At 72.6% G+C, this 115,343-nt stretch carries 84 protein-coding genes and 2 pseudogenes (1 of these 86 running past the window's edge); 27 read left to right on the forward strand and 59 right to left on the reverse strand.

Annotation, left to right across the window (positions count from 1 at the left end):
* Window positions 1–157: 157 nt before the first annotated feature.
* The 3 genes from ACGF5C_RS21435 to ACGF5C_RS21445 form a co-directional block, all read right to left on the reverse strand.
* Window positions 158–1,312: a S8 family peptidase gene (locus ACGF5C_RS21435; RefSeq protein WP_393304088.1), complete on the reverse strand. Its 1,155-nt coding sequence runs from the start codon at window positions 1,310–1,312 to the stop codon at window positions 158–160.
* Between the two features lie 340 nt (window positions 1,313–1,652).
* A complete protein-coding gene (locus tag ACGF5C_RS21440; protein WP_393304090.1) occupies window positions 1,653–2,492 on the reverse strand; it encodes an aminoglycoside phosphotransferase family protein in 840 nt (279 codons plus the stop codon).
* Window positions 2,493–2,497: 5 nt separating this feature from the next.
* Window positions 2,498–3,262, reverse strand: a complete 765-nt coding sequence (locus tag ACGF5C_RS21445) for a LuxR C-terminal-related transcriptional regulator (protein WP_393304092.1) — start codon at window positions 3,260–3,262, stop codon at window positions 2,498–2,500.
* A gap of 587 nt (window positions 3,263–3,849) precedes the next feature.
* Here ACGF5C_RS21445 and ACGF5C_RS21450 point away from each other — a divergent pair.
* On the forward strand, window positions 3,850–5,058 hold the full coding sequence (locus ACGF5C_RS21450; protein ID WP_393304094.1) for an MFS transporter: 1,209 nt from the start codon (window positions 3,850–3,852) through the stop codon (window positions 5,056–5,058).
* 90 nt (window positions 5,059–5,148) lie between these two features.
* Here the strand turns inward: ACGF5C_RS21450 and ACGF5C_RS21455 are convergent, their stop codons facing one another.
* From ACGF5C_RS21455 to ACGF5C_RS21475, 5 genes are all read right to left on the reverse strand, one after another.
* Window positions 5,149–6,786, reverse strand: coding sequence for a BCCT family transporter (locus ACGF5C_RS21455; protein WP_393304096.1), 1,638 nt, complete (start codon window positions 6,784–6,786; stop codon window positions 5,149–5,151).
* Window positions 6,787–7,237: 451 nt separating this feature from the next.
* Window positions 7,238–7,858 (reverse strand): L-threonylcarbamoyladenylate synthase, encoded by a 621-nt coding sequence (locus tag ACGF5C_RS21460; protein ID WP_393262589.1) that lies wholly within the window; start codon window positions 7,856–7,858, stop codon window positions 7,238–7,240.
* A 147-nt stretch (window positions 7,859–8,005) separates the two neighbouring features.
* Window positions 8,006–8,650, reverse strand: coding sequence for a response regulator (locus ACGF5C_RS21465; protein WP_393304098.1), 645 nt, complete (start codon window positions 8,648–8,650; stop codon window positions 8,006–8,008).
* 2 nt (window positions 8,651–8,652) lie between these two features.
* The gene (locus ACGF5C_RS21470; RefSeq protein ID WP_393304100.1) at window positions 8,653–9,930 is read right to left on the reverse strand and encodes a sensor histidine kinase; all 1,278 of its coding nucleotides are present in this window, start codon (window positions 9,928–9,930) and stop codon (window positions 8,653–8,655) included.
* Window positions 9,927–10,490, reverse strand: coding sequence for a hypothetical protein (locus ACGF5C_RS21475; protein ID WP_393304102.1), 564 nt, complete (start codon window positions 10,488–10,490; stop codon window positions 9,927–9,929). The genes ACGF5C_RS21470 and ACGF5C_RS21475 overlap by 4 nt, the downstream gene beginning before the upstream one ends.
* Window positions 10,491–11,230: 740 nt before the next feature.
* Between ACGF5C_RS21475 and ACGF5C_RS21480 the strand changes: the two genes are divergently transcribed.
* The 8 genes from ACGF5C_RS21480 to ACGF5C_RS21515 all read left to right on the forward strand — a co-directional run bounded on the left by ACGF5C_RS21480 (window position 11,231) and on the right by ACGF5C_RS21515 (window position 33,622).
* Complete coding sequence (locus ACGF5C_RS21480) at window positions 11,231–15,598, forward strand: peptidoglycan-binding protein (RefSeq protein WP_393304104.1); 4,368 nt, start codon at window positions 11,231–11,233, stop codon at window positions 15,596–15,598.
* Window positions 15,599–15,653: 55 nt separating this feature from the next.
* Window positions 15,654–19,241 carry a DUF6603 domain-containing protein gene (locus tag ACGF5C_RS21485; RefSeq protein ID WP_393304106.1) on the forward strand — a complete coding sequence of 1,196 codons (3,588 nt, stop codon included), beginning with the start codon at window positions 15,654–15,656 and terminating at the stop codon, window positions 19,239–19,241.
* Window position 19,242: 1 nt separating this feature from the next.
* Window positions 19,243–24,042: a hypothetical protein gene (locus ACGF5C_RS21490; RefSeq protein WP_393304108.1), complete on the forward strand. Its 4,800-nt coding sequence runs from the start codon at window positions 19,243–19,245 to the stop codon at window positions 24,040–24,042.
* Window positions 24,042–28,556 carry a hypothetical protein gene (locus ACGF5C_RS21495; RefSeq protein ID WP_393304110.1) on the forward strand — a complete coding sequence of 1,505 codons (4,515 nt, stop codon included), beginning with the start codon at window positions 24,042–24,044 and terminating at the stop codon, window positions 28,554–28,556. Before ACGF5C_RS21490 ends, ACGF5C_RS21495 begins: the two co-directional genes overlap by 1 nt.
* Complete coding sequence (locus ACGF5C_RS21500) at window positions 28,553–30,397, forward strand: hypothetical protein (protein WP_393304112.1); 1,845 nt, start codon at window positions 28,553–28,555, stop codon at window positions 30,395–30,397. The genes ACGF5C_RS21495 and ACGF5C_RS21500 overlap by 4 nt, the downstream gene beginning before the upstream one ends.
* A gap of 46 nt (window positions 30,398–30,443) precedes the next feature.
* A complete protein-coding gene (locus ACGF5C_RS21505; protein WP_393304113.1) occupies window positions 30,444–32,249 on the forward strand; it encodes a hypothetical protein in 1,806 nt (601 codons plus the stop codon).
* 195 nt (window positions 32,250–32,444) lie between these two features.
* Window positions 32,445–32,912 carry an RNA-guided endonuclease InsQ/TnpB family protein gene (locus ACGF5C_RS21510; protein ID WP_393304313.1) on the forward strand — a complete coding sequence of 156 codons (468 nt, stop codon included), beginning with the start codon at window positions 32,445–32,447 and terminating at the stop codon, window positions 32,910–32,912.
* Window positions 32,831–33,622: an RNA-guided endonuclease InsQ/TnpB family protein gene (locus tag ACGF5C_RS21515; protein WP_393304115.1), complete on the forward strand. Its 792-nt coding sequence runs from the start codon at window positions 32,831–32,833 to the stop codon at window positions 33,620–33,622. The genes ACGF5C_RS21510 and ACGF5C_RS21515 overlap by 82 nt, the downstream gene beginning before the upstream one ends.
* 125 nt (window positions 33,623–33,747) lie before the next feature.
* On the opposite strand, the pseudogene ACGF5C_RS21520 reads toward ACGF5C_RS21515, so the two are convergent.
* From ACGF5C_RS21520 to ACGF5C_RS21530, 3 genes and pseudogenes are all read right to left on the reverse strand, one after another.
* A pseudogene (locus tag ACGF5C_RS21520) lies at window positions 33,748–33,882 on the reverse strand (hypothetical protein); the annotation flags it as partial.
* A gap of 130 nt (window positions 33,883–34,012) precedes the next feature.
* A pseudogene (locus ACGF5C_RS21525) lies at window positions 34,013–34,201 on the reverse strand (DUF664 domain-containing protein); the annotation flags it as partial.
* A 107-nt stretch (window positions 34,202–34,308) separates the two neighbouring features.
* Window positions 34,309–34,833, reverse strand: coding sequence for an SMI1/KNR4 family protein (locus ACGF5C_RS21530; protein WP_393304117.1), 525 nt, complete (start codon window positions 34,831–34,833; stop codon window positions 34,309–34,311).
* Window positions 34,834–35,101: 268 nt separating this feature from the next.
* On the opposite strand from ACGF5C_RS21530, the gene ACGF5C_RS21535 reads away from it, so the two are divergent.
* The 5 genes from ACGF5C_RS21535 (at window position 35,102) to rpsD (ending at window position 40,149) form a co-directional block, all read left to right on the forward strand.
* The gene (locus ACGF5C_RS21535) at window positions 35,102–35,806 is read left to right on the forward strand and encodes a tryptophan 2,3-dioxygenase family protein (RefSeq protein WP_393304119.1); all 705 of its coding nucleotides are present in this window, start codon (window positions 35,102–35,104) and stop codon (window positions 35,804–35,806) included.
* 72 nt (window positions 35,807–35,878) lie between these two features.
* Window positions 35,879–37,144, forward strand: a complete 1,266-nt coding sequence (locus tag ACGF5C_RS21540) for a hypothetical protein (protein ID WP_393304121.1) — start codon at window positions 35,879–35,881, stop codon at window positions 37,142–37,144.
* Window positions 37,141–38,319: an aminotransferase class V-fold PLP-dependent enzyme gene (locus ACGF5C_RS21545; RefSeq protein WP_393304123.1), complete on the forward strand. Its 1,179-nt coding sequence runs from the start codon at window positions 37,141–37,143 to the stop codon at window positions 38,317–38,319. The genes ACGF5C_RS21540 and ACGF5C_RS21545 overlap by 4 nt, the downstream gene beginning before the upstream one ends.
* Window positions 38,316–39,347, forward strand: a complete 1,032-nt coding sequence (locus ACGF5C_RS21550; RefSeq protein WP_393304125.1) for a methyltransferase — start codon at window positions 38,316–38,318, stop codon at window positions 39,345–39,347. The genes ACGF5C_RS21545 and ACGF5C_RS21550 overlap by 4 nt, the downstream gene beginning before the upstream one ends.
* A 205-nt stretch (window positions 39,348–39,552) precedes the next feature.
* On the forward strand, window positions 39,553–40,149 hold the full coding sequence (rpsD, locus tag ACGF5C_RS21555; protein ID WP_393304127.1) for a 30S ribosomal protein S4: 597 nt from the start codon (window positions 39,553–39,555) through the stop codon (window positions 40,147–40,149).
* A gap of 200 nt (window positions 40,150–40,349) precedes the next feature.
* On the opposite strand, the gene ACGF5C_RS21560 is transcribed toward rpsD, so the two are convergent.
* The 9 genes from ACGF5C_RS21560 to ACGF5C_RS21600 form a co-directional block, all read right to left on the reverse strand.
* Entirely contained in the window at window positions 40,350–41,735 is a 1,386-nt protein-coding gene (locus tag ACGF5C_RS21560) for an NAD(P)/FAD-dependent oxidoreductase (RefSeq protein WP_393304129.1), read from the reverse strand.
* On the reverse strand, window positions 41,732–41,980 hold the full coding sequence (locus ACGF5C_RS21565; RefSeq protein WP_393304131.1) for a (2Fe-2S)-binding protein: 249 nt from the start codon (window positions 41,978–41,980) through the stop codon (window positions 41,732–41,734). The genes ACGF5C_RS21560 and ACGF5C_RS21565 overlap by 4 nt, the downstream gene beginning before the upstream one ends.
* Entirely contained in the window at window positions 41,967–43,112 is a 1,146-nt protein-coding gene (locus tag ACGF5C_RS21570; RefSeq protein ID WP_393304133.1) for an NAD(P)/FAD-dependent oxidoreductase, read from the reverse strand. Before ACGF5C_RS21570 ends, ACGF5C_RS21565 begins: the two co-directional genes overlap by 14 nt.
* The gene (locus ACGF5C_RS21575; RefSeq protein ID WP_393304135.1) at window positions 43,109–44,521 is read right to left on the reverse strand and encodes an aminopeptidase P family protein; all 1,413 of its coding nucleotides are present in this window, start codon (window positions 44,519–44,521) and stop codon (window positions 43,109–43,111) included. Before ACGF5C_RS21575 ends, ACGF5C_RS21570 begins: the two co-directional genes overlap by 4 nt.
* Window positions 44,518–45,951 carry an aldehyde dehydrogenase family protein gene (locus ACGF5C_RS21580; protein ID WP_393304137.1) on the reverse strand — a complete coding sequence of 478 codons (1,434 nt, stop codon included), beginning with the start codon at window positions 45,949–45,951 and terminating at the stop codon, window positions 44,518–44,520. The genes ACGF5C_RS21575 and ACGF5C_RS21580 overlap by 4 nt, the downstream gene beginning before the upstream one ends.
* A complete protein-coding gene (locus tag ACGF5C_RS21585; RefSeq protein ID WP_393304139.1) occupies window positions 45,948–46,949 on the reverse strand; it encodes a proline racemase family protein in 1,002 nt (333 codons plus the stop codon). The genes ACGF5C_RS21580 and ACGF5C_RS21585 overlap by 4 nt, the downstream gene beginning before the upstream one ends.
* Entirely contained in the window at window positions 46,949–47,812 is an 864-nt protein-coding gene (locus ACGF5C_RS21590; protein ID WP_393304141.1) for a dihydrodipicolinate synthase family protein, read from the reverse strand. Before ACGF5C_RS21590 ends, ACGF5C_RS21585 begins: the two co-directional genes overlap by 1 nt.
* A gap of 185 nt (window positions 47,813–47,997) precedes the next feature.
* Window positions 47,998–48,705: a GntR family transcriptional regulator gene (locus tag ACGF5C_RS21595; RefSeq protein WP_393304143.1), complete on the reverse strand. Its 708-nt coding sequence runs from the start codon at window positions 48,703–48,705 to the stop codon at window positions 47,998–48,000.
* Window positions 48,706–49,041: 336 nt separating this feature from the next.
* Window positions 49,042–50,448, reverse strand: coding sequence for a PLP-dependent aminotransferase family protein (locus ACGF5C_RS21600; RefSeq protein WP_393304145.1), 1,407 nt, complete (start codon window positions 50,446–50,448; stop codon window positions 49,042–49,044).
* A 25-nt stretch (window positions 50,449–50,473) separates the two neighbouring features.
* Here ACGF5C_RS21600 and ACGF5C_RS21605 point away from each other — a divergent pair, with 25 nt between their 5' ends.
* The 3 genes from ACGF5C_RS21605 (at window position 50,474) to ACGF5C_RS21615 (ending at window position 53,661) form a co-directional block, all read left to right on the forward strand.
* Window positions 50,474–51,454: a DMT family transporter gene (locus ACGF5C_RS21605; RefSeq protein WP_393304147.1), complete on the forward strand. Its 981-nt coding sequence runs from the start codon at window positions 50,474–50,476 to the stop codon at window positions 51,452–51,454.
* Between the two features lie 332 nt (window positions 51,455–51,786).
* Entirely contained in the window at window positions 51,787–53,037 is a 1,251-nt protein-coding gene (locus ACGF5C_RS21610) for an N-acetylmuramoyl-L-alanine amidase (RefSeq protein WP_393304149.1), read from the forward strand.
* A 93-nt stretch (window positions 53,038–53,130) separates the two neighbouring features.
* Window positions 53,131–53,661, forward strand: coding sequence for an SRPBCC family protein (locus ACGF5C_RS21615; protein WP_393304151.1), 531 nt, complete (start codon window positions 53,131–53,133; stop codon window positions 53,659–53,661).
* A 116-nt stretch (window positions 53,662–53,777) separates the two neighbouring features.
* On the opposite strand, the gene ACGF5C_RS21620 is transcribed toward ACGF5C_RS21615, so the two are convergent.
* From ACGF5C_RS21620 to ACGF5C_RS21680, 13 genes are all read right to left on the reverse strand, one after another.
* Complete coding sequence (locus tag ACGF5C_RS21620; protein WP_393304153.1) at window positions 53,778–55,175, reverse strand: hypothetical protein; 1,398 nt, start codon at window positions 55,173–55,175, stop codon at window positions 53,778–53,780.
* A 231-nt stretch (window positions 55,176–55,406) separates the two neighbouring features.
* Window positions 55,407–56,201, reverse strand: a complete 795-nt coding sequence (locus ACGF5C_RS21625; protein WP_393304155.1) for an ABC transporter permease — start codon at window positions 56,199–56,201, stop codon at window positions 55,407–55,409.
* Window positions 56,198–57,181: an ABC transporter ATP-binding protein gene (locus ACGF5C_RS21630; protein ID WP_393304314.1), complete on the reverse strand. Its 984-nt coding sequence runs from the start codon at window positions 57,179–57,181 to the stop codon at window positions 56,198–56,200. The genes ACGF5C_RS21625 and ACGF5C_RS21630 overlap by 4 nt, the downstream gene beginning before the upstream one ends.
* A gap of 90 nt (window positions 57,182–57,271) precedes the next feature.
* The gene (locus ACGF5C_RS21635; protein WP_393304157.1) at window positions 57,272–57,628 is read right to left on the reverse strand and encodes a hypothetical protein; all 357 of its coding nucleotides are present in this window, start codon (window positions 57,626–57,628) and stop codon (window positions 57,272–57,274) included.
* Between the two features lie 10 nt (window positions 57,629–57,638).
* The gene (locus ACGF5C_RS21640) at window positions 57,639–58,208 is read right to left on the reverse strand and encodes a TetR/AcrR family transcriptional regulator (protein ID WP_393304159.1); all 570 of its coding nucleotides are present in this window, start codon (window positions 58,206–58,208) and stop codon (window positions 57,639–57,641) included.
* A gap of 317 nt (window positions 58,209–58,525) precedes the next feature.
* On the reverse strand, window positions 58,526–60,586 hold the full coding sequence (locus tag ACGF5C_RS21645; protein ID WP_393304161.1) for a glycogen debranching N-terminal domain-containing protein: 2,061 nt from the start codon (window positions 60,584–60,586) through the stop codon (window positions 58,526–58,528).
* A complete protein-coding gene (locus ACGF5C_RS21650) occupies window positions 60,583–60,960 on the reverse strand; it encodes an SCP2 sterol-binding domain-containing protein (protein ID WP_393304163.1) in 378 nt (125 codons plus the stop codon). Before ACGF5C_RS21650 ends, ACGF5C_RS21645 begins: the two co-directional genes overlap by 4 nt.
* Before the next feature lie 179 nt (window positions 60,961–61,139).
* Entirely contained in the window at window positions 61,140–62,717 is a 1,578-nt protein-coding gene (locus tag ACGF5C_RS21655; RefSeq protein ID WP_393304165.1) for a hypothetical protein, read from the reverse strand.
* A complete protein-coding gene (locus tag ACGF5C_RS21660; RefSeq protein ID WP_393304167.1) occupies window positions 62,717–63,016 on the reverse strand; it encodes a YciI family protein in 300 nt (99 codons plus the stop codon). The genes ACGF5C_RS21655 and ACGF5C_RS21660 overlap by 1 nt, the downstream gene beginning before the upstream one ends.
* The gene (locus tag ACGF5C_RS21665) at window positions 63,013–64,335 is read right to left on the reverse strand and encodes a hypothetical protein (RefSeq protein WP_393304169.1); all 1,323 of its coding nucleotides are present in this window, start codon (window positions 64,333–64,335) and stop codon (window positions 63,013–63,015) included. Before ACGF5C_RS21665 ends, ACGF5C_RS21660 begins: the two co-directional genes overlap by 4 nt.
* 40 nt (window positions 64,336–64,375) lie before the next feature.
* On the reverse strand, window positions 64,376–65,137 hold the full coding sequence (locus tag ACGF5C_RS21670) for an SDR family NAD(P)-dependent oxidoreductase (RefSeq protein WP_393304171.1): 762 nt from the start codon (window positions 65,135–65,137) through the stop codon (window positions 64,376–64,378).
* A complete protein-coding gene (locus ACGF5C_RS21675; protein WP_393304172.1) occupies window positions 65,134–66,114 on the reverse strand; it encodes an alpha-ketoacid dehydrogenase subunit beta in 981 nt (326 codons plus the stop codon). The genes ACGF5C_RS21670 and ACGF5C_RS21675 overlap by 4 nt, the downstream gene beginning before the upstream one ends.
* Entirely contained in the window at window positions 66,107–67,042 is a 936-nt protein-coding gene (locus ACGF5C_RS21680; RefSeq protein ID WP_393304174.1) for a thiamine pyrophosphate-dependent dehydrogenase E1 component subunit alpha, read from the reverse strand. The genes ACGF5C_RS21675 and ACGF5C_RS21680 overlap by 8 nt, the downstream gene beginning before the upstream one ends.
* Window positions 67,043–67,172: 130 nt before the next feature.
* Between ACGF5C_RS21680 and ACGF5C_RS21685 the strand changes: the two genes are divergently transcribed.
* Entirely contained in the window at window positions 67,173–68,303 is a 1,131-nt protein-coding gene (locus ACGF5C_RS21685; RefSeq protein WP_393304176.1) for a mandelate racemase/muconate lactonizing enzyme family protein, read from the forward strand.
* 62 nt (window positions 68,304–68,365) lie between these two features.
* Here the strand turns inward: ACGF5C_RS21685 and ACGF5C_RS21690 are convergent, their stop codons facing one another.
* Genes ACGF5C_RS21690 through ACGF5C_RS21715 form a run of 6 tightly spaced genes read right to left on the reverse strand, consistent with a single transcriptional unit; the run spans window position 68,366 to window position 74,146 of the window.
* The gene (locus tag ACGF5C_RS21690) at window positions 68,366–68,761 is read right to left on the reverse strand and encodes an L-rhamnose mutarotase (protein WP_393304178.1); all 396 of its coding nucleotides are present in this window, start codon (window positions 68,759–68,761) and stop codon (window positions 68,366–68,368) included.
* On the reverse strand, window positions 68,758–69,591 hold the full coding sequence (locus ACGF5C_RS21695; protein ID WP_350678952.1) for a carbohydrate ABC transporter permease: 834 nt from the start codon (window positions 69,589–69,591) through the stop codon (window positions 68,758–68,760). The genes ACGF5C_RS21690 and ACGF5C_RS21695 overlap by 4 nt, the downstream gene beginning before the upstream one ends.
* Window positions 69,588–70,547 carry a carbohydrate ABC transporter permease gene (locus ACGF5C_RS21700; RefSeq protein ID WP_393304180.1) on the reverse strand — a complete coding sequence of 320 codons (960 nt, stop codon included), beginning with the start codon at window positions 70,545–70,547 and terminating at the stop codon, window positions 69,588–69,590. The genes ACGF5C_RS21695 and ACGF5C_RS21700 overlap by 4 nt, the downstream gene beginning before the upstream one ends.
* A gap of 59 nt (window positions 70,548–70,606) precedes the next feature.
* On the reverse strand, window positions 70,607–71,902 hold the full coding sequence (locus ACGF5C_RS21705; protein WP_393304182.1) for an ABC transporter substrate-binding protein: 1,296 nt from the start codon (window positions 71,900–71,902) through the stop codon (window positions 70,607–70,609).
* Window positions 71,889–72,920: a Gfo/Idh/MocA family protein gene (locus ACGF5C_RS21710; RefSeq protein ID WP_393304184.1), complete on the reverse strand. Its 1,032-nt coding sequence runs from the start codon at window positions 72,918–72,920 to the stop codon at window positions 71,889–71,891. Before ACGF5C_RS21710 ends, ACGF5C_RS21705 begins: the two co-directional genes overlap by 14 nt.
* Entirely contained in the window at window positions 72,917–74,146 is a 1,230-nt protein-coding gene (locus ACGF5C_RS21715) for a M20 family metallopeptidase (RefSeq protein WP_393304186.1), read from the reverse strand. The genes ACGF5C_RS21710 and ACGF5C_RS21715 overlap by 4 nt, the downstream gene beginning before the upstream one ends.
* A 113-nt stretch (window positions 74,147–74,259) precedes the next feature.
* Here ACGF5C_RS21715 and ACGF5C_RS21720 point away from each other — a divergent pair, with 113 nt between their 5' ends.
* Entirely contained in the window at window positions 74,260–75,105 is an 846-nt protein-coding gene (locus ACGF5C_RS21720) for an amidohydrolase family protein (protein WP_393304188.1), read from the forward strand.
* Between the two features lie 179 nt (window positions 75,106–75,284).
* On the opposite strand, the gene ACGF5C_RS21725 is transcribed toward ACGF5C_RS21720, so the two are convergent.
* From ACGF5C_RS21725 to ACGF5C_RS21755, 7 genes are all read right to left on the reverse strand, one after another.
* Window positions 75,285–76,508 (reverse strand): multidrug effflux MFS transporter, encoded by a 1,224-nt coding sequence (locus ACGF5C_RS21725; RefSeq protein ID WP_393304190.1) that lies wholly within the window; start codon window positions 76,506–76,508, stop codon window positions 75,285–75,287.
* 265 nt (window positions 76,509–76,773) lie between these two features.
* Window positions 76,774–78,144: a PQQ-binding-like beta-propeller repeat protein gene (locus tag ACGF5C_RS21730; protein ID WP_393304192.1), complete on the reverse strand. Its 1,371-nt coding sequence runs from the start codon at window positions 78,142–78,144 to the stop codon at window positions 76,774–76,776.
* Window positions 78,145–78,219: 75 nt separating this feature from the next.
* Complete coding sequence (locus ACGF5C_RS21735; protein ID WP_393304194.1) at window positions 78,220–79,614, reverse strand: FAD-dependent oxidoreductase; 1,395 nt, start codon at window positions 79,612–79,614, stop codon at window positions 78,220–78,222.
* Window positions 79,615–79,818: 204 nt separating this feature from the next.
* Entirely contained in the window at window positions 79,819–80,931 is a 1,113-nt protein-coding gene (locus ACGF5C_RS21740) for a PQQ-dependent sugar dehydrogenase (protein ID WP_393304196.1), read from the reverse strand.
* 197 nt (window positions 80,932–81,128) lie between these two features.
* Window positions 81,129–81,431, reverse strand: a complete 303-nt coding sequence (locus ACGF5C_RS21745; protein ID WP_393304198.1) for a GNAT family N-acetyltransferase — start codon at window positions 81,429–81,431, stop codon at window positions 81,129–81,131.
* Between the two features lie 76 nt (window positions 81,432–81,507).
* Window positions 81,508–83,091: a DHA2 family efflux MFS transporter permease subunit gene (locus ACGF5C_RS21750; protein WP_393304200.1), complete on the reverse strand. Its 1,584-nt coding sequence runs from the start codon at window positions 83,089–83,091 to the stop codon at window positions 81,508–81,510.
* A 218-nt stretch (window positions 83,092–83,309) separates the two neighbouring features.
* On the reverse strand, window positions 83,310–84,887 hold the full coding sequence (locus tag ACGF5C_RS21755; RefSeq protein WP_393304202.1) for a helix-turn-helix domain-containing protein: 1,578 nt from the start codon (window positions 84,885–84,887) through the stop codon (window positions 83,310–83,312).
* A 133-nt stretch (window positions 84,888–85,020) separates the two neighbouring features.
* On the opposite strand from ACGF5C_RS21755, the gene ACGF5C_RS21760 reads away from it, so the two are divergent.
* A complete protein-coding gene (locus ACGF5C_RS21760) occupies window positions 85,021–86,283 on the forward strand; it encodes an NAD(P)/FAD-dependent oxidoreductase (RefSeq protein WP_393304204.1) in 1,263 nt (420 codons plus the stop codon).
* Window positions 86,284–86,411: 128 nt separating this feature from the next.
* Here the strand turns inward: ACGF5C_RS21760 and ACGF5C_RS21765 are convergent, their stop codons facing one another.
* Both ACGF5C_RS21765 and ACGF5C_RS21770 read right to left on the reverse strand, forming a co-directional pair.
* Window positions 86,412–88,067, reverse strand: a complete 1,656-nt coding sequence (locus tag ACGF5C_RS21765) for a hypothetical protein (protein ID WP_393304206.1) — start codon at window positions 88,065–88,067, stop codon at window positions 86,412–86,414.
* Window positions 88,068–88,346: 279 nt separating this feature from the next.
* On the reverse strand, window positions 88,347–88,775 hold the full coding sequence (locus ACGF5C_RS21770) for a TraR/DksA family transcriptional regulator (protein WP_393304208.1): 429 nt from the start codon (window positions 88,773–88,775) through the stop codon (window positions 88,347–88,349).
* Window positions 88,776–89,337: 562 nt separating this feature from the next.
* Between ACGF5C_RS21770 and ACGF5C_RS21775 the strand changes: the two genes are divergently transcribed.
* The 3 genes from ACGF5C_RS21775 to ACGF5C_RS21785 all read left to right on the forward strand — a co-directional run bounded on the left by ACGF5C_RS21775 (window position 89,338) and on the right by ACGF5C_RS21785 (window position 92,715).
* Complete coding sequence (locus tag ACGF5C_RS21775; protein WP_393304210.1) at window positions 89,338–91,161, forward strand: AMP-dependent synthetase/ligase; 1,824 nt, start codon at window positions 89,338–89,340, stop codon at window positions 91,159–91,161.
* Between the two features lie 102 nt (window positions 91,162–91,263).
* A complete protein-coding gene (locus ACGF5C_RS21780) occupies window positions 91,264–91,962 on the forward strand; it encodes a DUF998 domain-containing protein (RefSeq protein ID WP_393304212.1) in 699 nt (232 codons plus the stop codon).
* A gap of 9 nt (window positions 91,963–91,971) precedes the next feature.
* Window positions 91,972–92,715 (forward strand): N-acetyltransferase, encoded by a 744-nt coding sequence (locus tag ACGF5C_RS21785; protein WP_393304214.1) that lies wholly within the window; start codon window positions 91,972–91,974, stop codon window positions 92,713–92,715.
* Window positions 92,716–92,803: 88 nt separating this feature from the next.
* On the opposite strand, the gene ACGF5C_RS21790 is transcribed toward ACGF5C_RS21785, so the two are convergent.
* The 11 genes from ACGF5C_RS21790 to ACGF5C_RS21840 form a co-directional block, all read right to left on the reverse strand.
* Window positions 92,804–95,563 (reverse strand): DNRLRE domain-containing protein, encoded by a 2,760-nt coding sequence (locus ACGF5C_RS21790; RefSeq protein WP_393304216.1) that lies wholly within the window; start codon window positions 95,561–95,563, stop codon window positions 92,804–92,806.
* A gap of 22 nt (window positions 95,564–95,585) precedes the next feature.
* Window positions 95,586–96,983 (reverse strand): DNRLRE domain-containing protein, encoded by a 1,398-nt coding sequence (locus ACGF5C_RS21795; RefSeq protein ID WP_393304218.1) that lies wholly within the window; start codon window positions 96,981–96,983, stop codon window positions 95,586–95,588.
* Between the two features lie 11 nt (window positions 96,984–96,994).
* Window positions 96,995–98,053: a dihydrodipicolinate synthase family protein gene (locus ACGF5C_RS21800; protein WP_393304220.1), complete on the reverse strand. Its 1,059-nt coding sequence runs from the start codon at window positions 98,051–98,053 to the stop codon at window positions 96,995–96,997.
* Window positions 98,053–99,096 carry an NAD-dependent epimerase/dehydratase family protein gene (locus ACGF5C_RS21805; protein ID WP_393304222.1) on the reverse strand — a complete coding sequence of 348 codons (1,044 nt, stop codon included), beginning with the start codon at window positions 99,094–99,096 and terminating at the stop codon, window positions 98,053–98,055. Before ACGF5C_RS21805 ends, ACGF5C_RS21800 begins: the two co-directional genes overlap by 1 nt.
* Window positions 99,077–100,621 (reverse strand): beta-N-acetylhexosaminidase, encoded by a 1,545-nt coding sequence (locus ACGF5C_RS21810; protein WP_393304224.1) that lies wholly within the window; start codon window positions 100,619–100,621, stop codon window positions 99,077–99,079. The genes ACGF5C_RS21805 and ACGF5C_RS21810 overlap by 20 nt, the downstream gene beginning before the upstream one ends.
* Window positions 100,621–101,436 (reverse strand): sugar phosphate isomerase/epimerase family protein, encoded by an 816-nt coding sequence (locus ACGF5C_RS21815; RefSeq protein WP_393304226.1) that lies wholly within the window; start codon window positions 101,434–101,436, stop codon window positions 100,621–100,623. Before ACGF5C_RS21815 ends, ACGF5C_RS21810 begins: the two co-directional genes overlap by 1 nt.
* A 76-nt stretch (window positions 101,437–101,512) precedes the next feature.
* Window positions 101,513–102,541 (reverse strand): Gfo/Idh/MocA family protein, encoded by a 1,029-nt coding sequence (locus ACGF5C_RS21820; RefSeq protein WP_393304228.1) that lies wholly within the window; start codon window positions 102,539–102,541, stop codon window positions 101,513–101,515.
* Between the two features lie 112 nt (window positions 102,542–102,653).
* Complete coding sequence (locus tag ACGF5C_RS21825; RefSeq protein ID WP_393304230.1) at window positions 102,654–103,514, reverse strand: carbohydrate ABC transporter permease; 861 nt, start codon at window positions 103,512–103,514, stop codon at window positions 102,654–102,656.
* On the reverse strand, window positions 103,507–104,475 hold the full coding sequence (locus tag ACGF5C_RS21830) for a carbohydrate ABC transporter permease (protein ID WP_393304232.1): 969 nt from the start codon (window positions 104,473–104,475) through the stop codon (window positions 103,507–103,509). Before ACGF5C_RS21830 ends, ACGF5C_RS21825 begins: the two co-directional genes overlap by 8 nt.
* Window positions 104,476–104,510: 35 nt before the next feature.
* The gene (locus ACGF5C_RS21835) at window positions 104,511–105,830 is read right to left on the reverse strand and encodes an ABC transporter substrate-binding protein (protein ID WP_393304234.1); all 1,320 of its coding nucleotides are present in this window, start codon (window positions 105,828–105,830) and stop codon (window positions 104,511–104,513) included.
* An 87-nt stretch (window positions 105,831–105,917) separates the two neighbouring features.
* A complete protein-coding gene (locus tag ACGF5C_RS21840) occupies window positions 105,918–107,030 on the reverse strand; it encodes a GntR family transcriptional regulator (protein ID WP_393304236.1) in 1,113 nt (370 codons plus the stop codon).
* A 160-nt stretch (window positions 107,031–107,190) separates the two neighbouring features.
* Between ACGF5C_RS21840 and ACGF5C_RS21845 the strand changes: the two genes are divergently transcribed.
* The 4 genes from ACGF5C_RS21845 to ACGF5C_RS21860 form a co-directional block, all read left to right on the forward strand.
* Window positions 107,191–108,405, forward strand: a complete 1,215-nt coding sequence (locus ACGF5C_RS21845) for a mandelate racemase/muconate lactonizing enzyme family protein (RefSeq protein WP_393304238.1) — start codon at window positions 107,191–107,193, stop codon at window positions 108,403–108,405.
* A 174-nt stretch (window positions 108,406–108,579) separates the two neighbouring features.
* Window positions 108,580–111,660, forward strand: coding sequence for an ATP-binding protein (locus ACGF5C_RS21850; protein WP_393304240.1), 3,081 nt, complete (start codon window positions 108,580–108,582; stop codon window positions 111,658–111,660).
* Window positions 111,661–111,749: 89 nt separating this feature from the next.
* Window positions 111,750–112,043, forward strand: a complete 294-nt coding sequence (locus tag ACGF5C_RS21855; protein WP_393304242.1) for a sulfurtransferase TusA family protein — start codon at window positions 111,750–111,752, stop codon at window positions 112,041–112,043.
* A gap of 98 nt (window positions 112,044–112,141) precedes the next feature.
* Window positions 112,142–115,343: the 5' portion of a S8 family serine peptidase gene (locus tag ACGF5C_RS21860; protein ID WP_393304244.1), read on the forward strand. 1,067 nt of this gene lie beyond the right edge of the window; only the first 3,202 of its 4,269 coding nucleotides appear in the window; its start codon is at window positions 112,142–112,144; its stop codon lies beyond the right edge, outside the window.

Genomic DNA, 115,343 nt, shown 5'->3' on the forward strand with positions numbered 1-115,343 from the left:
TGGTGGTGCTGGCGAACCTGTCGGGGGGGGGGGGGGCGGGCGGGGCGGCGCCCGGCCCGGGCGCCCCGCGAGAGGGGCGGGGGGGGGGGCGCCCGCCCGGGGGCGGGGGGGGGGGGGGCCGGCGGGGCCCGCCCCCCCCACGGCAGTCTCTGGACGGTCAGAGGCCGCCGGTGAAGACCAGCCGGTTGGGCGTACCGGCCAGGTCGCCCTGGACGACGCCGGTGGTGGCGTTACCGACCAGCCAGCTGTGCAGGGTGGCCTGGGAGGTGTCACCGTTCACGCTCTTGTAGAGCGCGGCGATGCCCGCGACGTGCGGGGTGGCCATCGAGGTGCCGTTGAAGACGGCGGTGGTGTTGTTCGGTTGGGTCGACAGGATCGCCGAGCCGGGAGCGTAGAGGTCGACGCAGGCGCCGGTCGAGGAGTAGCTGGCCCGGGCGTCGGTGCTGGTCGACGCGGCGACGGCCACCGCGGCGGTCACCGCCCGGGGCAGCCGATCGCAGGAGTCCGCGCCGGTGTTGCCCGCCGAGGTGGCCAGGAAGACACCGGAGTTCATCATCCCGGTGATCGCGGCGGCCATCGTGTCGGAGTAGGTCCAGTTCCACGAGGTGTTGGCCACCGCCGGCTTCGCCGCGTTGGCGGTCACCCAGTCGATCGCGGCGATGGTGGCCGAGGTCTTGCCCGACCCCTGGCAGTTGAGGATCTTCACGGCGTGCAGCCGGACGCCCTTGGCCACCCCGTACGTCTTCGAGCCGATCGTGCCGGCGACGTGGGTGCCGTGCCCGTTGCAGTCGGTGTTGCGCCGGTCGACGGCGTTGTAGTCGAAGCTCGCCCGGCCCTCGAAGTCCGGGTGGGTCACGTCGATGCCCGAGTCGATGACGTAGGCGTGCACACCGGAGCCGGTGGCGGTCGTGGTGTAGCTGTTGGACAGCGGCAGCGTGCGCTGGTCGACCCGGTCCAGCCCCCAGGACGGCGGGTTGACCTGGGTGCCCTCGGCGACGCCGTCGAGCCAGGCGTCCTGCTCGACGCCGAGCACCGCGGGATCGCGGCGCAGCGCCTGCACCTGCCCGGCGGTCAGCTCGGCGGCGAAGCCGTTGACAGCCCGTTCGTAGACGAACCGCGGGTTGACCGACAGGGCACGGGCGATGCCACGCGGTTCGACGCCCGGACGCAGCCGGACGATGTACTCGCCGGGCACCGGCCGCACGCCGGGCGCGGCGGACGCCGCGTTCACCGGTGCGGACGACGTGGACGCGGGTGCCGCCGCAGCCGGTACGGCGACCAGGGTGCAGCCCGCCGCCACCAGCGAAGCCATCAGGACTCTTGATCTCACATTGCCTCCCAGACTGACCCGGTGTCATCACGGGACGACGCCGCGGTGAAGAGGCACGCTAGTCGGAACAGTGTCGAGCGTCAATGCCTGCCGCGCCCGGCGGATCCGAGGGCAAGGTGGCGGACGACCGAACGTGACATCGACTGTCGCGTCCAGCCCGGCGACGCCGGCCAGGGAAGGCGGTGGACACGGTGGCGGCGGGTGAGCCCCGCCGCCACCGCACGCTCAGCAGACCTGGCGTCGGCGTAGCCTGCACCACCTGCCACCAACCCGGGAAACCGTTCCCCCGCAACAAACGCCACCGAGCCGAACGGAGCAACGACTAGTATTCGCCGCGCCCGAAGGCGGCCAGCTCCGCCGAGTGGCCCGGGTTGCTGACGTACGTCGCCCCGATCGGGGCGGTCACCCGGCACCACATGTCCAGCCGTTCCACGTCGATGCCGGCCGCCGCGGCCAGCTCGTCGCGCCGGCGCAGCATCTCCGCGCGGTCCAGGCCCTCCAGCACGTAGTCGACCGCGTCGAAGCACGGGTCGCCGGCGCAGGCCATCGGGTCGATGGCGACCAGCCCCTTCGCGCCGCCGCTGAGCACGTTGCCCAGGTGCAGGTCGCCGTGCAGCAGCACGGTGTCGGTGGGCACCGCGAACAGGTCGTCGCGCAGCCGCTTCGACCCGGCGAGGTCGGCGCCCCGCCGCACCGCCGAGTTGAACAGCACGTCGATCCAGTCCTCCAGCCGGCGCGGCGCGGCGGCCGGGTCCCCGGCGCCGTGCAGGTCGTTGAGGAACGCGGCGTACTCCCGTGGCGACGGCGGCTGCGGCATCTTCTCCACCAGCGTGCCCGGGTGGATCGACTCCAGCAGCACGGCGCCCTTGACGGCCGCCAGCACCGCCGGCACCCGCCCGCCCGGCGCGAACTGGCGCAGCATGTCGACCTCCTCCCGTACGGCGTAGCTGTCGGGCGACAGTTTCAGCACCGCGTCGCCCTGCGGGCCGCGGCACCGGAACACCACCGAGGAGTTGCCGGACATGAGCTGGTCGCCGAGGTCGAGCTGCCACTGTGCGACGAGTTCGTCCAGTCGCTGGGGCAGCGTGCCGACCCAGCGGTGCGCCGCCTTGCCGAACCGCGGCTCCAGCCGGTTCGCGATCGCTTCCAGATCCAGGGTCATGCCGCTCACCTCTCCATCGATCGCGCGCCGGCGCAGGCGGCCGAGCCGCCCACCCCGGGCAGGGACATGGCGCCACGCCTGCGGGCCAGCGGTACGCCGCCACCGGACACCGTGTCGAGACTCGACCCGTACGGCCCGGGGCGCTCCAGCCTGGCCTTGCGGGCGACCTCGATCGCCTCGTGCCGGTCCGACACGTTCAGCTTGCTGAAGATGGTCGAAATGTGGTTGCTGACCGTCTTCGGCGAGAGGTTCAGCCGCGTGGCGATCGCCACGTTGCGCATGCCCGACGCGATCAGCTCCAGCACCTGCCGCTCACGCGTCGTCAGCTCCGGGAAGAGCTGCTGGTTGCGCGGCTCGCGACCCAACCGCCCGATGAGTTGGTCGGCCACCCGGGGGCCGAGGATCACCTCGCCCGTCGCGATGCCCCGGATCGTCCGCACGATGCCGTCGCCCGGGCAGCTCTTGAGCACGTAGCCCCGCGCGCCCGCACGCATGGCCGCGAAGACCGCCCCCTCGTCCTCCACGGCGGTGAAGACCAGCACGGCGGTCGAGGGCGACATCCGGGCGATCTCCTGCAGCGTCACCCCCACCTGGAAGCCCGGCAGCTCGATGTCGAGCACGAGCACGTCGGGGCGCAGCGACGCCGCGCATGTCATCGCCTCCCGCGTGCTCCCCGCCTCCGCGACCACGCTGACCTCAGCCGAGGAGGACAGCAGGGCATGCAGGCCTCTGCGTACCACCGGCTGAGCGTCGGCCAGCACCACCGTCACGGTGCGAGGTTTTGCCTCGTCCGCGACACTTCCCGGACCCCGCCTCATCGTATGAGCCAGTTCCGAGGTCGAGCCAACGCTGACCATTACGACACCTCACCCCGTCCTAACCGGCCCGCGACGCCTCCCTTCCGGAGGCGTCGCGGAAGCGCCGACCTCCGCGTCGGCGTGAACATCTACTGACGGCGAACAGAACAACACATGAAGTCAGTCGGACGGAAGCCATGTCAATCTTCTGACGCATTTTCCGAAATCAATTAAATGCGACCATCGGAGACCCTTTTCGACCGCCGGAGCAGGCCGCGTCAGACCGGGAATGCCGGGACGATATACCCGCAGGTCCCGCCTCCGCGCCGCACGTCGGGGGCGCACCGTCCACCCGGATCAGGCCGGGCGTCTAGCGCACCGCGCGCCGGACGTCCACCGGGAAAGTTCCCTGCCCACCCGGGAAGTCGTCCCGACCCCGGTCCGCCGAACGCCCTGTCCCGCCCGGCTTCGCCGCCGCGAGGATTGACGCCGGCCGCTCCACCACACAAGGATGTGCAAATATGCCCTTGTCACGAATGATTGATTTTTCATCCCGTTTGGTGCCGACCGATCCGCTGCGCAGGAAACTGATCGCGATCCGGCTGGCCGAATCGATCGGCAAGGGAGTCTTCCTCAGCGGCAGCGTCGTCTACTTCACGCTCCGCGTCGGCCTCGACCCCAAGCAGGTCGGCCTGGGCCTGTCCGCCGCCGGGCTTTCCGCCTTCATCTCGTCGGTCGTGTTCGGCGTGATCGCCGACCGGGTGGGGGCGCGCAGGCTGCTCGTCATGCTGTTCGCCGCGCTGACGGTGGGCTTCGGGCTCTACGCCCTGGTGGACAACGCGATCCACTTCTTCGCCCTGGTGGTCGCCGTCGGCTTCATCGAGTACGGCACCGGCCCGACCAACGGGGCCCTCGTCGGCAACCTCGTGCCTGCCGAGGAACGGGTCAAGCTCAAGGCGATGATGCGGTCGGTGTTCAACATCGGCTTCAGCATCGGCATCGGGGTGGCCGCCGTCGCCGCACTCGACAAGCGACTGCTCGTGCTGATCCCGCTCACCACCGCCGCGCTCATGGCCAGCGCCGCGCTGCTGGTCACCCGCCTGCCCGACGTGCCGTCGCGTCCTGTCCCGGTGGGCTTCAAGCGCTTCGCCGCCGTACGCGACCCGCGCTTCCTCTCCGTCATCGGCGTCTCGACGGTACTCGCCTCCCACGTCACCGTCATCCTGGTCACGATGCCGCTGTGGGCGCTCAACCGCACCTCGCTGCCGCACTTCCTGATCCCGTTGCTGCTCATCTTCAACACGGTGTTCGTCATCCTGTTCCAGGTACGGGCCAGCCGGGGCGCGGACACCGTGGAAGGGGCCGGCAGGCTCGCCCGGCGCTCCGGCTACTGGCTGGCCGGCGGCTGCGCGGTCATCGCGGTGACGGCGCTGGACGACAACGTGGTGCTGGTGTCCGTCGCGATCGTCGCCGCGGTGCTGATCCTCTCGGTGGCCGAGGTGATGCAGGCCGCCTCGGGTTGGGGTCTCGCGTTCGGCCTCGCCCCCGAGCACGCGCAGGGCGAGTACCTGGGCGCGTTCGACCTGCACGTGATCACGCAGAACATCATCGGCCCGGCCGTGCTGTCCGGCCTGGTCATCGCCTTCGGCTTCTGGGGCTGGCTCGGCATCGCGGTCGCCGCGCTGGTGGCTTCGGCGCTGATCATCCCGGTCGCGCACCGCAGCCAGGCCACCCTCGTCCCGGAAACGGCCTCCGCGACAAGCCTGTGAGCGCCGCCGTCGGCCGGGTCATCCGGGCCGGCGGCGCGTACGGCAGCGCGGGCCGGCCCGGTGTGAGGACGGCCCGCGCAGCGGGATGGGTCAGGAAGGGTCGGGATCCGTGTACTCCGGCTGCGCGGCGGCGGTCACCAGGGCGCGGATCTCCGGGGCCATCGTCGCGCTGAGGGGTTCGCGACGCAGCTCGCGCAGCAGCCCGGCGACCATGCCGACCATCACGAACAGGAACGGCAGCGCGGCGAGGATGGTCAGCGACTGCAGGGCGGACAGTCCACCGGCGAGCAGCAGCACGGCGGCCACCAGGCCGGTCAGGATGCCCCACATGGAGACCAGCCATGCCCTCGGTTCGAGGTTGCCGCGCGAGGAGAGCGTGCCCATCACCACCGAGGCGGCGTCGGCCCCGCTGACGAAGAAGAGGGCCACCAGCACCATCACCAGGATCGCGGTCACGGTGAAGAGCGGGAACTCCCGCAGGACCGCGAAGAGCGCAGCCTCCGGGCTCTCCGCCACGGCGGCCGAGAGGTCGGTGCCGCCGAGTTGCAGGTCGATGGCGGTACCGCCGAACACCGAGAACCAGGCGAAGCTGACGAGGCTCGGGATGGCCACCACACCGAGGACGAACTGGCGGATGGTGCGGCCCCTGGAGATGCGGGCGATGAACGCGCCGACGAACGGGGTCCAGGAGATCCACCACGCCCAGTAGAAGATGGTCCAGCCCGCCATCCACTTCTCGCCCCCGAAGGCGCCGGTGCGGAAGCTCATCGGGATGAGGTCGTAGAGGTAGCCGCCGGTCGAGGCGGTGAGGCTGTTGAGGATGAAGACCGTCGGGCCCACCACGAGCAGGAAGAACATCAGCGCCACCGCGAGCACCATGTTGGTGTTCGCGAGGAACTGGATGCCGCGCTTGACGCCGGTGACGGCGGACACCACGAACGCCACGGTGAGCACCGCGATGATCCCGATCGCCAGCGGGGTGGACTTCGGCACGTCCCAGAGGTTCGTCAGGCCGCTGTTGATCTGAAGGGCGCCCAGCCCGAGGGAGACCGCCGATCCGAACAGCGTCGCGAAGATCGCGAAGATGTCGATGGCCTTGCCGGGGCCCCGGTTGGCCCGTTCTCCGATGAGCGGGAGGAACGCGCTGCTGATCAGGCCGCGCCGGCCCTTGCGGAAGGTGAAGTAGGCCAGCGTCAGACCCACCACCGCGTAGATCGCCCACGGGTGCAGCGCCCAGTGGAAGAACGAGTACTCCATGGCCACCCGGGCGGCCTGCTGGGAGTTCGGTTCGGTGAGACCGCGCGGCGGGGTCCCCAGGTGGGACAGCGGCTCGGCGGCGCCCCAGAACATCAGGCCGATGCCCATGCCGGCGCTGAACATCATCGCCACCCAGGAGACGGTGGAGAACTCCGGCTTCTCGTCGTCCCGGCCGAGCTTGATCCGCCCGTACCGGCTGAACGCCAGCCAGGCCGAGAGCACGACGAAGGCGGTGCTGGCCAGCACGAAAACCCAGCCGAACGCCTTGACCACCCAGTCGAGCGCCACGCCGGCGACCGACGCCAGGTTGTCGGTGGCCACGATGCCCCACACGACGAAGAGCACGGACACCGCGGCGGCGATCCCCAGCACCGTCCGGTCGACGTCTCCCGGGCGGCGGCCCGGCTGTGCTGGCGCTTCTCCTAACGGGGTGTTGCTGTCGGTTGACGTACCTGTGGCGGGCACGGCCATGGTCTGTGGACCTCCGTGGGCTCGCGGGAACGCAGGCCGCAGTTCCGGCGCTGTTTCCCGCCGGGGCCCGCAGTTCCGGTTTGTCCCGACCTGATCAGCGGTCTGGGAACTCGGGATGGTGTCTCCGGTTCATAGGCGATCTTGTGTGAAGGGCGAACGCACGCGCGGTTCGCCGGAGCTCGACCGCCACTGACGCCGGCGACGGGCCGCAATCACTCTCGGTGTCAATCTTGGAGGAGACCCTGCGATCTCATGACAGTCCGGTGACAAGACCGGCGAAACGTCACGGAACGTGGACGAGGGCCGTCTCACGGCCTCGCGCGGTGACACGCGCAGCAGCGCCATCGTGATCAGGCCGGACGCGCCTTCCACCTTGCGCAAGCTGCCGTGCCGGCCGTGCACGCGGGGAAAGCCGACGGGCAGGTGGACGCCGATCAGGGCGGCGGTGAACTCACGCGAAGCGGGACGGGTCCCCTGCCCCCTCGCGCAGGATCTCCGGCTCGGGTTGCGACAGGTCGACCACGGTCGTCGGCTCCTTTCCGCAGTCGCCGGCGTCGATCACCGCGTCGAGGACGTGGTCCAGCCGTTCCTTGATCTCCCACCCCTGGGTCATCGGCTCGTCCTCGTCGGGCAGGATCAGGGTGCTCGACACCAACGGCTCGCCGAGTTCGGCCAGCAGCGCCTGGGCGACCGTGTGCCGGGGGACGCGTACGCCCACCGTGCGTTTCTTGGGATGTAGCAGCCGACGCGGCACCTCACGGGTGGCGGGCAGGATGAACGTGTAGCTGCCCGGGGTGCATGCCTTCACCAGTCGGAAGACCGAGTTGCTGACCTGCACGAACTGGCCGAGCTGGGCGAAGTCCCGGCACACCAGCGTGAAGTGGTGCCGTTCGTCCAGCCGCCGGACCTCCCGGATCCGATCCAGCCCGGCCCGGTTGCCCAGCCGGCAGCCGAACGCGAAGCACGAGTCCGTCGGGTAGGCGACCAGCCCGCCGTCCCGGATCAGGTCGGCGACCTGGCGGAGGACCCGGGGCTGGGGATTGTCCGGGTGCACGTCGTAGTACCTCGCCATACGCCGAGACTAGTACTCCAGCCGACGCTCTCGTCGTGACCATCGACGCATGGATTCGAGTGGTCTCGGCTCTGTTGCGTCCGCGGCCCCGATGGCATCCTCGTCGCCCTGGCCGAGCAGCTCGGCTGAAGGCTGCCGAAGGGCTGTTCAACCGTGCAGGTAGCGCAGTACCGCCAGGACCCGACGGTGGTCGGCCTCGGACGGCGGCAGGGCGAACTTCATGAAGATGTTGGCGACGTGCTTCTCCACCGCCCGATCGGTGACCGAGAGGGCGGCGGCGATCGCCGTGTTCGTCCGTCCCTGCGCCATCAACCCCAGCACCTCCCGCTCCCTCGGGGTGAGCGCGTCGAGCTGGTCCCGGCGCCGGCTCGCCCCGAACAGCTGCGTCACCACCTCCGGGTCGAGCGCGGTGCCGCCCGCGGCCACCCGGGTCAGCGCCTCGACGAATTCGTCGAGATGCACCACCCGCTCCTTGAGCAGGTACCCGACCCCGTCGGAGCCGCCCGCGAGCAGCTCGGCGGCGAAGCTCGTCTCGACGTACTGCGAGAAGATCAGTACGCCGACGCCCGGCGCCTCCCGGCGGAGTCGGATCGCCGCACGCAGCCCCTCGTCGGTGTGGGTGGGCGGCAGCCGGATGTCGACGATCGCGACGTCGGGACGTTCGGTCGTCACAGCGGCGAGCAGAGCCGGCGCGTCGACGACGGTGGCGGCCACCTCGTGCCCCCGGATGGTGAGCAGTTGCGCCAACCCTTCGCGCAGGATCGCGGAGTCCTCGGCGATGACGACACGCATGGCTACCGGGTGCTCCGTTCCGAGGCGGCGACGGGTATGTCGACGGTGGCCACGGTGGGGCCACCGGGTGGACTGTCCACCGACAGTGTCCCGTCGACGACCTGGATGCGTTCGGCCAGCCCCGCCAGGCCGCCGCCGGGGCGCCGGTAGGCGCCGCCCCGGCCGTCGTCGCGTACCCGCAGTCGCAGCACCCCGCCGCTGTCGGTGATCTCCACGACCGCGTGCCGTGCAGCACTGTGCCGGTTGACGTTGGTGAGCAGCTCGCAGGCGCAGAAGTAGGCGATGTGCTCGACGGCGGGAGAGGGTCGCGACGGCAGGTCGACCTCAACCGACACCGACACGGTGCTGCCGGACGCCACCGTCGCGAGCGCCACCGCCAGGCCGTTGTCGAGCACCGGCGGACGGATGCCCCGGACCAGGTCACGCAGCTCGGCCAGCGCGGTCGTCAGGTTCCCCTGCGCGGTGTCGACGGCGGCACGGATCTGCTCGACGGACGCGCCCACGCCGAGCAGTTCCCGGACCAACGTCAACTGCATGCCGACCCCCACCAGCCGTGCCTGCGTACCGTCGTGCAGGTCCCGTTCGATGCGCCGCAGCGTCGCGTCGGCGTCGCTGACCGCCCGGTCGCGGGTCTCCCGTAGATGACGCATCCGCTGCGCGGTTCGGCTCGGGCCGAGCAGTCCACGGATCAGCGCCCGATCCACCAGTAGCACGGACCGGACCAGCCACGGGGCGGCGAGCAGCAGCACCACGCCGAGCGCCCAGCCGGCCACGGTGAGCCGCCACGGCGCGAACCCGTGCCGTTGCAGCGGGTAGGTGAGGAACACGACCGCGTACACGTAGGCCCCGCCGCCGACGGCGAGGGACAGCAGCCCGAGCGGCAGTTTGATCAGCAGATAGCCCAGAGCCCGCCAGTTGGCCGGGTCGGTGAGCACGGCGCGCCGGCGGGCGAACAGGCCGCGGCCCTGATCGGGTCGGGGCGGGGTGGGAACGTGCTCGTCGAGCAGCCACCCGGCGGTGGCGCGGCGGGCCGCGCCCAGTCCGGCGGCGGCCGACAGCACCGACGCCAGCAGCCACGGACCGAGCGGGGTCACCAGCAGTACGGTGCCGACCAGCCCGCCGGCGAGCAGCAGGATCGCCCCGGCCACGTCCAGCGGTGCCGTGATCAGCAGGTAGGCCAGGGCAGCCCAGGACCGGCGGGAAAGCAGGGCTCTGCCGGTCACCCCGAGCACCCGCAGCACCACGCCGCCATTGTGCTGGGTGGTGGCCGGGCTGGTCATCCGCCGAGTACCCGCCGAGTGATCCGGTTCATGGCGGCGAGCAGACCACGCAGCAGCCCGGCGCAGCACACCTGGATCGCCAGTGCGAGCGCGGAGTGCACCAACCAGGCACCGGCCAGCGTCGGCCCGCCCCACGCGCCGTTCAGAAGCGGGTCGGCGGTGAACGGATGCCCGATCGCCCCGACGGCGTCCGGCCGGAGCGGGTACAGGTGCCCGGACCAGATCAGGATCATCTGGAGGACGACCAGGGCGAACGCCGCGCTGGCCGGTATCAGCACCAGGAAGCTGTGCGCGAGTACGCGTACCGGGCCGATCGACTGGGGCTTCGGCTGCCGTTCGACGCCGGTGCCGCCGCTGTACCGGTCGGCCAGCCGCAGCTGCAGCCGCCCGAGCGTGGTGGCGGCGAACAACGCCGACGGTGCTGCGGCGAGCGCGAGCGGCAGCCCGGTCAATCCACGAACCGTCGGGTCGACGACCCACCGCCGCAGCGGTCCACTGCCGCCGCGGATGGTCCTGTCATGGGTAGGTGTGGTCAGGCCGGACGTACTCACCCCGGTCATCTCGGCTCCCTCGGTCGTGGACTGTGACAGTTCGATGCTCGTCGCGTCGAGCCGGGGCGGCGATCGTGGCACCACGCGGCCGGGGGTGGGGGTAGCACCACCTACCGGCCGGGACGCGCCTCGACCACGCCCTTCCTGACCGGCCTGCTCGAAGGGCCCGGACCGATGGACAACCCGATGGACGGGCAGCGGTTGTCGTGCGGACGGTTGAAAGATCCGGAACCCGTGTCCCGGCCGCCCGGGACAGCGGACCCTGTCGCTGGTACGCCCCGGGCCGACAGACTTGCGGACGAGGTGGCCGGCAGACCCGCCGGAACCGTTGCGCGGCAACGGCTACGCCCGGCACAGCCCGCTCGCACCACACCGGTGGACGGGCCGGTCGCCACGAAATCCGGACTCACGTTCCCGTGCCGACATCGGCCGTCGGAGCGGCGTCCGCACGGGGAGGGGAAAGGCATGCGACCACGTCGGCACCTGGCCCGGCGCTGCCGGTGCTACCGCGCCGCAATGCCCGGCGGCAAGCCGGCGTCGGGTCTCCGTCAGAGGAACGGACTGAGTGGACACCCGGCCCGCCCGGACGGCTCGCCCCGCCCGTCGTGGATCCGGTGGTTGCCGAACGCCGGGACTGGTCTTCCGCACCGTTGCCCGGTAGGCACGGCGGATGCCGGCGACTTCAATCGTCGTAGACACCGCGCGACTCCCACCGTCCCGTCGCTCGGCCATTGCCGAAGGGATGTGCGATGACGGCTCCGTCGAATCTGCCACTGGTGCTCAGTGGTCCCGTCGTACGTCGGGTCGACCCGACCGGCGTCACGGTGTTCGTCGCGCTGCGCGCGGAGTGCACGGTGACGCTGAGCGTGTTCGCGGTCGGCGCGGCTCCCGGGTTCGCCCGCGGCGCCACGGTCGGCACCGCCAGCCGTACGACGGTGCGGCTCGGGGAGCGGCTGCACGTCGTCGCGGTCACCGCGAACGGGATCACCCTGCAACCCGGCGTCCTCTATGGCTACGACCTGGGGTTCTCCGGCGGTTCGACCGCCGGGAGCCTGTTCGACGCCGGCGTGGTCGCCGCCGACGCGGGGGCGGCGCGGGCGGCCCTGACGTACGTCGGGCACCCGCAGGCGCCGGCCGCCGCGCCCGCGTTCCCGACCTTCGCCACCCCGCCGGGTGACCCGAACCGGCTGCGGATCTTCCACGGGTCGTGCCGCAAGCCGCACGGCGAGGGCTACGACGCGTTCCCCGCCCTGGACCCGATCATCGCGGCCTCGGCGGGCGACCCGGCCCAGCGCCCGCACCAGCTGGTGCTCGGCGGGGACCAGATCTACGCCGACGACGTGGCCGACCCGCTGCTCGCGCTGATCCACGGCCACGACGCGCTGGCGGCGAACGGCAGCGACCCGGCGGTGCCCGCGTACCTGGGGGTGGCCGCCCGGCTGGGCCTGGCCGCCGAGGTGCTGCCGGTCGGGACGACCGAGCAGCCGACGGACGCGCGGTACGCGCCGGGCAAACGCGCCGACACGATGGCGAAGGACGCGAAGTTCACCTCCGGCGCGGCCGACAGCCACCTGATGTCGCTGCGCGAGTACCTGTGCATGTACCTGCTGGTCTGGTCGGACGTGCTGTGGCCGGAGAGCTGGCCGAGGTTCGAGCACGTGCTGCCGGCGGACACCCGGATCCTGAAGGACCCGCAGGACCGCCGCCCCGGCGAGACGGTGTACGACCTCATGCTGGCCGGGCGGGCGTACACGCCCAGCGCCCAGCAGAAGGAGATCATCGAACGGTTCGAGCGGTGGCAGCGGCAGGCGCTCGCGCTGCGGATGTTCCGGCAGGGGCTGGGCGCCGTGCGCCGGCAGCTGGCGAACGTGGCGACGTACATGGTGGCCGACGACCACGAGGTCACCGACGACTGGAACATGACCAGCCCGTGGGTCACCGACGCGGTGGTGAACTCCCCGCTGGGCCGGCGGGTGGTGCGCAACGCGGTGGCCGCGTACGCGGTGTTCCAGGCGTGGGGGAACACCCCGGAGCGGTACGCCGAGGCCGGGGCCGCCGGGGAGCCGGGCCGGGCGGCGCTGGCCGCGCTGCGCGGCTGGGTCGCCGCCCCCAACGAGGGCGACGACCTGGCGTTGCGGACCCGTCTCGGGTTGCCCACGGCGGTCACCAGCGAGGGCCGGCTGGCCCGGCCGGCGGGCGCGCTGACCTACCACTGGACCGTCACCTGGCCGCGCTACCAGTTGGTCGCGTTGGACACCCGCACCTGGCGGCAGTACCCGGCCGGCGCGGGCAAGCCGGGCGGTCTGCTCTACGACGACCAGCCGCTCAACGAGATGATCAGCGGCGGCGGGGTGCTCGGCGACGACGCGGTCACCGTCGTCGCCCAGCCGGTCGCCCTGTTCGGCGTGCCCGTCCTGGAGCAGCTCGCGCAGCCCCTCGCGAGGGTGTTCGCCGGCCGGTACGAGGCCGACGCGGAGGACGCGTGGGTGACCAGCGACGCGGCCGTACACAAGATCCTGGCCCGGCTTTTCGCGGCGGCGCCACCCGGCGCCGACGGGGTCCGGCGGCGGCGGCTGGTCATGCTCGGCGGCGACATCCACTTCGGCTCCGCCGAGCGGATCCGCTACTCCGCCACCCTGCCGTACGCGTGCGGGCCCGACCCGGCGAAGCCGTTCGAGGGGGTCAACCGCACCGAGGGGGTGCTCGCCGGGTTCGTGTCCAGCGGGTTCCGCAACGAGGACGGCAAGACCCGGATCCTGCACGCGCTCGGGTACGTGCCGCTGCTGGACGGCACCGGCCGCATCGACCTGGTCGGCTGGGCCAACGAGCTGCCCGACAAGGAGGGCCAGCGCATGCAGGCCGGCGTGCAGGTGACGCTGGCCGCCGACGACGTGACCGGCTGGTGGGTGTCCGGGCGGCCCTCGGTCAGCGACCTCGACGCGCTGAAGGTGCTGACCCGGCATCCCGAGTGGAACGTGCACGTGCAGTTCGTCCGCCACGACGAGGCCGACCCGGAGGTCCGCCGCGACGGCACGCCGGAGTCGGTGGTGGACCCGGCGGGCCTGCCGCGCGACCAGGCGCTCGCGCAGTACCTGGCAGCGGCCCGCAACCTGGACCACTACAAGGGGTCGTGGGGCAACGGCAAGGAGATCGTCGGCCGCAACAACCTCGGCGAGGTCACCTTCGACTGGCCGGACGGGGAGTGCAAGTCGGCGACGCAGCGGCTGTGGTGGCACCTGCCCGGCGAGAACCGGGCGGCCGCGCTGACCACGTTCACCGTGGACCTGTCCTTCGGCTGCTCGCTGGCCGTCACCCCGCCGTACGGGGGGTGGAACCTGCGCGCCGACGACCGGGACGCCACGGCGACGGCCAAGGCCCGCTACGACGGGCTGGAGCGGCCGGCGGATCTGGTCAAGGACCGCTGGGTGACCCGGCTGCAGCAGGACCTGGCCACGCTGGGCTTCCTGGCACCGGCCGAGGTCGACGGGGTGTACGGACTGCTCACCTACTGGGCGGTGCTGGAGTTCCAGACGTACGCCCGCCGGGAGCGGGCCGCGGTCGAGCCCGCCGGCGCCACCGCGCCCCGCTACTCCGACCGCCTGCAACCGGTGGACGTGCCGGAGGCCGAACGGTACCTCGGGCCGGTCAGCGGCATGGCCGACCTGGCGACCCAGGTGGCGATCAAGCACTGGCTGGACAAGCGGTGGCGCTCCCCCGTCGTGGTCGAGGCGTGGCAGGTGGCGGGGGACGTCCCGCAGCGGCTGGACCAGCCGAACGTGTGGAACTTCGACGAGGTGACCGCCGCCGACCGGCGGACGTACTCGCGGGTGGTCACCGGGCGGCCGGCGGGGGCGGGCCGCGCCCCGGACGGGCACCCGGAGCTGATCCGGCTGGGCGCGTACCGGGCGCACCCCACCGAGGCCGAGTGGAGCGGCCCGGTCCTCGACGCCGAGTCGGAACTGCTGCCCGAGGCGGTGCTGCCGCGCCCGCAGGACCACGGCAGCGGCCCGTCGCTGGCCGCGCTGGTCGCGGCGGTCGGCGCCGGCGGGGACGCGGGTGCGCGGGCCGCCCGGCAGCTGTCCACCTTCAAGGTGCTGCGGGCCGTCGCCGAGAACCGGGTGCCGGACGCCGCCGGCGGCTATCTCGACGCGGTCGCCGCGGACGACCCGGCGGTGATCCGGTTCGGGCCGTTCGGTTGGCGGGCGCACGGCCCGCTGGTCACGCCGACGTCGGTGCCGACCTTCCTCGACCTGAACTCCGAGCCGGGCGAGATGTGGGCGTACCTGGCGTTCCTGCGCGCCACCGACCGGGACGCCTACGACGCGCTGGGCGGGCTGGCGGGCGTCACCGCCGTGCCCGGGTGGGGGCGCGACGGCGGCGGCCTGCTCTTCACCGACCTGCGGGTGCTGCGGGCCCGCCCGGCGCGGACCGACGCGACCGGCGCCGCCCGCGAGGGCATCAGCACGACCCCGGAGCTGCTGGGGCTGCGGTCGTGGCACTGGATGCACCGCTACGCGCTCGCGCTGCGCGGCCACGACGGCGTCCGCCGGGGGATCTGGACGTTCGCCCGGCAGCGGCTGCACGACCTGCTGGCCACCGACTGGGACTCCCCCGACCCGGACGTCTCCCCCACGGTGGCGAACGTGCCCGGGGCGGACGGCAACCCGCGGCGGGCCCGCGTCGGCGACCTGTTCACCTCCGAGCGGGCGGTGGCGCTGCTGGCCTGCTGGCAGCAGCACCGGGCGCACCAGCTCGTCGCGGTCGGACCGCCGTCCTCGAACACGGAGAAGCCGGAGTTCCGCACCCGGGCGCGCGCCGCCACCCCGCTGCACCTGGTGCTCACGAAGGCCAGGGCGCTGGGCGCGGACTTCAGCGGGGCGCCCACCGGCTGGACCGACGCGCACGAGACCGCGCTGATCACCGCCGTCGGCCAGGTCGTCGCCGGCGACGCCGAGGTCGCCACTGCGCTGACCCGGCTCGCCGCCTGGCCGGCCTGGCCGACGGGGCGGAACTACACGCTGCCGCTGGACGCGCTGCCCGCCGCCGAGCGGGGCCTGTCGGCGGCCCGCGGGTCGCTGCGGCTGGACCTCGGCGACCTGCCGCGGGTGACCGCGTGAGCAGCACACCACCGGCGACGGACAGCGGCCGGCAGCACAACGGACGGGGTGGACGATGAGCGACGCCAAGAACGCGCTGGCACTGCTGTGGAACGAGATCCGGCTGCTGGCCGAGCCGGTGCTGGCCGCGTACGACCCGTGGCAGCGGGCCCGGCTGATGCGCGCGTTGGGCTGGGACCTGGAGGCGGTCAGCGGCTTCGACGCCGCCCGCTTCGAGGACTGGGTGAAGACGATCGGCCCGGCCCTCGACGCGCTCGGCGCGGCGGCCGAGGCGGAGCTGGACAGCCTGGAGGCGGTGAAGAAGCTCGGTGCCGCCGCCGGCGACGCGTTCGGCAGGATCGGCGCGCTGCCGCCGACGCTGCAGGGGAAGCTGCCCGACGTGCCCGGCCTGCCCGAGGAGCTCGCCGACGACCTGCTCGACCTGCTGATCCTGACCTATCTGCTGCGCCGGGCGCCGTGGACGGTGCCCGTGCTGGACCTGCTGGGCCTGGTCACCCCCGCCACGGACGGCCTGCCCAGCGCGCCGATGCCGCCCGGCGACGCCCCGATCCGGCTGCCCCGCCGCCGCGACGAGCTGCACCTCGACCGTGTCGTCGACCTCGTCGCCGACCCCGGCGGCTACTTCCGCGACCTGTACGCCCCGGCCGGCTGGGACACCCCGGCGGGCGTGGCGGAGCTGTCCGCCCGGCTGCTGCCCCGGCTGGCCCGGGCGCTGCGGGCCCTCGGCCTCGACGCCGACCAGGGCGTACGCCCCGGCGTCGGCCCCGACCAGGGCGAGGTGGGGCGACGGCTGGCGGACAGCCTGCTGCGGCTGCGGTTCACCGGGCTGCGCACCCCCGGCGGGGAACCCCCACCCACCGGCGCCGGGCTCGCGCCGTGGCAGCCCACCTTCGGCGTCGGCGTCACCCTCGGCCTGGCGAGCTGGGACGGCCGGTTCACCGTGGTCCTCGCCCCGACCGGCGAGGCGCACCTGGAGGGGTCGATCGGCGCGTGGAACGTCGCCACCGGCCTCAGCGGCGCCGGCCCCGCGATCGCCGTCAACAGCGACGGGGTCACGTTCAGCGGCGACGCGGCCGTCGTCAGGTGGGCCGCCGAGATCGCCCGGATCGCGCCGGCCGGCGAGCCCGGCTGGATCATCGGCGCGCCGGAGGGCACCCACCTCGCCGTCGGGCAGCTCGTCATCACCGGCCGGGCCAGCCTCGGCGCCGGCCGCGACGACGTCGAGCTGGGCGTGCAGGCCGGCCGCGCCGAGCTGGTCATCCGCGCCGGCGACGGCGACGGGCTGCTCGCCAAGCTGCTGCCCGCCGACGGGCTGCGCCTCGGCCTCGACCTCGGCGCCGCCTGGTCGATGCGCACCGGCCTGCACCTGGCCGGGGCCGCCGCCCTGGCCGCCGAGTACCCGGTGCACCTGTCCTGGCACGGCATCGGCATCGAGGGGCTGCGCATCGCGCTACAGGCCTCCACGCGGACCCGCGCGGTCAGCCTGCTGATCACGACCACCGTGCAGGCCACGCTGGGGCCGCTGCACGTCACGGTGGAGAACATCGGCGTCCGCGCCGACCTCACCTTCCCGCCCGCGCTCCCGGCCGGCGGAGGGGACGACGCCCGCGGCGGCAACCTCGGCGTGGCCGACCTGGCGCCCGGGTTCAAGGCACCCGACGGCGTGGCGCTGCGAATGGACAACGGCCTCGTCTCCGGCGGCGGCTACCTGTTCGTCGACGAGCCCCGCGGAATGTACGCCGGCGCCCTGCAGCTCGGCATGACCTCCACCACGCCGCTCGCCCCGATGAAGGGCTTCCGGCTCCAGGCCACCGCGATCGTCAACACCCGCAACCCCGACGGCAGCCGGCTGACCGAGGCCGACGGCGGGCACAGCTTCTCCCTGCTCCTCGCCGGCACGTACGAGTGGTTCCCCGGGCTGATGCTGTTCTGGGGCATCTCCATCACCGGCCTGGGCCTGGTCGTCGGGCACAACCGGCGCAGCAACCCCGAGGAGTTCCGCAACGCCGCCCGCACCGGCACCCTCGACGCGCTGCTGTTCCCGCAGGACCCCGTCGCCAACGCCCCCGCCGTCATCGCCACCCTCAGCCGCCTCTTCCCGGTCGACACCACCGGCACCGTCCTCGGGGCGATGGTGCGGCTGAACTTCCTCGGCGGGCAGGTCGTCGCCGACCTGGGCGTGCTCGTCGAGTTCCCCGACCCGGTACGCATCCTGCTGCTCGGCAAGCTCGTCATCGATTTCAAGGACGCCGGGAAGTTCCGGCTGGACTCCTTCGGCATGGTCGACTTCGCCCGCCGCGAGATCAGCCTCGACGCCGCGCTGATCGACTCGAAGCTGTTCGGCCGGCCGGTCTCCGGGGAGATGGCGCTGCGGGCCCGCTGGGGCGCCGGGCGCACCTTCGCCTTGTCGATCGGCGGCTTCCACCCCCGCTACACACCCCCGCCCGGCTTCCCGCCGGTCAAACGCTTCAACATCGCCCTGCAGAAGTCCGGCAAGGGCATCAACCTTGAGGCGTACCTGGCGGTCACCAGCAACACCGCCCAGTTCGGCGCCGAGCTGAAGCTGCACTTCGAGGGCGGCGGTTTCGTCGTCGACGGCCGCGCCTGGCTCGACGTGATGTTCCAGTTCAAGCCGTTCTGGTTCACCGCCGAGATCGGCGCCACCGTGTCGCTGAAGTACGGCGACAAGGAACTCCTCGCCATCAACCTGCTCATCGGCGTCTCCGGGCCCGGCCCGTGGAAGGCCTGGGGCGAGGCCCGGATCAAGTTCCTGTTCTGGGAGGTGTCGGCGAAGTTCAGCTGGACCGACGGCGACACCGCTGCGGCCGACGAACCCACCCACGTCGACGCCGCCGAGACGCTGCGCGCCGCGCTGTCCGCACCCGAGGCGTGGGAGATCCGCCCCGCCATCGGCGCCGGCGAGCCGGTGACGCTGCGCGACCTGACCGGCTGGACCGGGCCGATGCTGCTGCAACCCGGCGCGCAACTGTCGGTACGGGAGAACGTGCTGCCGCTCGACACCGACCTGCAACGCGTCGGCACGTCCCGGATCAGCGGACCGAACCGGTTCACGCTCACCGGGGTGAGTGTCGGCACCGGCGACGACGCCCTGTCCGGCACCCTCGGCGACACCGTCGAGGACGACTTCGCGCCGGGGCAGTTCCGCGACCTGTCCCCCGTCGAGCAGCTCACCACCCCCGGGTTCGTGCGGCTGGCCGCCGGGCGGACCGTCGCGCTGCCGGAGGACACCACCCTGCCGCCGGCCGACCTGACCACGTTCGCCGAGCTGGCCGACGACTCCGCGTACGACCGGATCATCATCGACGACCCGGACGCCGCCGGCCGGCCCCTGCCCGCCCAGCCGGCGGCGGCGCGGCTCGCCGCCCGCGGCGGTGACCTGCTGGCCCGGTTCGCGGCCACCGCGCCGGCCGCCTACGCGGGCAGCCGCCGCGGCGGCGCCGCTCGCTTCACCGGCCCCACCCTGGACCTGGCCGCCACCACGCCGGCCGCCAGCGCGCCGCGCGCCGCCGCCGCGACCGTGCCGGCGCAGCGGCGCGCGACCGCCGCCCCGGCGGCGCCGCGCCGCCCTCGCGTCCGGGTTCCCCACCCGAGGATCACGCCCGTCGAGCTGGAGGTCTGCTGACATGGGTGGCCTGCGTTTCCTGCCCTGGGTCCGCGACGGCGTCGCCCGCGTGGTCTCCCACACCGACACCCTCACCGGCGCGCTGCCCCGCCCCCGCGCCGAGGTGACCCTCACCGTCGCCGCGCTCGGCACCGACACCGCCACCGGCGACACCGAGCAGATCACCGGCACCTCGACGGCGCTGCTGCACGGGCCGGGCGACGTCGTCGGCGTCGACCCGCAGGAGATCATCCGCAGCTACCCGGCGCCCGGCGCGGAGAACGTCGAGGTGTCCCTGCTGGCCGCGGTCGAGTTCGACAACCCCGACCTGCCGTGGCGGTACACCCCGGCGCGGCCCGACGACAACGGCGCGCTGCGCCCGTGGCTGGTCCTCGTCGTGGTGCCGGTCGGCGAGGACGGCGCGGAGCTGCGCACGCAGCCGGGCCAGGCCCTGGCCCGGCTCGCCACCACGGTGCGGCACCTGCCGGTGCTGGCCGAGTCGTGGGCGTGGGCACACGCCCAGGTGCTGGTCACCGACGACGAGGAACTGTCCGAGGTGATCGCCTCCGCTCCGGAGCGCACCCTGTCGCGGCTGGTGTGCCCGCGCCGGCTCGCCGCCGGCACCGACTACCTGGCCGCCGTGGTGCCCGCATTCGCCGCCGGGGTCCGCGCCGGGCTCGGCGAGACCGTCGACGACACCGGCCCGCTCGCCCCCGCCTGGGGTCCCGACTCGGCCCACCCCGGCCCCGACGATCCGGTGCTGCTGCCCGTCTACCACCACTGGACGTTCCGCACCGGGCCCGACGGGGACTTCGAGTCCCTGGCCCGCCGGCTGCGGGCCCGGGTCCTGCCCGACGACGTCGGCCGGCAGCCGGTCGACATCGCCGCGCCCGGCGGCGGCCTGCCCGCCGGCGACGACGAGGGCGTCGAGGGCCGGTCCGTGCTCGGCTTCGAAGGCGCCCTCGCCGCGCCCGGCATGACCCCGACCGTCTGGGCCGACGACATCCGCCAGGCCTGGCAGGGCGCGCTCACCGACCTGCTGCGCCACGCCGACGACCGGCTGACCCCGCCGCTGTACGGCAACATCCACACCCAGCATGGGCAGGTCCCCACCGGCGGCGCGGAACCGCGCTGGCTGGCCGGGCTCAACCTGGACCCCCGCTACCGGGCCGCCGCCGCCCTCGGCACCCAGGTGGTGCAACGCCACCAGGAGGACCTGGCCGCCGCCGCGTGGGAACGGGCCGCCGAGCTGCGCGAGGCCAACGAGCAGCTCCGCCGCGGCCAGGCCGCCCGGGACACCGCCACCGCCCTGTTCGCCCGCCGGGTCGACCCGGACTCCCCCGGCACGCCGGTCGGCGACGACCAACTCGTGGCCATGACCCAGCCGGTGCACGACCTCGTCGACGCAGGCTCCGCCGCCCGCCTCGCCGTCGCCGGCGACCCGCTCGACCGGCAGCTCGACGGCAACCCGGGCGCGCGGGCCGCCACCAGCGCACCGCTGCGCCGGCTGCTGCGCCCCCGCGGGCCCCTCGCCCGCCGGGTCGACGCCGACGGCGGCCCGGCGGCGCTGGCCCGGCTGGCCGGCGGCGCCAGCGCGGTGCCCGCCGCGAAGGTGCCCGCCGGCGGCAAGGTGCTGGACACGCTGGTCACCGACGGCCGTGGGCTCGGCTCGCTGACCCGCGCCGTCATCGAGCAGGCCGCCCAGAACCCGTGGTGGCACACCACCAGCACGGCCGGCCTCGCGGCGGGCAGCCGGACGCTCGCCGCCGACGACCCGGTCACCACCGTGGCCACCAACGCCGGCGACCTGCTCGGCGCCGACCGGTTCTTCCTCGGCGCCGCCGACGGTCGGCTGTTCGAACGCCGCCGCGTCGGCGAGCAGTGGGTGTGGCGCGACCACGGCCTCCCGCCGGGCACCGCCGTGGCCACCTCCGGCGCCACCGTGGCACCCCACCGGGTGTTCGTCCGCACCCGCGACAGCCGCCTGTTCGAGCGGCGGTGGGACGGCGACCGGTGGGTGTGGCGCGACTGCGGCGCGCCGCCGCTCGGGGTGCGCAGCCGCCCGACGGCCGGCGGCAACCAGGTCTACCTGCTCGGCGGGAACGGCAACCTGTACCGCTACGACCCGGCGGCCGAGTCGTGGACGTCCCTGGGGACGCCGGCGATGTGGTCCACCGAGCGACTCTGGGGCACCCCACGCCCGATCGGGTCGACGGTGCTGGTCGCCACCAGCCACAACCGGCTGTTCGTCCACGCCGGGCAGTGGAGCCAGGTCGGCAACGACGCCATCCCGCCGGTGTGGGGCTCCCCGGCCAGCCAACACCCGTCCGCGTACGGCTCCCGCTTCTCCTACGTCACCACGGACGGCTGGCTGGTCTCCCAGCTCTCCGACGGGTCCCTCTACCGGCACGACGCGGCCCCCGAGGGGCGGCGGGTGGTCTCGCTCGGGCAGCAGGCGGCCCAGATCGGCGAGGACGACGGCATGTCGATCGTCACCCTCGGCGCGCCCGACGCCAACCCGGCCGACGTGCGCCTCATGCGCCGCTACCGCTACTACCACGACGGGCACGAACGGGAGTACTGGGGCTGGGAGGTGATCGGGTCCGCGCCGGCCGGCGGTCTCGGCCGGCACCGCCCCGGACCCGTGCTCGGCGAGTTCCGCAGCGGCGAGATCTTCGCCGTGACCGGCGACGGCCAGCTCACCTCGTGGCGCTGGGGCTACGCCCCGACCGGCTGGATCGACCACGGCACCCCCGCCGACCCGCGCGGCGCCGGCCCGGACAACGCGCCCGCCCCGGCACACCTGCGGTTCGCCCCCCGGGTGGGGCTGCTCGCGTCGCTGCTGTTCACCCACACCGTCCCGACGGGCACCGGCAGCCGGGCCCGGATGCAGGTCGGGCACAACGTGGGCGACGACGGCGCGGTGCGGGAGAACGTCCTCACCGCCGCCGTGGACGGACCGGCCATCCCCGTGGCCGCCCGCGCCACCGCCACCACGATCGGCCCCCTCGCGCCGAACGGCCGCCCGGCACTGGTCACCGCCGCCCTGCTGCCCGGCCCGGACGGCACCTGCCGGATCAGCTACTGGATCGGCCGGGACGCCACCGCCACCGGCACGGCCGCCGCCGGGTGGACCGGCCCGTACGAGCTGCCCGACCCGGTCAGCGCCCACGCCGCCGGCCTCGACGTCGCCCTCGCCGACCTCGACGGCGACGAGCAGCCCGAACTCGTCGTCGCGTACGGGGTGAGCCGCCCCGGCGGCACCGAGAACCGGGTGTACTACCGCGTCGGGTGGGGCCTGGACGCGGCCGGCACGGTGACCCGCGGGTGGGGCGACTCGCAGCCCACCCCGCAGCAGCTCGACACCATCAACGCCGTCGGCGTCGACGTGGTCGACATGACCGGCGACCAGGTCCCCGACCTGCTCGTCTTCGCCGCCGGCTCGGTCGGCGCCACCCCGGTGGCCCGCTACTCCACCGGGCTCGGGCTCAACCGGCGCGGCCGGATCGTCAACGGTTGGACGACCGCCCGCGCGGTGCCCGACGAGGCGGCCGTCGCCGGCGCCGCCGGGGCGGGCATCGCCGTGGCCGACGTGACCGGCACCCGCCGCCCCGACCTCGTCGTCGCCCGCCGCAGCGGCACCACCATCACCTACCGCACCGCCTTCGACCTCGACCCCGCCGGCGTACCCGTCAGCTGGAGCCCCGCGGTCACCGTCACCGGGGCCGCCGACGCCGGCACCGCCCGCGGCTGCGCGGTCGCGATCGCCGACCTGCGGGCCGACCTCGTCGCCGACCGGGCCCGGATGGGCGACGACTTCATGGCCGCCGCCGCGGCCCACCAGGGCCGGCTCGCCCCGGCGCAGTCGCTGGCCCGCAACCACCGGCCCGCACCGGTCGACCTCGCCACCGCCGCGGCGGCCGTACGCGACACGGTCCGCCCCGAGACCGCCGTGGCCGGGGAGGTGCTCGCCGGGCTCAGCCTCGGCGACGGCGACCTGGTCGACGCCCTGCCCGACAGCGGCGACCCGCTGCGCCGGCTGCTCGCCGGGGTCAGCTTCACCGTTCCCGCCTACGAACTGCTGCGCGGCCTGTCCCAGGAACACGTCGTGCCGAACCTGCCGGCGTTGGCGCCGGAGACGATGACCGCGCTGGCCGCCAACCCCCGGTTCATCGAGGCGTTCCTGGTCGGGCTCAACCACGAGATGAGCCGGGAGATGCTGTGGCGGGAGTTTCCCGCCGACCCGCGGCAGACCTGGTTCCGGCAGTTCTGGGACGTCCGTGGCGCCGTGTCGGCCGGCGCGCCGCTCACCGACATCCCGCCGCTGACCGACGACGCCTGGCGCAACGGGCCGCTGGGCAGCCACCTCACGGCCGTCGGCGCCCCGGGCGAGCAGTCCCTCGTGCTGGTCATCCGCGGTGAGCTGCTGCGCCGCTACCCGTCGACCATCGTCACCATGCGCGAGGCCGCGTGGACCGGCCCCGAGCAGCGGGAACCAGCCGGGCCGGACATCCTGCCCATCTTCCACGCGTGGCTGTCGCCCGACCTGCTGCTGTTCGGGTTCCCGTTCACCGCCGACGTCGCCCGCGGCGCCACCCGGCAGGCCGACGGCACGGCCGGCTACTTCTTCCTGCTGCGCGAGCAGCCGGCCGCGCCCCGCTTCGGCGTCGACCTCACCGGCGACCCGCTGCCGCCCGACGCGGTCGTCTTCGCCGCCCGGCACGGCCGCAACGCCGCCGACACCGCCCTCGCCGTGCTGCAACGCCCCGTCCTGCTCGCCCGCCACGCCAGCGACCTGCTACCGACGCCGGAGAACCAGTGATGACCACCCTGTCGTACGCCGCGAACCGGCCGCCGCTGGCCACCGTGCTGACGCAGACCCCGTGGACGCTGTCCGCGCTCGCCCCCGCGGTCATGCTGCCGGTGCGCCTGGAGACCCGGTTCGCCGGCGCGACCCTGAGGATCCGCGTCTACCCCGACCAGATCCACGTCGACGACCACGAGCCGGACCTCACCGCCGAGGAGATCGCCGCCGGCCGGGCGTACTGGGGCGAGGGCCGGCCCGGCGGCGTCACCGGCGCACCCGACGAGGCGGCCTGGAACGACCTGGTCCGCCGCTTCGGCGCGCCCCGCGCCGCCTGGATCGCCCGGGTGATGGAACCCGTCGCGGGTGACTTCCCCGAGCCGCAGCCCCGCCCCGGCCCCTGGTGCGAACCGGCTCGGGCCCGGCTGCTGCCCACCCGCTGGTACGCCGTCGGCCGCACCGCCAGCGGCCGGCTGTTCACCGGCACCTCCGGCACCGTCACCCCGGACCTGCCCGTCGGGCCCACCCCCGTGCCGGCCGGCGGCGCGGGCACCATCGACCAGGTGCCCGCCGAGGCGCCGCCCGTGGACGCCGGGATGCGCTGGACCGTCGACTTCGCCACCGCCGAGGCTGCCGGCATGGCGCTGACCGTCACCGTCCCCGCCGGCGCCGACGGGAAACCGGAGACGGTGGAACGGCTGCTGGTGTTCGGGCTCGACACCGCCGCCGCGCCCGACGCCGCCGCGAAGGCCCTCGGGCGCCTGCTGGAGGCGCACGCCGCGACCGACGGGCTGGCGTTCCTGGCCCCCGACACCCCCACCAACAACACCGCCACCGCCGCGCCGGCGGCGTCCCCCACCACCGCCGCGCCGAGCGCCGCCGACACCGCCACCGACGCCGAGGCGCCCGACGCCGCCGCCGCGCTGGTCGCCGCCGCCCTGGGCGTGTCGCTGACCGCCGAACCCGACGACGCGCTGACCGCCGCCCGCGGCACGCCGACCCGCGCGGGTGCGCCGACCGCGCTCGCCCGCGGCACCGGCGCCACCGTCGCCGACCGACCCACCGGCCGGCTGGTGCGCCGGCTGCTCTGGCCGGCCAGCTTCGGCGCCCTCCTGCGGGACCTGCTGCCCGTCGCCACCCCCGCCGAACAGGCCGCGCTGCGCGAGCACTTCGTCGCCCACGTGCACGCCGACGGGCCGCTGCCCACGCTGCGCGTCGGCCGCCAGCCGTACGGACTGCTGCCGGTGGCCAGCCTGCGGGACTGGCGCCCGGCCGGCGGCGGCGAGGCCCGGGCCGTCGGGCTGCTCACCAAACTGTGGCAGGAGGTGTGGCTGCCCTCCCCCGTTTCCCGGATCGTCCCCGGCCTCGCCGACCCCGAGCGCACCCTGCTGGACATCCTGGCCACCGACGCGCGGGTGCTGGAGGTACGCGCCCGCAGCATGCTCGGCAACGACTACGTCAGCTGGCTGTGGCGCTTCGCCCGCCTCGGCCTCGGCCCCGACTGGCGGGAACAGGTCGTCGAACCGGCCCGGGACCTGCTCGCCGCCCTCGGGCTGGGCAGCCCCACCGACCCGCGGCTGTCCCTGGCCGTGTTCGCCAAGGAGGCGTACGCCCTCGGCACGCCCCTGCTCGACGGGCCCGGACAGCCGCGCGCCGACCGGATCCGCGCGTACCTCGACGCGCTCGCCGCCGTCGGTCTCGAAGGCGACGAGGTGCCGGTGAGCCCCGGCGACGGGCCGGTGCCGCTGTTCCACCGGCTGTTGCGCGCCGCCCTGATCGCCGAGCACTCCGCCGCCGCGCACGCGTTCGCCGCCGAGGCGTCCCTGCCCGCCGCGGCGGAGGTCCCGGAGCCGGAACTGGTCGACATCCGGCCGCACGACCGCACCCCGGTGCTGCGCCGCCGCCTCGCCGTGCCCGTGCCCGGCGCCCCCGGCGAGACCGTCGGCAGCTACCTCGCCAGTTCCCAGCTCGACCCCCGCCACATCCGGGCCACCGCCGACCTGCGCGCCTTCCGCGCCGCCCTGACCGACCTGGGCGACGCGCTCGACGACGGGCTGTCCCCCGCCGACCTGCACCGGCACGTCGCCGGCACCCTCGGCCTGGCCACGCACCGGTTGGACGCCTGGATCACCTCGCTGGCCACCCGCCGGCTGGCCCAGCTCACCGCCGGGCCGCCGACCGGGGTGCACGTCGGCGGGTACGGCTGGCTGGTCGACCTGCGGCCGGCCGGGCCGCCGCGGCTGGTGCCCCGCCCCGCCGACGTGCCCGACACCGTGGCGCCGCCCACGCTGCCCGCCGCCCCCGACGGCGCGGGTCACGTGCACGCCCCCTCGCCGGCGCAGGCCGTCACCACCGCGGTGCTGCGCAGCGCGTGGCGGTCCCACGACGGCGGCGACCACCCGATGGCCGTCGACCTGTCCTCCCGCCGGGTCCGCCTCGCCGAGCAGCTGCTCGACGGCGTACGCGCCGGCCAGAGCCTCGGCGCCCTGCTCGGCTACCGTTTCGAGCGCGGCCTGCACGACCACCCCGACGGCCCGCTGGACCAGTTCCTGCCGTTGTTCCGCCGGCTCGCGCCGGTGCGCGCCCACCGCGTCGACGCCGCCGACGACACCACCACGGTCACCGCGACCGTCGAGTCGGCGGCGACCCTCGACGGGTTGGAGCTGCACCGGCTGCACCAGGCCAAGGCCATCGAGTCACAGCTCGACGCGCTGCCCGGCGCGGCCCGCACCGCCGTGCGGCAGGTCCTCGCCGACCTCGCCGACGCCACCGACGCCGTGGCCGACACGCTGCTCGCCGAGAGCGTCCACCAGCTCGCCCTGGGCGACATGAACCGGGCCGCGGCCGCCGTCGACGCCGCCTCCGGCGCCGCCGCCAGCCCACCCCAGCTGCACGTCACCCGCACGTCGGCCACCGGCGCGACCCTCACCCACCGGGTGCTGCTGCTGGTCAACGTCGACAACCGGATGGACCCGCTGCGGCAGGACTGGCCGGCCGCCCGCGCCCAGCACCCGCGCATCATCGGCAGCCCCGCCGACGCGCTCACCTCCGTGCTGCTGCCGCCCTCGCCGCGGGTGTTCTGGCGCTACCGCTGGCACGCCCCCGACGGCGTCACCGCCACGCCGTGGCGCGACGCAAGTCTGGACCGGTTGCAGACCCCGGCGATCGACCTGCTCGCCGCCCCGCCACACCCCGGCCGCCCCGACGACGCCGAACTGGACCGCCGCATCGCCCTCGTCACCTGGGCGACGCTGCTGCCCGCCGAGGTGCGACCGGACTGGAAGCTGGAGCTGGACTACGACCGCGACCCGGCCTGGGCCGCGGACAAGGTCGGCCTGGCCGAGTTCCTGCACGCCGTGAACGTGCTGCGGGACCTGTTCGGCCGCTCCCGGCCGGTCCTCGCCGCCGACCTCGGCCTGGACCCCGACGCGCCCCCGCAGGTCGATCCGGTGATGAAGGCGCAGACCGACGAGCTGTGGCAGTCGGCGCGGACCGCCGCCGCGCTGCGGGCCACCCCGGCCGCCGACGCGCCCGGCTGGGACGAGACCGCGGTCCGCCTGCTGCTGGACACCGCCGCCGGGTTCGGCGTCACCGGCGCGGTGCCCCCGCCGCCCGCCGCCGGCACCGCCGCCGCGGTCGCCGACGCCGCCCTGGTCGCCGGCCACGAGCTGGACCGCCGGCTGGCCGCCCACTGCCGGGTCGTCGCCGACCTGCACGACCGGGCGCCCTGCCCACCGTCGGCCTGCACCTGCGACCCGGCAACCGACTTCGACCGGCCCTCGGCGCCCCCCGGGCGGCGACGGGACGCCCAGATCGCCCGCGTCCGGGCGCTGCTCGGCCCCGACATGCCGGTCCTGACCGCCGCCGGCGCGCCCCAGCCGGAGCGGCTGGCCACCGCGCTGGCCGCCAGCGACGCGCTGCAGGGCGGCTCCCCCCACCCGGTGCGCCGGTGGCTGTCCCGCTACGGCCGGGTCCGCCCCGCCGTCGGCCGACTCCAGGAGGCGCTGACCACCGCGCAGGCCCTGGACGCCGGCGGCGTGGTGAAGCTGCCCGCCACCGTCCGGGTGGCGCAGTTGCCGTACGCCCCCGGCGATCGCTGGGTTGGCGAGGCCCCGCCGCGCGCGAACACCGAACCGGTGTCCCTGGTCGTCGTCGCCCCCGGCGGCATCGACCCGACCAGGCCGGTGCACGGCCTGCTGGTCGACGAGTGGACGGAGGTGGTGCCCGCCGGGCGGGTGCAGACCGGCCTCACCTTCGAGTACGACGCCCCCGGCGCCGCCGCACCGCAGGCGGTGCTGCTGGGCCTCGCGCCCGACGGCGCCGAGCACTGGCAGCCCGCCACCCTCGCCCAGGTCCTCGAGGAGGCCCTCGACCTGGCGGTCGCCCGCGCCGTTGACGTCGACTCCCTCGGCGCGGCCGGCCAGTTCCTGCCCGCCCTCTACTTCCCCACCAACGTCGCCGAGACCACGACCACCACCGACTTCGTGCCCGACGCGACGCTCGCGCCGCAGGGCGGCCAGGAGGGCCAGTGACCACCGTCGAACCAGCCCTGGCCGACACGCACACCCCGTCGGTCACCACCTGGACCCGCCTCGAACCCCGTACCCGCCGCGCTGACCTGGCCCCCGCCGTGGAGGCCCGCACCGCCGACCCGCTGTGGCTGCTCGCCCGGCAGTGGCAGCTCGGCGAGTTCACCGGCGAGGACACCGGGTCGCCGGTCAGCGCCCGGGTGCACGCCGAGGCCGCCCGGTTCACCCGCTACCGGCCCGGCACGGCCTCCGGCAGCACGGTCGGCCTGCCCACCGCCACTCCGTTGGAGGCGGTGGTGGAACGGGAGTCCGCCGCCACCGCCGGCGACCTGCGCTTCGCCGTCGAGAGCGGCCAGCAGCTGCTGCGCCAGCTCGCCGCCGCCGGCGCCGGCGAGCTGGCGCCCGGGCTGTGCAGCAGGTATCCCGTCCCGGCCGTGCCGCCCGACGCCGCGTCGGCCGCGGACACCGAGACCGTCGGCTACCTGCGCATCGCCGCCGGCCGCGTACCGCACGGCGACCTGGCCCTGCGCGCCTGCGCCGAGGGCCGCTTCGTCGCCGAGAACGAGGTGCCGTCCGCCCTGGTCGGCGCGGTCACCGCGGCGATCGCCGAGTGGATGACCTGGCTGGGCGTGCCGCCCCGCCCCGCCGGGCCGCCGGACGGCTACCTGCTGCAACTGCCCGCCGTGCTGGCGCCGGGCGCGTCCCGTCCGGCCGCGCCGCCGTGGCCGCCCGAGGACTTCACGCCCCTGTTCAGCGCCCCCGGCCAGGAGGGGCCCGCGTGGCGGCGCGAGCGGCTGGAGTACGACTTCGCCGTCGGCGCGCACGGCTGCGCCGGCGAGCTGGTCCTCACCGCCCACGAGTACGACGGCGGCCGGCTGGACTGGTACCACTTCGACCACGAGCCTGGGGCGACCCTCGACGCCGCCCCGGCGGTCGAGGACGTCGTCAAGGTGCTGCTGCCCACCCCGGTCGCGTACGCCGGCATGCCCTCGACCCGCTTCTGGGAGTTGGAGGACGCCCGGGTGAACCTGGCCGGCATCGGCGCCGGCGCCGGCGACCTGGCCCGGATGTTCCTGGTCGAGTACGGCCTCGTCTACGCCAACGACCACTTCCTGGTGCCGCTGGAACTGCCCGTCGGGTCCGCCACCCGGATCCGGTCGCTGATCGTCACCGACACCTTCGGCATCCAGACGCTCGTGCCGGCCGCACCCGACGACACCGCGCTGTTTCGCCCGTCCGGGGCGACCGCCGGCGGGCCGGCTGACGTGCTGGTCCTGCCCGCGACGGCCGCCGCCACCCTCGATTCCGAGCCGGTGGAGGAGGTACGCCTCGGCCGCGACGAGATGGCGAACCTGGCGTGGGCCGTCGAACGGACCGTCACCGGAGCCACCGGCCGGCCCATCGACCGCAGCGCCCAGGTGGGGCGGGCGGCACCGCCGCCGCGGCCACCGGTCGCCGACGCCGAGGCGGTGCCCAGCCTGTCGTACGCCTTCGCCACGACCGTGCCGGACAACTGGGTGCCACTGATCCCCGGGCCGACGCAGGACCGGCCCGACGTGGTCCGGCTGCGCCGGGTCCCGCTGCAACAGCCGTCCCGCGAGGGGCCGCCGGTCGCGGTCACCGGCCACAGCCGCCTGCTCGACTGGCGCTGGCGCGGCGACGACCTGGTCGAGCTGGCCATCCCCGAGGAGGAGGTGCCGCGCGCCAGCACCCGGTTGCTGCGCCAGTGGCAGCTCGCCCGGTGGACCGACGGGTCGGTGCACCTGTGGCTGGGCCGCGCCCGCCACACCGGCACGGGCGAGCTGTCCAGCGGCCTGCGCTACGACACCGTCCAACCGCGCTGAACGACCCCACCCGCGCACCGACCGAACCAGATCAGCGGAGACCACCATGACGATCACCTGGAAGAACGACCTGCCGCTGCCGATGGCCCGGCCCCGGTACTACGACCACCAGTACCTGCGTGCCGGCGACCTGACCCAGGCGCTGGACTACCTGCTGGCCCGGCAGAACCTCGCCGCCCGGCTGCTGCAGCCCCGGGGCGTGGTCACCGGCCTCGACCTGACCGCCACCGGCAGCGACGTGACGATCGGCCAGGGCGTGGCGATCGACGGCGCCGGCCGGGTGATCGTGCTGGCGGAGAACACCCGCAAGACCCTGCCCGCCGAGGGCAGCAGCTGGCACGTGGTGATCCGCTACCACGAGTACCTCACCGAGCGGCGCGACGAGGGCGGGGTCGCCGGCGAGACCCGGTGGACCGAGGAGGGGCGCGTCGAGTTCTCCGCCGCGGCCCCCACCGACCCGGCCAACGCCATCGTGCTCGGCATGGTCACCCGCGCAGGCGGCACGATCACCGTGCAGAGCACCGGGCGGGTCGCCGCCGGTCTCCGGGTCCCGGTCGGGGCCATCGTGCCGGCCGTCGGCGGCGGCGCCCAGTCCGGCATCACCTTCCCCGGCGACCCCGGCGGCGGCGCCGGCGACGAGGCGTACATCCGGTACTGGCCGTACAGCGGCGAGAACACCGTCCTGCGCATCGCCAACAACAACGACGCCGACGACATCATCGCCTTCACCCAGCACAACGCGGACCGGCTGCGCATCGCCGGCGGCATGCTGCACCTGGGCAGCATGGAGGGGACGGCCGTCTCCCCGGGGCAGGTGGTCACCGGGCTCGGCTTCTGGGGCCCCGGCGTGCAGCACGCGCAACTGTCGTTCCGGGCCGGCAAGGGCTTCGAGCTGGTCGACCGCAGCAACGACGTGCCGGGTCTCGGCTACGGCGAGGGCAGCAAGCCGTACGCCGACCTGGCGGTCAAGGAGCTGCGGGCGGCGAGCCTGCGCGGGCGCGGCGGGCTGTCGCTGACCGCCGAGGGCGGCTTCGCCGTGCGGGCCACCGGCGGGGTCACCGTGGTCAAGGACGCCAACGGCAACGGCGACCTGACGGTGCAGGGTGGCCTGTGGACGGGCGGGAACATCTCCATGCCGGCCTCCGGCTACCTCAGCGGCGCCCACCGGCTGCACATCAACGGCCCCGAACGGCTCTACCTGCTCAACAGCGCCGGCGTCTACATCGGCTACGGCGGCGGCACCGGCCCGGAGACCGGCTGCCTGTGGGTCGAGAAGCGCGGCTTCTTCGGCGGGAACGTCCAGATCAACGGCCAGCTCGGCGTGGCGGTCAGCCCGAACACGGTGCCGTCCTGGAGCGGCGGCGGCATCAGCACGTTCGACCTGTTCTCCTCCGGCGCGATCTATCTCGGCACCGAGTCGGGCGGCTACACGATCAGCCTGATGGCCAGCAGCGGCGTGATCAAGGGCAAGTCCAAGCAGTTCGCCATCGACCACCCGCTGGACGCCCCCGACGCCACCGAACGCCGCCAGCTCATCCACGCCGCCATCGAGGGACCGGAGAACGGCGTCTACTACCGGGGTGAGGCGCGGCTCGACGGCGGCACCGCCACCGTCGAACTGCCCGCGTACTTCGAGGCGCTGACCCGGCCGGAGGGCCGGACCGTGCACCTGACGCCGGTCTTCGACGACGACGAGCCGGTCTCCGCGCTGGCCGCGAGCCGGGTGAAGGACGGGGCCTTCCGGGTCCGCACCGTCGACGGGTCGCCGGCCTCGCACGCCTTCTACTGGGAGGTCAAGGCCGTCCGCGACGACCTGGAGCCGCTCGAGGTGGAGGTGCCGGCGACGCACTGACGCGCCCTCGGGGCCGGGCCACCCGCAAACGGACCCGGCCCCGAGGCCAGCACGTCCACTCGTCGGGCGGTCAGCCGTTCCCGCTCGGGCGCCAGCCGGCCGGCGGGTCCTCACCGGATCACCGCCAGGATGCCCCGTCCTTCAGGGCGGGGAGGAATGGCGGATGCGTTGTCAGCCATGACTGTCCGTTGTGGTATGACTGGTTCTGTGCGGACGGCGTACAGGTGTCGGGCGTACCCGACCCCGGAGCAGGCGGCGGTGCTGAACCGCACGTTCGGGTGTGTACGTGTCGTCTGGAACCGCACTCTCGCCGCCCGTCGTGCTCGTTACCGCGCTGAGGGCAGATCGACCTCGTACGCCCAGACGGATCGGGCGTTGACGGAGATGAAGAAGCAGCCCGATCTGGCGTTTCTGGGTGAAGTGTCGTCGGTGCCGTTGCAGCAGACCCTGCGGCACCAGCACACCGCCATGACCGCGTTCTACGCCAAGCGGGCCCGGTATCCGCGGTACAAGTCCCGCCACGGCCGCCAGTCCGCGAGCTTCACCCGGTCGGCGTTCCGGATGCGTGACGGGACCTGTCGTTGGGGAAGACACCGGGTGTGCTGCGGTTCGTGTGGTCGTGGCCGGACATCGACCCGGCGGGATTGGATCCGACGATGGTGACGGTGTTGCGTGACCCGGACGGCCGCTGGTTCGTGACCTTCGCCGTCGACGTCGCCACACCCGCCGCACCCGACCCGGCTGGCGGGGTGGTGGGCGTGGACCTCGGCCTGACCGACTTCGCGGTGTTGTCCACCGGCGAGCGCATCCCCCACCCGAAACATATGGAACGGCGGGAACGTCGACTCAAGCGGTATCAGCGGATGATGGCCCGCCGGCAGAAGGGCTCCGCCAACCGCGCCAAAGCCAAACGGAAGGTGGCGCGGGCGCATTCGCGGGTGCGCGACGCGCGCCGGGACTTCCTCCACCAGCAGTCCACCGCCCTGGTCCGCCGGTTCGCCGCCATCGCCGTGGAGGACCTGGCGGTGGCGAACATGGTCCGCAACCGGTCCCTGGCCAAAGCGATCGCCCGTACCGGCTGGGCCGAGTTCCGCACCCTGCTCGCCTACAAGGCCCACCGCGACGGCCGCACCCTCGCCGTGGTGGACCGCTGGTACCCGTCGTCGAAGACGTGCTCGGCGTGCGGACACCTGCTCGCCCAGCTTTCCCTCGGCACACGCCACTGGACGTGTCCGAGGTGCGGCATCCGGCACGACCGGGACGTCAACGCCGCCCAGAACATCACCGTCGCGGCCGGGCTGGTCGAGACACAAAACGCCTGCGGAGCGGACGTCAGACACGCGAAGGACCTCCTTCCGTGCGGTCTGCGATGAACCAGGAACCCCAACCCGCGAGGGTCGGAATCCCTCACCTTTAGGCCGGGGAGGATGTCAACGACCAGTCCGTCCACCGCCTCGCGGAGCAGGTCGGCGTGGCCGGTGTGCCGGCCGTACTCCTCGACGAGGTCGCAGACGAGCCGGCGCAGGCTGGCGTGGCGGCCGTCGGCGTGGCGGCGTGGACGAGTTGGTCGAGCCCGCCGTCGGCCAGGGCCGCGTCGAGCCTCGCGCGGGACCGTTCGATGGCACCGTCCCACAGCGCGTAGAGCTGTTCGGGGGTGTCGGCGGCGGAGGAGGCCAGTCGTTGCCGCCGTCCCAGGCCGTGCCCTCCCACGGCGCGCCGATCGGCTGCCCGGTCAGCTTGGTCGTGAAGGTGCTGTCCTCCACGGCGGCGAGGTGCTTGAGCAGGCCGCCGAGGGTCAGCGAGGAGGCGCCGAAGCGGGTCCGCAGCGCGGCGGCGTCGAGGCCGTCGGCCTTCCAACGGAAGGTCGTACGCAGCCGGTGAAGCGCACCGACGAGATGCTCGACCTCGGTGCCGGCGAGGGGTGGCTCCCACGGGTACTCGCTGTTGGTCATCGGGCCACCGTAGGCCGCGCCACCGACAACCCTGGCCGCGGAGCCGCAGGCCCTGTGCGAACTCGACCTGCGCGTCGACGGACAGGCACCACCGACTGACGAACCGGTCAGCGGCAGAGGGAATCGACGAAGGACTCGAAGTCGGGGAACTCGGCCCGTGCCGCCTCGATCACCTCGGGCACGGTCCGGCGTGCCTGCGGCGCGTAGCGCTCGGCGATCGCGGTGCGGCGGGCGTCCGGGCGGGGGCGGTGCTCGTGGCGCGGCCACATGGTCGCCTCCAGCGGGCCGAAACCACCGGCCAGCAGCCACAGGTAGGCCCCCAGGTCGCCGGCGACGACGGACGTCTCACCTTCGGAGCCGAGGAACACCACCGGCTGGCGGTCGACCGGCTCATCCGGCCGGACCAGCCAGAAGGCGGCCAGTCCGCCGGTGCCGTCCCGGCCGAAGATCCGCAGGTCCACGCCGTCCATCGAGCTGTTGCCGCTCCACGCGTGCCACCATTCGGCGGTCTCGTCGAGGGTGCGAAAGCTGTCGAACGGCTCGAAGTCGACGCCGTCGCCGTCGGCGTAGTCGAAGCCGCCGGCCTGGGCCTCCCGCAGCGCGGCGGGCAGGGTGAGTTGTTCTCCGGTCACCGGCGCACCCTAGCGGAGGACCACGACGAAACGTTCGACATGTCAGGGTTCGGTCGACCACCGACCCGACGACAATGACGTACCTCATATTGACGCAGATCGTCCAGGTGATGCGTCGGCCACTCCCCCCGGGGCGACGCGCAGCCCTTTCTCGGCCGGACGGAAACAGATTGCAATCAAGGGGTAGCGCATCGCTTCCGGTCGTTGCATACTTGCCGCCGACGCATGGGCGATCCCGGCGTGCCGATACCGACCGAAAGGTTATTCCGTGAAGCGCGACCAGTCGCCTGTGCTGCCGGGCAGCGGCGCCACCGACTACGCACGCTATATGCGCACGGACGAGCTGCTCGACCTGCAACGGGCGCCGGCCGAGATGATCCACCGCGACGAACTGCTCTTCCAGGTGGTGCACCAGTCGGCCGAACTGTGGCTCAAACTGGCGGCGGCCGAGTTGACCGAGGCGACCGCCCGGGTGGGCGCCGGAGACCCGGCGGCGGCCGAGGCGCTGCTGGCGCGGGCGACGCTCGCCGTTCGGCTGATCACCGACCAGCTGGAGATGTTCCGGCACCTGTCCCCCGTGGACTTCCAGGCGATGCAGCCCGCGCTGGGCAACGGCTCCGGTGCCGAGTCGCCGGGCTGGCGGCAGGTCCAGGCGGCCAGCCGGCAGCTCGGGCGTGCGTTCGCCGACTGCCTCGCCGACCGGGGCGTCCCGGTGGCGGCGTTGTGCCCGGCAGACCCGGCGGACCCGGTCCACCGGCTGGCCGAGGCGATGGTGGAGTGGGACGAGCGGGTGTCGCTGTGGCGCACGCGGCACTACCAGGTGGCCCTGCGGGTCGGCGGTCACGCTCCGGCCGGCACCCCGGGCAGCCCGGCCACCATGCTCGCCAAACTTGTCGGGCACCGGTTCTTTCCCGATTTGTGGCAGGCCCGACTCAAGCCCACGGCCGACGATTCCAGCGCCGCCCGGCACTGACATCCGCACTCGCCGGCGGTGACCGGCGTCCTCCCATTGTGGTGCCGATTCGGAAATGTCGAGGGGCGCTTCGTGCACGAATTGACGACTTGGTTGTCCGGTACGGCCGACCCGCGCACTTTTCCCTACCCGGCGGTGCTGCGCGAATTCCATCGGGTCGGCAAACACTTCGTCGAAAAGGAACTCCTCGCCCTGCTCGACGAGACGCGGGCGAGGGTGGCCGGCGCGACGGCGGCCGCGGGCGACAACCGGGCGCGGCTGCTGAGCGACTTCCTCGACGTGACGCTCGACAAGTGGGACGGCCGCTACGACTACCGCAGCTACCTGGCCCTACGTCTGCTCCGGCTGCCCTGCGGCACGGACGACCCGCCCCCGGCCGAGGACGACGCCACCGCCCGGCGGGCCCGTGACCGGCTGTTCGTCCGCCTGGTCGCCGACGCGTTGGCCTTCGAGTTGGCCGCCGCCGCCCACACCACCGACCTGCTCCCGCAGCAGCGTCCGGGGCGGCCGGTGGTGACCAAGCGCTGCCGGCTCGGCGTCCGGGCCGCCCTGCCCCCGCTGGCCCGCCTCGGCCTGGTCGGGGCGGTCGGCGACGACGAGCCGGCGACCACCGCCGCCGCGCTGCACGCCGTCGCCGCCGGCCTCGACGCCGACGGGGATCCGCCGCTGCGGCTGAGCATGCTGCCGGTCCACGTGACCCACGACGAATACCTGTTCATCCGGGTGCTCCAGGCGTACGAGTGCCTCTTCGCCGGGGTCGCCGACGAGCTGCGCGTCGCCGTCGCCGCGCTGGCCGGGGCCGCGCCACGTGCGGCGGCCGACCGGCTGGGGTACGCCGGGGACCTGATCGGCGCCGCCGGCCCGCTCTTCTCGCTGCTGGCCACCATGCAGACGGAGTCGTTCCGGACGTTCCGGCAGTACACCGAGGGGGCCAGCGCCATCCAGTCCCGCTCCTACAAGCTCGTGGAGTCGCTCTGCCGTACGCCGGAAGGAGACCGGCTGGACTCGGTGGCCTACCGGTCGGTGCCGGAGGTGCGGTCCCTGGTGCGGGCCGGCCAGCCGACGATCGACGAGGCGTACCGGTCGGCTGTGCGTGCGGGCCGGCTCGACGGCGCGGGCCGCATGCTGGTGGCGCGGCGGATGGAGACGTTCGCCGGGGCCCTGTCGCAGTGGCGGCGCACGCACCACCGGATCGCCACCCGGATGCTCGGTCCCCGCTCGGGGACCGGCTACACGGAGGGCACCCCTTATCTGGCTGCGGTCCGCGACGTGCCGGTCTTCACGGCCGTCACCGCCGGTTCCCGCCCGGTCGACCCGATTGGAGGCCGCACCGCATGAGTCGATCCCACCCCGCGCCCGGGCCTGACGCGCCCCGGTGCCTCGACGCCGCCGCGCAGGCCGCGCTGCGCGCCGAGTTTCCCCTGCTGGAGACCTGTGTCTACCTGAACAACAACTCCACCGGCGCGGTGCCGCGGGGCGCGGAGCGGGTGCTGCACGACTACTGGGAGACGCTGCGCACCTGGCGGGACGACGTGTGGCAGGGCTGGCACGTCGGTCTCGACCGGTACGCCGACTCGGTGGCCGCCCTGATCGGCGCACCGCCGGGCAGCGTGGTCACCGACGCGAACCTGAGCACCCTGCTCGCCCGGGTGGCGTCCTGTTTCGACTACCGCCCGCCGCGCGACCGGGTCGTCACCACCGACCTGGAGTACCCGACGGTGCCGTTCGTCTTCCGGGCGTTCGGCCGCTACGGCGCCCGCCTCGACGTGGTCGGCACCGGCGGTCCCCACCTCGACCAGGAGGCCCTGGAGGCGCGCCTCGACGAGCGGACGCTGCTGGTGTGCGTATCGCACGCCAGCTTCACCTCCGGCGCCACCGTCGACCTGCCCCGCCTGGTCGCCCGCGCCCACGACGTCGGCGCGCTGGTGGTGGTGGACGCCTTCCAGACCGTGGGGGTGATGCCGGTGGACGTCACCGCCCTCGGTGTCGACGTCGTCCTCGGCGGCGCGCACAAGTGGCTCTGCGGCGTCGGCACCGCCTTCCTCTACGTCCGCCCCGACCTGGTGCCGCAGCTGGCGCCGGCCGCGACCGGCTGGCAGGCCGGCGACCGGGCGTTCACGTTCCAGCCGTCCACCGGCTGGGCGCCCGGCGCCCGGCGGTTCGCCGGCGGCACGCCGTACCCGGTCACCTCCCTGGTCTCCCAGGTCGGCCTGGACCTGCTGGCCGGGATCGGCACCGAGGCCATCCGGCGGCAGTCGCTGGCCCTCACCCAGCGGGTCGTGGACCGGGCCGGCGAGGCCGGCATCGCGGTGGTCAGCCCCACCGCGCCGCATCGCCGCGGCGGCGTGGTGTGCCTGGACGTCCCCGACGGCGAGGCGGTGAAGCGGCGACTCGCCGCCCGTGACCTGATCTGCAGTTGGCGCGGCTACCTGCGGATCGGTCCGCACGTCTACAACACCCTCGACGAGGTCGACGCGTTCATGGACGCGCTGGAGAAGGAGCTGCACCGGTGACCGTCACCCTCTCGCCGCGGGCGCTGATGAGCCTGCTCGCCAACGGGCCCAAGGCCATGGACGTGCTGGAGACGGCGTTCGGAATGGGTTTGCTCGACGCGCTGGAGCCCGGGCCCGTCCGTCTCGACGCGCTGGCCACCCGGTTCGGGGTCCGCCCGCTACGGCTCTACAAGTTCCTCGACTGCCTGGAGAGTCTGGGCTTCCTGACGCGCGACGAGCCCGACGACGACATCGGCACGACCAGCTACCGGGCCCTGCCGGGGCTGCGCGACGCGGTCGCCGCGGTGGTCGGCCCCGGCGCGGTCGAGCGTGACCGGGACGGCTATCCCTGGCGTCGGCTGCACGGCCGGCTGCCCGATAGCCTGCGCGGCCAGGTCAGCATCGGCGACGACGACTTCGCCTGGCCGCCGAAGACCGACGCGCAGACCGCCGACTTCGAGCGCAGCATGGCCGTCGGGCTGGGACCGGTGATCGAAGCGGTGCGGCGGCACGCCGATCTGCTGTGGCCGGACCGGCGTCGCCTGCTGGAGGTGGGCGGCGGCGACGGGACGCTCGCCGCGCACGTCCTCGACACCGCGCCGGGCCTGCGGGCCGACGTCTACAACCTGCCGGCGGTGGCGCCGTTGGTGGCGGCCACCCGGGTCGCGCGGGGGCACACCGAGCGGCTGGGGTTCGTCGGCGGCGACTTCCTGACCGAGCCGCTGCCCAAGGGGTACGACGCGATGTCGTTCGTGCGGGTGCTGCACGACTGGCCGAACGAGGTGGCCCGCCACCTGGTGGAGCAGGCGTACGCGGCGCTGGAGCCGGGTGGGCTGCTGCTGATCTGCGAGGAGTTCCGCACCCCGGACCGGCTTGCCATGCAGTTCTTCTGGAGCTACTTCCTGATCGGCGTGGACAGCTGCGTCAGCCGGCTGCGCGAGGCGGAGTTCTACACCAAGCTGCTCGCGGAGGTCGGCTTCGAGCGGGTGGCGGTGCTGCCCGGCACCTGGGAGCTGGTCGTCGCGTACAAGCCGGCCCCGGTCGGCTGACCGATCCCGCCCCGGCGGTGCCTTCGGCCCTCTTTCGTCGCCTTCCTGGCCTGGTCGAACAGCAAGGTCACCCTTGTCGCGCCTGACCGCAGGGCCGGCGCAGGTCTCGACACGTCCGGAGGAGGGCGGATCACCCGCACCGGGTGGGGCGGGCTCACCCGGGTGCGGGACAGAGTGGTGGCCCACGACAGGCAGGGAGGGCACCATGACGCTCCGTTCCAAGGTCAACATCGCACCGACCGACGACGTGCCACTCAAGCCGGCCTACGGCTACCGACTGCGCCGGCAGCGGCATCCGATCGGTGTCCGGGGCGGGCCGCGCCGAGCCCCGCGCGGCTACCGACTGCCCGACGGGGAGCGGCAGCAGATCCGCGCCGCGTACGAACTGCGGGAACGGCAACTGGTCCGGGCCCTGGTGACCGCCGCCCGGCAGCCCGGCGACGCGGCGGAGAACCTGGCCGGACAGTTGGAGCAACGGCTGGACGCACTGGTGCACCGCGCCGGCTTCGCCCGCAGCGTCGGCGAGGCCCGCAGCCTGGTCGAGCACAACACGTTCACCGTGAACGGCGGCAAGGTCAACCGGCCCTCGTACCTGGTGCGACCGGGGCAGATCATCCAGGTACGCCCGGAGCGGCAGTGCCCCACACCGGCCGTGGTCGCCGCAGGCGGGTTCCGCGACGTCGAGGCCCCGCCGTACCTGCAGGTTCGACCCGAGGAATTCACCGCGACGCTGACCCGGGAGCCGCGCCGGCAGGAGGTGCCCGACCTGCGCGACGTCCCGCTCACCGTCCGGTCCGGCTAGTGCGGTGCCCGCTGCCGGGCGCCGGGTGACGTCCTCGCCGCCGACCCCAGCCCCTCGTAGAGCGGGTGCCGGTCGGCGAGCCAGGCGACCCGGGACCGCAGCGCCTCCGGTGGATCCTGGCAGGTCAGCGCTGCGCCGATGATGTCGGCGACCTCGTGGATGCCGGACGTGGCGCGATCGTCGCGCTTCGACGGTGGCGGCTACCGGCCGGCGGCGAGGTCGCCGAGGGTGACCGGCTGCGCGAGCGGACGGGACGCCGACCCGGCAAGGTCCGCCCGGGTCGGCGCCCGGCCCGCCTCCCGTGCGGTCAGGCAGGCGGTGGCGTAGCCGCAGACCCGCCCCTGGCACCAGCCCATCCCGGCCCGGGTCAACAGCTTCACACCACGCGCGTCGCCGGCACCCAACTCCCGCAGCGCGTGCCGCACCGCGCCGACGGGCACCTCCTCGCAGCGGCAGACGAGGGTGTCGTCGTCGCACCAGGCCGGCCACGCGCTCGGCACCGGATGCACGGCGTGGATCGCCGCCGCGAACCGACGCAGCCGCCGCCGCGAGCGCAGCAACCGGTCGTGCCGCCCCCGCGGCCACGGCAGCGGACGTCCCAGGGACAGCGCGACGGCGCCGCCGGCCAGCTCACCCTCGACCAGCGCCAACCCGACGCCGCCCACCCCGACGACCTCGCCAGCGGCGTAGACGCCCGGCACCGAGGTCGCCTGCGCCTCGTCGACGGTCAGCACCAGGCTCCCGTCGGAGTCCAGCCGGGTCGCGCAGCCCAGGGTGACCCCGAGGTCGATCTGGGGGGTGAATCCGAAGCCCACGGCCAGGCCGTCACACACCAACTCGACGGCGGTGCCGGGCAGCACCGACCCGTCGGCGGCGACCGAGGCGACCGTCACCGCCGCCAACCGGTCGGTACCGTGCGCGGCCACCACCGCCGTCCGGCGGCGGTACGGCACCCGGTGCCGCAGCATCCGCCACCCGTAACGCCCGGCCTCGGCGATCTTGCCGGGCACGCCGAGGACCGCGGGGAGCTGACGGGCGTAACCGATCGGGTCGTTCGCCTCGCAGACACCGACGACGCTGCCGCCTGCCGCAGCCAGGCCGGCGGCGACCGGCAGCAGGAACGGGCCGGTGCCCGCCACCACGATCCGCCGGGCGAAGACCACATCCTGGCCCTTGAGCAGCGCCTGGGCGCCACCGGCGGTGACCACCCCCGGCAGGTCCCAGCCGGGGAAGGGCACCACCCGGTCATAGGCGCCGGTGGCGATGACCAGCCGCCGCCCACGCACCACCTCGGAGTTGGTGTGGACGGCGACACCCGACTCCCCGGCGGTGGCGTCGGCCTCGACGAACCAGACGGCCGAGTCGGCGCGGTAGGTGACCCGGTGGAGGTGGGCACGCAGCCGGACGAAGGTGGACCAGTGGTGGTGCCCGTCGCCGCCCGCATCGGACCGGTGCCGCCAGAACTGTCCGCCCGGTCGCGCCGCCGCGTCGAGTACCGCCACGCGGCAACCGGCCTGCGCCGCGGCGGCCGCGGCGGCCAGACCCGCCGGCCCGGCGCCGACGACGACCACGTCGTAGGTGCTCATGTCGGCTCTCCCTCGTCGGTTTCGACGACATCGCCGGGCCGGGCGACCGTCAGACAGGCCCGCTGGGCCGGCACCCCGTTGACCCGCACGAGGCAGTCGAAACACACCCCGATGCCGCAGAAGACGCCGCGGGGCCGGCCGTCGATCCGGCTGCGCCGCCAGGCGAGGACGCCAGCGGCGAGCAGCGCCGCGGCGATGCTCCGCTGCCCGTCGGAGGGGATGGGACGGCCGTCAAAGGTGAACATCGTGGCGCTCCGGGGCGAACGGTCGCAGGTCGATCCGCGGGGAGCCGCCGGTCAGCAGTGCGGCCACGGCGTGCCCGGTCGCCGGGGCGAGGCCGATCCCGGCCCCCTCGTGACCGGCCGCGTGGTGCAGGCCGGGGACCCTGGAGTCGGCTCCGATCAGCGGCAGGTGATCGGGGCTGTACGGCCGGAACCCGCGGTAGGCGCGGATCGCCGAGACCGAGCCGAGGACGGGAAAGAGCCGTACCGCACCGGCCGCGAGCTGGCGCAGCGCCCGCAGCGAGAACGTCCCGTCGAAGCCCACCCGCTCCCGGGTGGAGCCGATCAGGATCGTGCCGGCCCTGGTCCCCTCGACCACCGGCGACACCTCCAGGTCGGTGGACTCCCGCCCGACGTTGGCGACATATCCGGCCGCGTACACCTTGTGGCGGACCAGGGGCGGAAGCGGCGCGGTGACCAGGACGAAGCCGCGCCGGGGCAGGATCGGCAGCCCGACCCCGGCCAGCCCGGCCACGTCGGCGGCCCACACGCCGGCGGCGTTGACCACGGCCGGGGTGTGCACCGGCCCGCGGTCCGTCACCACCCCACGGATCGCACCGTCGGCGCCGCGCAGCAGGCTGGTGACGGTGGTCCCGGTCAGCACGCGCGCCCCGGCGGCGCGCAGCAGGTGCGCGGCGGCGAGCATCGGCTGGACCTGCATGTCCTGCGGGTAGTGCACGCCACCGGTGAGATCCTTCGCCAGGTGCGGTTCGTAGTCGGGCAGCGCGCCGGCGGGCACGTCGTGCGTCTCGACTCCGGCCGCCCCCTGGCCGGCGGCGAACGCGCGTAACGCGTCGTGCTCCGCCGGCGAGGCGGCCACCACCAGGCCGCCCTTGTGTTCCAGCTCGATACGGTGCTCGCCCAGGGCGTCCCCGAGCTCGCGCCACAGCTCGACCGAGTGTCGGGCCAACGCCAGCTCCGGTCCGGGAGGCTTGTCGGAGACCAGGATGTTGCCCTCACCGGCGCCGGTGGTGCCGCCGGCCACCCCCGCACGTTCCACGACGGTCACGGACAGCCCGGCGCGGGCCGCGTAGTAGGCGCAGGCGGCACCGACCATGCCCGCCCCGATGACGACGACGTCGGTGGTGGTGGTCACGAACAGATCCGGTGCATCCACGCCTCGACGTCGCTCGCGTGGCGGGGCAGGCCGTCGGAGAGCATCCGGTAGCCCTCCGCGGTGATCAGGATGTCCTCCTCGATGCGGAAACCCAGGCCCCGCAGCTCCGCCGGAATGAGTTCGTCGTCCGGCTGGAAGTACAGGCCGGGCTCCACGGTGAGCACGTGACCAGCCGCGAGCGTGCCGTCGAGGTAGCTGCTGGCGCGGGCGGCGGCGCAGTCGTGCACGTCCAGTCCGAGCATGTGGCCGGAGCCGCACAGCGTCCACCGCCGGTAGAGCCCGCTGTCCTCCGCCAGCGCCTGCTCGGGCGGGCAGGGCAGCACCCCCAGGTCCGCCAGCCCGTACGCCAGCACGGTCATTGCCGCCCGGTGGAACGCCCGGAACTCCGCGCCCGGCCGCAGGCACTCCAGCGCGGCGTCGTTGGCGCGTCGGCACAACTCGTACAGGTCGCGCTGCAGGGGCGTGAACCGACCCGACACCGGCAGGACCCGGGTGATGTCGGCGGTGTACAGCGAGCGGGTCTCCGCTCCGGCGTCGAGCAGCAGCAGGTCGCCCTCACGGACGGGACCGTCGTTGTCGGTCCAGTGCAGGGTTGCCGCGTGCGCGCCGGCCGCCACGATCGACTGGTAGCCGACGTCGTTGCCCTCCAGCCGGGCGCGCTGCCAGAACACGCCCTCCAGATACCGCTCGGACGTGCGCATCGCCATCGGCAGCGCCCGGACCACGTCCTCGAAGCCACGGGTGGTGGTCGCCACGGCCTGCTCCAGTTGGGCGATCTCCCAGTCGTCCTTGACCAGTCGGAGTTCGGCCAGCACCGAGGCGAACTCCGCGTCGCCGTGCCCGGCCACGTCGACCAGGGCGTCGACGCTCTGGTCGACGCCGCGCAGCACCCGGGTCGGGGTTCCCGAGGTGGCCAGCGTCGGGGCCAGCTCGGCGATGTGCCGGGTCGGTATCGCCAACCGTCGGCGGCTCTCCCCCAGCGTGGGACGTCGGCCGGCCCACAGCTCGCCGTAGACCCGGTCGCGGAAGAACTCGCCGTTCGTCCGGTCCGAACGGGGGCGGAGGAACAGCGTGGCGTCCCCGTCCGCCTCGATGACCAGCACCCCGTCCGAGGACTGGTCGCCGGTGAGCCAGGTGTAGGCCGAGTGCGGCCGGAACGGGTAGTTCTGGTCGTTGGACCGCTGCTTGTGACCACCGGCGGGGACCACCAGCCGCTCGCCGGTGAACAGCTCGTGCAGCCGGGCCCGCCGCGCCGCGGCCCACCCGGCCACGTCGTCGGCGGGCAGGTCGTGCTGCTCGGTGTCCGCCCAGCCGGTCAGCATGAACTCGTTCAGCGCGGCGCTGACCGGAAGATCGTGGCTGCCGGTACGCAGATCGGCACGTGTCAAAGGGACTCCTTGACGAGGCGGGGCGGCGCAGCGGGTCGCGCTGGTGCCGCGAAGGTGACCGTACGTGTCGAGGTGTAGAAGTCGAGGGCGGCCGTCCCCTGTTCCCGGGGGCCGTAGCTCGACGCCTTCTCGCCGCCGAACGGGGCGTAGTGGTCCACTCCCGTCGTCGGCGCGTTGACCCGGATCAGGCCGGTGTCGATCCCACCCGCGACGGCGAGCAGCGCCTCGACGTCCCGACCGTGCACCGAGGTGACCAGTCCGTAGCGGACGCCGTTGACCACCTCGACGGCAGTGGCCAGGTCAGGCACGCTCGACACGGTCGCCACCGGGCCGAACGTCTCCTCCCGCGCGACGCGGTGCGCCGGATCCACCCGGTCGAGCAGCGTCGGCCCGACGAAGAAGCCGTCGCCGTCGGCGTGGCCGCGCACGTCCCCGGTCAGGACCCGCGCGCCGCGTGCCCTCGCGGACTCGACGACGTCCCGCACCCGGTCGCGGGCCGCCGCGTTGATCACCGGTCCGACGGTCACCTCGTCCTCGGCCGGGTCGCCGAACCGCAGGCCGGCCACCGCCGCCACCAACGCCTCGGTGAACTCCGCGGCGTCGCCGACCACGATAATCCGGCTCGTGGCGGTGCATTTCTGCCCGGCGTACCCCATGGCGGCAGCGGCCAGCAACGCGGCGGTGTGACCGACGTCCGCGTCGGGCAGCACCACGGCGGCGTTGTGGCCGCCCATCTCCGCCTGCACGGGTGTCCCGGCACCGGCGGCGAGGACCGCGACCTGCGCGCCAACCGCTGCGGATCCGGTGAACGACACCACGTCGCTGGCCTCGACGAGCGCCCGGCCCGTCCCCGCGCCGCCCGGTACGACGCCGAGAAGCCCCTCTGGAAGCACTCCGTCGAAGAGGTGCCCGACGGCCTCCCCGCACGCCAACGCCTCGGGCGAGGGTTTGATCAGCACCGCGTTGCCTGCGGCGAGCGCGGGGGCGGCCTTCCACAGTGGGATGGCCAGCGGAAAGTTCCAGGGGGTGACCAGGCCGGCGACGCCGCGTGGGCGGCGTTCGGTGTAGAGCAGGCCGGGCTGGCTGGCCGGCAACGACGGTGCCAGTACGTCACCGGTGGCGGCGAAGCACATCTGGGCGTAGTAGTCCAGGATCGCTGCGCCCCGGTCCACCTCGGCGCGAGCCTCACGGACCGGCTTGCCGACCTCGCGGACGAGGAGATCGGCGATCGCCGGTGCCCGGTCACGCAGCCGGTCGGCCGCCGTACGCAGGGCTGACGCGCGTGCCGCCGGCCCCTCGCGGTGCCATCCGGCCTGTGCGGCCCGCGCCCGCGTCACCCGTGCCCTGACCTCGTCGGCGGACACCTCCGCGCGCTCGGTCAGGACGTCGTCCGGACGCTGCGGCGAGCAGCTTCTGATCACATTGGTCACAACAAAAATCCCGCCGGAAATGGGTCGTCAGGGTCGAGGAAATGCTGGCCCGTGCCGGTCAACCAGGCCCGCCCGGTGATCGTCGGCACCACCGCCGGCCGTCCGGCCACGGTCGTCTCGCCGACCAGGCGGCCGATGAACCGGGTGCCGAGCAGCGATTCGTTGACGAACTCCTGCTCCAGGGCGAGCAGCCCCCGGGCGTGCAGTTGAGCCATCCGCGCGGACGTGCCGGTGCCGCAGGGCGACCGGTCGAACCACCCCGGATGAATCACCATGGCGTGGCGGGAGTGGCGGGCGTCGGACCCGGCACCGGCCAGGTAGACGTGATGGCACCCGGATATGTCCGGCCGGTCGGGATGCACCGGGGGGTCGGTGACGTTGATCGCGCCCATGACGGCCAGCCCCACGTCGAGCAGCCGTTGCTTCTCGGTCCGGTCCAGCCGCAGCCCCAGCTCGGGGAGATCGAGGATCGCGTAGAAGTTGCCGCCGTAGGCCAGGTCGTAGCGGATGGGGCCCAGGCCGGGCACGTCGACCGAGGCGTCCAGCGCCACCGCGAACGACGGCACGTTGCGGATGGTCACGGCGGTGGCTCGTCCCGCGGTCACGGCCACGGACGCCTCCACCAGCCCGGCCGGCGTGTCCAGACGTACGGTGGTCACCGGCTCGGTGACCTCGACCATGCCGGTCTCCACGAGGACGGTCGCCACCCCGATCGTGCCGTGGCCGCACATGGGCAGGCAGCCGGAAACCTCGATGTAGAGCACACCGATGTCGGCGTCCGGCCTGGTCGAGGGCTGCAGGATGGCCCCTGACATCGCCGCGTGACCCCGCGGCTCGTACATCAGGAACGTCCGCAGGTGGTCGAGATTGGCGCTCAGGTACTCCCGGCGCTGCGCCATGGTGTCGCCCGGGATCACCGGAACGCCGCCGGTCACCACGCGGGTGGGCATCCCCTCTGTGTGCGAGTCGACCACATGGATGACGCGGCTGGTGCGCATCAGCGGTGCCCGGCGGCGAACAGTCGCTCGGTGATCTCCCGAACGGTCGCGGCCGACTCCGGCGACAGGGGCTGGCGGGGCTCGCGGGTGGGGCCGCCCGCCCGGCCCACCACGTCCATGGACAGCTTGATGGCCTGGACGAACTCGGTCCGGGAGTCCCAGCGCAGCAGCGGGTGCAGCGTTCGGTACAACGGCACCGCCGTCGCCAGGTCCCCGGCGACGGCCGCGTCGTAGAGGCGTCGACAACTGGACGGGAACGCGTTCTGGTAGCCGCCGATCCAGCCGACCGCGCCGGCGACCAGCAGTTCGAGGGCCACGTCGTCCGCGCCGGCCAGCACGTCGAGCCCCGGGGCGAGTTCGGCGATCTGGTAGGCGCGACGGACGTCGCCACTGAACTCCTTGACCGCGACGACGAGGCCCTCGTCGTGCAACCGAGCCAGCATCGCCGGGGTGAGGCCGACACGGGTGTCCAGCGGGTTGTCGTAGGCGATGATCGGCAGGCCGGCCTTCGCCACCTCGCGGTAGTGCGCCAGAACGGACGCGTCCTCCGCCCGGTAGGCGTTGGGTGGCAGCAGCATCACCGCGTCGCAGCCCGCGTCGGCCGCCTGCTCCGCCCACCGTCGCGCCTCGTCCGCGCCGTAGGCGGACACACCGGGGATCACCGAGAATCCGGGCGGTGCGGCCTCGACCGCGGTACGCACCACGGCCGCGCGTTCCTCGGCACTCAGCACCTGGTACTCGCCGAGTGAGCCGTTCGGCACGACCCCCCGGCAACCGTTCTCGGCCAGCCACCCGACGTGGGCTGCGTAGGCGTCGACATCGACGCCGAGGTTGGGTGAGCGGAACGGCAGTGCCGTCGCCACCAGGACACCTCGCCAGGGCACAAGCTCCACAATGCCTCCAGTAACATGTGATATTTTACTGTAGCAGCGCCGAGCGCGGGAGCCAAGAGAGGATCTTGGGGAAAAGGGAAACAGCGGCGACCGGCACCGGGCTACCGGCGGTCGCGTCCCGCGCGAAGGTCCGTGGTCCGGCAGCCGGCGGCTGCCTACCGTTCGGGGCGGGCCGCCCAGATGCCCCGCACGTGCCGCAGGTGCCGCCGCATCAGGTCGACGACCCCCTGCCGGTCCTCCGCCGTCAGAAGGTCCACCAGGTCGACGTGCTCCTCCGCCGAGCCGACCAGCCCACCGCTCCCGGCCAGAGCGTCGAGCCCGTACAGCCTGGTGCGGTTGCGCAGGTCGGCCACCGTGTCCACGAGCCGCAGGTTACCGCCGGCACGCAGCAGGGTCAGGTGGAACTCGGCGTCCGCCTCGATGTATCCGACGATGTCACCCCGACTCGCCGCGTCGACCACGGCCTCAGCCAGGGCCCGCAGGTGCGCCAACTGCTCCGGCGCGAGCCGGCCCACCTGATCGGCCACCACCGGGATCTCCAGCAGTTCCCGCATCTCCGTGATCTCGTCGAGTTCGCGGTCGGAGAGCGCCCTGATCCGGAAGCCCTTGTTCTTGACGATCGTGATCAGGCCCTCCTTGGCCAGATCGAGGATCGCCTCTCGGACCGGTGTCGGAGAGACCCCGAACTGGGTCGCGAGGGTCGGTGCCGAATAGATCGTGTCCGGCTTGATCTGGCCCGCCACGATCGCGGCGCGGAGAGCCTGCGCCACCTCCTCGCGGAGGCTCTGCCGCCCCTGGAGCGCCACCAGCGCCAGTCCCGCTCCGGAGCCACCGGCCCCACCCACCTGCCAGTCGCCTGCCACGACCACTCCACCCCGGCTCGTCAGCCACCCTCAGCACCGCCGGCACCGTCGTCCCGGTCGCGGTCCACCCCTGCGCCAGCGTTGCCTTCGTCGTCCCGCAGGTCCGCCGGGGCGCCGCGCACATCCACCGTCACGGCACCGCAACCCCGGATCCAACGGTCCAAGCCTCCGGTCGACCGTACGCGCTGGGCATGGAGCTTACCGGTCGACCCCACGGCCACCGGACGACCGAGGTCGACGCCGCGGCTCGCCGACACGGCGATGTCCTCCGCCGAACTCCCAGCCTGTCCCACGTGTTGCGCACAGCCGGGGAACGGGATCGTCGGCCGGGACGCGTCAGGAAGGCGCCGTCCGGGTCGCCAGCGCACGGGAGAGCCTGCGGACGGCCTCGTCCATGAGGTCGGGTGGCGCGGCCGCGTAGGTGAGGCGCAGGTGCGGTGCCGGGGGTTCGGCGGCGTACCACGGCCGTCCGGGGAAGACCACTACGCCCTCGTGGGCCGCGGCGGCGGCCAGCGCGACGTCGTCGGTGCCGTCGGGCAGGCGGGCCCACAGGTGCAGGCCGCCCCGCGGAACCACCGACGGGGCGAGTGGGGGCAGGTGCCGCCGCAGCGCGGCCAGCAGTGCCGCGCGCCGCGCCTGCAACGCGGCGCGCACGGTGCGGTGGTGACGCGCCCACGCCGGGGAGGTGACGAACTCGATCGTGGCCTGCTGCAGGGGGCCGGCCACGAAGAAGTCGTCGAGCAGCCGGCCTGCCCGCAGGCGGGCGCCGGCCGGGCCACGGGCGCCGATCGCCGCGACGCGGAGCCCGGGCGCGGCGGACTTGGTCAGGGAGCGCAGGTAGACGACGTGTCCGTCGGGGTCGTCGGCGGCCAGTGGAGGTGTGGCCTCGCCGTCGATGGCGAGGTCCCGGGCGTAGTCGTCCTCGATCAGGAACGCCCCGGCGTCGCGTACGGCGGCGGAGACCTCGGCGCGGCGGTGGGCCGCCAGGGTCGCGCCGGTGGGGTTGGCGGACAGCGGCTGGCAGTAGAACAACCGCGCGCCGGTGCGGGTGAACGCGGCGGCCAGTTGGTCGGGTCGTACGCCGTCGGCGTCGGCGGGGACGGGCACCACCCGCAGTCCGCCGGCGCGGGCCGTGGCCAGCGCGCCCAGGTAGGTCGGCGACTCGACGAGCAGGGTGTCACCGGGGGCGGCGAGCGCGCGGAGCGCGGAGGACAGCGCGGCCTGCCCGCCCGGGCAGATCACCATGTCGCCGGCGCTCAGCCCGCCTCCGGCCTCGCGGGCGAACCAGGCGCGCAGGTCCTCGCGGCCCTCGGCCGGGCCGCGTTGCCACGACGCGGGCTGTCGGGCGGCTCGGGCCAGCGCGGCACCGAGCGCGGCTGCCGGTTGGAGATCCGGGACCAGGTAGCCGCCGGACAGCGGTATCGCATCCGAGGGTGGTAGCGCCAGTAACGCCTGCATGTCCTCCTCGCCGGGTGGGCGAGGGCCGAGCGCCACGGTCTGCCAGGACAGGTCCGACCCGGGCTGCCGCGTGGGCGCGGCGGCCACGAACGTGCCCCGCCCTGATCGTGCCTCGACCAGTCCCTGCCTGGTGAGCTGACGGATCGCCTCGGTGACCGTCACCGGAGAGGCCTGGTGCCGCGCGGTCAGCTCGCGTACCGACGGCAGCCGGTCCCCCGGGTCGGCCCGGGCGACGAGCGCGCGCAGATCTTGGATGACACGCTCGGCTGCGTTACCGTTGCCCATGAAGGACAAGAGTAGCGCTACTGCCGTGACCACGGTAACAGCGGATCGCACCGTCGGGCTCGCCCTCGGAGCGCTGGGCGTGCTGGCCTTCAGCATGTCGCTGCCCATGACCCGCGTCGCCGTGCAGGAGCTGGACCCCTGGTTCGTCGCCTTCGGCCGGGCCGTCGGCGCGGCGCTGCTGGCATGGGCGTACCTGAGATCCACCGGCGCGCCGCGGCCCAGCCGAGGTCAGTGGCGGCGCCTGTCGATCGTCGCGCTCGGTGTCGTCGTCGGCTTTCCGTTGTTCACCTCGCTGGCCCTGACGACGCAGACCTCCGCGCACGGCGCGGTCGTCGTCGCCGTGCTGCCGGCAATGACCGCGATGTTCGCGGTGCTGCGCGCCGGAGAGCGTCCGCCGCCGCTGTTCTGGGTCGCGAGCATCGGCGGGCTGCTGGCGGTCCTGGCCTTCCTCATCGTCAGCGGCGCGGTCAGCGGCGCCCTGTCCCTCGCGGATCTGTACCTGCTCGCGGCGGTCGCGCTGTGCGGCCTGGGATACGCCGAGGGCGGTGTGCTCGCCCGCCAGCTGGGCGGCGCCCGCACGATCTGCTGGGCACTGCTGCTGTCGCTGCCCGTCACCCTGCCCGTCACGGCCGTGGCCACCACGATCCACCGACCGCACGCCGGCGCCGTCGCCTGGGCAGGGTTCGGTTACCTCACCGCGGTCTCCATGTTCCTGGGCTTCTTCGCCTGGTACGCGGGCCTCGCCCGCGGAGGCATCGCGCAGGTCGGACAGATCCAGCTCGCCCAGCCCGTCCTCACTCTGACCTGGTCGGCGCTGCTGGTCGACGAGGCCGTCGCCCCGGCCTCGGTCGCCGCGGCGTTCGTGGTGCTCGCCTGCGTCGTCCTGACCCAGCGCTCCCGCACCGGAACACGAACCGCGGCTTCTTCGCCGCCGGGCGAGCCGGGCCGCTCCGGCGCGAGACCCGTCGTGGCGTCGGCAGCCCACCGGTCGCCGGATCCGTCCTGATGCGTACCGGCGCCGCCTGGCGCGCCGGGCAGGGCGGCGCGCCAGGCCGGCCGCGTCGCCGGTGAAGGATTCCACCGTACCGAGAGCCTGGCACCGCAAACCGTTTACACCACCGTCGACCGCGAGGTATGTTACGGGCCATCCATCGAACTCCATCTATCACAAATCGATGCACTGAGGGGTGGAAGATGACTGCTCGACGCGCCTCACGGCGTACGCGTGGCCTACTCAGCGCCATGCTCGCCGCGGCTCTGGTCCTGTCCGGTGAGTCAGTCCTGGCGGCTCCGCCGGCATCGGCCGCCCCGGAACGGGGCTCGGCCGCGTCAAGTCGGTTGGCCACCGCGTTCGACACCGCCGCACGACGGTACGACGTTCCCCGCGATCTGCTCCTCGCCCTCGGCCACGCCGAGACGCGCCTCGACGGGCACGGCGGCAGACCGAGCGCGGCGGGCGGTTACGGCCTCATGCACCTGGTCAGCAACCCGAACCTGCACACCTTGGACGAGGCGGCCCGGCTGACCCGGCTCGACCGTGACACGCTGCGCGCCGATCCGACCGCGAACGTCGCCGGGGCCGCCGCCGTCCTGCGCTCCTACGCCGACCAGGCCGGCCTGACCGCCGTCGAGCGCCAGGACATCAACGCGTGGTACGGCCCGGTCGCGCGCTACGGCGGGGCAAGCACCCCGGCGGTCGCCCGGCTCTACGCCGACACCGTCTACGACCTGCTCCGAACCGGCTTCGAGACGGGACAGTCCGAAGCGCTGGCCGTTCCCGGCCGTCCGGTCGCGCCGCAGCGGGGCGTGCTCGCCCAGGCGGCGGGCGGGACCGGAACCCTCAGCACCGACTACGGGCCGGCCGCGTGGGCGTCGGCCAGCCCCAGCAACTACACCGTGGCCAGCCGGCCCGGCAGCCACCCCGTCAGGTACGTCGTCATCCACGTCACGCAGGGCAGCTACGCCGGATCGATCAGCTGGTTCCAGAACCCGGCCGCCCAGGCCAGCGCGCACTACACGTTCCGCTCGTCCGACGGGGCGGTCACCCAGTCCGTGCGCGAGAAGGACATCGCCTGGCACGCCGGCAACTGGACCTACAACACCCAGTCCATCGGCATCGAACACGAGGGCTACGTCGACAACCCCGCCTGGTTCACCGACGCGATGTACCGGGCGTCCGCGGCGCTGACCCGCAACCTGGCCAACAAGTACGGCATCCCCAAGGACCGGGCGCACATCATCGGCCACAACGAGGTGCCGGGGGCCACCCACACCGACCCGGGCCCGCACTGGAACTGGACCTACTACATGGAGCTGGTGAACGGGAAGACCGGCATCGGCTCCGGCACCGTGAACACCGGAGGGGCCGGACTCAACGTCCGCTCGGGGCCCGGCGCCGGCTACGGCATAGTCGGATCCGTCGCCGACGGCGCGACGGTCAGCATCTACTGCCAGGCCGTCGGCACCACCGTCACCGGCACCTACGGCACCACCAACGTCTGGAACCGGATCGGCACCAACAGGTACGTCTCGGACGCCTACGTCCTGACCGGCCACGACGGCTTCATCCCCAACGTGCCACGGTGCTGACCTCCCTGCACCGGACCCACGCGGAGCGGCCCCTCGCCGACGGTGAACGCGGTGAGAGGATCTGAAGGGCCGAAGGACACAAGGAGGGGTGCCGTGCGCTACGTCGATGGCCCGACGGTGGAGTGCGACCTGCACCTGGCGGCCGATCCGGCTCGGGTGTGGGAGCTCGTCACCGACATCGAGCTGCCCACGCGGTTCAGTACGGAGCTGCGCCGGGTCCGATGGCTGGACGGCATCCGGGGGCCGGCGCTCGGCGCACGGTTCGAGGGGCACAACCACCATCCCGCGCTGGGCGAGTGGCGGACCATCTCGCACGTCGTGCGGTTCGACGAGCAGCAGGTCTTCGGCTGGGTGGTGCTCGACCCGGACAACCGCTTCGGCGGCGGCCCCGTCGACCTGCGGCGCCCGGCCGCCGCCTGGCAGTTTCGACTCGCTCCCGAGGGTGACGGCTGCCGGCTGGTCCAGTCCGTACGGATCGGCCCCGGCCGCAGCGGGGTGAGCCTGGTCATCGACCGGTCCCCCGAGAACGAGGAACAGATCATCGAACACCGACGGGCCACCCTGCGGGACGCCATGACCGCCACGTTGCAGGGCATCCGGGGCCTCGCCGAGCAGCCGCGCTGACCACCGACGGCGCGGCTGCTCGGCGACCACCAGGTTTCGAGCCTCCGGCGACGGCGAGCGACACCGCCGCGGTGGTGGGCGGGCCGCACCGGTGGCGCAGCGAGTGCGGCCCCGCTCTACGGCACCGGGAAGTCCAGGTGCGAATTCCGGTCGGGATGCGTATGGACCATGTCCATGACCTGCGCCGCCACGGCGGAGGGGCGGCGGTCCCGGAGATCCAGGACGTTGCCGGAGACACTCACCCGGTTGGCCACGAGCAGCCGCATGATCGCCAGCAGGGCGTCGAACCGGCCGGTCAGGTCGAACCGGCGACCGTCGGGTCCGATCACGACGGCCGGGCTCGCCCCGACGGCGAGGGCGGTGCGCGGCCAGTCGATCTCGTACGACCGGCGGTCGGGGCCGACCAGCACGACGAGCTGCTTCGTGCGGTGCAGCAGCGCGAGGTAGGTCATCGGCACCGTCAGTTTCTTCCCGAGGTCGATCGGGGCGGTGCCGTCGGCGGGGAAGACGCGCAGGACGGTCTCCAGCACCGGGCCGGCGTACTGGAAGGTCTTCGTGCCCCGCAGTTCCAGGAACCGGCCACGGACGAGGTGCCCGCCGTGGCGGGCCCACCGGCGGTCCACGCCGCCGAACGCCCCTTCCTGCGCGGGCAGACGGTCGACCACCCACCTGGCCTGCCCGTCCGGCACCGGCTCGGGCACCGGCCACCCGCCGGCGGCCCGCTCGACCAGGCTCTGGAGCTGCGTCGCCACAGCGGGCTCGACGCGACGCAGGTCGATCGTGTCACCGTCCATGGTGATCCGGCCCGCGGTCCCGGTCCCGGTGGCCCGCCACAGCTCCAGGAGGAGATCCGGGCGACCGGTCAGCTCGACGTGCCGGCCGTCGAGGCCGAGCAGCCTGCACGTCCTGGCGCCCGACAGCAGGGCGCTGCGCGGCCAGTCGATGCCGAACTCCTCGGGGATGTCGGGATGGACGACGGCGACGAGTCGCCCCGCGGTGACGGCCGCCAGACACAGGGACGGCACCCGCCACGTGTGCGTCGACTCGAACGGCTCGCCGCCGTCAGGGTGGACACGCAGCCTGAGCCGGATGCGCGGCTTCGGCTCGTCGGGGTCGAGGTCGCCGTAGGACTGGTACGTCGCCTCCCAGTCCTCGCCGTACGACACGAGTGCCGCCTCGCGTACCTCGGCCGTTGCCAGCCGGCCGCCCTGGACGGGGATCCGGGCGCGGGGGGTCCACATGGCGAAGGTCTCGTCGTCCCACTGGTACGCCGTGGACACGCGGTCGCGGTCGGTGATGACCGGGTGGTGCCTGCGGGTGAAGAGGAAGGCGCTGACGGGGATCGCGAGGGTGAACCCCAGCCCGGCGAGGAGGAAGGCCAACGGGACACCCCGTTCGCCCTCGCCGGCATCGGTGACGCCCAGGGCGCCGCAGACGAGCAGGATCGGCCCCGCCACCCCGAAGACGGTGAAGAGCACGAGGTTGCCGACGAACGTACGGGCGAAACTCCGCACCACCCCTCCTTGGCTGACGTCGGTCCTTGATACCGCCGGTGCTGGCTCCACGGCGGCGACAGACCCAGACGGTACAAGGCCGGCGCCTGCCGACGGCAGACCGAGAGCGGCGCAGGGTTCGACGTCGACGGCTGGCTGGACCAGCTGGGCGTGCGCCGGCCCACCTGACCGGGGAAGCCCGGGGGTGCCGACCCGGCGCACGCCTTGTGCTCGTCCGGTGGTCCGCCCCGGTCAGGTGACGTCCCTGCGGAGGGGCAGGACGACAGCCAGTAGCGCGGCGGCGAGCGCGTAGGCGATCAGCAGCCCGGCGCCGGCCTGCGGGGAGAGGAGTTGCGGTGCGGCTCCGGTCGTGTCGTCCGCCACCTGGGTGAGCGCGGTGAAGTTGGTCAGCGCGGCGGTGGCACCGCCGGGCAGGAACGGGTAAGCCATGTTCACCCCGGGAACGAAGAGCAGCAGGTTCTCGCCCATGTAGAGGTACGCGCCCAAGCCGGCCAACGCGAGCACCTGGTTTCGGACCAGCGCGCCGATGCCCACGCCCAGTACGGTGTAGGCCGCCATCGCCACGACCAGGCGCAGCAGCAGACTGACGACGACATCGAGTGGTGCGCCGGCGGGGATGTCCCGGACCGCCATCCCGGCGTAGAGCGCGATGCCGGCCGCGATCGTGGTGATCAGCCCATAGGCCACCCCGGCGACGAGGTAGACGAGGAGTTTCGCGGCCAGCACGCTCCAGCGTCGGGGTGCGAACAGAAACGTGGCCGATATGGTCCGGTGCCGGTACTCGGAGGTGACCGCCGTCGCGCCGAACAGCGCAGGGACGATCACGCCGAGCCCGGCGAGGCCGAGTACCGCGCGGATGCCGGCCTCGGTGTCCAGTCCAGGCAGTGGCGGATTGACGTTCTCGGGACCGATGACGGTGAGCAGCCCGACCAGGCCGCCCCCGATGACGACCGCGGCGGCCACCGCCCAGATCCAGAGGCGGGTGGCGAAGAGCCGGCGGAACTCGGCTCGGACGAGGTGGCTCATCTGGTGGTCCTCTTCTCCCCGGTCAACTGCAGAAATGCCTGCTCCAGGTCGGTGCGGCACGGGGTCAGTCCGTACACCCGCAGGCCCGCGCCCGCCGCGGTGTCTGCCACCCGTTCGGCGCTGAGGCCATGGACTCGGAGGGCGCCCGGACCGGTGTTCTCGATCCGGGGCGGGCGACCGTCGGTCGTCCCGACATCGGCCAGTCGCGCGGCGAGGAGGTCGGCGTCAGGAGACTGGACCACGACGGCGGGAACGGTCACCGCAGCGAGTTCGTCGAGGGTGCCCTCGGCCATCAGGCGCCCGCCGCTGAGCACGATTACGCCGTCCACCATCTGTTCCACCTCGCTGAGCACGTGGCTGGAGACCAGGACGGTGCGCCCCTCGTCGGCGAGCTGGCGTAGGAACCGGCGTAGCCAGGCGATCCCCCCGGGGTCGAGCCCGTTGGTCGGCTCGTCCAGAAGCAGCACGGGAGCGTTGCCGAGTAGGGCCGTGGCGAGGGCGAGCCGCTGGCGCATACCCGTGGAGAATCCGCCGGTCTTCCGGCCCGCGAACCCGGGCATGTCCAGAGCCTCGATGACCTCGTCCGCGCGTCGTACCGGCAGCCCGGCCATGTCGCAGTAGATCCGCAGGTGGTCCCGGGCGCTGATTCCGGGATGACAGCTTGACGCGTCCAGGGCCGCGCCGACGGTACGAGCCGGCTGCGGCAGTTCGACGTACCGTCGGCCACCGATGAGCGCGTCGCCAGAGGTGGGGCGAACCAATCCCAGGATCATTCGCAGGGTGGTCGACTTCCCGGCGCCGTTCGGGCCGAGGAAACCGGTGACCCGCCCGGGCTCCACGGTGAAGCTCAGGTCGGTGACCGCCGGGACGGCCCCGAACCGCTTGGTGAGGTTGCGCACCTGCACCCGCACGCCGTCGGACGTCTTCGTGATGCCGGTGAGCGGTTTGTCGTGGTCACCGGGTACCAGCTTTCGGATCATGGGCATGCGGCATCGCCATTCGAGGTGGGTTGAATAAGGGACCGGCGGCCACCGAAGTGGCCACCGGCCGGGAAGCGACGGACGGACCGGTCAGGGCGTCCGGGTGGCCTCTTCGATGAGCCGGACCGTGGCGCGGGGGTCACTGACCTGGACGACGAGGCGGTTGTAGCGTTCGTCGGTCAGTTCGATGACGACGGCCTTCGCTGGATCGCGGACGTCCCAGAACACCCGCTCGCCGTCGAGGTGGAAGGTGCCCGCGACGATGACCCCGGGGAGGTGGGCTCCTGGCGCTCGCAGCCCCTTCGGCTCCTTGACGATCCCCGGGTCGGCGGTCGCGCCCCTGACGTTGACCAGCGGGATGGTGAGCCGGCTCTTCAGTGCCCAGAGCTTGTCCAAGCCTTCGATCTCCACGACGAGGGCCTCGCCGTCGACGTAAACACGTGCCATGTCTCTCTCCTCAGATCTCGTGCCGGCTGAGCTGGCCGGCCATTGCCCGGCCGGCGTCGGTGGTTTGTGTATCGGACGCGCCGGCCCTGGCCCGCAGGCGCAGACCCAGCACGGTGGCGGTCAGCGCGGTGGTCAGTGCCGTGACGCGAGCGGTTCCGTCGGCGCCCGGATGTTCGGCGATCAGGACGCGACCGAGGGCCTCATCCATCTCCCGCAGGCACTCGGCGACCACTTCGGCGACCTCGGAATCGACCGGGGCGCGCTCGACCGCGGCCCTCAGGAGCAGGTCGAAGCCGGGTGTCGCCGCGTCGGTGGCGAGTACGCGACGCATCGCCTCGGCGATGTCGCCAGTTGCCGCGACGGCGGCGACGAGTGGTCGCACCTGGTGCTCCACGTGCCAGCGCAGCGCCCTCGTGTAGAGCCCGCTCTTGCTGCCGAAGGTCTTGTACAGGCTGTTGCGATGGACGCCGAGGCTGGCCACCAGGTCGTCGATGGACGTGCCGTCGTACCCCTGTTCCGCGAACACCCCTATCGCCGCCTGAACAGCCTGATCCTCGTCGAACCCGCGTGGTCTCCCCATGGCAGTGACAGTAGCGGGTTTAGGAACGACCAGTCAAGAACAATCGTTCCTAAATTCGCGCCGCAGAGCGACGTCGAGAAGATCAGGGCCATCTTGGCCCGCTCGGCGGCCATTCGCGGCATTCGTAGGGCCCTTGGGTCATGTGGTGTCGTATGTCCCGCTCCCGCGGGCTCAGCCGCGTAGGCAGGGCCGGCCGGGTCCACGCCAGCGCGGACCCGGCCGAGTAACCAGGGGGGCTACCACCCTCCTGAACGCCTTCCCGCACGGTGTGCCACTCCGGCCTGGTTCTTGCCGCCTGAGGAGGCCCTGTTCCGTCCCTACCGAGCCCTGGCGCGACGCCGGCTGTCGGCCCTGCTGCGGCCGAACGCGTCGACGTGCCCCCAGCGGCCCGGAATGTCGAGCAGTTCGATCCGGCCGATCGCGGCCGGCAGGGCGGGGTCGACCGCGAGGTGGTCCTCGTGCGGATTGAGGCCGAGCATCGTACGGAGGAACAGCAGGGTCGCGCCGGCCGACCAGCCCTGCGGACTGCAGGCGGTGGGGTACTCGACCGGGTACTTGGTCAGGGACCGCTCGTAGCCGGCGAACGCTTCGGGCAACCGCCCGCCGAAGTACTGCGACGCGTCGATGATGCCCTCGGCGATCTGGCCGGCCTCCTTCCGGAAGCCATAGCGCCACAGCCCCCAGGCGATGATCGAATTGTCGAACGGCCAGACCGTGCCGACGTGGTAGCCGACCGGGTTGTACCGCGCCGCGCTGTCGGCCAGGGTGCGGACGCCCCAGCCGGAGAACATGCTCGGCCCGAGCAGGTGCTGGGCGATCTTCTGGCCCCGGTCCGGTTCGACGATGCCGCTCCAGAGCAGGTGGCCCATGTTGGACGACATGGCGTCGACCGGCTTGCCGTCGGTGTCGAGGGCGAGCGCGTAGTACTCCCCCTCTTCGATCCAGAAGTCGCGGTTGAAACGGCGCTTGAGGTCGGCCGCCTCGTCTTCCAGCCGGTCGGCGTAGGCGGGGTCGTTCCAGAAGTGCCGGGCCAGACGGGCGCCGCGCAGCTTCGCGTCGTAGGCGTACCCCTGCAGCTCACAGGTCGCGCGTGGCAGTCCGGGCAGCCGGCCATCGCGGTAGGAGACGGCGTCCCAGGAGTCCTTCCAGCACTGGTTCTCCAGGCCGTTTACGGTGTTCCGCCGCTGGTACGATATGTAACCGTTGCCCAGGATGTCGCCGTACTCGTCGATCCAGTGCAGCGCCGCGCGAGCCTCGAACTCCAACTGTCGCACCAGGCTGGCGTCCCCGGTCCATTGCTCGTACTCGTCGAGCAGGATCACGTACAGCGGGGTGGAGTCCGCCGATCCGTAGTAAGGGCTGTGCGGCTGCTCCTCGAACGCCGCCGACTCCCCGTAGCGGAACTCGTGCGCGATCTTTCCGGGTTCCTCGTCACGGAAGTCGTCCAGCTTGCTGCCCTGCTGGAAAGCGAGGTCGCACAGCACCGTCGAGGCGAGTTCCGGCACGAACGGCAGTGTTTGCAGGCTGATGAAGATGCTGTCCCGGCCGAAGATGGTCATGAACCAGGGCAGCCCAGCGGCCGGCAACCGCCTGGGGAAGGCGAGCGGTGAGTACCGCATGGCCGCCAGGTCGGTGAGGCTGCGCTCGTACGCCGTCTGCAGGGCCCGGTGGTCGCACACCAACTGTGGTGTCTGGACGAGAAAGTCTTCGAGGTCCTGCCGCAGCTGCGGCTTCTCCCGTCCGCGGTGGGCGTCCAGGCTGGCCCGGATGTCAAGGCCCCGCGCGCCGCGGACGATCGGGTAGACATGCAGTTCGGTGCTCCACCTGCCACGCGGTGCGATCCGGATGTCGAAGGTCATCCCTGTCTCGTCGACCCGCGCCGGCGCCGTGCTCGAAATGATCGTCTCACGCGAGAAGGTGCCTCGTTCGTAGCGGAACCGCAGATGACCGTCCTCGACACTCGTCGCAGCCTTACCGGTCTTCCGTCGTACGTCCTTGATCTCGAACAGGTCGGCGAAGTCGGTGGCCATCTCCACCCGCACCGTGAGGTGGTGTTCCTCGGTGTCGTGGTTGAGTACCGTCAACTGTTCGCTGAACTCCCGGCAGATCTGCTGCTGCCGGATGACCGAGACCTTCGCGTCGACGTAGTGGGTCGGCTGGCCGGGTACGAGGAAGTAGCGGGTTTCGAAGTACTGCAGGTCGTCCCGGGACAGGGCGTTGAGCGGTTCGCCGTCGACGGTCAGCACCCAGGTCGACAGGAACCGTGTATCGAACGAGAAGAGCCCGGTGGGAAAGACCGGCGACGGGTGGAGGTCGCCACGCTCGTCGCTGACGACGAACGTGTTGCCGTCCAGGATGCTGACGCCTCGCTCGCTCATGATCCCTGTCCTCCTGCACGGGCGAAGTCGCGCGGATGGTGGGCGCCCTCGGGGCCGGGGAGCAGCCGCTCGAACGCCGGCAGGAGCGCCAGGTCGCCCTCGACGGTGATCTCGTTGCGCATCAGCGCCGCAAGGAGCTGTGCCCGACCCTGGGCCAGCCGGTCGAAGAGCGTATGGTGGCCGCGGATCACCAGGTCCGGCTGCCGGTCCTGGCGCGACACCTGGATTGCGCCGTCGCGGAGCATGACAAACCAGACATCGGTCCCCGCATCGCGTTCGACGTCCAGCCGGATCGTGCCCCGGGCCTTCATCGTGATCGGCGAGGCCGGGCGCTGGCTCAGCCGGCCGAGAAAGTCGGCAGTCGGGTCCCCCATCGGCGCCTCCTTCCGACATCCCCACGGGCCGCACTGTTCGTACAGCCTGGAACGCCGCGGGGTGAGGGGTCGTCACCCGAAACAGGTGAAGTCGCCGGCGCCGGTCCGGGCGGCGTACCCGCCGGGCGGCGGTGGCCGGTTACCCGGCCGACCGCTGCTTCCGGGCGGGGTCCGGCGGGTCAGCCGGCGGAGTGCGCGTGGCGGGCCGCCCGCTCGGCCAGCCACAGCCACCGGCGCTGCACGTCACCGCTGGTGGCGGCGACCATCGCCAGGGCGTCGCCGCGGACCGCGCCGAGGGCGTCCGCCGCCGCCGTGGGGTCGTCCAGCACGGCCGCGCCGGCGCGGAACGCCTCGGCCTCGGCCGCGCCGCCGAACCGCGGCGCCACCTCCGCGCGCCAGAAGTCCGCCCAGGCCAGGTCGGGGTTCCAGGTGAAGCGGGCGTACGCCAGGTAGCTGATCTCGTTGGTCGGATGGTACGCCGACGCCTCGGCGAAGATCGTCAGGCCGCGCATGCCCGCCCCGGCGGCCCGGGTCGCCATGTCGGCGTACAGGTCGGGCACCCAGGAGTGCCGCTGCCGGTTCCACTGGGAGCCGGCGTGGGTGCGCAGCACGTTGGTGGTGTGCGGGAGCCCGGCGACGTGGTCGGCGGTGAGCCGGTCCCGGTTGTCGTGCCAGAAGCCCCGGTTGACGCAGTACTGGTAGGCCACGTCGTCGGGCAGGTCGGCCAGCGGCTTCTGGGCCTCCAGGTCGAAGATGTTGTCCCAGTAGACCTCGACGAGGTGCCGCAGCGGCACTCCCGCCGGCCCGGTGCGGCGGGCGGTCTCGAGCAGGGTCGGGTAGACCGACCGCATGGCCTCGTACGACCAGGAGGTGCGCTCGCCGCCGGTGCGGGCCGCGCACCTGGCGCAGGCGCAGCTGCCGTAGTCGCCGGTCTCGAAGTTGACGCCGCCGACGGGGAGGGTGTCCAGCAGCCAGTCGACCGCCTCCCGGTGCCACGCCAGGTTGTCGGGCTGGGACGGGCAGGCGGCCATCATGTACTCGCTGGCCGGGAAGTGCAGGTCGCCGAAGTCGTCGATGTCGAACCCGACCTTCTTCGGCAGTTCGGCGGCCAGGTCGGGGCGCTGACGCAGCCAGGTGGCGAGGTTGTAGCGGTGCCGGCCGTCGAAGTAGATGCCGCCGTAGGCGTTGACGCCGATCCCGGCGATGATCCGTACGCCTCGGGCGTTGGCGTACTCGCACAGCTCGCGGGCCGCCTCGACGCCGCCGTGGGCGTCGCGCAGCAGCCCGTACACCACGATGCCGCCGATCCGCTCCCGGCTGCAGAAGTCGACCAGCCGCCGGTAGTCGGCGCCGAACGCGTCGACGGGCTTGGCGTACGGGTTCAGCGCGCCGATCTCCTGCTGGCCGAGCTGCCGAAGGTCCCAGTTGGTGGAGTGGTCCCAGGTCCACAGGTTGCGCAGCGGCAGCCGAGGCGCACCCTCCCGGACGCCCACCGGCACGCCGGCCGGGGTGGCCAGGGCGAGCAGCTCCCGCGCGGCGTAGACCAGGCCGGCGAAGGGGTCGCCGCTGAGCCGGATCTCGCCCTGCTCGGGCACCTCGATCCGGTAGCCGCCCTCGGGCCGCGCCGGGTCGGCCTCGAAGCGGACCGGCACCCCCTCGGGAGTCTCTCCCCACGCCTCGCCCAACAGCCGGGCCGCGTACGGCGCGGATGCGGTGCCCCGCACCCGGACACCGGCGATCTGGCGGTACTGCGACATCATGACCTCCCGAGGGACTGCGGGGTGGCCGCGAGGTAGTCGACCACCTCGATGCCGGTCCACACCCGGTGCTGCCAGTACGGATCCTGTTCGATACGGCTGCGGGCGGCGGTGGCGTCGGCGGCCCGCAGGACGAGGACGGAGGCGCCGAGGTCGGCCCGGGCCCCGGCGAGCAGGGCGGTGCCGTCGGCGAGCAGGGCCTCGACGTGGGCGAGGTGGGCCTGCCGGTGCGGTTCCCGGCGGGTGACGGCGTCCGCGGCGAAGGTGGCCGTGACCAGGAAGGTCGGTTCGAACCTCACGCCTCACCGCCGATGGCCTCGAGCAGCCGCCGCATCGCCACCCGGTAGACCGTCTGCGGCCGGCCCGCGCCGGTGCTGACGTGCACGCCGACCTCCTCGGCGAAGCCGGCGGCCCGCAGCGACTTGAGCAGTCGGCGCGCCGAGCGCGCCTCCACCCCGTAGGCGTCGGCCAGGGCCCGCGCGGTCACCTGGTTCGGGTCCATCTGGTGCAGCGCGTCCAGCAACCGGCGGGTCGACAGCGGCCCCAGGCGGAGCTGTTCGGAGATCCGCAGGACCTCGGGCGCGGTCTCGCGGAGCCGTTGCTTCACCGGGCTCTCCCGGCTGGAGTAGATCTGCCCGTCGGGGAAGACGACGTGGGTGTCCCCACTGCCGCGGCCGAGTGCCAGCGCCTTGCGGGCGTTGTCCTCGGCGGCGGCGATGGTGGTGCCGGCACCGAAGCCGACCGTGTGCTCGACGTCGACACCACGGAGGGTCAGCAGGGAGGCGTGGCCGGCCCGGTGCCGGGCGATGGCGCTCTCGACGGTGCCGCGGGTCGTCGTGATGAGCAGCGTCCGGTCGTCGATCGTGCCCAGCCTGCCCCGCATCCGCTCGGCGTGTTCGAGCAACGCCTCGCGCAGCCGCAGCCGCTCCCGTTCCATCTGGTACGGGTCCTGCTGGCGGCTGGCGGGCTCGGTCAGCTCGATCATCATCACCGCGATCTGGGTGGCGCGGGACTGTCGTACCTCCGCGGCGAGCCACGCCCGGCGCAGGGCGTCCCGCACGGAGGCGCGGGTGTGTTCCACCCGCCAGACCGGCACCCCGCTGTCGGCCAGGTCGCGGTGCACCGCGCCGAGGCAGGTCAGGCACGCCTCGACCGCGCCGGAGGCGTACCGCTCGCGGTGGAAGGCGGTGATCTCGTCGAGGCCGGAGAAGAGCAGGCCGGAGGAGTCCGCGATGGGCAGGATCTCGGTCGGCGGGGTCAGGTCGATGTCGTGGTACGTCTCGCGGACGATGTCGGCTTCGATGGTGTCCACGCTCACCGTGGGCAGCCGTCCCCCAGTCGCCAGCAGCATCCGCGACAGTGTCCGGTAGAGGTCGATGCCGGCGTGCGGCATGTAGTCGATCTCGGCGCGCAGGTCGCCGGCGGCGGCGGCGAACGCGTACGGGATGCGCCCGGTGAAGAGCAGCACCTGGCACAGCTCGTCGAGTTCGCGGGCCAGCTCGAGGGCCTGTTCCGGCCGGGTGTACGTGCGGGCCGTCAGGTCCGTGGCGCGGCCCTCGCCCGCGGCGACCTCCTGCACGAGCCGGATCGAGTCCTCCGGACCGATGATGCCGATCACCTTGCCACCTCCACGTCGTCGCCGGTCTCGGGCGGGCTGCTCAGCGGGTGTGGACGGTGCCGACCACACCGTCGCTGACCGGCGACGCCAACAGGACCAGCGCGGACGCCACGTCCTCCGGACGGCCCAGGGCCGCCTCGATCTCCGCGACCCGGCCGGCGTCGGTCCCGTTGGTCCGCGCCTCGTCCAGCGACCGTCGCATCAGCGGCGTGTCGATGTCGCCAGGGCACAGCGTGTGCACGCGGATCCCCTGTGGACGGAGCTGTCGGTCCAATGTGAGCGCCAGGCCGTGCAATCCACCCTTGCTCGCGCCGTAGGGTACCGAGCCGGAGCCGTTCTGCACGCCCGCCCTGGAGCCCACCAGCACGAGGACACCGGTGCCCGGGGTGAGGTGCCGCATCGCGTGCTTGGCGACGAGGAACGGCCCGGTTAGGTTGACCGCGATCACCTGCGCCCACAGCTCGGCGGTGACCTCCCGGATGTCGAGGCCCTGGCCGCGCATGACGCCCGCCACGTGCAGCACGGCGTCGATCCCGCCCCACTCGGCGGCGACGTCGTCGAGCGCGGCTGCGACCTCGGCCTCGACCGTCACGTCGACCCGGCGGGCGCTGGCACTCGCCCCGGTGCGCCGGGCCGCGGCGGCGGCGCCGGCCGCGCCGTCGCCGTCGGCGTCCAGCACCGCGACCGCCGCGCCGGCCGCGGCGGCGGCGTGGACGGTGGCCAGGCCGATGCCGGAGGCGCCGCCGACGACGACCACCCGCCGGCCGGCCAGCAGGCCGGCCGGCGGAGTGTCAGCGGTCATCGCGCGACCGTGCGGCGCACGGCATCCACCACGTCGGCCGCCTCGGGGATCACGGCGGCCTGCAGGGCCGGGGCGGCCGGCATCGGCACGTCCGGGGTGGCCACCCGGGCGACCGGGGCACGCAGGTCGGCGAAGCACTCCGCGGCGGCCCGGGCGGCGATCTCGGCGCCGAACCCGCCGGTCAGGTTCGCCTCGTGGGCGACGACCAGCCGACCCGTGCGGGCCACCGAGGCGGCGACGGTGTCGAAGTCCAGCGGGTTGAGCCAGCGCAGGTCGATCACCTCGGCCTCGACGCCCTCCTCGCTGAGTTGGCCCGCGGCGTCCAACGACGCCGAGACCATCCGGGACCACGCGACGACGGTGACGTCGGTGCCCGGGCGGACCACGCGGGCGCCCCCGACCGGTTCGACCGGGGCGTCGGTGCGGACGGGTCCGCGTGTCGGGTAGAGCATGCGCGCCTCGGCGACCACCACCGGGTCGTCGCTGACGACCGCGGTGCGCAGCATCTGGTACGCGTCGTCGGGCGTGGCCGGCAGGGCCACCCGCAACCCGGGGGTGTGCGCGAAGTACGCCTCGGGTGAGTGCGAGTGCTGGGCGCAGGCGCCGGGCGAGTAGCCCTGCTGCATCCGGATCACCAGCGGCGCCTTCCACCGGCCGTTGCTGGAGTAGTGGATGGTGGAGATCTGGTTGACGAACTGGTCCATCGCCACGAACGAGAAGTCGGCGTACATGATCTCGGCGATCGGCCGCAGGCCGGTCATCGCCGCCCCCAGGGCCATGCCGAGGAACCCGGTCTCGGAGATCGGGGTGTCGAAGATCCGCGCGGAGCCGAACCGCTTGTGCAGCCCCTTCGTGGCGCCGAACGGCCCGCCGGGCAGGGCGACGTCCTCGCCGAAGTAGACGGTGTCCTCCCGGCTGTCCAGCGCCCAGGTGAGCGCGGCGTTGACGGCCTGGATGTAGCGCAGGGACTCAGACATGGACGTGCTCCTTGACGGTCGCCGGGTCCGGGAACGGCACGGCACGGGCGGCGGTGACGGCGGCCTCCACCTCGGTGGCGACCTCGGCGTCGATCGCGTCGAGCCGGGCGGTGAGCGCGGCGTCGGCGGCCTGCCGGATCCGGGCCAGCGGCTCGCGTTCCCGGGCGGCGGCGACCTCGCCCGCCGGCCGGTAGTGCTGCACGTCGCCGCTGTAGTGGCCGACCAGCCGTTCGGTCATGGCCTCGACGATGGACGGTCCGGACCCCTCGCGGGCCCGGGTGACCGCCTCGGTGACCGCCTCGGCGACGGCGTCGGGGTCGTTTCCGTCCACCACCCGGCCGGGGATGCCGTAGCCGGCGGCCCGCTCGGCGAGCTGGCGGACGCGCACCATGTCCTCAATGCGGGACATCTCGGAGTAGACGTTGTTCTCCACGACCAGCACCAGCGGCAGGTCGAGCACCGCGGCGAGGTTGAGTGCCTCGTGGACGTTGCCCTGGTTCATCGCGCCGTCGCCGATGCTGACCACGGACACCGCGCCGCTGCCGGTGCGCTGGGCGGTGAGGGCCGCGCCGGCGGCGACGGGCACGCCCGCGCCGACGATGGAGTTCTCGCCGAGGAACCAGCGGCCCGGATCGGACAGGTACGGCGAGGCGGCCCGGCCGCCGCAGAGGGCGGAGTCGCGGCCCATCATCTCGGCGAAGAGGCCCACCATGTCCACGCTTCGGGCGATGGCCCAGCCGTGGCCGCGGTACGTGGCGGTCACGTGGTCGCCGTCGCGCAGCGGCCGGCAGGCGCCGACCGGGATCGCCTCCTGGCCGTTGCACAGGTGGATCGAGCCCGGGATCTCGCCGTCGTCCTTGAGGGCGGCCAGCCGCTCCTCGAACCGGCGGATCCGGGCCATGAGCCGATAGTCGTCCGGCAGACCCATCACACCCCCAGTGGTAGTTAGAGCCTTATTCCGGCTCGTTCGTTTTGAAGCCTAGACCAGCGCTGTAAGGCTATGGAAGAGTGCAAGAGCAAGTTTCTGGCCGTTATTGGTCTCTTATTTGGAGGCAGGTATGGAGATCACCGCCGTCGAGTCGGTGGTGCTGGGCGACGCGCACTTCGTCCAGGTGCACACATCGGACGGGCTGGTCGGCGTCGGCCAGTCGGCCTGCTGGGGCTACCCCACCGCGGTGCACGCCGTCGTGGAGGCGTTCCGTCCCCACCTGCTCGGCGCCGACCCCACCCGGATCGAGCACCACTGGCACCACCTCTACCGGATGGGACCGTTCCGGGGATCGGTGCTCTCCGCCGCCGTCTCCGCCGTCGACCTGGCCCTGTGGGACCTGCTCGGCAAGCGCCTCGGGGTCCCGGTCTGGCAGCTGCTCGGCGGCCGGGTCCGCGACCGGATCCGGCTGCACCTGCTGCTGCCCGGCACGGGGCCGGAGGCACTGGCCGCGCAGGCCGCGGCAGCCGTGGCCGACGGCTTCACGGCGGTCAAGTTCGACCCGCTGCCGGCCGACTACGCCGACCTGTCGCTGGCCCGGCTGGTCACCGCCACCGAGGCCACCACCGCCGCGGTCCGCGACACCGTCGGCACCGACGTGGACCTGCTCATCGAGCTGCACCGCAAGCTCACGCCCCTGCAGGCCGAGGCGGTCGTGCCCGCGTTGGCCAGGCACCTGCCGCTGCTGGTAGAGGACCCCATCCAGATCGACAGCGTCAGCAGCCAGGCCGACGTCGCCCGCCGCGCGGCGGGGGTGCCGATGGCCAACGGCGAACGCCTGCACAGCATCTGGGAGTTCAAGGAGCTGCTCGCCCAGGGCGGCGCCCAGTACGTCCGCCCCGATCTGGGCCTGGCCGGCGGGATCAGCCACGCCCGCAAGATCGCCGCACTGGCCGAGGCCCACCACGCCGCCGTGGTGAGCCACAACTGTCTCGGTCCGCTGCTGACCATGGCCTCGGTGCAGTTGGACGCGGCCATCCCGAACTTCGTGGTGCAGGAGTACTCGCCCCTGGACGACCAGCTCGCCGACGGGCCCGCGCGTGCCTGCGTACGGCGGCAGGGCGGCTTCCTGCCGGTGCCGCAGGAACCGGGACTCGGCGTGACGCTGGACCTCACCGGCGCCGCGCCGCTCGACCTGACCGGTCGCCCGTTGACCCGGATCCCGCTGCGCGCCGACGGCTCGGTCGCCTACGCGGTCTGAGTGCTCACCCCCGTGGCCCGGCGGGACGGTCCGCCGGGCCACGGGGGTGCGCGACGCCGCGCTCAGCATCCCGCGGGACGGCCCGCGTGATGGAAGACCGGGTACGCCCACAGCGGTTCGCCGTCGGCGTCGGCGATCTCGGCGAACAGGTGCGCCAGGGAACGGCTCCAGCGGGCCTGCACGGCGGACGCGCCGGTGACCCGCCGGGCGTGCGGGTGACCGTGCCGGGTCCGCAGCACGCAGATCAGCAGCAGCCCGTGCCGGTAGATGTGGTAGTCGTAGATGCCGGCGTCGTCGAGCAACGCCGACATCTCCGGCCAGATCTCGGCGTGCCGGCGCTCGTACTCCTGCTCCGCCCCCGGGCGCAGCCGGTAGAGGTGGCACAGCTGGACCCCCGGCCCGGACTCCCCCGGCCCGGCCGCCCCGTCCGCACCGGAAACTCCCGCCGGCGGGCTCACTTGCCCGAGCCGGCCAGCGCGCCGGCCACCAACTGCCGCTGGAAGACCAGGTAGATGATCAGCACCGGCAGCAGCGCGACGATCAGACCGGCGCTGACCAGCGGCACCGACACGTCGTACTGGCCGCTGAGCAGGGAGACGCCGACCATCAACGTCTTGCTGTCCGAGCCACCCATGATGACCAGGGGCAGCAGCAGGTCGTTCCACATCCAGACGAAGTTGAAGATGGCCAGCGCGGCCAGCGCCGGGGTCGCGATCGGCGCCAACAGACGGAACAGGATGGTGAAGTGGCCGGCGCCGTCCACCCTGGCCGCCTCGATCAGCTCGTCGGGCACCTGCTGGAAGTAACCGGCCAGCTGGTACGTGCCCAACGGCAGGCCGAACGCCGCGTACGCCAGGATCAGGCCCTGGTACTGCCCGGACATGCCCAGGTCCAGCACGGTCTGGTACAGCGGATAGATGATCGCCTGGCTGGGAATGGTCAGCGTGACGATGATCAGCAGGAAGACCAGCTTGCCGCCCCGGAAGCGCAGCTTGGTCACCGCGTACGCGACCAGCAGCGCGGCCAGCACCGACAGCACCAGCCCACCGGCGGTGGTGATCAGCGAGTTCAGCAGCAGCCGCGGCATGTCCATCCGGCGGAACGCCTCGAGGTAGTTCTCCAGGGTCACGCCGGCGGGCAGGCCCAGCGGGTCCCTCGCGAAGCCCGTCTGCGTCTTCAGCGAGCTGACGATGGTGAACAGCAACGGGTAGACCGCCGCGACCGCGACGACCACCAGCGCGAAGGTCAACAGGTAACGCCCCAGCCGGGCGGTGGCACGCCGGTTCATCGCGACCTCCGGGTCCCCTCTGTGAACATGTGCCGCACGCTGAGGATCGACAGCAGGGCGACGAAGACGAACAGGGCGATGCCGATGGCGGAGCCGTACCCACGGTCCAGGAACTGGAAGGTGGTGAGGAAGACCAGGTACTCGGGGAGCATGGTGGCGTCCCCGGGCCCGCCCTGGGTCAGCGCGTAGATCAGCGGGAACAGCCAGATCAGCACGCCGGAGGCGCACAGCACGCTCCAGTAGGCGACGGTGGGCCGGAGCATCGGCACGACCACCGAGAACAGCCGCCGCCAGAAGCCCGCCCCGTCGAGATAGGCCGCCTCGAGGACCTCCTCGGGGATGGTGGACAGGCCGGCGAGGTACGTCATCACGCCCAGGCCGAACAGGCTCCACAGGGCCACCGCGACGAGCGAGAACAGGGCGCTGTAGCGTCCGTTGAGCCACTCGAGGGCCAGGGGGTCCAGCCCGACCGAGCGCAGGAAGGCGTTGAGCGGCCCGTCCGGGGCGAGGATCTGCCGGAACATGATGCCGACGACGATCGGCGCGATCGTGTACGGGATGAAGTACACGGCGCGGAAGAACTTCCAGCCCGGGGCGCGCTGGTGGATGACCACCGCCAGGACCAGGGGCAGCACGACCCAGATCGGCAGCGTCGCCACCACGAGCAGCGCGTTGCGGAAACTGGAGCGCACCACCGGGTCGTCGAGCATCCGGGTGTAGTTGTCGACGCCGGCGAACGAACTGCCACCGAAACCGCTCGACGATTCGAGGCTGGTGACCACGCCCCGGCCGAGGGGCACGAACTTGAACGCGACGGCCAGGGCGAGCGCCGGCAGCACCAGGGCGGCGCCGAGCCACCACTCCCGGACCCGCGCGGCGCGGGCCGGACGGCGGGCGGGCTCGGGTGGGCGGTCCGCGACCACCGGCTCCGACACCGGCGCGGTGGAGATGGTCATCGGTTTCCTCTCTCCGGGCGGGCCGGGCGGGGCGGCCGGAGCCACCCCGCCCGGGGCGACTACTTGTTCTGCTTCTTCGTCGGGCTGCGCTCCAGGGCCTGCTGCATCTGCTCGGCCCACTTGTCGACGGTGAGCTGGCCGAGGGTGACCTGCTGCCAGCCCCGGGCCAGCGCGTCGGCCTCCGGGCCGGAGAGCATCACGCCGGCGTGCAGGGTCGGCTCCGCCACCAGTTCCTGGATCTTCTGGAAGGCCGGCGAGGAGGGCAGCAGGGCCTTGTCGACGTTCTTGTTCAGCGGCTGGCCCTTGGCGTGCTTGACCCACAGCTCGCCGTTCTCCTTGCCGGCGAGCCAGGTGATGAACGCCAGGCCGGCGTCCTTCTTCTTGCTCCACTGGGTCACCCCGTAGACGGCGCCCTCGATGCCGGAGAACTTCTGCGCCAGCGGCGCCGCCGGGTTGGCCGCCGGCCAGCGGGTCACGCCGAGCTTGTCGTCGCCGAGGGCCTTGCCGAACGCCTCCCAGTTCACCGCGTCCGAGATGATCGTCCCGGCGAAGGCGGCGCCACCGCGCTGGAAGATGTCCGCCCCGTCGGGGAGCATCGTGATCGACGGCGCGTTCTTGTTCGCCCAGCCCTTGGTGGTGATCTCGGCCAGCTTCTCCAGCACCGAGACCAGCTTCGGGTCCTTCCAGGACAGGCTGCCCGCGAGCAACCCGCGGATGTCGTCCTCGCTCAGGTAGCTGCGGGCGATCTCCGGGAAGTCCCAGTAGGCCGGGAACGTGCCGGACAGGCCCAGGGCCAGGCAGGTCTTCCCCGTCTTGGCGACCGCGTCGCAGGCCGCGCCGAACTCGTCCCAGGTCGCCGGGGGCCGCTCCGGGTCGAGCCCGGCGGCCGTCAGCACGTCCTTGTTGTAGTAGAGGACGTTGCCCTGGTAGGAGAAGGGCACGCCGTAGCAGGGCTTGCTGGTGTCGAAGCCCTCGCAGGCACCGCTGTAGGTGACCAGGTCCTTGTTGATCTCCGCGGCCTTGTCGCCCAGCGGCACGTACGCACCGCGCCGGTCGAACAGCTCGAGGCCGGCGTTGTTGGCCATCACGTCCGGCCCGGACTGCGAGGTGATGTACGGGCCCTGCACCTCGGGATACTTGTCGAAGGGCACCGACTGCATCTCGAGCTTGATGTCCGGGTGGCTGGCCTCGAAGCTGGTCTTGACCTGCTTCCAGTACTCGGTGCCACCCGGCTCCCAGGTCAGCACCTTCAGGGTGACCGGGCCGCCCGCGGCGTCGTCGCCACCACAACCGGTCAGCAGCGCGGCGGCGGCCACGCCAGCGGCGACGAGACCGGCCAATCTACGTCGATTCATCGGCAGAAGCTCCTGTCAGCGAGGGGGTTTGAGGGATTCGGCGGACGGCGCCGTCGGCGGCGGCGCTGTCGACCACGGCGGCGGCGATCTGGACCACGTGCAGTCCGTCGGCCAGGGGAACGACCGGGGAGACGTCGCTGCCGTCGACCTGGCGGAGGAAGTGCCGGAGCTCGGCGGCGAGCGCACCGCCGCCGTCGACCGGGGAGAGCAGCCAGTCCGGCGCCTCGGTCTGCTCGGCCTGCACCAGCACCGTGGGATGTCCGAGGTCGACGTGACCGACCCCGTCGGTGCCGTACACCTCGACCAGGTCGGAGGTGTGGTTGGGGGTGTGTTCGGGCAGGAGATAGCTGTTGCGGATCGACGACACGACGTCGTTGGCGTGTCGAAGCTCCGCCCACACCAGGACCGGCGTCGCCGATCCCGGTCGGGTTCGGGCCGCCGCGCGCACCTCGACCACCGGCGCTGCCGCGTACCAGAGCGCCAGGTCGATGTCGTGCACCGCGGTCAGCAGTGCGGGATGGTCGTTCGGGAAGAGCCGGGTCAGGGAGCGGGGGCGGTCCCGGCGCGAGGAGACGGCCAGCACCCGGCCCAGGCGGCCCTCGCGGACCGCGTCGTGCAGGGCCCGGTGGGCGGGGCTGTGCCGCAGGATGTGCCCCGGCTGGCAGAGCACCCCGTGCGCCTCGGCGGCCTCGACGATCGCGGTGGCGTCGGCGACCGTCGCGGCCAGCGGCTTCTCGACCAGCACGGGAACCCCGGCGGCGATCAGCGCGACCGCGACGGCGCGGTGCGCCGGCCCGGGCACGCACACGGAGGCGGCATCCGGCGCCGCCTGCGCGAGCAGGGCCGCGACGGAATCGAACGTACGCGGGATGCCGTGTTGGGCGGCGACCCGCTCCCGGGTGGCGGTGTCCGGGTCGACCAGCGCGTCCACCCGGACACCGAGCGACCGGTACGCGGCGACGTGCCGGGCGCCGAACGCGCCCGCCCCGACCACGGCCACCCGCGGCCCGGTGCTCACCGGGCCACCGCCTCGGCCGGCGCCGCCGTGCCCGCGCCGGCGACCGGGACCGGCGCCTCCCCCGCGAGCCGACCGTCGAGGACCGCCCGGGTGAGGCGCTCCAGTGCGGCGACCCCCGTCGCGAGGCACCGCTCGTCGACGTCGAACGCCCCGGAGTGCAGCGGCGCGCCACCGCGTTCGCCGGTGACCCCGAGCTTGACGTACAGGCTCGGGCCAAGCGCGCCCAGCAGGGCGAAGTCGTCGGTGGTCAGGGGCGGTACCGGCAGGTCGACGACGTCGACGTGCCCCGACAGTTCGGCGTGCGCGAGAGCCACCACCTCCGGGGCGTTGCGCACCGGCGGCATCTCGTTGGCCCAGGCGAACCGTACGCCGAGGTCGAGCGCGGCGGCCTGCTGGCGGGCGACGCGTTCGATGACCTCCTTCAGCCGCTCCCGCACGGCGGGGTCGTGGGTGCGCAGCGTCCCGGTGGCTTCAGCCCGCTCGGCGACCTGACTCTGGCTCGCTCCGCCGGCGATCGTGCCGATGTTGAAGGCGACCAGTTCGTCGGGGTTGCGGGACCGGGAGACGGCCGCGTGCAACGTGGACACCATGGCGGTCAGGCCGAGGATGGCGTCCCGGCCCAGCGCCGGGGTGGCGGCGTGCGCGGCCCGCCCGAGCACCTCGACGCGGAACGCGTCCTTGGCCGCCATCGCGGTCGCCCGGTCGATCCCCACCGCTCCGGCGGGCAGGTCGGGCCAGCAGTGCAGCCCGAGCACGGCGTCGAACCGGCGGTCGCGGAACGCCTCGTCGGCCAGGACCGCGGCGGCCCCCGAGTCGGCGCCGAACGGGATCTCCTCGGCCGGCTGGAACAGCACGGTCACCGCACCCCGGGCGGGTGGGTCGGCGGCGAGCCGGGCGGCGACCCCGTAGGCGACGGTCATGTGCACGTCGTGCCCGCAGGCGTGGCACACGCCCGGATTGCGGGAGGCGTACGGCTCCTGCTTGCTGTCCTGCACGGGATAGGCGTCCATATCGGCCCGAAGAAGGACCGTCGGCCCCGGGGCGCCGCCGACGATCTCCAGGACCACGCCGGTGTCGGCAATTCCGGTGCGAATCCGGCCGAGTGGCCCGAGCAGGCGCTCCAGAGTAGCTGCGGTCTGCCGCTCCGTGAACCGCAGCTCGGGGTGCCGGTGAAGCTGACGCCGCAGCCGTACCAGCTCATCAACCTCGTCGCCTGGCAGCGTCACCCGGCTCACTCCTCGCTCGCGCCAACGTAATCCGGACCTAATTGAGACAAGAACCTAAGTCAGGGGTGTCTCCGCGTCAATGGCCAGGCGAGATTTGAGTTAGGGTCCGAACCATGCAACGCGCCGACGCCCACCTGCACCTGTTCGCCGCCGGCTACCCCGGCCGCTACGGCCGCTCCCCCGCCGGCGGCGACGAACTGGCCGTCTACCAAGGCCTACGCCGCGAACACGGCATCGTCCGGTCGCTGGTGATCGGCTACGAAGGCGAGGCCGGCTTCGCCGGGAACAACCGCCATCTGGCCTCCCTCGCCGCCGCGCACGACTGGATCGCCCCGGTCGCCTACGTCCCACCAGATGGACCGACCGACGAAGACTCGCTCGACCGCTGGTGGTCGGCGGGCTTCGTGGGCATCGCCGCCTACCTGGCCGACCCGGCGTCGGCGGACCGCTTCAGCGACTGGCTGGCTCGCCACACGGCAGCGCTGAACAGCACGGCGACGCTGCTCAGCCTGAACGCCACACCCGCCGCGACCGACCGGCTCGGCCCGGCCCTCGCCGCCCTGGACGGGTGCACGATCCTGTTCAGCCACCTCGGGCTGCCCGGCACGCAACCCGTGGTCCCCACCGGCGACGAGGCGCAGGAGATCCTCACGCCCCTCACCCGCCTGGCGCGACTACCCCACGTCGGAGTCAAGATCTCCGGGCTGTACGCCGTCAGCGAGCCCTCCCACGGCTACCCGCACGACGCGGCACGACCGTTCGTCGAGCTGCTCCTGACGCACCTCGGCACCCGGCGCCTGTACTGGGGTTCGGACTTCCCGCCCTGCCTCGACCACGTGTCGTTCGCACAGACCCTGCACCCGGTCGGCCTCGACGAACTCTCCGCCGCCGAACGGAACGACGTCCTCGGCGCCAACCTCCTGCGCGCCCTGGACCAGCGCACCGCCGCTGGGACGTGACGGGTCTCGGCTCATCCGGGAGTTCCGGCATCATCGGCACGACAGCATCGCCACGGCCAGCGACGCCCTCACGTTGCTGCTCGACCGGACTGACGCGGTGCCGCGCGACGGCGGCCTGAAGCGCCCGTGACCGCGCCGGGCGGCGGAGCGATCGCCGACACGGTCACGGAGCCAGTCCCTCAGTGCGCTGCCACGACCACCGCTGCCGGTTCCAGTTCGGCGAGCCGGGACGGCCGCACGACCACGAGCAGGACCGCCATCGCCGCCACCATGCCACCTGCGACGACGAGGGCCATGGCGACCGCGCCCGTACCCAGCACGCCCACCAGGGGCGCTGCCAGCGCGCCGACGCCGAACTGCACCGCGCCGAGCAGGGCGGAGGCCGTACCGGCCGCTTCCCCGTGCCGGGACAGGGCCAGGGCCGGCGCGTTCGGCATCGCAAGCCCCGCCGCGGCGAGCACCACCCACAACGACGCCAGCAGGCTCGGCAGACCGCCGAGCCCCGTCGCGGCGAAGGCGAGCAGCGCCACACCGGCGCCCGTCCCCACACCCAGGGCGACGACGAGGATTTGCTGCGGCGAATAGCGGCGCAGCAGCCGTACGTTGAACTGCGTCGCCGCGATCAGCCCCACGGCGCCCGCACCGAAGGCCAGCCCGAACTGCTGCTCGTTCAGCCCGTACTGCTCCTGCAGGACGAACGACGACCCGGCCACGTAGGCGAACAACGCCGCCATGGCCAGCCCGGCGACCAGGACGAGGCCCACGAACGTGCGGTCCCGCAGCAGCGAGCCGTACACGACAACCGTCGCGACCACCCCGCCGCGCCGGCGCCGGTCCGCCGGCAGCGTCTCGCGCAGCCCGAGCACGGCGACCACGACGAGCAGCACCCCGAGGACGGCCAGCGCCACGAACACGCCGCGCCAGTCCGTCCAGCGCAGCAGCCCACCGCCGAGGGTCGGGGCGAGGATCGGCGCCGCCCCCATGACCAGCAGCAGCCGGGAGAGCAGCGTGGCGAAGGCCGCGCCGCTGAACAGGTCGCGGACCACGGCCATCGCGACCACCGAGGCCGCCGCCACGCCGAGTCCCTGCACCACCCGCAACACACCGAGTACCGCGATGTTCGGTGCGAGGACGCAGAGCACCGACGCCACGACGTGCAGCGCGATACCGGCGATCAGCGGCACGCGCCGCCCGACGGCGTCGGACAGCGGGCCGATCAGCAACTGGCCGACGGCGAGGCCCGCCAGCGTGCCGGTGAGGGTGAGTTGGACCGCCGCCGACGTGGTCTGGAAATCCGCGACGATCGCGGGCAGCGCGGGCAGGTACATGTCGATGGTCAACGGACCCACCGCGATCAGCGACCCGAGCACGAGGACGAGCCGCAGGCGTTGCCGGGCGCTCATCAGGTCACCCGGCATCCCCGAGGCAGCCGGACCAGCGGGAGCATCGACGGTAGAGGTCATCGGATCGTCTCCGACCGGTCGACCCGCAGCCGCGGGGACTGTGCAGAAGTCATAACTGGCTCCAAATCCCGATCCCGGTGATCTCATTCCCCGACGGGCCAGGAGGCAATGGAAATCACACAGCGGCATCTCTGCCGGGCGGCCAACCAGCAGTGACCGGACGCCACCTGCCAGTTGAACGAACGCGGCCGGCCAGACGGACCGTTCAGAACGTGTGCAGGTCCAGGGTGATGCCGTCCGATCCCCCGGAATGGCTCACCGCGACCCAGTCGTCCCCGGCGCCAGCGAGCCAACCGGGGTAACGGCCGAGCTGACGGCCGGTCGGCACGTCGTAGACGATCACGAACGGCCGGCCGGCCGTCGCAGCGCTGACCGCCACGAGCCGTCCGGTCACGGTCGACCGCCAACTCGCCGCCCCGCCGGAGAGCCCCGGATCCGGCGCGGTCCACCGCGACGCGCCGGTGGTCATGTCGAGCAGCTCCAGCTCACCCTCGTCGGCGCTGCGCCGCACCAGCACGGACCGGTCGTCCCCGTCGATCGGTACGCCGGAGGTGGCACCCTCCCACTCCGCCTTGCCATTGCGCAGGTCCACCAACTGTGGCCGGCCGGTCGCGCTGACCGCGACGAGCCGGGTGCCAGCCCCGATCAGGACCAGCCCGCTCTGATGGTTCGTCAACCGCCTGACGCACTCACCATCCTCGTTACGCCCGCTGAAGACCTCACCGGACCAGCCTCTGGCACCGGTTGCCGCGTTGGCGGTGACGATGCTGACGGTGCACTGCCGATCGCCCCGGGGCGGATCGTTGTCGGTGGTCACCAGCAGGTCGCCTGCGACGAAGCCGTACCAGGCCCGGCTCGGCAACCGCCCGGCCCCAGCCTTGCCGGTGGTGGTCGCGACTGCCGTGTAGGTAGGGGCGGACGCGCTCAGCCGCACCGCCACGTACCGCCCGGTGGGCGGGGCATACGGAATACGCGCACCGAGCGCGACGTCGGTCACCCGGGCGAACCGGTCGGCGGCCAGTTTCCAGAGCTGACGGCCGTCCCGGACGTCCCGGGCAATGACCACGCACTTCGCCGACTGCCCTGTGCCCACGCACTCCTTGTTGTAGACGACCTGTTGCTGGACGATGACGTCCTGGGTGTCCTCGGCCCGCCAGCGGGTGGCGCCGGTGACCGCGTCGAGCACCTCCAGCGGTCCTCCGTCGCTGGCGCTCGCGACGATCAGACGGTCGGTGACCGCGTACTGATAGCTCGTCGGGAACGGATGGCGCCACAGGTCCTGCCCGGTGGACCGGTCCACCGCCCGGAGTTCCCGCTCGTCGGGCACGACGATCAGCTGGCCGATCTGCGCCAGCTGATCGACGAGCCGGTTGACCGACACCGACCAGACCGGGTCGGGGCCCTCCTGCCCCGGCCGGCTGCCCCGGCCCCGTAGGGTCTCCTGGCTCACCTCGATCTGCGGCGCAGGCCGCTCCGGCGGCTCCGCCCGAGGCCCGGCGCACGCGGCGAGCCCGAGGACCAGGCTCAGGGCCGCTCCGGCAAGGCTCCATCGGGGCAGGCGGTACGACGGTGACAACGGTCTCTCCCTCGATCGGCGGCGAAGGCCCCACCGTAGGACCCGCCCGCACCCGGAGAAGGCGTGACGCCGGAACTACCGGAAGGTGGCGCGGTCAGGGTGCCGACGGTTGGCGCGCAGGGCGGCCAGCACCACGCCCGGTGTGGCCAGCGACCGCGGATGCGCACGCATGGAAACGACCTCGTTGAACCGTCGCGCGACAGCCACGTCCGTGACGGTCGCCGTCACGATCTGCCGGCTGATCCAACTCGAGAACCGGTGGCCGCGCGGGTAGGGGCCGTCGACGTGCGGCAGGGCCAGGTCGGCGGAGGTGGACGTCGACCACGCGGCGTCGACCACGACCCTCTGCCAGTCGAAGAACCGGCGCGCGGGCAGGGCCGGATCCGGCCGTGACCGCAGGTACACCGACAGGCAGGCCGCGTGCAGTGCCGCCGCCGTCATCCCCTGCCCGTACACCGGGTTGAACGACGCGACCGCGTCGCCGACGCTCACCAGCCGGGTCGGGAACCGCTTGAGCGCGTGGAAGTCCCGCCGCCGGCTGTCGGCATGGCGGTAGGTCCGGACGTCGCCGAGCATCTCGTTCCCGGCGACGTCACCGAACTCCGGTGGGAACTGGTCCCGCAGCCGCCGCACGAAATCCTCGGCGGTACTTCCCGGGCGGTTGTCGCCGTACCCGGCCATCATCGCCATCCACCGGCCGTCCTCGACGGCGAAGACCGCGGCGCCGGCCACGTCCGGCGACGTCTCCGGACTGTGCAGCGCCATGACGACCGTGAGGTCGGGAGCGGGCTCCCGGCGTCGGAACAGGGCCGTCGCGTAGTTCAGGTCCACGGTCATCCGTCGTGTGAGGGGGCGGTCCCAGCCGGCATGCTCCAGCCATTCGGACAGCCTGCTCGAACGCCCCATGGCGTCCACCACGAAGTCACCGCTCTCGACGCCGGGCACCCCGCCGACGTCGCAGCGGACGCCGGTGGCCGCGCCACCGTCGAGCACGAGACCCGTGGCGCGGGCCACGACCGTCTTGACGTTGGGCAGTCGAAGCACCTGCTGACGGATCAGCCCCTCCAGCAGCGGCCGGGTGCCCGTCAGGCTGTCGGCGTCGTCGGGCACGACAACCTTCAGCCGGCCGTCGAGGTAGGCGCGTCTGGTCCCGGGGGGAGCCTCGATCGCTCCCTGAGCCAGCGCCTGTTCGCGGAAGCCGGGAAACAGGCGTTCGAGCTGGAGGAAGCCACCGGGCAGGAGCGCGTGCAACTGCGTCCCCTGTGGCACGCCCCGCCGACCGCCGGTCAGATGCAGGTCGTCCCGGTCGACGACGACGACGCTCTCCGCGTGGTCGGACAACACCCGGGCGGCCAGCAAGCCGGCGACACTGCCGCCGACCACGACGGCCCTGCCCATGACCGGAGACTGCCGGGTGGGTGGTCGCACGGCGTTCAACGCGGCGAAGACCTTGGTCGGGGAGAGGGGCATCGTGCTCTCCAAGGGGTACGAGAGTGCCGCGCACGCGCCTGCCGAGCGGCCTGCGCGTACGCGGCCCCACAGGACGGACCGGCCGACATGACGCTCGTCGATCGTCGCACAAGCAGCGGGCGCTGCCCCGGCAGGTCGCCCACCAACCGGTCCTCGGTGCGCCTCCGCGACCATGGCGAACGCGTGCCCGGTCGGGGCGCGGCGTCACCGCCACCAGGAGCGCGGCGGGAACCGCAGGATCCGGTCGTCGCCTGCCGCGGGAACGCCCCGACCGTCACGGTTGCTGGTCGTCAACCAGAGGGAGCCGTCCGGTGCGTACGCGACGGTGCGCAGCCGGCCGTAGGTGCCGACGAGCTGCGCGGTGGGCGTGCCGGCCCCGTCGAGCGGTACGACCCACAGCCGGGCGCCGCGCAGGGCCGCGACGTAAAGCGTCCTGCCCACGACCACCGCGCCGCTGGGCGACGCCTCGGCGGGCGTCCACCTCACGATCGGGTCGCGGAAGCGCGGGTCGCCGGCCGCCCCCTCCACCACCGGCCAGCCGTAGTTGCCGCCCGGCACGATGCGGTTGACCTCGTCCCAGCGGCTCGAACCGAACTCGGTCGCGTAGAGCCGGCCCCGCCAGTCCCAGGCCAGGCCCTGCACGTTGCGGTGGCCGAGGCTGTAGACCAGGGACCCGGCGGTCGGATTGCTCCAGGGCACGGTGCCGTCCGGCCGCATCCGCAGGATCTTCCCGTTGCGGTGCGACGGGTCCTGGGCGGTGGCCGACTGTCCGGCGTCGCCGACGCCCGCGTAGAGCATCCCGTCCGGGCCGAACGCGATGCGCCCGCCGTTGTGCACGCCGGACCGGGCGAGCCCGGTGAGGATCGGCTGCTGGACCTGCGGCGCGGTGAGCCGGAAGCGGATGATCCGGTTGTCGACGCTGGAGGTGAGGTACGCGTACACGTAGCCGTCGATGCGGTAGCAGGGCGAGACGGCCAGCCCGAGCAGCCCGGCCTCGCCCGCCGCGACGACCCCCGAGATCTGCGCGACCTGCTGCGGGGCCGACCCACGACGCACCCGTAGGACCCGCCCGCTGTTCCGCTCGGTGACGAGCGCGCTGCCGTCGGGCAGGAAGTCCAGCCCCCACGGCGCTTCGAGGCCGGTGGCGACGGTCTCCGGTCGGGTGAAGTCGAACCCGCGCCAGCCGAATCCGCGCTCGCCGCTGGGCTCGTGAGCGGTCGCCGTGGCGGGCGGTCCGGCGACGCTGACGCAGACGGCGAGGGCGATACCGGCGACAACGCTGCGTCTTCTCATGGCGTACCCCGGGGTCTTCGACACACGCCAGTTGATGCCGGCGTCGCCCGCCAGGGACAGGCGAGCGCGACACCACTGTCCTCGTCCCGCCGTCTCGGGACCGTCACCGCGACGCCCGCCACGGAGACGCCGCATGTGCGCCCGTCAGGCGACGCACCGGGACGGACCCCAGCCCGCGGCGGGCGGTCTCGCTCGGCTGCCGGCGAGGTGGCCCGGGCCGGCTACTTCATCTTGCGCGTCGACCGGGCCACGATGGCGTCGTACTCGGGGTGCTTCTCCAGCCATCCGCTGAGGAAGGGGCAGATCGGCACCACTGTCCGGCCTCTGGCGCGGGCGTCGTCCATCACCGCTCGGGCCAGGGTCGATGCCACTCCCTGGCCCTCGAACTCCGCGTCGACCTCGGTGTGGGTGTAAGCAATGATGGTGCCGGTCAGCTGGTAGGTGACCACACCGGCCAGCGCTCCGGTCTCGTCTCTCGCCTCGAAACGCTCCCGCTCCGGCGCGTCTGTCACGGTGAACTGCACCCCGCCATCCAACCATGGAGCGGCCCACGGACCGGGCGGGGCCGCCGGGGTTGTGCCCGACGGCCCGCCCGGCGCATCAGTGGAGCATGACGGGGACCTTCTCCGGCTCCCCCTGCTGGTCGTCGAGCAGGTGCGACGGCTCGCGCCGGCGGGGCAGGAACGCGGCCGGAATGAACGTGGCCACCACCAGCGCGAACCCGATCCAGAACGTGTTCGCGAACGCACCGGCGGCGAAGTCGAGGCCCCGGTCGATGAGCGACGGGTCGACGGGGAACTGCTGGGCCAGCTCCGGCTGTTGCTGGACGGCGGTGGCAAGGCCGGCTTCGGTCATCGGCTCGCCGCTCGGGTCGGTCACGCCGGGGATCGGCCGCGAACCGTTCAGCTCGTTGGTGAGGATCACCGACATCACCGCGGCGCCGACGGACCCGCCGATCTGCTGGAGAATGTTGACCAGCGTGGAACCGCGGGCGACCTCCTGGGCGCTGAGGGTCTTCAGCGCCGAGGTCATGATCGGCATCATGGTGCCGCCCATGCCGAGGCCCATGACGAACAGCGACCCGCAGAGCATCCAGTACGACGTGTCCGCGTCGAGTTGGGTGAAGGTGAAGAACCCGGCGGCGATGAGCACCAGCGCGAACGGCACGGTGCGACCGACGGGCACCCGGTCGGCCAGCATCCCCGCCACCGGCATCGTCATCATCGCGCCGATGCCCTGCGGCGCTATCAGCAGGCCAGCGGCCAGCGTCGACTCGCCGCGGACCAGCAGGAAGTAGCTCGGGAACAGAATGCCGGCGCCCATGAACGCGATGATGAACACGAACATGGTCACCGACGCGATGGTCAGGTTGCGGTTGGCGAACAGCCGCAGGTCGAGCAGGGGGTGCCGGGGCTTGAAGGAGTAGAGGACGAACGCGACGACGAGCGCTCCGCCGACCAGCATGGGCGCCCACACCTCGGTGTCGGCGAAGGTGCCGGCCTCAGGCAGCGTGGAGACGCCGTAGAGGAACAGGGCGAGGCCCGGCGAGAGCATCAGCATGCCGACGAAGTCGAACGACTCGGACGGCTCGGGGGCGTCCTTCGGCAGCGCCAGCGCGGCGTAGACGAGCGCGACGGCGCCGATCGGCAGGTTGATCAGGAAGATCCAGTGCCAGCTCGCCGTGTCGATCAACCAGCCGCCGAGGATCGGGCCTCCGATGGGGCCGAGCAGCATCGGGATGCCGAGGACGGCCATCAGCCGGCCGATCCGGTGGGGTCCGGCCGCCCGGGTCATGATCGTCATGCCGATCGGCATGAGCATGCCGCCGCCGAGGCCCTGTAGCACGCGGTAGCCGATCAGCTGCCCGATCGTGTCGGCTGTGGCGCACAGCACGGACCCGATCGTGAACAGGGCCAGCGCGACCATGTAGAGGCGTTTGGTGCCGAACCGGTCGGCGGCCCAGCCGCTGAGCGGGATCACGGTGGCCAGCGCGAGCGTGTAGGCGGTCATCGTCCAGGCGACCTGGGCGTAGGTCGCGTCGAATTCGCGCTGGAAGGTCGGCAGGGCGACGCTGACGACCGTCACGTCCAGGATCGACATGATCGCGCCGAGGACGACGACCCCTGCCACCTTGAGGACCGCGCCGTCGAGCTTGTCTGAGGTCGCGATGGATTGCTGTGTCACAAAGTCTCCTGAATCCCCGTTGGGGCCAGCGGGAGCTGGCCAGGCGCCGATTCCGGTAGGCACGGCCCGGCGCGCGCTGTCACATGCGCAGCGATGTCCGCGGGCAGACTAACGACCGGCAGTGACATTCGGCTTCCGGATTTCCGGCTGTCGAGGTCGACGTCACTCCGCACAAGTCGCGCCGAAAGGCCCAGTCCAGAACGTTGAAATGCGTTCCGCTACGCCGCAGGGTGGGGCGCCCCCGGCGCGGGACCCAGCGCCGCCAGCTGGATCTGCAACGCCAACCGCGTGCGGGGCGACTCGAGATCGACGGCGACGACCTCGGCGAGGCGGCGCATGCGGTACCGGAGCGTGTTGGGATGCACGTGCAACTGCCGGGCGGCCCGCTTCGGGTCGCCCTGCTGCTCCAGCCAGGCCGCGATGGTGGCGACGTAGTCGGTGCCGTGCTGCCGATCATGGGCGATGAGGTCGGGCAGCGGACCGCCGACCAGCAGGTCGGCGCTCGGCACGGCGCGGACCACGCGGTGCACGACCACCTCCGCCCACTGGTCCTCGAACCGCAGCACCGGGCCCCGGTGTCGGGTCGAGCCGTGCAGCGCGAGCAGCTCCGCCGCCTCGGCCCGGGAGCGCGGCAGGTCCGTCAGGTTCCTGGCGACGCCGCCGGACGCGGCGTACAGCCCCGGGTCGTGCACGGCGATGTCGCGGATCAGCCGCTCCATCCAGCGCCGGGAACCGGCCGACTCGCCGCCGTCGACCAGGACGGCGAACAGGACGTCGCCGACGTCCGCGATGAGCGGTTGGCGCCACCCGTGGCGACGGGTGATCGACTCCCACATGGCCAGGTTGTCGACCATCTCCCCCGTACCGCCGTGCGCGCCGAGCCCGACGACCCGCCACGGGCCCTCGGGAAGCGCCAACTCCTCCCGGCCCATCCGGCCGGGCGCCCGCAGGGCGGCCCGCAGCCGGTCGGCCGACACCCGGCGCGCGACGTCGGCCTGCACCCGCAGGCGGAGCAGGTGCAGCGCCAGCACGGACGCCGCGCCCTGGAGATCGCGCAGACGCGCGGCGGGGACAGGCCCCTCGACGACGGCCCAGATCGAGCCGAGCAGCTCACCCCCGGCCCGGATCGGGATGATGAGCCGGGGCAGCGTCCCGTCGGGCCCCTGCGGCACGAAGATCAGCTCGCTGCCCGTCGCCAGCTTGCGGAAGACGCCACGGGACCGGAAGTGCGCGACCACGTTGCCGGGGGCGCGCCGTCCGACGATCGTCGAGACGCGCGCCGGGTCGGTACGGTCCTGACGTGACGAGTACGCCAGCACCCGGGACTGGGCGTCCTCGATCGTCACCGGCGCGTCGACCACGGCGGCGGTCGCGTCGGCGAGGGCGAACAGTTCGTCGTACACCCCGGTCTCCCCGGTGTCGGCCGGGCCGGGCGCGACGGCCCGGTCGATCACCCCGCGCAGCAGCCAGACGAGCTGGGCCCACGAACCGTGGCTCTGTAGCTCGACCAGGGTCAGCCGCCGCTCGGCGGCGGCTGCCGTCACGGCGGGGTGCCCGGCCAGCGGAGGCTTGAGCACGAGGCCGGCGGCCCCCGCCTCGGCGTAGCGCGCGACGACGGCGAGCGCCTGGTCCGGGGTGCCGATGCCCGCACCGAGCACGAGGTCGCCGCTCTGGCCGCTCGTGGTGTCGTCGACCTCGGCGAGGGTCACGTCGCGGACCTCGGCCTCGTCGGCGGGTACGACGACCTTGAGCAACGCGGCGCCGACCGCGTCCACCACGCCAGCCACGGTGATCACGAGCAGATTGTGCCTCGTCCTTGTCCGCTCCGGCCAATCGTCGGGACAAGCCTTGGCCTGCCGGAACAATGACGTACCGGCGGGTCGGGGACAGGATGGGCGCGATCCCGGTTGCCCTGAAGGAGAGAAACGGATGCCCCCCATCGAGTCCGCCCCCGCCCCCCAACGCGTCGCCGTCGTCGGCGCGGGGATGGTCGGGCTGGCCACCGCCTGGTTCCTGCAGGAACGGGGCGTCCAGGTCACCGTGCTCGACCGTACCGGCGTGGCCGCGGGCGCGTCGTGGGGCAACGCCGGCTGGCTCACCCCCGGCATCACCACTCCCCTGCCGGAGCCGGCGGTGCTGCGTTACGGTCTGCGGGCCGTCCTGAGCCCGTCGTCGCCGGTCTACGTGCCGCCGCGCGCCGACGCCCGGCTCCTGCGGTTCCTGACCGGCTTCGCCCGGCACAGCACCCCGTCGAAGTGGCGCACCGCGATGCGGGCCTTCATCCCGATGAACCGGCGCGCGTTGGAGTCGTTCGACGCGCTGGCGGCCGGCGGGGTCGGGGCGATGACGCACGAGGCGAAGTCGTTCATGGCCGCGTACCGGACCGAGGCCGAGCGGTCGGTCCTGCTGGACGAGCTGGCGCACATCCACTCCGCCGGCCAGGCGATCGAGTTCGACGTCCTGACCGGGGCCGAGGCGCGCGAGGTGGAGCCGTCGCTGTCGGACAACGTCGGCGCCGCCATCCGCCTGCACGACCAGCGGTACATCAACCCCGGGCAGTACGTGCACGCCCTCGCCGACTCCGTCCGCGCCCGCGGCGCGTCGATCGTCGCCGGCGCCGACGTCACCGACATCCGCGACGAGAGCACCGGCGTCCGGGTGATCACCACCGCCGGCGCGGACGAGCGCTACGACGCGGTGGTGCTGGCGACCGGCACCTGGCTCGGTGAGCTGGGTCGGCGCTTCGGCGTCCGGACCGTCGTGCAGGCCGGCCGCGGGTACAGCTTCAGCGTCGCCATCGAGCACATGCCGGCCGGTCCGGTCTACTTCCCCGCGCAGCGCGTCGCCTGCACGCCCCTCGGGGACCGGCTGCGCGTCGCCGGGATGATGGAGTTCCGCAGCGCCGAGGCGCCGCTCGACCGTCGCCGCATCTCCGCCATCGCCGAGGCCGCGCGGCCGCTGCTGCGGGGCGCCGACCTCGACGCCCGCGCCGACGAGTGGGTGGGCGCGCGGCCCTGCACCCCCGACGGCCTGCCCCTGATCGGCCGGACCCGCTCGCCGCGCGTCTTCGCCGCCGGCGGCCACGGCATGTGGGGCATCACCCTCGGCCCGCTCACCGGCGAACTGCTCGCCGAGCAGATCACCGGCGGTGGACAGCCCGTGGAGCTGCGCCCCTTTGACCCGCTGCGCTGACGGGCACCGCCCAGGGCCGGGCAGCCCGGCCCCGACTCACCCCTGGCTCTCACGATCCGCTCCGCGGCGACGGTACCCGCCCGGTACGTGACCGGACGGGCACCGTCGCCGCTGTCGAGGCGGGTCGCTCAGGCGCCCGGGCCCCGAACGGTGACGCCGTGGCTGGTGTAGGCGTATCCGTAGGTGGCGTCGCCGTCGAAGCGGATGTGGTACGTGTACTGGCCGCTTACCGGGGGCGTGTCGGTGATGGTGAACGAGCCGTCAGCGGCGAGCGGCACCAGCGGCAGGTCAGTCCCGACGGAACCATTCTCGTTGGTGTGGATCCGGTACACCACGATCGACCCGGAGACCGGCGTGGGCACGTTACCGGCGGTACTCATCTGACCGGTGAGCGTGAGCGGCTTCTTGGCGTTCCCGGTCGTCGGGCCGGTCACGGTCAGCGAGATGGGGTGCTGGGCCACGTCGACCTTGGTCGTGATCCTTGACCAGCGGAAGGCGGGGCTACCGTCCCAGGTGGCGGTGTAGCTGACGCTGCCGCTGACCGGCGGGGTGTCGGTGACGGTGAAGGTGCCGTCCTCGGTGGTGGTCACGCCGGGCAGGGTGGCGGTGGTGCCGTCGGGCAGCGTGCGGGTGATCTCGATCGGCTGTGCGCCCGGCGCGGAGCCGTCTGGGAAGGCGAGCCGGCCGGTCATGCTGAACGGATCCAGTGCGGTCGCCGCGGTGGTGGCCGACAGGCTCAGCGTGGACGCCGGCAGGAAGGCGCCCTCCACGCGCCACAGGTAGTACCGGTTGTACGGCCAGTCGTTGAGCAGGGCGTAGACGTCGTCGCCCAGCACGGAGAGACTGCCGGTGACCAGGTCGCCCTTGTAGGTCATCTGCGTCTGCAAGGTCTTCGCCCCCGTGGCGGCGTCGTACACCCTGGCGTAGGGGCCGTACATCGTGCCGTAGAAGGCGGTGGCGACGTGTGCGCCGTCCGGGCTGAGCGCGACCGCGCCCGGTGAGCCGGGGTAGTCGGCCGTCGAGCCGTAGCTGCGGACCTTGGTCAGGGTCGTGGTGTCCCAGACGTCGAAGCCGGAGGTGGCGAAGACCGAGATGGCCTGGGTGCCGTCGGGCGTGATGGTGAGGTCGGTCAGGTTGGACAGGTCGTTGTCGGCGCCGTCGATGACGCCCCGCAGCGTCGCCGGGGTGGTGCTGACGTCGTACACCCGGGGCCTGGCGGGGTTGATCCCCGCCTCGGCGGTGAAGACCGTGTTGCCGGCGCCGGCGACCAGGGGCGCGCCGTACATCCGGGTGGCGACCTGGACGGGCGTGGGCGCCGCCACGGACAGGTCGAGGCCGAGGACGCCGCCGACAAAGTTGTTCTTGATGCCGTAGCCCACCCAGAGCTGGTCGCCGTCGAGAGACAGGTTCGCCGGGGACGGGTACCCGGCCAGGTTGATCCGTCGGACGACGGCAAGGGTGGCCACGTCGATCTCGGCGATCTCGTTCGAGCCGGACAGCGCCGCGTAGACCCGGCTGCCGTCAGGCGTGACGGCCAGGCCGGTCGGGCCGGCCAGGTCGGCGATGCTACCGGTGAGCGTGCCGCGGGCGTCAGCGACCACGATCCGGTCGTTCGCGGAGACGAAGACCCGGCCGCCGGCCGCGGCCGTGTCGACGACGCCGGTGACGCCCTGGATCAGGGTGGCGTTGTCCCTGGCGGCGGCAGGTGCGGTGGTGGCGACGAGGCCGGCCGCTGCGGCCATCGTCGATGCCAGGACTGAGCCGATCACTGTGCGAAATCGCACGTGCGGTCCCCTTTCGGTGGTAACCCCGTGATGCCGCGGCGGCCGGCAGAGCCGATGCCGGGGCCTGCGACAAGATCGTCGCGTCGTGGGATTAGGCGTCCTTCCCGCCCGCGCCGTTACACAGTGGATCACAAAGTCCGTCAATAGGTGACACTCGCTGCCGATCGTCACACGCCGATACCGTCCGGACCGGGTGGGCTGCCCCTGCCGGTGTCCTGCCAGCTGCTTGCGGACCGCCCGGTTCGTGGAGGTCGCGTCGATCCCGCGCCGTCTTATGGTCTACCGGCCGTGGACCCGGCGCCAGGACGGCGCCCCGGCCTTCGGCCACTTGCCTTCGAAGGGCACACCGTTGGCGGGGGCGGCGGGGGACGCGGTGCGCGTGCCGTTGGTGGCCCGCTGGTGGGGTTCCGGCTGGCAGATGGCGCAGAACCGGGCGGACGGCAGGTGCGCCAACTGCTCGATGGGGATGTCGCCGTGGCACCCTTCGCAGGTGCCGTAGTGGCCCTGTTCCAGGTAGTGCAGTGCCCGGGCGATGTCGCCGAGGGCCCGCCGGGTGGCGGTGGTCAACGCGGAGGCGGCCTCGACGTCGGCGCCGTCGGCGCGCATCCGGCGGGCCTGCCGGTCCAGCAGCGCCAGCTGGGTGCTGTGCCGCTCGTACTGCTCCTCAAGGACGATCCGCAGTACGCCCAACTCGTCCTGCCTGCTCACGACGTACACGATCGGGGTTCCTTCCTGCTCGGGACGAAAAGAACGGGCGGAGCGCTGATGCGCTCCGCCCGCCGGTGCCGGACATGTGGATGTCGGCCGCGTGGCGGCGGGCGGCGCTGGCCGGGCGCCCGCCGGGTCGGCGGCGCGACGGCGCCCCGGCGGATGCGGGCGACCACCGGCACGACGAGGTGACGCAGGGTCGTGTCGGCGACGAGGCGGGTCCGCGGGTACGTCGACGGCGCCGCTGCCGCAGGGACCGGGCGCGAGTGCGCGGCAGCGGCCTGCGGCCCCGACGAGCGGGGCTGCCGGGACGGGCCGCAGAGGATCACGGCGTCACCATAGACCGGCTTCCCGCGCATCGGCCACCACCTGCGGCGACGGCCACAAGGCCGGGCCGGGGGACCTTCGGCGGGCGGGGTGGCGGACGGCCCTCAGCCGCCGGGACGCTCGGCTATCACGCCACGGAAGCAGGAGGCCGGTTTTCGCCGTTCGCGCGACCGGACGCCGGTGCACGCCTCAGAATCGAACTCTCAGCGACCTGACTGGGGGTAGGTGGGCGAGCGTGCGGGAGATGGTGGTTGCGCCGGTCGTCACTGACGTCGAGCTCGGCCTGGCCGAGGTGGTGTGGCACAACGCCGAACGCGATCCGGACCAGACGCAGTTCGTACGACCGGACCCCGACCCCCGGTCCTGGCCGGCTCGCCGGTCCGGGCGTGGCGCGACGACCGTGACCTGCCGACAGTTCCGCGACGACGTGCAGGCGGTCGCCCGAGGTCTGGTGGCCACGGGTGTCCAGCCGGGCGACCGGGTGGCGCTGATGAGCCGCACCCGGTACGAGTGGACCCTGGTGGACTACGCGCTGTGGTCCGTCGGCGCGGTGACGGTTCCCGTGTACGACACGTCGAGCGCGGACCAGTTGGCCTGGATCCTCTCCGATTCGGGCGCGGTCGCCTGCGTGGTGGAGACGGCCGGGCACGCCGCGATGCTGGACGGCCTGCGCGACTCCCTGCCGGCGTTGGCGCACGCGTGGCAGATCGACGCGGGCGACCTGATCAGACTGGCCGGGGCCGGCCGCGCCGTCGACGTCGGGCAGGTGGAGGCCCGCCGTCGGCGCGTGTCGGCGGGCGACATCGCCACGATCGTGTACACCAGCGGCACGACCGGACGGCCGAAGGGTTGCGTCCTGACGCACGGCAACATCGCCCTGGACGTCGGCAACGCGACCGCGATCCTGCCGGAGGTGTTCCATCCCGCCGCGTCGACGGTGCTGTTCCTGCCCCTGGCCCACGCCTTCGCCCGGATGATCCAGGTCGGCGTCGTACACACGCGCGCCACCATGGTGCACAGCGCGGACATCGGCGGCGTGCTGGACCAGCTCCGCCGGTACCGTCCGACGTTCGTCCTGGCCGTGCCGCGGGTGTTCGAGAAGATCTACGACCGGGCGAGACGGAAGGCGGCCGACGAGCACCGGGGCTGGCTGTTCACGGTCGCCGACCGGGTGGCGGTGCGGTACAGCCGCGCGCTGGACACCCGTGGCGGACCGGGGACCGTGCTGCGGCTGGCGCATCTGGTGTGCGACGTGCTGGTCTACCGCAAGCTGCGGGCGGCGCTGGGTGGACGCTGCCGGGTGGCGATCGTCGGCGGGGCACCGCTGGCGCAACGGCTCGCGCACTTCCTCCGCGGCGCCGGCCTCACGGTGCTCGATGGGTACGGGCTGACCGAGACCTCGCCCGCCCTGACGGCCAACACGCCGGCGGCGATGCGGATCGGCACGGTGGGTCGTCCGCTGCCCGGAGTCGATATCGCGATCGCCGAGGACGGGGAGATCCTGGCCCGGGGAGGGGTGGTCTTCCCCGGGTACTGGAACAACGCGGAGGCCACCCGCGAGACGTTCACCGACGGTTGGCTGCGTACCGGCGACCTCGGGGCACTCGACGAGGACGGCTACCTGCGGGTCACCGGGCGGAAGAAGGACATCATCGTCACGGCGTCCGGCAAGAACATCGCCCCCGCCCCGATCGAGGATCAGGTCCGCGCGGATCCGCTGGTCAGCCAGTGCGTGGTGATCGGCGACGGACGGCCCTACCTCGTCGCGCTGGTCACGATCGACCCGCAGGCGTGGCCGGGGTGGCGGGCCGCGCACGGTCGCGCGGACGCCTCGGTGTCGGACCTGCGGGATTCCCCGGCGCTACGGGAGACGGTCCAGCACGCGGTCGACCGGGCCAACCGCGCGGTGTCCCGGGCCGAGCAGATCAAGAAGTTCCGCATCCTTCCCCGTGACCTCACCGAGGCCGACGGTGAACTCACTCCCACGTTGAAGGTGCGGCGAGCGGTGGTGCAGGAGCGCTACGCCGCCGACATCGACGCGCTCTACCGGGACCGCTGACACGGCTCATTGACACGGAGCGTCGTACGGATTCCACTGCTTGCAACAGCACCACCGGCCCGGCTCCCCCGGCCGACACCGTTGCAGCAGTTGGGAGGCGTCATGTCCTCGCCCGCCAAGCCGCCACAGGATGCCGTGACCCTCCGCCGTCTCCGCCTCGGGATCGGCACGGTCGGCATCGCGCTGCCGATCGTGCTGACGGTCGGCCACGCGCTGCTCACCGGAAACCTCATCCTGCTCGACTCGATCAGCGCCTTTTACCACACCGACATGCGGGACGTCTTCGTCGGCGGAATGTGCGCCATCGGCGTCTTCCTCGTCTGCTACCGCTATCGGAAGGTGGACGACGTCCTCAGCTCGATCGCCGGCGTGCTGGCGATCGCGGTGGCGGTGTTCCCTGCCGCGACGGGTGCGCCGAGGGGAACGCTCACGCCCACCGACGTCACGATCGGGCGGCTGCACCAGGTCTCGGCCGCTGCCCTGTTCGTGCTGCTGGCCGTCTTCTGCATCTTCCTGTTCCCCCAGACCGACCGGACGGTCCCCCCGACACGGCGGACGCGGGCCCGCAACGGCATCTACTACGCCTGCGGCGGCATCATCATCGGCGCCATCGCGCTCGCGGTGACGAGCAACGCGCTGCCCGACTCCGTCCGCGACACGCTCAAGCCGCTGTTCTGGTGCGAGGCGGTGGCGGTGCTCGCCTTCGGTGCCGCGTGGCTCGTCAAGGGCGAGGCGATGTTCCGCGACACACAACCGCCCCCTGCCGAATCCGAGGTGCGCCGCACGGTCCCGACCCTCTAGGGTTCCGCTGTGGCTTTGGAGATCGTGTCCCTGGCGGACCACCCGGACCTGGCACCGCTGCTCGACGACGACTTCGACGGGGCGTGGCCGCCGTTCATGCTCTGGGATCCGATGGGTTCCGTGTACTACGGCGTCGCCCACGACCTGTATCCCGAGTTCGTGTTCGTCGCTGTCGACTCCGCCGAGCCCGGACGCGCCGTCGCCCGGGCGTACGCCGTGCCGCTGCGCTGGACGGAGGCGGAGCTGCCCGACGGCGGCTGGGACCGGGTGATCCAGCGTGCCACCATCAACCGCCTCACCGGCGCCACCCCGAACATCGTCTCGGCGTTGGAGATCTGCATCCGGCCGGACCGGCGGGGCACCGGCCTTTCGGCCCTGATGCTCGCCGCCTTGCGGGATGCCGTGGCGAAGCGGGGCTACGACACGCTGGTCGCGCCGGTGCGCCCGAGCGGCAAGCACACCGAGCCCGACCTGCCGATGACGGAGTACGCGGCGCAGGTCCGCGAGGACGGCCTGCCGGTCGACCCGTGGCTGCGGGTGCACGTCCGGGCCGGTGGACGCATCGAACGCGTCGCTCCCCGGTCGATGACGATCACCGGGACGCTGGCCGACTGGCGCCGCTGGACGGGCCTGCCCTTCGACACCAGCGGACCCGTCCACGTGCCGGGAGCCCTCGTGCCCGTGCACTGCGACGTGGCGCACAACCACGCCGTCTACGTCGAGCCCAATGTCTGGGTCCGGCACCGCCTGTAGGTCCTGCTTCCTTGCCAGCAGGACGGCGTTTGCCGGGTTCTGACGCCCATCGATACCTTGGGTAGGATGGGCGCCAGAGCCACCGGTGTCAGTAGATGATCAGGTACGGTTGCCGGTCGCTCTCCCGACTGTCGCTGGCGACCAGTCGCCCAGCGGTCGTGTCGTCGGAGAGTCGAAGCGTCAGGGCTCCGTCGGCCAGGTTGGCGTTGACCGCGCCGGTGACGTCAACCGAGTACCAGCCGGGACGGTCCACCCGAACGGTCCCGAGCACGCTTCCGCCCGCGCTGGACGGGCGGCTGTTCCAGCTCACGCCGCTCTCCGACCATGAGTCGTCGGCCAGCGCCCGCACCGTCACCGGTACGGCGCCAACGCCCGGCGACACCGAGCTGACATGAAAGTACAGCCGGGCGGAGACAGTCGCAGTGCCCGGATAGCCTTCGAGCCCGGCCTTCAGGTAGGCCATCCGGTCGCCGTCCGGACTGTGCGTGTCGGGGAGGTCGGCGATCTCCAACTCGCTCGCTGAACCGTAGGTGGTGTCCGCGTACGCACCGGCCCGTACGAAGGTGTCGGCGACCACCGGCGTCGTGGTCTGCCACCTGGTCTCCACGTTCCGGGCCCGGTCGTGAGCGGATGCCCAGTAGTAGCCGGGGGCGGTGATCCGCAGTGGTTGGAAGCCCACCTCACCGGCCCGGTAGCCGATCGTCTCCGAGACGCCCGACGCCTGGCCGTCCGAGTTCGCGTTCATCGTCAGGTACCGGCCCGCCATCTTGGTGAACCGGCCGTGTACGGCCGCCGCCACCGGCTCCCCGGTGACCAGATCGGTCACCCGGAGCCGCACGGTCGCCGGACCGCCCGCGGCGGTCACCGTCAGCTCGGAGACGATCAGTGGCCGCAGGTGGGTGCCGGTGGTGGTGGCGGAGACAGCCGGCGAGGCCGACCCGACGTTGCCGTGTACGTCCACGGCGGCGACCCGGTAGTGGTGGGTGGTGTCCGGCAGCAGGCCGGAGTCGGTGAAGGTCAGGCCGCGCGACTGCCCGGCGAGGTTTTCCGGGCCGGGCGTGAAGCCCGGATCGGTGGACCGGTAGATGTTGTAGTGCTCCACCTCGGTGTCGTCGAAGGCCCGGCCGTAGGCGAGATCGATGCTCTGGTGGTCGAAGGCGTTCGCCGTCGGCGGCGAGCTCACCGCGCTGGGCGGTCCGGTGTCGACCGGCAGCGGCGCGTACACGGCGTTGGGTCCCCACACCGACGGGAGCCAGCGGATGGAGTCGTAGTGGTGCATCGCGATGCCGCCGAATGCCGGACTGCCGGCGAATGCGTCGTACACCTTCCGCAGTTCGCGCTCGGCGACGGCGCGCCCCTCCTCGCGGAAGGTGATGGTCTCCGGGTCGCCGCTCCAGGCGATGTCCAGCGTCTCCACCCCGATCACCACCGAGTTCGGCTTGCCGATCGCCTCGGCGTACGCGATCTCGGACTGGGCCTGGGCGATGATGCCGACCGACCCCTCCGCGGTGTCCCGGTAGTCCATGATCGAGATGTAGTCGCTCATGTCCTGGATGTGTTCGCTGAGCGGTTTGGTGGCGCCCTTCCAGGTGATGCCGGTGCAGCACGTGTTGACGTCCAGCCAGCGCGGGATCGCCGGGCCGAACGCCAGCGGCGAACCCGCCGCGTTCCTGCGCTGGATCAACTTCTCCAGAATCTCGAGCCACTGCAGTTGCACCGCCGGCTTCTCAGCCGCGAACCCGGGATAGATGTAGGGCTCGATGTCCACGTTGACCCCGTCGAACCGCTCCGCCGGCCGCGAGGCGAGGTTGTAGTTGAGGATCTTCTCCATTTCCCGGACCGCGCGGGAGTGGTAGCGCTCCAGCCCGCCGAGGAACGGCGGTTGGGTGCCGCCGGCGATCGTGGCGTACACCGTGAAGCCCTGCGCGTGGGCCCAGCTCACGAAGTCCCGCACCTCGGCACGCTTGTCGTAGAGCATGTCCAGATCGCCGTACTGGTCCACGCCGACATAGAGCGTGGTGATCGGCCGCGAGCCGAAGGTGTCGGCGTCGCGCGCCGTCGTCGCGAGCAGCCGGCGGGATCCGGGGTTCAGGATCAGTCCGTACGACGCCCGCTCCCAGATCCACATCGCCCGGTCCTGCGGGCCGACCCGTACCGGCTCGGCAGCGCCCGCGCCGACCGCGACGTAGACGGTCGGGCTGTACCCGGTGTTGCCGTACACGTCGACCGCTCTGGCCTCGATGCTCACCATGGCGTCACCGAGTTCGCGGGGATCCCACAGATAGGTGTAGGTTCCCTTGCCTCCGAACGCCCGCAGCCAGGCTCCGCCGTTGACGCGTACCGACACCTCGCGCACGGTGTTGTGCGCGGCGACCGAGACGCGGACCGGTGTCGGCTGCCGCACCGTGCCGCCGTCATCGGGACTGGTCACCGTCACGACCGGGACGTTGGCGGCGGGGTTGTCCACCCGCAGGGTGACGAACGGGGACCAGACACCGTATCGGTTGTCGGTTCGCTTGGCGCGCACCGCGACCTCGATCTCACCGTCCATGCCGGTCGTGTCCAGGTCGTAGTACCAGGTGCCGGTGTCGTCGCCGTCCGGGTCCACGGTGTGTACGCGGGGAGTGCTGCGGCCGTCGAGCACGACGGTCAGTTCGTACGCGTCGGTGTAGCCGCCCGACAGGCGGACGGTCCCGGCCGGCACCGCGTCACCGCTGGTGTGCGAGTCGATGGTGACCGAGGGCGCGGCGGCGGAGGCGGGCTGCCAGGGCGGCAGCAGCAGAGCGGCCAGCACGGCGGCGGACAGCGTCAGCCGCGAGCGCCAGGAGTTGCTTCGGATCAGGGACACGGGGGTGCTCCTCTCGGGGGGTTCAAGAGATGAGGAGGTACGGCTCGGTGCCCGCGCCGTACTCGCGGGAATCGATGACCACCAGCCGGTCGGCGACCGAGTCGTCACTGAGTCGGAAGGTGATCTGGCCGTCGTTGAGATTGCTGTTCACGGCACTGGTGACGTCGATCGCGTACCACCCGGGTGCCGTCACCTGCAGTGTGCCCAGCAGGGACGCTCCCGCGGTGGGCCGGTTGTTCCACGTGATCGTCGACTCCGACCAACTGTCGGCGGTGAGCACGCGAACGGCGATCGAGACCGGACCGGGCCCCGGGGCGACCGAACTGACGTGCAGCCAGAACCGGGCGGAACCGGCCTGCGTGTCGGGAAGGTTGGCCTTCAGGTAGGTCAGCCGATCCACGTTGGGGTCCGCGGCATTCGGGGCGTCCTTGACCTCCAGCCGGGTCGTCGACCCGAGATTCGTGTCGCTGTACGTGCCGCTGCGCACGTGTGCGTCGGCGGCGACCACGGTCCGCGGCACCAGGGTGTCCCGGCGCGGGATGCCGCCCGCGCGGAATCCGGCGACTGCGGACTCCACCTCGGTGGTGGTGAGAGAGGCGTCCCGGGCGTGGTAGACCCAGTCGACGTCGAGGACGTACCTGCGGGACGTCGACGAGGAGACCAGGCCGCCGTTGGCGAACCACACGGCGTACTTCAGGAACATGAACGCCTCGGGGGCGTAGTCACCGCCGTGACCGGCGACCAGCACGCCGTCGACGTAGTACCGCACCTCGCCGCCGGTCACGTCGAGTTTGAGCAGGTGCCATCCGTCGTGGCTCCGGGACAGGACGGTCTCCAACGCGCGGGGATCCCAGGGGCTGTCCTGATACGTCTCCCAGGTCACCATCTGCAACGCGGTGCCGGCCGACCCAAGGCCCCCGTTGGGGACGTATTCGTAGTCCAGTTCGCTGTAGTTCGGGTCGAGGGGGTGGTTGAGCTGCGAGATGGTGTAGAAGGTCTGGACCACCTGATCGCCGTCCGGCCCGCTCTCCGGTGCGTCGGTGAACCGGATCCGGGTCGCGTAGGTACCCTCGAAGAACCGTTGCCCCTGGGAGACCGACGCTTGAGTGGTCGTCTGGCCGGCGCCCTGGCTGGTGGCGGCGAGCCGCATCACCCGGTCGGCACCGGATCCCGCCATGGAGACGTTGTCGGCGCTCCAGGTGGCACCCGACACCCCGGGCCCACCACCGCCGGTGCGCACCGTCCAACCGAAAGCGGCGAACGCCGGATCCGCGGGACCGGCGTAGCTGAAATCGTCGAAGAACTCCTGGGGCACCGCGGCGGTACGCGCCGACGCCGGATGTGTCGTAGACGGTGTCACCGCCAGCGGGACCGACGCCACCGCCAGCGCGGCGGCCAGGACGGCGTGGGGGACGTTCATGGCTCCTCCTGCTATGTGTCGAGCCAGCGGTCCAGGTGCGCGGCGATGAACGCGTCGTCCTGCAGGTCGGGGTACGCCCGGATCACTCGGTCGAGCTCCGCCGCCTGCCCAGGCGAGAGCCGCTCCTGCTCGTCGAGCAGCCGTACGTTGTCCAGCAGGCCCTGGCGCCGCAGCACCTCGTGGATTCCGGCGACGCAGCCGGCGAAGCCGTTGGCGACGTCGAAGACGGCCGCGTTGGCGTCGGTCAACCTCGCGGCCGTCGTGAGCAGCTCCTCGTCGAGCTGTCCGGTCCGTGCCGCCTCGCGGGCCCGCTCGAACAGCTCCACCGCGCGGTGGGTCCACACGGCGTACTGGCCGAGCAGCCCACCTACGATCCGCTTGCTGACCTGACCGCCGCTCACCGGGAAGCGGTATGTGGTGAGCAGGTCGACGATGATGTTGTCGTCGTTGCCGGTGTAGAGCGCGATCTCCGCCGCCCGTGAGGACTCGCAGACCGCCCGGACCACGTCGAGGGTGCGGTACCGGTCGAACGGCGCGATCTTGATCGCCGCCAGGCAGGGCAGTTCGGCGAGCCGGGCCCAGAAGTCGAACCCGAGCGTCCGACCGCCGACTGCGGGCTGGAGATAGAAGCCGAACACCGGGAGCACCTCGCCGACCGCCGCGATGTGCGCGATGAGCTCGTCGTCCGTCAGCTCCGCCAACCCGCGCAGGATCACCATGGCGAGGTGGTAGCCGAGGTCGGCGGCGAGCTTCGCCTCGGCGACCGCCTGGTCGGTGGTGCCGGAGACTCCGGCGACCAGCACCACCGGCCGGTCGCGCGGCGCCTCCCGCACCGTCTCGACGGCGATCCGTAGCACCGGTTCGAGTAGCCCGGCCTCCCGGATCGCGAACTGGGTGGTATGCACCCCGACCGCCAGGCCGCCGGCCCCGGCGTCCAGGTAGTACCGGCTCAGTGCACGCTGTCGGCGCTCGTCGAGCCGCCCGGTGGCGTCGAGCGCGAGCGGGTGAGCCGGGATCACGACGCCCTCGCGCAGCGCGGCGCCGACATCCAACGGTAGTGCTGCCGACATCAGAATCGCCCCTCTCGCTCCTGAAAGTGGGTTTCCTTGCCGTGGGTCTCGCCGCCGCCGAGCACCCATTCGGCGGTCCACTCGATCAGCGTGCGCAGCGGGACGGCGGGGTAGCCGAACAGCTCGTTCGCCCGCGCGGCGTTGGAGAGCAGCGCGGTGGGCTCCGCTGCCCCGGTGAACGTCGCGGGCACCCCGAAGATCTCGCCGAACCGCTGCGCGATCCAGCGCACGGAGGCGGTCTCGGGGCCGGCCAGGTTGAGCACCAACGGCGGCGCCGCGCAGTGCTCGAAGAGCCGGAGTGTGGCGGCGTTGACGTCGCCCTGCCAGATCACGTTGACGTTGCCCATCCGCAGGTCGACGGGCTCGCCCCGGTGCACGGCTCGCGCGATCTCCAGCAGCACCCCGTACCGGAGTTCCACCGCGTAGTTCAGCCGTACGATCGCCATCCGGGTGCCGTACCGGTGTGAGAAGTGCTCGAGCACCCGCTCCCGGCCCAGACACGACTGTGCGTACTCGCCGACCGGGCCCGGTGGCGTCGCCTCGTCGGCGCCGCCGCTCACCACCGGTACCAGGGGATAGACGTTGCCGGTGGAGAAGGCGACGATCCGCGAGTCGCGGAACCGTTCGGCGACCCGCCCGGGAAGGTAGGTGTTGAGGGCCCAGGTCTGGTGCTCGGCGCCGTCGGTGCCGAACTTCCGGCCGGCCAGGTACACGATGTTCGCGACGTCCGGCAGGCCGGCGAGCGCCGTGTCGTCGAGCAGGTCGGCGCGGAGCAGCTCCACGCCCCCGCCGCTCAACCGCTCTACCAGCTCGGGCCCGGGATTGCGGGCCACCCCGATGATCCGGGCCTGCCGGCCTGCCCGGTCCAGGGCGCGCCGCGCCATCAGGGCCAGCTCGGGTCCCAGCTTTCCGGCGACGCCGAGGAGCATCAGGTCGCCGTCCACCCGCGCCAGGCTCTCCACCACCTCCTGGCTGGGCGTCGAGAGGGCCTCCCGGAGGGCGGCCAGGCTGCGCGGCGGGGCGTCAGCCACGTGAATGGGCATCGGTCGGTGCCTCCCTGAGAAATGGCTGTGGTTCGGTGCGGGGCGACGGGATGGCGTCGAGCGGCCGGTACGTCGCGCCCGCCGCGGCGAGGCGGGGCAGGTGCGCCGTGACCCGGTCGCGGAAGCTGGCGAAGGAATGCCGGGGCGCGGTCGACCAGACAGTCTCGCTGAACGCACAGAGGCGGGGAAACGCCATCCGCTCCACGTCCTCTGGCCGCGGCATGTACTCGGTCCACAGTTGGCACTGGGCGCCGAGCGCCCCGACGGGCTGGTCGGCGTCGAACTCGTACACCCGCTCCAGCGACGTGTGCCCGCCGATCGCGAGGGGTTCGGTGTCCCGGTCCTGGCTCTGGTAGTAGTCGAGGTAGAGGTGCTCGTGTGAGGCGAGCACCACGTCGTGGCCGTCCTGGTGGGCCGCCATGGCCGCGCCGTCGCCCCGCCACGGCATCGCGATCGCGTTCGGCACCCGCAGCGCGGTTTCGGTGTCGTACCAGAAGACGGGGCGGCGGCCGCGGTCCGTGACGAAGCTGGCAAGCTCTCCCACGTACCAGCCGAGCAGGGCTCGCTCGTCGGACAGTCCCAGCTCGGCCAGGCGTGCCGTGACGGCCGGGTTGGCCCGCCACTGCCCCGTGGGGCACTCGTCGCCGCCGAGGTGCAGGTAGTTCCCGGGGAAGAGCGCCATCACCTCGTCGAGCACGTCGCGGTAGAACCCGACCGTCGTCTCGGAGATGTCGAGCACGTGCTCGCTGATCCCCCAGTCGGTCCAGACGTCGAGCTGCCGGCCGGTGTTGCCGAGCTGCGGGTACGCCGCTATCGCCGCCTGTGAGTGGCCGGGGCTGTCGATCTCGGGCACGACGGTGACGAACCGTGTCGCGGCGTACGTCACGATCTCCTGGATGTCCTGCCGCGTGTAGAAGCCGCCGTGCCGCACCCCGTCGTACCGGCGGGGGGTCTGTCGGGCGTGTCCGACCAGGGTCTCGGCACGCCACGCCCCGATCTCGGTCAGCCGCGGGTAGCGCGGGATCTCCAGCCGCCAGCCCTGGTCGTCGGTGAGGTGCAGGTGCAGCACGTTGAGCTTGTGCAGCGCGAGCAGGTCGATGAAGCGCAGCACGAACTCCTTGGGCATGAAGTGCCGCGCCACGTCGAGCATCGCGCCGCGCCAGCCGAACCGGGGGGCGTCGGCCACCTCGAGGTACGGGAGGCTGACTGTCCGGCCGGACGCGCCTTCCGGCAGCAACTGGCGCAGCGTCTGGGCGCCGTAGAACACCCCGGCAGGTGCGCCTCCGGTGATCTCCACCCCGCGCTCGTCGACGGTGAGCCGGTAGCCCTCCGGTGCCAGGCGATCGTCGAGGGCCAGGCGCACCGGGGCGTCGGACACCACGGCGCGGGTGAACCCGGGCACCTCCGCGAGCCAGTCGGCGACCCCCTCGGCCTCCGGCACGGCCGCGACCGGCACCGGCCCGGCGACATGCAGCGCACCGGAGTGCCGGCGAATCGACGCGGGATACGGGATCAACGAGGTCATCACGCCGCCCGGTGCGCAGCGAGTACCGCCCGGAACGCACCGAGCGCGTCGGCCAGCGGCGGCGCCTCGGGGAACCAGGCCCGTTCCCACTCCAGGGACAGCCAGGCCCGGTAGTCGAGGCGGTCCAGCTCGCTGAGGATCTGGCCCAGCGGGACCGCGCCGTGCCCCGGCAGCACCGGAGCCAGGTCGTCGGTCGCCCGGACGTCCTTGAGCTGTACGTGGCGCAGCCACGGCGCCAGCGCGTCGGCCGCCTCGCGGGCGCTCTCCCCCACCCGCCACGGGTTCACCGCGTCCCACAGGGCGGCCACCACGGGCGAGTCGACCTCGGCGAGCACCGCCGCGACGGCGCGCGCCGAGCAGAACACGTCGTGGGTCTCCAGCAGGATCGTCACCGGCCCGCCCTCGATCCTCCGGGCCACCTCGCCGAGGCGCTGCACCGCCACCGGATGCGGGTCGGCCTGGCCGTCCCGGCCGCCGAAGACCCGCACGTAGCGGGCGCCCAGTTGCTCGGCGATCTCGACGTGGTGCAGCAGGTCGGTGACCGGGTCACCGTCCGGTGCCGCGATACGCACGTACGAGGCGACGCAGATCGGCTCGACCCCCGCGTCCGCGAACCGCTTCCCGGTCTCCCGCAGCATGCCGGCCGGGGTGTCGGGCGCGACCGGCTCACCCTCGGCGCAGCGAAGCTCCACGCCGTGGCAGCCGGTACGCCGGGCCAGTTCCAGCACCGACTCGACCGGCTCGGCCGAGCAGCCGAGGGTGCTGAACGCGAGTCGGCCCGCTGCCCACGCCGGTACCGTGTCGACGCCGCTCACGCCGCCACCTCGCTCCGCTCCGCGGCGGCGCGAGGCGCCACGCTGCTGAGCCGAATGGTTCGCTCGCTCCGCTCGCTCACGCCGCCACCTCCACGGTCAGACCCGGGATCCGCACGGTGTCGGCACGCTCGGCCGACTCGTACAGCGCGAGCGCGGTGGCCACGACCGACTGCCCGTACGCCGCGTCGACCGCCGGCGCCCGCCCGTCGCGGCAGCTCGCGACGAAGTCCGCCAACTGTTCCCGGAACGCCGCCACGATGTCGTCCTGCTCCGGCGTGACCACCTGCACCGCGTCGTCGCCCTGGTACGTCCACAGCCCGTCGCGCCGGGACAACCGCAGCGCGCCGTGCTCGCACACCACCTCGGTCTCGTCCTGGAACGGCAGGCCGGTCCCGGTGACCGAGAGCATGACCCGTACCCCGTTCGCCAGCTCCAGCAGGCCGACCGACTCGGTTTCGACCTCGACGCCCGGCTGGTGCCAGACGTACCCGTGCACGCTGACGGCGGGTGCGTCGCCGAGCCAGTGGGCCTTGTCGATGCTGTGCGTGCCGACGTTCATCACGATGCCGCCGCCGGCGAGCCTCGGGTCGAAGAACCAGTCCGGACGGGAACCCCGCTCGTAGCGCGCGGTACGCCGCTCGGTGATCACTACGGGCCGGCCGAGGCTTCCCGACCGCAGTGTCCGCCGCGCCTCGCGGACCGTCGGCAGGAAGTGCAGCACGTGGCCCACGGCGAGGCGTACCCCGTGGGTCGCGCAAGCGTCGATCATCCGCTGGGTGTCCTCGACGCTGGTGGCCATCGGCTTCTCCACCAGAACGTGCAGTCCGGCCGCGGCGGCGTCCACGGTGATCGGTGCGTGCAGCGTGTGCGGCGCGGTGATCAGCACTCCGTCCAGCCCGCCGGCGGCGAACATCACGGCGTGGTCGGCATACGCGCGGGCGCCGAACCGGGCCGCGAGCTGCTCGGCGGCCGGCAGCCGTACGTCGCAGACCCCGGCGACCTCGACCTCGGGCAGGCCGGCGGCCGCGTCGAGGTGCAGGGCGGCAACGCTGCCCGCCCCGATCACGCCGACGCGGAATGGTCGATTCCCCCATGTTTCGGTCACTGCACGTTCCTTTCGATCAGGGCAGGTGTGTCGGTAGGACGAGGGTGGTCAGGGGCGCTCGGGGGCGGCCTCTCCCCACGCCCGTGGTGGCGGGGCGGCAGGCGAATGCTGATCAGCCCTTGAGACCGCTGGCCATCGCGCCGCGAACGAAGTAGCGCTGGGCGAGCAGGAACAACAGCAGCATGGGCAGGAGCGACATCAGCGCCGCGGCGGTGACGAGTTGGTCGTTGCCCATGAACTGGCCCTGCAGGCTCATCACCCCGATGGGCAGGGTGTAGTTCTCCGGCGAGGTGAGATAGATCGTGGGCTCGAGCACGGCGCCCCAGGACGCCATGAAGGTGAAGACGCCGAGTGTCGCGAGTGCCGGCTTGGCGAGCGGCATGTGGACCCGCCAGAACACCTGCCACGGGTTGGCCCCGTCGAGCGCCGCCGCCTCCTCGAAGTCGCGGGGGATCGCGAGGAACGTCTGACGCATCAGGAAGATCCCGAACGGCGTCGCCAGCCAGTACGGCACCACCAGCGGCAGCACGGTGTCGAGCCAACCGAGGTGCTTGTACAGGATGAAGTTGGGGATGATCGTCACGACGGTGGGCAGCATCAGGGTGCCGAGTGCCGCGGCGAGCAGCACATCCTTGCCCGGCAGTTTCATCCGGGCCAGCGCGTGGCCCACCATCGCGCTGGTGACCACGTTGCCGACCACGGAAAGGCTCGCGATGAGAAAGCTGTTCCAGGCGTACAGGCCGAAGGGGGCGCGTTCCCACACCTGCGTGTAGTTGGACCACTCCGGCGGGTCCGGAATCCAGATCGGCGGCACCGCGACGTACTGCGCGAAGCTCTTCAGCGAGTTGGCCACGGAGGCGACGAACGGAACGACCATGATCGCCGCACCGAGGCCGACGAACAGGTACGCGGCGGGGTGTCCACGTCGGTTTTGGCGGCGCCGGACCCGGCCGCGCGGACCGGTCTCAGGCATAGTGCACCCACTTTTTCTGCAGGCGGAGCTGGACCAGCGTCAGGAGGAAGATCAGCGCGAACAGCACCCACGCGACCGCCGACGCGTAGCCCATGTTGAAGAACTCGAAGCCCTGCTGGTACATGAAGAGCACCGTCATCTCGCTCGCCCCGTTCGGCTGGCCGGCCGGTTGGCCCCGCATCGGTCCGGTCATCACGTAGACCTGCTCGAATGCCTGCAGGGTGGTGATCGTCGAGAGGACCAGGACGAGGAACGTCGTCCCCGATATCCCGGGGAGGGTGACGCGGCGGAACCGCTGCCAGGCCGATGCGCCGTCGATCTTGGCGGCCTCGTACAGCTCCTCCGGGATGTTCTGCAGACCGGCGAGGAAGAGCACCATCATGTAGCCGACGCCCTTCCAGACCGCGACCAGGGCGAGCGTCGGGATGACGAGCACCGGGCTCTGCAGCCAGGTCGCCTGGGGCAGGCCGAGCCATCCCAGTACGGTGTTGGCCATCCCGAACTGCGGGTTGAAGACCGCGTCGGCGACGTACGCCACGACGACCCACGACGAGATGACCGGCACGAAGTACGCACTGCGCAGTAGCGAGATCCATCGCAGGCGTTGGTTCAGCGCGACCGCGAGCAGCAGCGCGAGGATCGTCTGGGTGGGTACGAACAGCACCGCGAAGTAGGCAGTGTTGAGCAGGCTCCGCCAGAACGCCTCGTCACCGAGCAGGCGGCGGAAGTTGTCCAGCCCGACCCACCTCGGTGGGGAGAGCGTGTCGTAGTCGGTAAGGCTGAAGTAGAGCAGGGCGAGTACGGGCCACGCGGTCAGCACCACCAGGTGTGCCAGGTACGGGAAGGCGAAAACGGTCGCCCATGCCCGCTGACCGAGGCCCGGCCGTTCATCCCCGGTTCTCCTTCCGTCCCGGACGGAGGGGCGACGCCCCTGTTCCACCCGGTCCTCGATGGTCGTCACAGCGCCACCTCCTCCCTCCGTCTGGCGGGGCTGACTCATTTGTTCGCGTAGAAGCGGTCGATGATCTGTTGCGCCTCTCGTTGCGCCTCGGTCAGCGCGTCACCGACGGGCCTCTCCTTCGCGAGCGCCCGGTCGAGCTGGTTCGCCACGGCCGTGGTGTACTCGGTCCACACCGGGTTGAGGCCGAGGTCGTCGGCGTCGGCGAGGGCGTCGAGGAAGGCCTGCCGGTCGGCCGGCGCGGTACCCGGCTTCAGGAACACGTCGGACGCGGCCACCTTCTTGTTGATCGGGATCGCCTCGCCGATTCCGGCCCAGGTGGTCTGTGGTTTCTCGGAGGCAAAGTACGTGATCCACTTCCAGGCGGCCTCGGCCTTCCGCTGGTTCGCGGCCTTGTTGATCACCCAGGAGTTCGCTATCGCCACGTGGCCGCGGCCCGCCGGGCCCTTCGGCATCGGTGCCACGCCGAGGTCGATCTTCGCCGCGTTCGCCGGGATGGTGCGGGCGTAGATGCCGAACTGCATCGCCACCCGGTTGCTGGCGAACATCGTGTGCGGGCTGCCCAGCGCCTTGGTCGTGACCACGTCGGGGCCGGCCTTCTCGGTGTACATCGCGTTCAGCATCCAGTCCAGCGCCGCGCGGCTCTGCGGGCTGTCGACGACGACCTTCCGCCCCCCGTCGGCGACGACGTCCCCGCCGAATGCCTTGATCATCGGCCACCAGCTCTCGGTGAAGCCGGGCGAGTAGACGCGCATCCCCCACACGTCGGGCTTGCCGTCGCCGTTGGTGTCCCGGGTCAGCTTCTTCGCGGCCGCGGTGAGGTCGTCGTACGTCCAGTCCCCGGTCGGCTCGGCGACGCCCGCGTCGGCGAACATCTTCTTGTTGTAGAAGAGCACCGGGGTCTGCGCGCCCTGCGGGAAGCCGTAGATGTGGCCGTCGGAGTCGCGGTTGAGGTCTACGCCGTAGTAGTCGTCGGTGTTGACGGTCTTCACGAAGTCGCTGAGGTCACGCAGGCTGTTGCGGCCGGCGTACTCCTGCACCAGCACCCCGTCGGAGAGCCACACGTCAGGCCCCTTGCCGCCGGCGAGTTGGGTGCGCAGCCGCTTGAAGAAGTCCGTGTACGGCGCCGACTCCAGCTCCAGCTTGATGCCGGAGTTCGCCTTCATGAACTCGTCGGCGAGCGAGCGCATCGTCTTGTCGGCCGGGCCGCCCGCTTCCGCGTAGTAGCCCAGCCTGATGGTCACCCGGCCGCCGCTCTCCTCGTCGCTCGCGCCGCAGCCGATCATCGTCGCGGCGAGCGCCGCGACGCCTGCCAGGGCGACGAGACGCCGGCCTGGCGAGAAGCGTTGCATCCTCATCGTGGATCTCCTTGTGTTGGTCGCCCGGCGGGCAGCGCTCTCGGGTCACCGCCTCGACGGTGCGCCTGGCCCTCGGCCGGTCACGGACTACCGGTCGCGGGCGGCGCCGCACGAGGCCCGGATCGCCAGGCGTGGTTGCAGTTGGGTCTGGTGCACGGGGGCCGAGGCTCCCTGCTCGATGCGTCGCAGCAGGACCTCGGCGGCGAGCTTGCCCACCTCGGTCTTCGGAGGGGAGATGGCGGTGAGCGGCACCTCGCCGAGGTCGGCGACCTCGTCGTCGTAGGCGATCACCGCCAGCCGTTCCGGCACGGTCAGCCCGAGCCGGCGCGCGTGGGGCAGCAGTCCCGCGGCGTCCCGGTCGCCGAGGCAGAACACCGCGGTGATCTCGTTGTCCCTACAGATCTGTGCGTACGCCGCGAGCTGGTCGGACGTCCATTCCTCACGTCGGACCGCGGCGGCCGGGACACGAGGCAGGCCGAAGTCTCCGACCGCGCGGTCGAAGCCCTCCGCCACCATGTCGGCGGTCGCGGTCCGGATCCGGCCGAGATGGCCGATCCGCTTGTGCCCCAGCTCGACGAAGTGCCGTACCGCGGCGTAGCCCCCGCCGAGATGGTTGGTGCAGACGTACGGCGTCGCGTCGTCCGGCGCGGGAGCCGGCGGCCGCCGTTCCACGAGCACGTACGGGACCGGTAGCCGGTGCAGTTGGTCGACGTACTGCTGGGGCTTCTCGATCAGGTGCAGGTTGGGCACGAGCAGCAGGCCGTCGACGTCTGCGGCGAGCAGTTGGTGGATCTGCTGCGCCTCCAGATCCGGGTCGTACTCGGAGCTGGAGAGGATGATCCGGACGCCGGCGGTGGTCATCACCCGCTCGATGCCCTCGATCACCCGTGGGTAGAAGTACGAGGTGGACGGTACGAGCACCCCGACGAAGCGGGCGCTACGCCCGACCTGCGCTGGTATCGCCACCACGTAGGTGCCGGAGCCCTGGCGACGACGTACCAGCCCCTCGTCCACCAGCAGGTTGATCGCGCGGCGGACCGTGTTGATCCCCACCTCGTGGGTGTGGGCGAACTCCTGCTCGGTGGGCAGGCGTACGTCGACCGACCACCTACCTTCGGCGATCTGTTGCCGAAGATAGGCTGCCAGGGCTCGGAATTTCGTCCCTTGAGGGAATGAATCCAAACCATCATTGCCGGTCATGGCTGAGGATTCTTGAGCAGCAGACATACCTCCGTCAATCCCTCCCGGCAAGAATTTTCCCTGCTTTACGCGGCTCGCCGGGCAGGTATGCTCCGGATTGCCATCGACTAGAGGGAATGAATTCATTCCCAAATAGATGCCACGGAAGGTGGGGTACGGCATGCCGACTCTTGGGCCCGAGCGAACCGGGGCACTGGACGGTCTCGTCGTGGAGCGGGTGGAGACCTTTGTGGTCGAACTCCCGACGGTCCGTTCGTTCGAAATCGCCGGAGGGACCGTCGCGACCGTCGGACAGCCCAGCCGGCGGGTGCTGGTGAAGGTGACCGCGGGCGGAGTCATCGGCTGGGGCGAAGCCACCCCGACGCCGTCCTGGACCTACGAAACCACCGAGAGCATCGTCACCACCATCGATCGCTACCTCGCGCCCGCGGTCCTCGGCGCACCGGCGTGGAACCTCGACGCGGTCACGGCAACCTTCGACCGGGTCATCAACCGCGGCTTCACGATCGGTGCGCCGATCGCGAAGTCCGCGATCGACATCGCGCTGCACGACCTCGTCGGACGGGCGACCGGCGTCCCGCTCGGAGTGCTCTGGGGGCAACGTCGCGTCGAACGGATCCCACTCGGCTGGATCATCTCCGCCAAGACCCCCGAGGCGGTCGCCGACAGCGTCACGGAGGGCCACGCCCTCGGGTACACGGCCTTCAAGGTCAAGATCGGGCTGGCCGAGATCGACCAGGACCTCGCGTTCGTCGAGGCGGTACGCCGAGCGGCGCCGAAGGCGGCGATCTGGGTGGACGCCAACCAGGCGTACCAGGTCGACCAGGCACTACAGGTGGCCCGCCGGCTCGCCGAACTCGGCGTCGCCGCGTTCGAGCAGCCGCTGCCGGCCAACCAGATCGCCGGCCTACAACGGCTGCGGGACCACTCCCCCGTGCCGGTCGCGCTCGACGAGAGCCTGCGCCACCCCAGCGACCTCGCCACCTTCGTACGCCTGAACGCGGTCGATGTCGCGATCGCCAAGGTACAGCGCAGCGGCGGCCTCGCCCTGTCCCGGCGGATGTGCGCCCTCGCCGAGGACAGCGGGATACGCCTGATGGGCTCCGGCCTCACCGACTCCGACCTCGGCTTCGCCGCCTCGCTGCACCTGTTCTCGGCGTTCGGCATCGACACGCCCGTCGACCTCAACGGCCGGCAGTTCATCGAGTCCGCCTACGTCGGCGGGGACACGGTCGAGGTACGCGACGGGGAAGCCGCGGTACCCACCGGCCCCGGCCTGGGCGTTGACGTGGACGAAGCCGCGGTACGAGCCCTGGCCGTCGACGTGCTCCGCGCCGATTCGCCGGCCAGGATCCCGACGAAGTCGGTCAGGTGATGGCGAGTAGGTCCAGGCCGGGTCCGACGACCTGGGGTGCCCGTCGTACTGGCCAGCTCGGCCGTCACCGGTGCGAACCCCGACTGGACGACGGTAAGGATCAGCTGCGCTCCTGAGCCCGGCGCCCCCGGACGATCTCTGGTCGGGCCGGTGAGCAGCAATTACAGTGCCCCCGTGACCGCCGACACGATTCCACCGCTGCGGATACGGCTGTTGGGCGGCTTTCGGGCGGAGCGCGACGGAGTTCCGGTGCTGCGGCGCTGGCGCAGGCCCGGGGCGCAGATCCTCGTCAAGCTGCTCGCGGTGGCGCCCGGGCACTGCATGCACCGCGAGCAGGTGATGGAGGTGTGCCGGCCGGGCGCCTCGCGCCAGGCCGCGATGAGCAGCCTGCGGGTCGCCCTTCACACCGCGCGGCACGCGCTGCAACCGGAGCTGCGTCCCCGCGAGGATTCCGCCTATCTGCTTCTGGAGGGCGAGCTGTTGGCGCTGTCCCCGGCGCTGGTGACGGTTGATGCGGACGAAGCGGAGGCGCTGGCACACGCAGCCCTGGCCGAGCCCGAGGCCAGCGGGCGGCGGGTGGCGCGGCTCGCCGCCGCGTTGGAGGCGCTGCGGGAGGAACTGCTCCCCGAGGATCCCTACGCCGAGTGGGTGTCGTCGCGCCGGGCCGAACTCTCCGTGCTCCGCAACCGGGTGCTCCACGCCCTCGCCGACACGCACCTCGCCGAAGGGCGCCCAGCGGAGGCGGGCACCCTGCTCGAGTGGTTCCTGTCCAGCAACCCCGCGGACGAACGCGCCCACGAAGGCTTGATGCGGGCCCTGCTCGCCCTGCGCCGGCCCGAACAGGTCCTGCGGCAGTACCAGCTGGCCCGCGCGGCGCTCGATGCCGAACTCGGGGTACGTCCCGGCGCGCTGATCGAGGAGCTGCGCCGGGCGGCCGCCGCCGCATCCTCCCGGCCGGCCGCCGATGCGCCAGCGCAGCCACCGCTGCATCCGGCCGTTCGGCTCGCGGTAGGGACCCCGCTCTTCGGTCGGGACAAGGCGCTGCGCATGCTCACGAGTCAGGACGATGGCGTTCCCCCGCTCACACTGGTCGCGGGCGAGGCGGGCATCGGAAAGACCCGGCTGGCCGCCGAGGCAGCAGGGACCGCTCACCGGCGCGGGGCGCTGGTGTTGTGGGGAGCCAGTCACGAAGCGGAGGGGCAGACACCGTACGGCCTGTGGACTGAGGCCCTGGACTCGTGGCTCGCCGACCGGTCGCCCCAGGAGCAGGCGGCCGTCGCCGCCGAGTATCCCGTACTCGCCAGCCTGGTGCCCGCCCTCGGCCCGGCGCTCGCCACCGACGTCGGACCCGAGGAGAAGCGCGCCCGCCTTTTCCTCGCGGTCGGTGGTCTGCTGGACCGCCTGGCGGCAGCCTGCCCCCATGGCGTCCTGGTGGTGCTGGACGACCTGCACGCCGCCGACCTCGCTTCGATGCAACTCCTGTATCACCTCGTCCGTCGTCCCGGGTCGCGGGCACGGCGGTTCATCGCGACGTACCGCGAGGAGGACCTCACCGTCGACTCGGCGCGCCGGCGCGTTGTCGACGCGGCGGTGCGCCAGGGCCTGGCGAGGCGACTGGACCTGATGCGCCTGAGCGAGCGGGATTGCGGGCGGCTGGTGGCCGGACTGTGCGGTGAGGCCAACCCCTCCCCGGACTGGGTTTCCGGCGTCTTTCGGCTCTCGGCGGGCAATCCGCTGTTCGCCGGTGAACTGGCGAGATTTATCAGCAGCGAGCTGCCTTCCCCGTCCGCGACCGCGCTTGGGTCCATCGGCCTCCCCGAATCGGTCCGGGGGGCGGTCGAGGCCCGGCTGGATCGTCTCGACAGCGCGGCCCGCGACGTCGTCGACGTGCTCGCCGTGGCCGGTGGGGACGTCTCCCTGATCGAAGCCGCGGATGTCGCCCGGTCGGGGCTGCATCCACCGCTCAACAGTCCGCAGTTCGCCGTCGCCGTCGACCGGATCCTGGCCGCGGGCCTGGTCGAGGAACGTGATGTCGCCCTGGCCGGCCGGAACGTACCCGGGTACGCCTTCCGGCACCCGCTGGTCCGGCTGGCCTGTTACGAAAGGCTCACCGCTGCCCGCCGCCGGGTCATGCACGGCGCCTACGGCGACGCGGTGCTCCGGCACCGCCCGGATGCGGTCGACGCGCTCGCTTTCCATTTCGTTCAGGCGGACGACCCGCGCGCGGTGCCCTGGTTGCGCCGGGCCGCCGAGCGGGCCGCGGCGCTGTATGCCAACGACAGCGCAGACCGCTACTACACCGAACTGATCGTGCGGCTCACCACCGACGATACGCAGGCGGCGGATGCCCGGCACGACCACGGACTGATCCTGCGTCGGCTGGCCCGCTACCCGGAAGCGGAGCAGGCGCTGCGTAGCGCGCTGGGAACCCGGTTGCGTGCAGGGTCGGTCGACGCGGCCGTGCGATCGCTGGCGGCCCTCGCAGAGGTGTTGTGCTCGGCGGGCCGTCCCAAGGAGGCACGGGCGCTGCTGGACGACTCCACGACCTCGCCCGATGACGTGTCGGCGGGCGCGCTGGCCCTGAAGAAGCTGGCCTCGTCCTTCGCATACTTCCAGCTCGGACGGTACGAGCACTCGCTGGCAGCGGCAGTCGACGCCGAGGCTGCGGCCCGCGCGGCGGTCGGAGGCGCCGACCGGGATCAGGTGCCGCTGCTGATGGGCCGCGCCACCGGCAACCGGGCGCTCGCCCTGGCAATGCTGGCTCGGCCGGCCGCGGCGCAACAGGCGGCGCTCGAGTCGCTCGAGCACGCCGAACGGGCCGGGGACGTCAAGCTGTTGACGACAGTGCTCTCGATGCTCAGCAACCTCGCACTCGAGGCCGGAAACCATGGGGCGGCGCGCGACTTCCGAATCCGGTCGCTGGGCATGGCCGAGCGCGGCGGGGACCCGACCATGATCGCGTTCGAGCGAGGCAACATGGCGCGACTGGACCTGGTCACCGGGAACATCGAGGCCGCACACGCGGGTGCGGTCGCCGCAGTCGAGCTCGTGCGACCGTTCAGCCCCTCGTGGTGCCTGGCCCCCTGCCTCGTGCATCTGGCGGAGGTGTCGGTCCGTCGGGCCGACTGGGCGGTCGCTGACGCGGCGCTGCGCGAGTGCGCGGAGCTCGCCGGACGCAGCGGTGACGCCCAGGTACTCGACGCAATCGACCGGATTTCGGCGGAGCTTGCGCAGGCCAGAGCCGCCGCGGGATGAGGGCGACGCCCATAGCGGCCGGGTAACGAGGCTGTTAATGGCCGGGTAACGCCCCCGCTCTACGGTGCGCGCCGGAACCCGATGCGATCGTGAGGCGCGCCATGCACATCCCCACCCCGTCGGCCAAGGACGTACCCGCCGTCATGGTCGTAGATGCCGGCGGTGAGCCCTGGGAACAGGTCGAGCCGCTGCTCGCCCGCCGGGTGGGGGAGCTGCCTCCGGCAGCCGTGCTGGAGCTCATCGCCTCGGAGCCAGGGGTGTGTGCCGCCCTGCCGCACTGGTGTGCGGAGCGCGGGCACGCCCTGGAGCCAGGCGTGCCGGACGGCGACGCGTCGGTGTTCCGCATCCGCAGGGACGACCTTTCACCTTTGGAGTTGCGATGAGAACCCCGGCACGTGTGTGGAGATTCGGTCCGGCCAGGCGAAGTCGCCTCGCCGGTAGGCTGGTCGGCGGTCTGGCGTCGATCGCGTTGGCTGCGTCGGTGCTGGCGTTGACCGGCACGGCGGCGCAGGCTGTTGAGCCACAGGCGAAGGCACAGGACAAGATCCGGCCTGCCCTGCTGAACAAGCTCAAGGCGAAGGGCCAGGCCGACTACTGGGTGCGTCTGGACACCCGGGCCGACCTGTCGAAGGCCAGCCAGATCAGGGACTGGAACCAGCGTGGCAGCGCGGTGGCGAAGGCGCTGCGGGAGCACGCGGAGGTCAGCCAGGCCGGTATTCGTGCCCGGCTGGACCGGGCGAAGGTGGAATACAAGGCGCTCTGGGCCACGAACGCGATCCACGTGACGGGTGGTTCGCTGAAGATGGCCGAGCAGTTGGCGGCGGAGCCGGCGGTGGAGTCGCTGTGGCCGGTCGTCAGTTACGCGGCGCCCGAGCCGGCGGCGGGCCAGGATGTTGCCGAGGTCAACTCGGTCGAGTGGGGCATCGCCAACATCAATGCCGATGACGTGTGGGCGAAGTATGGCACGAAGGGTGCCGGCATCGTCGTCGGGAGCATCGACACCGGCGTCCAGTTCGACCACCCGGCGTTGGTGAAGCAGTACCGTGGCAACAAGGGTGACGGCACGTTCGACCACAACTACAGTTGGTTCGACGCTGCGGGGACCTGCGCGGGTGCGCCGTGTGACCGAAACGGGCACGGCACGCACACGACGGGCACGATGGCCGGCGACGACGGCGGCAGCAACCACATCGGGGTCGCCCCGGAGGTGAAGTGGATCGCCGCCAACGGCTGCTGCCCGAGCTCCACCGCCCTGATCGAGTCCGGTCAGTGGATGTTGGAGCCGACGGATCTGAACGGGCAGAACCCGGACGCCAGCAAGCGGCCGCACGTCATCAACAACTCGTATGGGTCCAACGTGCCGTCGAACGACCCGTTCATGGAGGACATCAGCCTGGCGTGGACCGCGTCGGGCATCTTCGGGGCGTGGGCGAACGGCAACAACGGCGGCGGCTGTAACACGAGCGGCTCGCCGGGCAGCCGGATCATCAACTACTCGGTCGGCGCGTACGACGCGAACAACGCCATCGGCTCGTTCTCCTCGCGCGGGGCGGGCCAGGACGGTGAGATCAAGCCGAACATCTCCGCCCCGGGCGTGAACGTGCGCTCCAGCGTGCCCGGCAGCGGGTACGCCAGCTACAACGGCACCTCGATGGCCACCCCGCACCTGGCGGGCGCGGTCGCCCTGTTGTGGTCCGTCGCGCCGGCCCTGGCAGGTGACGTCGAAGCGACCAAGGCCCTGCTCGACGACACCGGCATCGACACCCCGAACAGCCAGTGCGGCGGCACCGACGACGACAACAACGTCTTCGGCGAAGGCCGACTCGACGCCCTCGCACTGGTGAGCCAGGCCCCCGGCCGGGTCAGTGGTCTGATCACCGACACGACGACGGGCAGGCCGATCTCGGGCGCAACGGTCACCGCCGGCGCCGTGACCGCCCGCTCCGACAGCGAGGGTCGCTACCGGCTGCCGGTGACGGACGGCGAACACACCCTGACGTTCGGCGCCTTCGGCTACGCGGACGCCACCGCCGTCGTGTCGGTCCGCCCTGGTGAGCCCGTCACCCGCGACATGGCGTTGACCCCGGTGCCACGGGTTCACGTCCGCGGCACGGTCACCGACGGCTCCGGGCACGGCTGGCCGTTGTACGCGAAGATCAGCGTGCCCGGTGACCCCAATGCCCACTACACCGACCCGTACACGGGCCGGTACGACCTGCTGCTCCCTGCCAACCGCAGCTACCAGCTGACCTTCGACCCGGACCTGTCCGGCTACCCGTCGGCGCCCCGGGAGGTGGCCGTCGGCGGTGACGACATCGCGTTGGACGTTGCCGTGCCGTATGACACCCAAGCCTGCACCGCGCCGGGATACGCGGTCAGCTTCGACGGGCTGAGCCAGTCGTTCGACGCCTCTGCCCGGCCGGACGGCTGGACCGTGACGGACGCGGCCGGCAACGGCGAGGTGTGGCGGTTCGACGATCCGGGCAACCGGAGTAACAGGACGAAGGGCACGGGCTACTTCGCCACCGTGAACAGCCTCGTTTACGACCAGGCCCGCACCCAGGACACCGCCCTCACCTCACCGGTGGTCGACCTGAGCGGCGTGGAGACCGCGACCCTGCAGTTCAACACCTACCTGATCGGGACCTACAACCCAGCGCCGGCCCACGTCTACGTCGAGCTGTCCGTCGACAACGGAGAGAGTTGGGTGACGGTCTGGGAGAAGGACAAGGTCAGCGTCTCCGGCTCGCTGCAGACCCTCGCGGTACCGCAGGCCGCGGGCAAGTCCCAGGTCCAGCTCCGGTTCCGGTACACCGGCGGCGGTCGCAACACCTGGCAGGTGGACAACGTCAACCTGGGTAGGCGCTCCTGCGTGCCCCAGCCGGTCGGGCTGGTCGCCGGCCAGGTCACGGATGCCAACACCAGCGCCGGGCTCAACGGCGTCAAGGTGGCCGCCACCAGCGGGACGCCGACGGCGACCAGCAAGGGCACGCCCGACGACACCGCGCTCGGCGACGGCTTCTACACGCTGATCGCGCCGTCCGGGGAACACTCCTTCACCGCCGGCGCCAGCCGCTACACGACTGTCACCAAGCCGCTCGCGGTCACCGCGCACGCGGTCGCCAAGGTTGACTTCCCGCTCCCCGCGGGGCGGCTCGCGCTGTCGGGTTCGGTCGACCAGACCGTCCATCTGGGCGGCAGCGCGACCGCCTCGGTCACGGTCACGAACACCGGCGGCGCTCCCGCCAGCGTGACGCTCAACGAGGCGAGTGGCCGGTTCTCCCTGCTGACCGCCCCCAGCGCCACCCCACGCAGGGTCCAGGCCACGACGTCCAAGCACGCCTTCGCCGGCACCACCCTGACGCGGAGCGCCGTGCCGTCGGCGGCGAGCGGTACCGCCTGGGTGTACGGCCCGAGCACTCCCAACGCGTTGATGGACAACGTCGTCGCCGCGTACGACGGCAAGGTGTACACCGTCGGCGGCGTGGCGATGAGCCCTGTCGGGCAGATCTCCCTCACCGACAAGGGGTACGTGCTGGATCCGCGCGGCGGCGGCTGGAAGCCGATAGCCAGCCAACCGACGATCCGGGACAAGGCGAACGGCGCCTTCATCGACGGCAAGCTCTACATCACCGGTGGCTGGTCGGCCGCGCGGGACGGCTCCACCGAGCCGGGCCTGGACA

The organism is Micromonospora sp. NPDC047620 (assembly GCF_043205005.1).
GTDB lineage: Bacteria > Actinomycetota > Actinomycetes > Mycobacteriales > Micromonosporaceae > Micromonospora.

Bases quoted from the DNA above. Each gene is read 5' to 3' on its own strand.
- ACGF5C_RS21435 (WP_393304088.1), bottom strand. From the start codon at position 1,312: ATGGCTTCGCTGGTGGCGGCGGGCTGCACCCTGGTCGCCGTACCGGCT.
- ACGF5C_RS21440 (WP_393304090.1), bottom strand. From the start codon at position 2,492: ATGACCCTGGATCTGGAAGCGATCGCGAACCGGCTGGAGCCGCGGTTC.
- ACGF5C_RS21455 (WP_393304096.1), bottom strand. From the start codon at position 6,786: ATGGCCGTGCCCGCCACAGGTACGTCAACCGACAGCAACACCCCGTTA.
- ACGF5C_RS21460 (WP_393262589.1), bottom strand. From the start codon at position 7,858: ATGGCGAGGTACTACGACGTGCACCCGGACAATCCCCAGCCCCGGGTC.
- ACGF5C_RS21465 (WP_393304098.1), bottom strand. From the start codon at position 8,650: ATGCGTGTCGTCATCGCCGAGGACTCCGCGATCCTGCGCGAAGGGTTG.
- ACGF5C_RS21470 (WP_393304100.1), bottom strand. From the start codon at position 9,930: ATGACCAGCCCGGCCACCACCCAGCACAATGGCGGCGTGGTGCTGCGG.
- ACGF5C_RS21475 (WP_393304102.1), bottom strand. From the start codon at position 10,490: ATGACCGGGGTGAGTACGTCCGGCCTGACCACACCTACCCATGACAGG.
- ACGF5C_RS21480 (WP_393304104.1), top strand. From the start codon at position 11,231: ATGACGGCTCCGTCGAATCTGCCACTGGTGCTCAGTGGTCCCGTCGTA.
- ACGF5C_RS21485 (WP_393304106.1), top strand. From the start codon at position 15,654: ATGAGCGACGCCAAGAACGCGCTGGCACTGCTGTGGAACGAGATCCGG.
- ACGF5C_RS21490 (WP_393304108.1), top strand. From the start codon at position 19,243: ATGGGTGGCCTGCGTTTCCTGCCCTGGGTCCGCGACGGCGTCGCCCGC.
- ACGF5C_RS21495 (WP_393304110.1), top strand. From the start codon at position 24,042: ATGACCACCCTGTCGTACGCCGCGAACCGGCCGCCGCTGGCCACCGTG.
- ACGF5C_RS21505 (WP_393304113.1), top strand. From the start codon at position 30,444: ATGACGATCACCTGGAAGAACGACCTGCCGCTGCCGATGGCCCGGCCC.
- ACGF5C_RS21510 (WP_393304313.1), top strand. From the start codon at position 32,445: ATGACTGGTTCTGTGCGGACGGCGTACAGGTGTCGGGCGTACCCGACC.
- ACGF5C_RS21545 (WP_393304123.1), top strand. From the start codon at position 37,141: ATGAGTCGATCCCACCCCGCGCCCGGGCCTGACGCGCCCCGGTGCCTC.
- rpsD (WP_393304127.1), top strand. From the start codon at position 39,553: ATGACGCTCCGTTCCAAGGTCAACATCGCACCGACCGACGACGTGCCA.
- ACGF5C_RS21560 (WP_393304129.1), bottom strand. From the start codon at position 41,735: ATGAGCACCTACGACGTGGTCGTCGTCGGCGCCGGGCCGGCGGGTCTG.
- ACGF5C_RS21565 (WP_393304131.1), bottom strand. From the start codon at position 41,980: ATGTTCACCTTTGACGGCCGTCCCATCCCCTCCGACGGGCAGCGGAGC.
- ACGF5C_RS21585 (WP_393304139.1), bottom strand. From the start codon at position 46,949: ATGCGCACCAGCCGCGTCATCCATGTGGTCGACTCGCACACAGAGGGG.
- ACGF5C_RS21600 (WP_393304145.1), bottom strand. From the start codon at position 50,448: ATGGGCAACGGTAACGCAGCCGAGCGTGTCATCCAAGATCTGCGCGCG.
- ACGF5C_RS21625 (WP_393304155.1), bottom strand. From the start codon at position 56,201: ATGAGCCACCTCGTCCGAGCCGAGTTCCGCCGGCTCTTCGCCACCCGC.
- ACGF5C_RS21630 (WP_393304314.1), bottom strand. From the start codon at position 57,181: ATGATCCGAAAGCTGGTACCCGGTGACCACGACAAACCGCTCACCGGC.
- ACGF5C_RS21635 (WP_393304157.1), bottom strand. From the start codon at position 57,628: ATGGCACGTGTTTACGTCGACGGCGAGGCCCTCGTCGTGGAGATCGAA.
- ACGF5C_RS21640 (WP_393304159.1), bottom strand. From the start codon at position 58,208: ATGGGGAGACCACGCGGGTTCGACGAGGATCAGGCTGTTCAGGCGGCG.
- ACGF5C_RS21645 (WP_393304161.1), bottom strand. From the start codon at position 60,586: ATGAGCGAGCGAGGCGTCAGCATCCTGGACGGCAACACGTTCGTCGTC.
- ACGF5C_RS21650 (WP_393304163.1), bottom strand. From the start codon at position 60,960: ATGGGGGACCCGACTGCCGACTTTCTCGGCCGGCTGAGCCAGCGCCCG.
- ACGF5C_RS21655 (WP_393304165.1), bottom strand. From the start codon at position 62,717: ATGTCGCAGTACCGCCAGATCGCCGGTGTCCGGGTGCGGGGCACCGCA.
- ACGF5C_RS21670 (WP_393304171.1), bottom strand. From the start codon at position 65,137: ATGACCGCTGACACTCCGCCGGCCGGCCTGCTGGCCGGCCGGCGGGTG.
- ACGF5C_RS21675 (WP_393304172.1), bottom strand. From the start codon at position 66,114: ATGTCTGAGTCCCTGCGCTACATCCAGGCCGTCAACGCCGCGCTCACC.
- ACGF5C_RS21680 (WP_393304174.1), bottom strand. From the start codon at position 67,042: ATGGGTCTGCCGGACGACTATCGGCTCATGGCCCGGATCCGCCGGTTC.
- ACGF5C_RS21685 (WP_393304176.1), top strand. From the start codon at position 67,173: ATGGAGATCACCGCCGTCGAGTCGGTGGTGCTGGGCGACGCGCACTTC.
- ACGF5C_RS21695 (WP_350678952.1), bottom strand. From the start codon at position 69,591: ATGAACCGGCGTGCCACCGCCCGGCTGGGGCGTTACCTGTTGACCTTC.
- ACGF5C_RS21700 (WP_393304180.1), bottom strand. From the start codon at position 70,547: ATGACCATCTCCACCGCGCCGGTGTCGGAGCCGGTGGTCGCGGACCGC.
- ACGF5C_RS21705 (WP_393304182.1), bottom strand. From the start codon at position 71,902: ATGAATCGACGTAGATTGGCCGGTCTCGTCGCCGCTGGCGTGGCCGCC.
- ACGF5C_RS21720 (WP_393304188.1), top strand. From the start codon at position 74,260: ATGCAACGCGCCGACGCCCACCTGCACCTGTTCGCCGCCGGCTACCCC.
- ACGF5C_RS21725 (WP_393304190.1), bottom strand. From the start codon at position 76,508: ATGAGCGCCCGGCAACGCCTGCGGCTCGTCCTCGTGCTCGGGTCGCTG.
- ACGF5C_RS21735 (WP_393304194.1), bottom strand. From the start codon at position 79,614: ATGCCCCTCTCCCCGACCAAGGTCTTCGCCGCGTTGAACGCCGTGCGA.
- ACGF5C_RS21760 (WP_393304204.1), top strand. From the start codon at position 85,021: ATGCCCCCCATCGAGTCCGCCCCCGCCCCCCAACGCGTCGCCGTCGTC.
- ACGF5C_RS21780 (WP_393304212.1), top strand. From the start codon at position 91,264: ATGTCCTCGCCCGCCAAGCCGCCACAGGATGCCGTGACCCTCCGCCGT.
- ACGF5C_RS21795 (WP_393304218.1), bottom strand. From the start codon at position 96,983: ATGAACGTCCCCCACGCCGTCCTGGCCGCCGCGCTGGCGGTGGCGTCG.
- ACGF5C_RS21800 (WP_393304220.1), bottom strand. From the start codon at position 98,053: ATGTCGGCAGCACTACCGTTGGATGTCGGCGCCGCGCTGCGCGAGGGC.
- ACGF5C_RS21805 (WP_393304222.1), bottom strand. From the start codon at position 99,096: ATGCCCATTCACGTGGCTGACGCCCCGCCGCGCAGCCTGGCCGCCCTC.
- ACGF5C_RS21810 (WP_393304224.1), bottom strand. From the start codon at position 100,621: ATGACCTCGTTGATCCCGTATCCCGCGTCGATTCGCCGGCACTCCGGT.
- ACGF5C_RS21825 (WP_393304230.1), bottom strand. From the start codon at position 103,514: ATGCCTGAGACCGGTCCGCGCGGCCGGGTCCGGCGCCGCCAAAACCGA.
- ACGF5C_RS21835 (WP_393304234.1), bottom strand. From the start codon at position 105,830: ATGAGGATGCAACGCTTCTCGCCAGGCCGGCGTCTCGTCGCCCTGGCA.
- ACGF5C_RS21840 (WP_393304236.1), bottom strand. From the start codon at position 107,030: ATGACCGGCAATGATGGTTTGGATTCATTCCCTCAAGGGACGAAATTC.
- ACGF5C_RS21845 (WP_393304238.1), top strand. From the start codon at position 107,191: ATGCCGACTCTTGGGCCCGAGCGAACCGGGGCACTGGACGGTCTCGTC.